We start from the raw sequence: 109748 nt of genomic DNA on the forward strand, positions 1-109748 counted from the left end.
CTCGTCGGCGATGCGGAGTTCGACGGTCTCATCGATTGCTGCGACCAGATCCGCGCCAAGGCCGTGCTCGCCGCCTGGGCGTGCGACCAGGGCCTGCCCTTCGTCACCGTCGGCGCCGCGGGCGGCAAGCGCGAGCCGCATCGCGTGGAACTCGGCGACCTCAGCGCGACGACACATGACCCGCTGCTCGCCTCGCTGCGCCAGCGCCTGCGCAAGCACCATGGCGCACCGCGCACGGGCCGGATGGGCGTGGCCTGCGTCTACTCCCGCGAGCCGGTGCACCTGCCGCAGCAGGGTGAGGGGGAGGCCTGCGACGTCGACGGCAGCCTGAACTGCCATGGCTACGGCTCCAGCGTCACAGTCACGGCGACCTTCGGACTGTGCGCTGCAGCCGAACTGCAGCGTCTTCATCTGGCTCGCTGGCGCCGGTCTGACGAGACTGAAAATATTATTGCAGCGCCCACAAAAACCTGCCTATAATGGCAGGCTCTGCTTGACGCGGGATGTTAGCTCAGTCGGTAGAGCAGCGGACTTTTAATCCGTTGGTCGCAGGTTCGAATCCTGCACATCCCACCAGATTTTCTGGCGGTGATTCGAAAGAATCGCGCTACAATCATTGGCTCAGCTAGGCACTGCCGAGTTGAATCAGGGCTCTTAGCTCAGTTGGTAGAGCAGCGGACTCTTAATCCGTTGGTCGAAGGTTCGAATCCTTCAGGGCCCACCAAATTCTCGAATGAAGACAAGGACTTGCCGCGAGGCCAGTCCTTTTTTCATGCCTGCTCGCAGCCCTCAGAGCCCCAGTAGCGCCTTGGCCCTGGCCAGGTGCTCCAGGCGATCGTCCAGCCCGTTGTAGCCGCCGTTGATGCGCTTGGTGACGGCTCGCGCGTCGTCGGCTTCGGCCAGGGGGCCGATGTTGCGGTCCTTCCAGAACCAGCAGGCCACGTCGACGCAGGCAAACGGGTCGGTCGCTACCCGGGTCGGGTCGCTGACGTAATCGATGCCGGTGAACTCGCTGTATTCCCGGTAGTTGTTGCGGCCGGTGAGCTGGATGAGGCCGCGGCCCTTGTAGCGCGGGCCGTCGCCGGGTTCGCTGTTGCCCAGATCCGTGCGGCCGTTGTAGGCACTGCCGTCGGCCAGTTCCTGCGAGTACAGCAGCGAGCCGGATTCATGCGCCAGCTGGGCGATGAAATGGGCGATCTGGCGCGGCGTGTCGATGCCGTAGCGCGTCATGCCCTTCACCAGCGGCTCGTAGTAAAGGTCGATGCGCTTGGGCATGGCCCGCGGCATCACGAGGCCGAGCTTTTCCTTGGTCGGTCCGGGCGGCAGGCCGGCCAGCAGGCGGGCCATCGTGGCGTCGCCGGGCGTCACCAGGCCATCCGATTCCGGCAGGCCCATGGCCTTGGTCTCGAAGTCGCGGATGGCGTCGATGGTGTTGGGGCCGATCTGGCCGTCCACGCCCAGCTGTTTGAGCGCCGCGCCGCTCCAGGCTTCACTATTCAGGTTGAGCAGCACCTGGACGATGCGGACGTCGGCGACGTCGTTGCGGGCAGCGAGCCCGACGCTCTTGGCAATGCACATGGTGATGAATCCTCGGCCGTTGATGCAGAACGCATCAACCTTAGGCGGACAGCCGCGCGCCGCGAATCCCCAATCGGCATGAACCCGGTCGCCTCAGGCCGGCACGGCCAGGGGCTCCCGCGGCAGCCGGTCCCACCAGGGCGTCCCGCCGATTTCCGCGCGCAGATGGCCGATGAAGAGCCGGGCCTTGGTGGCGTGGCTGCGTCCGGGCAGGCGCACGGCGTAGATTGCGGGCATGCCGGGCGACGCGGGTGCCTCGGCTGCCTCCGTGAAGGGGGCGACCAACTCGCCCGAGCGCAGGTAGTCGCACACCACCCAGGTGGCGATGTGCATGACGCCCATGCTGGCCTCGCCGACGCCCTATGTGCAGGCCGGACGCCTACAGCCCTTTGGGCTCGACGGCGAAATCCTGCCCGGCATGCGTGCGCTGGCAGCCCACGGCCACACGGCCGGGCACGCGTTCTACGGCATCGAGAGCCAGGGCGAGCGCCTGGTGCTGATCGGCGACCTGATCCATGTCGCCTCAGTGCAGCTCGCATCGCCCGAGGTCACCATCGCCTTCGACGGCGACGAACCCCAGGCCGCAGCCACGCGAGCGCGTGTGTTTGCCGAGCTGGCCCGGGACGGCAGCCTCGTCGCGGTGACGCACTTCAGTTTTCCCGGCGTAGGCCGGCTGCGCCATGCTGGCAAGGGCTGGCAGTGGCTGCCGCTGGACTACAGCAGCCAGGTGCGCTGAGCCAACCGGCTAGGGCAGGGGTCGGATGCTGCCGCCCAGGCTGCCGGGCGGGTGGTTGTCGGTGAACAGCTGCCAGACCCGCCCGGCCCTGGCCTGTTGCACGAAGGCCTGGCGCAGCCGGCGGCGGTCGGCCTCGATCAAGGTGTGGCGCGACAGGTAGACGCCGCTCTCCGACCAACCCAGCTCCTCCAGCGGCTCGATGCGCACCTGCTTGACGAGGGGCGTCAGGTCGGCGTCTTGGACCAGCGTGCCGATGAGGATGGACGCCGTCATCACCGTGCCCTGGGCCAGGCCCTGGCGCAGCGCGCGGGCAACGCCGGTCGCGTCGGACTCCTCGATCAGGCGCTTCTGCGCACGCAGCACGGTTACCGTGTTGTCGTAGGCCGCCCCGAAGCTGAAGCCGCGCACCACGGCCAGCTTGAAGTCGGGCTGCCCGACCAGGTCTGCCAGCGAGCGCGGTGCCGACCGCTCGCGCACCAGCGTCAACAGGCTGGCGCGCACCTGGATCAGTGGCACGAATTCCCCGTCACGGTCGCGCGCTGGCGAGGCCGAAGCGGGCAGCAGCAGGTCGGCCTGGCCGGACTCGAACATCTTCTGCAGTCGCGCTCGCGGCACGCGCTGCATCTGGAACTCGCAGCCCATCGCCGGCCCCATCTCGCGCAGCAGCGTCGGGTAGATGCCGGCGCTGCGATCACCGTCGAAGCTGACGCTGAGCCCGATGGGCGCCATCGGCACCTCGATGACACGTGAGCAGTCGGCCTCGGCCGCGCTTGCCGCCGCCAGCATGCAGGCGGCCCACCAGCCCGATCGCACCTTTGCGTTCATGCCCCTCGATCCTTGGATTTATGCGGCCCATTGTGCGCGAAGCGCCGCTCCAGACCGTCGAAAAGCAGCTGCACCGCGACGGCCAGCAGCGCCGCCGGCAGCGCACCGGCCAGCATCAGCGTGCTGTCGTTGACGGCCAGCCCGGCCACGATGCGCTCGCCCAGGCCGCCCGCGCCGACGAAGGCCGCGACGGTGGCCGTGCCGACGTTGGTGACGGCCGCCGTCTTCACGCCGGCCATCAGCGTCGGCAGGGCCTGGGGCAGCTCGATGGCGCGCAGCGTCTGCCCGCGCGTGAGCCCGAGGGCCAGCGCCGCCTGGGTCTGGCCGGCCGGCACGGCCAGCAGCCCAGCATGCGTGTTGCGCACGATGGGCAGCAACGCGTAGACGAACAGCGCCAGCAGCGCCGGCAGGAAGCCGATGCGGCCGACCAGCGCGATCAGGAAGGCCAGCAGCGCCAGCGAGGGCAGCGTCTGCAGCAGACCGGCCACGACCATGACCGGCGTGGCCAGCCGCGACAGGCGGTGGGCCGCGATGCCCAGCGGCACGGCCACGGCCACGGCCAGCGCCAACGAGGCCAGCACCAGGGCCAGGTGCTGGGCCAGCAGTGTCATCAGGTCGGGGGCCAGCAACCGGGCCAGCAGACCCTGGCGGGCGGAGCCAGCCGCATCGGCCTGCAGGAAGCCGCGTGCCACGGCGGCGAACGGCCGCCCGTCCAGCTCGGCGGCTGCGTTCAGGCGAATCATCTCGGCCTCGGTCAGTCGCCCGGCCAGGCTCTGCAGCGGCCGCTCATCCACGGCCGCGCGCATCAGCAGCACCGCGTCGTAGCGCGGAAAGAAGCCGCGGTCGTCGCGCAGCACGCGCACCGGTTGACGGGCCAGCTGGGCATCGGTGGTGTAGACGTCGATCAGGTCCACCTGGCCGGCGGCGAGCGCCGCGTAGGCCAGGCCATGGTCCAGCCCGGCGCCGGGCGAGAGCTTGAGGCCGTAGGCGCGCTGCAGGGCCGGCCAGCCGTCGGCGCGGGCCAGGAACTCGTGCGACAGGCCGGGCTTCAACGCCGGCGCCTTGCTGGCCAGCTCCGAGATCGTCGCGATGCCCAGCCGGGCCGCATCGGCCTCGCGCAGCGCCAGCGCATAGCTATTGTTGAAGCCCAGCGGCACGGCGGCCTTCAGCCCCAGTGGCTGCAGCCAGGCGTTGATCTGGGCCAGCGGCGCCTGCACGTCGGCGGGCGACTCGCGCTTGAGCAGCTCCCGCACGATGGTGCCGGTGTACTCGGGGTAGATGTCGATCTGCCCCTGCTGCAGCGCCGCCGCCAGGATGGCTGTGTTGCCCAGGCCCTGGCGGTGCTCGGCGGCCGTGCCCTGGGACACCAGCGTCTGCGTGATGATCTCGCCCAGCAGATAGCTCTCGGTGAAGCGCTTGGAGCCCACCTGCAGCGCGGGGCCGGCCTGGCTGGCGGTGGCGAAGGCTGCGGCCAGCAGCAGCCACAGGCTTCTGGCGAGTCGGCGTGTCGTCATGCGGGCATGGTGCCTCATCACCCGCGCGCCGCTGTCTGGCTTGGCAACAATTCTTTGCGCGCTTGCGCCAATCTGTCGTCTCCTGGAAAGCGCGCTGGTTGATCGCCTCGCGGGGCTCGAGAGTGGCCTCCGAGGAGACCACCCTGATGAATGATCGCAATCTGGTGCGCGGCCTGTTCCTGGCCGTGCTGGCCCTGGGCTTCGGCCTGGGCGCGCTGCGCTACCCCATCGGCACGTTCGCGCACGCCGGGCCGGGCCTGTTCCCGCTGCTGGTGAGTTCGCTGCTGCTGGTGGTGGCGCTGGTGACCCTGGTGCGCTCGCGCTTCGTGCCGCGCGTGCCGCTGGACTTCGGGCTGAGGAACATCGGTCTGCTGTTGCTGGCGCTGTGCGGCTTCGCGCTGGTCAGCCAGCACCTCAAGATGCTGGCGGGCATCGCCTTCATGGTGGTGGTGGCGTCGTTCGCGGCATCGTCCTTCTCGTGGCGCCGCAACCTAAAGATCGCCGCCGGGCTGATCGCCGTCGCCTTCGGCTTCCAGAAGTTCCTGGGCCTGAACCTGCCGCTGTTCTGAGGAGGCCGCCATGGACATGCTGCACAACCTGGCCTTCGGTTTCGAGCACGCGCTGACGCTCCAGAACCTGATGTTCTGTGCCATCGGTTGCATCGTCGGCACGCTGGTGGGCCTGCTGCCCGGCCTCGGGCCGCTGGCCACCATCAGCATGCTGCTGCCGCTGACCTATTCCATCCCGACCGGCGGCGCGCTGATCATGCTGGCGGGCATCTACTACGGCGCGCAGTACGGCGACAGCGTCAGCGCCATCACGATGAAGATCCCGCACGCCAGCTCCATCGTGGCCTGCATCGACGGCTACCAGATGACGCTCAAGGGCAAGACGGGCCTGGCGCTGTTCACGGCCGGCATCTCCAGCTTCATCGGCGGCACGGTTGCCATCTTCGTGCTGGCGGGACTGGCGCCCAGCCTGGGCGAGGTGTCGCTGATGTTCGGGCCCGCCGACTACTGTTCGCTGATGCTGCTGGGCTTCTTCTGTGTGAGCTTCGTGACGACGGGCAGCCTGCTCAACGGCCTGGCCATGTGCCTGGTGGGCGTGCTGCTGGGCCAGATCGGCACCGACGTGAACAGCGGCATGGAGCGCTACACCTTCAACATGCCCTTCCTGGCCGACGGCGTGGGCCTCGTGAGCGTGGCGCTGGGCTGCTTCGGCATCGCCGAGATCACCAAGAACCTGGACGCCCGCGAGGAGCGCACGCCATTCAGCGGCACCATCCACCTGATGCCCACCTGGGCCGAGTTCAAGCGCATCATCCCCAGCGCCCTGCGCGGCAGCGCCGTCGGCTCCTTCCTCGGCATCCTGCCCGGTGGCGGTCCCGTCATCGCGCAGTTCGCCGCCTATGCGCTGGACAAGAAGGTCAGCAAGCACCGCGATGAGATCGGCAGCGGCGCCATCGAGGGCGTGGCGGGCCAGGCCGCGGCCGACGAGGCGGCGGCGCGCACCAGCTTCATCCCGCTGATGAGCATCGGCATCCCCGAGAACCCGGTCATGGCGCTGATGATGGCCGCCTTCATCATCAAGGGCATCCAGCCCGGCCCCAACATGATCTCGCAACACGGCGACCTGTTCTGGGGGCTGGTGGCGAGCATGTGGGTGGGCAACGTCTTCCTCGTCGTGCTGAACGTGCCGCTGGTGCGCTACTGGCTGTCGGTGTTCAAGATCCCCTACAACGTGCTGTTCCCGGCCATCCTGTTCTTCTGCTGCATCGGCACCTTCAGCGTCAACAACAACCTCGAAGACATCTACACCACGGCCGCCTTCGGCCTGCTCGGCTATGTCTTCATGCGGTTGGACCTGGACGCCGCGCCGCTGATGCTGGGCTTCATTCTCGGGCCGATGCTGGAGGAGTATTTCCGCCGCGCCATGCTGCTGAGCCGCGGAAGCTTCATGACCTTCGTGACCCGGCCCATCAGCGGCACGCTGCTGGGCATCATCGTGCTGTTCATGCTGTGGCAGCTGATGGTCTTTGTGCGCGCTCGTCGCCGCGCGCCTGCGCTCGCCGCTGCCTAGTCCAGCGCGCGCAGGCGCTGGGCCAGCGCGTCGATCTCCGGCGCCACGCGGGCGGCGCGTGTGTCGGCCAGGTGGGCTTTCAGTACGCGCCTGAGCGTCTCGGGCTGCGGCGTCAGCGGGCCGGCGAAGCGCACATGCTCGTCGTCGGCGATGAGCAGCGTCGGGAAGGTCTCGATGTCCAGATCACCGACGAGCTCGGCCTGGTCCTCGATGTCGATCCAGCGCACGTGCAGGCCGGCCTGCGGCAGCTCGGCGCAGGCGACTTCGAAGACTTGCTGGTAGGACTCGCAGGTGCGGCACCAGGCGGCGCAGAGGCAGGCGACGTGGACGGTCATGGGCCGGCATGGTGCCACGGCCCGGCCATGAGCCGAGGTGGCGGGGAAATGCGGCGCAGTTGGCGGCTTCGGCCGAGCGGCGCGTCGGCAAGATGCCGGCGTGGTTTCCAGCATCAGCAACAACGCCCTGCTCAGCTATCTGTCGTCCCAAAGCCAGGACGGCACGGCGACGGCTGCCCAGGTGACGACGGCCAAGGCAGGCACGGTCACGGTCTCCAAGGCCGCGCTGGAGCGCGCGGCCGGCACGGCCAAGTCCGCTTCGGCGGCCCGCGATCTGGAGGCCGGCCAGAAGGCGCTGGCGACCGAGCTGCGCGCCGCGATGACCAAGGCGGCCGTCAAGCTGACCGGTGCCGTCGAGTTCGCCGTGAAGAGCGATGGCAGCGTCGAGACCAAGGGCTCGGATGCCGACAAGGCGGCGGTCAAGGCCTTCCTGGCCGCCGATACCCGCCAGCCCAGCTTTGCCAGCCGCATCGCCGGCCAGGCCCGCGACGCGTTGAAGCTCTCTAGCACCATCCAGCAGAGCGCTGCCATCTCGCAGGCCGCCAAGCTTGCCAAGAGCGCGGGCGGCGTGATGTCGCTCTACAACTCGCTGATGCAGCACACGGGCACGACGAGCGTCGTGTTCTCGGTGTCGGCAGCGGGCAGCTCGCTGACCTACCCGGGCTCGCTGAGCACCAACGCCTAGTAGCCGGCCGCGCGCGCCGCCAGCGTCCCCAGCTCGCCGTACAGCGGCAGCACGTTGGCGCCGGCCACCGGATGCACGCGGTTGGACAGCAACACGAAGAAGCTGCGGCTGGCCGGGTCCAGCCAGAAGGCGCAGCCGGTGAAGCCGGTGTGGCCGAAGCTCGTGGCCGGGTAGAGGCTGCCGCGCGGGCGGGCGTAGGGCGAGGCGATGTCCCAACCCATGCCGCGCAGCTCGGTGATGCCGGCCGGAGATTGGGGTGTGGTCAGCAGGGCGACGCTCTGCGCCGACAGCAGCCGCGAGCCGTCCTCCGCCATGCCGCCGGCCAGCAGCATGCGGGCGAAGCGGGCCAGGTCGGCTGTCGTCGTGAACAGGCCTGCGTGGCAGGCCACCCCTCCCATCTTGCGGGCCGTGGGGTCGTGCACCTCGCCGCGCAGCACCACGCCGTCGGGCAGGCGTTCGGTGGGTGCGATGCGCGTGGCGGCCATGCGCCGCAGCGGCAGGTAGCCGCTGTCGCGCATGCCCAGCGGCCGGAACAGGGACTCGTCGGCAAAGCGCTCCAGCGGCACGCCGGCCCGACTTTCGACGATGCGGCCGAGCAGGATGAAGTTGACGTCGGAGTAGCGGAACCCCGTGCCCGGCGGCGCTGTCAGCGGCAGGCCGCAGGCGATTCGTTCGGCCTCCGCCACGCCGGCCCAGTCGCCGGCGCCGTTGCCGGGCAGGCTGGCGGGCAGGCCCGAGCTGTGGGTGAGCAGCTGGCGCAGCGTGATGCCGGCCTTGTCTTCGCCGCCGCAGCCGGGCAGGTAGCGCTGCAGCGGCGCCTCCAGGTCCAGCAGGCCGCGCTCGCGCAGCAACTGCACCAGCGTCGCGGTGACGACGGGCTTGGTCAGCGAGGCGGCGTCGAAGACGGTGGCCTCGTCCAGCGGCTCAAGCTCGGGCTCGACGGCGCGCTGGCCGTAGGCGCGGTGGTGGCTGCCGTGGCCCATGCGCTCCATCCACAGCGCCGCGCCCGGCAGCTGGCGCTGGGCGACGAAGCGCTCGATGGCGGCATCAGCCTGGGCCAGCGGCTCGGGCTGCAGTGCTGGGTGGTGGGCGCAGCCGGCCAGCAGGGCGGTGGCGAGCAGGCTGCAGCGCAGCAGGGCCTTCATGGTCAGCTCGGCTCGACGACGCGCCAGTTCGTGCGGCGGATGCGACGCGGGCGGGTCTCGCGGTCGCGCTCGAAGAAACGCAGCGTCACCTCGTTCGCGCTGAGCTCGACGAGGCCGAAGTTCTCGATGTCATGGCCGTAGACCACGGCATCGCGCACCGCTGCGCCGGACGCCGTGGCCTCGTGCAGCGGCAGCCCATCGGTCTCGCCGTGGGAGGCGAAGGCGTTGTGGTGGACGTCGCCGCTTAGCATCAGGCAGCGGTGGCGGTCGGCGATGAGGTTCAGGGCTGTCCAGTCGTGCAGGTATTTCTTCCAGCCCGAGCTGGTCGAACCGCTGGCCACGAGGTGGACTGCGCCGGGCGCCGCGGCATCGGCGGTGGCGGCCAGCATGTCGAGCTGGCCCTGGCCGACGATGGCGCGCTTGTCCTGCGGCACTAGCCAGGTCTCGGTGCGGCAGCTGCGGCCGTCGGTCAGGTGCAGCCATACGTCGCCGCCGAGCTGCACGGCCTCGTACAGCGGCCCGTCGTCGCCGGGCGCGGGTGGCTGGGTGTCGTAGAACGAGGCGGGGAAACCGCCCGGCTCGACCAGGGCCTGGCGGAAGGCCTCGAACATCACGCGGCTGCGCGGGATCTTGCCGGCGTGCTCGGGGATGGCCGCGATGGCGGCGCCGGCGGCATCGTTCCACAGGAAGTCATGGTCGTCCCAGACGGCGAACACGCGCCGCCCGCCCTTGGCGGCCATGTGGCGCAGCAGCGCGTCGAACTCCGGCACGGCGAGCTGGGCGCGCCAGCGGGCGTGGCAGTGCTCGCCGAAGGCGGCGTCGTCCATGCGCTGCGCGTGCACGTCGATGTCGAGGTAGATCGAGTCGCCGAGCAGGACGAGGAAGTCGGGGTCCTGGGCCTGGATGCGTTGCCAGACCGGCTGCCGCTCGAAGCGCTGCTCCAGCGCGCATGACGTGAACGCGATCTTCATCCCCTGGCCTCCCGCCTCCGTGGCAAGCGGCAGAGGATATCGGGCTCAGGCCGTGCCGATGATGTGCCTCAACACCCGCTCCTCCAGCGCCGCAAAGCCCGGCGCCGTGCGCGGGCGCGGGCGGGGCAGGGCGACCGTGGCGTCCAGCGCGATGCCGCCGCGGTCGATGAGCAGCACGCGGTCGGCCAGGGCCACGGCCTCGGCGACGTCGTGGGTGACGAGCAGGGCCGTGAAGCGGTGGCGCTGCCAGAGCTGCTCGATGAGGCGGTGCATCTCCATTCGGGTCAGCGCGTCCAGCGCGCCCAGCGGTTCGTCCAGCAGAAGCAGGCGGGGGTTGTGGACCAGGGCGCGGGCCAGGGCCACGCGCTGGCGCTGGCCGCCCGAGAGCGTGGCCGGCCAGTCGCTGCCGCGGCCGGCCAGGCCTACCTGGGCCAGTGCCTCCATCGCGCGCTCGCGGGCATCACGGCCTGCAAGGCCCAGCGCCACGTTGTCGACGACGCGCTTCCACGGCAGCAGCCGTGCGTCCTGGAACATCAGCCGGCGCTCGTGCGGCTCGCCCGCCTCGACGCTGCCGGCCGTGGGCGCGTCCAGCCTGGCGATCAGCCGCAGCAGCGTGCTCTTGCCGCAGCCGCTGCGGCCCACCAGGGCGACGAAATCGCCGGGGGCCACGTGCAGGTCCAGCCCCTGCAGCACATGGCGGGTGCCGAAGGACTTGGCCACGCCGCGCAGCCGCAGCGCCAGGCCCGGCGAGGGCGCGCGGGTGGGCGCGGCCTCGGCCAGGGAGTCGCGCGTCAGCTGCGGGTAGTCGAACTCATTTACCCACATCTCAAGTCCTCTCGGTGGCATAGCCGCGGTGCCAGGGCAGCCAGGCGCGTTCCAGCCCGCGGGCGACCACGTCGGCCAGCTTGCCCAGCACGGCGTAGAGCAGGATGCCGACCAGCACGATGTCGGTCTGCAGGAACTCGCGGGCGTTCATCGTGAGGTAGCCGATGCCGGCCTGGGCCGACAGCGTCTCGGCCACGATGAGCAGCACCCACATCAGCCCGAGCGAGAAGCGCAGGCCCACGAGGATGGACGGCAGCGCGCCGGGCAGGATGACCTGGGTGTACAGCTGCCAACCCGACAGGCCGTAGCTGCGTGCCATCTCGATGAGGTCGCGGTCCACGTTGCGGATGCCGTGGAAGGTGTTCAGGTAGACCGGGAAGAACACGCCCACGGCCACCAGCACCAGCTTGGCCGCCTCGTCGATGCCGAACCACAGGATGACGAGCGGGATCAGCGCCAGCGCCGGGATGTTGCGCAGCATCTGCAGCGTGGTGTCCAGCAGCGCTTCGGCCTGGCGCCAGGTGCCGGTCAGCAGGCCCAGCAGCAGGCCCAGGCCGCCGCCGAGCGCCAGTGCCGAGAAAGCCCGCGCCGCGCTGACTCCGACGTGGTGGGCCAGCTCGCCCGAGCGCAGCAGCTGCCAGAAGGCGGCCCCCACGGCGGCGGGCTCGGGCAGGATGCGCGCCGACAGCACGCCGCTGCGCGAGGCCAGCTCCCAGGCGATGAGAATGGCCGCGGGCAGCAGCCAGGGGATGAGGCGCTGCTTCATGTCAGCTCGCGGCTACCTGTTTCGGAACTATGCCGTGCGCCATCAGCTCGCCTGCCGGCCCGGTGAGGCGCTCGCGCAGCGTCAGCGGCAGCAGCGGGAACACCAGCTCGGCGAAGCGGTGAGCCTCGTCCAGATGCGGGTAGCCGCTGAGGATGAAGTGCTCCAGGCCGAGTGCGGCGTACTCGTTGAGCCGGTCCGCCACCTGCTGCGGGTTGCCCACCAGGGCCGTGCCCGCGCCGCCGCGCACCAGGCCCACGCCGGCCCACAGGTTGGGCGAGATCTCCAGCCCTTCGCGCACATTCGCCTTGTTGAACTTGCCACGGTGCAGCTCGGCCATGCGGCGCTGGCCGACGGAGTCCATGCTCGCGAAGCGGGCCTGCGCGGCGGCCACGGTGGCCTCGTCCAGCTGCGACACCAGCTCGGCCGCGGCGGCCCAGGCGGCGTCCTCGGTCTCGCGCACGATGACGTGCAGGCGGATGCCGTACTGCAGGCGGCGGCCCTGGGCGGCGGCCCGGCCGCGCACGTCGACCACCTTCTTGGCCACCTCGGCAGGCGGCTCTCCCCATGTGAGGTAGGTGTCGGCCTGCTCCGCCGCCAGGTCGTGCGCGGGGCCGGATGAGCCGCCGAAGAACACAGGCGGGTAGGGCGATTGCGTGGGCGGGAACAGCAGCTTGGCGCCCTTCACGCTGAGGTGCTCGCCGTCGAAGTCGAAAGGCCGGCCCTCGTGCGACCGGGCGATGACCTCGCGCCAGATGCGGATGAACTCGGCCGACTGCGCGTAGCGCTCGGCATGGCCGAGGAACTGCCCGTCACCGGCCAGCTCGTGGGCGTCGCCGCCGGTGACGAGGTTAACGAGCAAGCGCCCGCCGGAGAGCCGGTCCAGCGTGGCGGCCATGCGGGCGCTCTGCGTGGGGGCGACGAGCCCGGGGCGCAGCGCGACGAGGAACTTCAGCCGGCGCGTGGCATCGATGAGGCTGGCGGCCACCAGCCAGGAGTCCTCGCAGGACTGGCCGGTGGGGATGAGCACGCCCTCGTAGCCCAGGCTGTCGGCGGCGATGGCGATCTGCTTGAAGTAGGCGTGGTCGGCCACGCGCGAGCCGCGCGAGGTGCCGAGGTGGCGGCTGTCGCCGTGGGTGGGGATGAACCAGAAGATCTTCATGCTTTGACCTGTGCGAGGGCATCTGCGACACGGATGGGGCGGGGAATGAGGGCGAGATCGGCGAAGGCGTCGGCCACCTGCTGCTGTTCGGCCAGCAGCTGGGCGGTGAGCGGGCCGACCGGTGCCGGGCCGCGGCGCTCCACCATGCGCTGAACCACTGGTGCAGGCAGGCCGGCGAACTCGGCATAGCGCTGCACGGCGTCGCGGCGGTCGGCTTGCACGCGGGCGTCGGTGTCGGTGAGGGCCTGGAAGACGGTCCGCACCAGGGCCGGCTGCTGGCTGAGTGCGCGTGAAGCGAGGTAGAAGGTGTTGTTGCTGCTCAGGCCGCGGCTGGTCGCCAGCGCGCGCAGCTCGCCGCTGATCTCGGCGGCGGCGTAGTACGGGTCCCACACGGCCCAGGCGTCGACTGAGCCGCGCTCGAAGGCGGCGCGGGCGTCGGCCGGCGGCAGGTAGACAGGCTGGATGTCGGCCCAGGCCAGGCCCGCCTTCTTGACGGCCTGCACGGTCAGGAAATGAGCGCTGCTGCCCTTCTGCAGGGCAATGCGTTTGCCCTTCAGGTCGGCCAGCGTCTTCAGCGGCGAGGCGGGCTTGACGAGCACGGCCGAGCTGTCGGGCTTGGGCGGCTCAGCGCCGATGTAGACCACGTCCTTGCCGGCGGCCTGGGCGAACACGGGCGGTGCGTCGCCGGTGGCGCCGAGGTCCACGCTGCCCAGCGCGAGCGCTTCCAGCAGCTGCGGGCCGGCGGGGAATTCGGTCCACTGGATGCGGGTGCCGGGCAGGCGCTGTTCCAGCAGGCCATAGCTCTTCAACAAGGCGAGGTTGAGCGAGCCCTTCTGGAAGCCGATGCGCAGCTGTACGGGCGCCTGGGCCTGGGCGTGGCGCCAGGCGGCGGCGGTGACGGCGAGCAGCGCCACGGCGGCGCGGCGGGTCGTGTTCATCGTGCCGCCTCCGCGACGGTGGCGCTGCCCGGCAGGGCGTCGGCCACGCGGATGGGTTTGGGGATCAGGCCCTGCGCGTGGAAGGTGTCGGCGATCTTCTGCTGCTCGGCGGCGATGGCGGCGGTGAGCGGCTTCACGCCGAACTGGTAGCGCGTCAGGCTCTTCTCGACGACCTCGGGCTCCAGGCCCTGCAGCGGTGCGATGACGGCGGCCGCGGCCTTGACATTGGCCTTCAGCGCCGCGGCCTGGGCCTGGCTGTCGTCGAACAGGGCCTGGATGACCTTGGGGCTTTTCTCGGCGTAGCCGCGCTCGGCCAGGTAGTAGGCGTAGTTGTTGACGAGGCCGCGGCCGTCGGCGAGCACCCGGGCGCCGCTCTGCTTCTCCACGGCGGCGAGGAAGGGATCCCAGATCACCCAGGCATCCACCGCACCGCGCTCGAAGGCGGCGCGGGCGTCGGCCGGCGGCAGGTAGACGGGCTGGATGTCGGAGGGCTTCAGGCCCTGCTTCTCCAGCGCTTTGACGAGCAGGTAGTGCACGTTGCTGCCCTTGTTCAGCGCGACCTTCCTGCCCTTCAGGTCGGCGACCGAACGGATGGCCGAGTCCTTGGGCACGACGATGGCTTCGGCCTCGGGCGCGGCAGGGTCGAAGCCGATGTAGACGAACTTCGCGCCGGCGGCCTGCGCAAAGATGGGCGGGGCCTCACCGACGAAGCCCACGTCGACGGCGCCTACGTTCAGGCCTTCGAGCAGTTGCGGGCCGGCGGGGAACTCGACCCATTTGACGGCCACGCCCAGCGGCGCGAGCTTCTTTTCGAGCGAACCGCTGGACTTCTGGAAGGTCAGCAGGCTGGCGGATTTCTGGAAGCCAATGCGGAGCGTGGCCTGCGCGGTGGCGTGGAGGCTGAATGCGGCCAGCAGCAGCGGCGCGGTCCAGCGGAGGAAGGGGCGGAAGTGCATGGTGATGTCCTGTGCAAAAAAGATCCCGGCGCCCGGGGGGCTGTTGATCGGCGCAGGCGCGCCGAGCCGATCAGCGCCCGAGGCGCCGGGATGAAGTCGCCGATCCCGTGCGGGTGGCGAGGAGACAACTGGGGAGAGAGAGGCGCGGGCGCGTCAACAGCTCAGCGCGGGCTCGGGCTGCGGGCGCATTCGTGGCGCGAGTGGGGCCAGCGCGCGGTCCAGCCGCGCGATCAGGTCGGGCTCGGGCACGAAGCCGCCCGCTTCATGACGGCGCAACTGGGCGTCGGTGGCGAACACGCCGTCCAGCACGTAGCGGGCACCCAGGGCCGACAGCACGGGCTTGAGCGCGTAGTCCAGCGCCAGGAAATGCGCCGGGCTGCCACCTGTGGCCAGCGGCAGCACCAGCTTGCCCCGCAGCGCGTCGGGCGGCAGCAGGTCCAGGAAGACCTTCAGCAGCCCGCTGTAGGCGGCCTTGTAGATGGGCGTGCCGATGATGACGAGCTCGGCCTGCTCCACCGCGTGCACGGCGGTGGCGATGGAGGCGTCCTGAACGTCGGCGCTCAGCAGCGCGGCGGCGGGGAGCGTGCGGATCAGGATGTCGTCGTGCCGCGTGCCACGGCCTTCCAGGCGCGTCAGCGCGAACTGCGTGAGCCAGGCGGAGCGGGAGCGTTCGCTGGGGCTGGCGGAGAGGCTGGTTATGTGCATGGCGGCCTGTGTCGTTTCAGGCCGCAACGATAGGGAGAGCGCCTTGCTCGCGGAAGGAAGGAAAGCGGGGATGCTTATGTGGTCAGCGCGAATTGCATGCCAGTTGCCGCTTACTGTTGGAACGCTGGCAGCCCGCACGCGCGTCAGACCGAGGGCCTGGCCGTGCGGGTGAAGTATTCGTCGCGCACCCGTTGTCTGATGGACGTGAGGAGCTCACGGCCGCCGTCAGCCGCCATCGTCGAGGGCCGCAGGTCCACGAACCGGTTGCTGCCGGGCCGGGAGAGCCAAAGGTAGGAAAGCTGAAGCGCAGGGGCTTCGAGCATCCTCAGCTCGAAAGAGGCCTTCGAGCGCGTCGCAGCCTTCTCGGCGAATGCCACCGCGTCCACCACACTGCGCGCAAAGGCGCCGGTGCTGATGTCGCGAAAGAACAGTTGGCCGTTGTCCATGCCCAGCGTGACCAGCGCCACGTGCTGACCTGCGATGACCGGATAGCGCCAGCCGCTCAACCGGGCATCGGTCAGGTGAGCGGTCGCAAGGCGCTTGCTCACGCGCATGGCAAAGGTGGGGATTCCGGGCCCGATACCGGCCCGCGCCGACACCATGGCGCCAAACTTTCCGTGATGCTGGCGGGCCAGGAACGAGGCGGCCGCCAGGTCCTTGCCCTGCGCCGGCGATGGCTGAATTGAGATGTTCATGCACTACTTGGTCAGGTAGCTGTAGTCCCATCTACCATCGCCAAGGTAGCGGTCCTTGAACCGTTCGTAGGGACCCATGAAGTCATCGGGAGAGGCCGAGTCGCGGACGACGATGTCGCTGCTGCCTATGCCGTAGCCGACGATGACATTGAAGTGGCCGTTGGCGTTGGAAGCCAGCCCCTGCCAGGAAATGTGGCAGCACACGGGGCGATCGAGCCGAATCTGGGCGATGACCTCGCTCAATTCGAGCGGCCCTTGCCGGGGAGTGTCCAGGCAGCCGACCCGGTCGAGCGCCGCATCAAGCGCGTAGTCGCGATCGCAGAACGCGGACACGACCCCGCCTGGGCAGCAGTCGGATTGCCCCAGGCACAGCGAGGCGACACGGCAGGGCGTCCATGAGCCTTTGTTCTTGTAGGTGGCGACGCTGGCTGCGACGCTGGCCCAGCACAGATGTTTCGCCCCGGTGTGACTCTGCATCTGCAGCGGCAACACAGTCGCCATCTCTGCCGAACCTCCGAGTGCCGCCGGACCCCATTCCGTGCCGTCGAGCGATTGCAACTCGCCAAAGCACGCTGGGATCTCCAACTGCTCGCTCATGAGCACTTGTCCGGTTGCGATTTGCAGCGCGCGAGACGTTGCTGTTGTGCGATCAGGTCGGCTTCCGCCTTGAGCTGGTTGGCTCTCGCAGCGTCGGTCCCTTCCAACGCCGCAGCCGTGCCGATGGCGCCCGCGGCGCCGGACAACTTGTTGTAGGCCAGCGTCGTGATGCCGCCGGCATCGGTCAACAGCAGTTCAAACCCCTGCTTTCCAAAGAAGGCCGGATAAGGGATGGGCAACTCGTACTCCTCGGCGAGCGGAACCTGCACCAGACCTTCGTAAATCTTGCTGCCATCGCGGGTGACCTTGATGGTGCTGAGGCCGACCTTGTTCATCTTCAAAGCGACGTAGCTTTCCTTGTCACCGTCGGGAGGGCTGGTGAGCTCCAGCTTCTCCGCCGCGCCAACCTGTACCTGCAGCAGGGGAATCCGCGGCTGAATCCTGTCCAGGTATTTCTTGGGGATGGTTGCCGAGGGGTTCAGCGGCGGATTCGTCGTGCCGTCGTAGGTGATGGGGAGCGTGGCAAACGTCAGCGTCAAAGGTTTTGATTTGCCGTATTCCGCGATCGCGTCGCATGCATCCTTGGTGACTGGATCCACGCGATCAGTTGCCAGCGCGCCGCCCAGCGGCAGAGCTGCCACGGCAAGCGAAATTGCCGCCTTGGCGATGGCCTCTCCCTGTCCGGTCGAGGATTGATTGATGCCCTTCAACCGGCCATCGTCGAACCATGTCGCCTTGAAGTCGCTGTCGGAATACCAGCGGCTCAGCTTCTTGATCTTGATCTCCCGCGGCTTGTTGCGGTCGCTGGTATAGGTCGTGCCAACGGTGACGGATTCGACGGACGTCAGCACGGACCGGGCTTCATTGCAGTCCAGAGTTTGGGTCACGTTCACCACCGTGCTGGCCTTCGCCGGGAAATAGCGCAGCGTCAAGTCCGGCGTGCTTGCACAACCGGCAAGCGTGAGCGTCAGGGCGACCCACAAAAACCGGCCTGCTCGTTGCGGCACACCAGTACGCCTCGTCGTTGGCGCCCGGTCCTGGAGAGATGCCGGCTTGTTGGAGCGCAACTGGATTGCCATGTCCTGACCCTCGTCGGTTTGATCATCGAGCCGCTGCAACGGCCGGCCTCTTTGACCGGTGTCACAAAAGCAGGAGCGATGATGCCGTCGAAGCCCTGGAGCGATATCCACTCAATTGATGAGCGCCGCTACTTGGCGTGTGACGGACGCGGGATGGGCTTGCAGCCGCGGTCCCAGAGGCGCTGGAACCTTGGTCCCGCCGACAGGAATCGAACCTGTATCTGCCGCTTAGGAGGCGGCCGTTCTATCCATTGAACTACGGCGAGAGCCTCGGGAGCCTGTGGTGGCCACAGCCCTCGAGCGGCGCGCATTCTCGCATGGGGTTTCTGGCAGCATGGCGCTTCTGCAACCCGGAGGTCGACATGACGCATCACGGAAGCTGCCATTGCGGCCGCATCAGGTTCGAGGTCGAGGGCGAGCCCACATCCGCGCTGGCCTGCAACTGCTCCATCTGCCAGCGCAAGGGCTCGCTGCTGTGGTTCGTGCCGCGTGCTGCGCTCAGGCTGCTGACTCCCGAGGAGAACGCCAGCACCTACACCTTCAACAAGCACGTCATCCGGCACCGCTTCTGCCCAGTCTGCGGCATGCACCCCTATGGCGAAGGCCAGGGGCCGGACGGCTCGGCGATGGCGGCGATCAACCTGCGCTGCCTGGAGGACGTCGATCTGCAGGCCATTCCCGTCACGCAGTTCGACGGGCGCTCGAAATAGGCCGCTCAGGCGGCCTCGAACTGCGCGACCAGATGGGGCTGGCCGGCAACGCTCGTGAGCACGCGGCGGGGCCTGAGCAGGGTGCCGCCACGCGTCGCACGGGCCACGGCCGCATGCACCGCATCCAGCAGCGCCGCGAGGAAGGGGCGTTCGCCGTGGCAGCGCGAGCGGGCGATGACGAGTGCGAGGTCGATGCTGCGTGCGCTGCCGGCCTCCGCCGGGGCCACTTCCAGTCTGGCGTTGACGACCAGGGTGGACGGGGTGCGCAGCGCGACGTCGAGATCGGCATCGATGAACAGCCCGTCGGCCACGGGTAGCGGCGGCAGGCTGGGCGTGGAGTGCGTGTTGTGCAGCATGGCCGGCATCCTCCCGGAAGTCTGTGACAGCCGTTGTCGGGCGCGTCGCGACGTGCTTGTAGGACGTCGCCTGCCCGATCACCGGTCCGGGCGAAGAAGTCGTCGTGGCGCAGCTTGTCGCCTAGGGCATCCAGCCCGGCGGCGCGGCGGCGCGGCGGACGGCGGCTCATGTCCGCCGGTCCCGCTTCACGCCGTCAGTTCCACTTCCACTGCCAGATCAGGTCGAGCGCGTTGTCGTCGCCGCCCTGGGCGCGCAGCGTGAAGCGCTGGGCGATGCGGTAGATGAGCTGCCAGCTGCCCGTCGTCGCGTTCAGGCTGCGCTCGTAGCCCACGTACCAGCGCCGCGAGAGCTGCTTGCCCAGGCGCACGATGGTGGCGCGGGTGTCGTCGTCGCTCTGCGCCAGGGAGAGCTCGTCCAGCCCCAGGTTGCGCAGCACCTTGCCCGTCGGGCCTTCGCCTTCGCCGCTCAGCAGCGCGAGTGCGGCGCGCTGCAGCAGGGCGGTGTCGGTGCGGCCCAGGCCGTCGGGGCCGCGGCCCAGCAGCAGCCAGGCGAGCTTGTCGGTGTCGGCCATCTCGGGCTCGGCGTACAGGTTCACGCGCGGCGCTAGCGCCGTGCCGCCCACGCGCACGCCGACGCGCACGTCCAGGTTGGGCCGCACGGCCAGCAAGTCCAGCGTGGGGTTGTCGTAGGCGCCGGTGAAGCCGATGTCGCCGCGCTCGATGTCCAGCTTCTGGCCATAGGCGGCGTACTGGCCGCCACCGGCGGTGAGCTTGCCGGTGACGCGCAGCGGGCCGTTGTTCTGAGCGACCTGCAACTGGCCGCGCAGCGTCGTCGCGAGGCCGCGGCCGCGCACCTTGAAGTCGCGGCCGAAGTCCACCGCGAGGTTGACGGTGCTGTTGCGCGCGGCCTTCGGTGCCGGTGGCGCGGTGGGTGCGGCATCGCGCGTGCCGCGCAGCACGGTCACGTCGTCGGCCAGGGCCGGCGCGTCGCTGCGGGTGAAGTCGAACAGGCCCTCGTCGGCGCTGAGCTTGCCGTCGAGCTTGAGGCCCTTGGCATCGAGGTCCAGCGTGGCCGTGCCGCTGGCGACGAGCCGGCGGTCCACGCGCGACAGCACGCGCAGCTTGTCGGCCGTGATCTCGATGTGCGCGCTGGGCTGGGCGCCGAGCTCGGCCCGGCCGCTGGCGCGCAGCCAGCCGTCGCCGCCGCGGGCCTCCAGGCGCGACAGCTCGGCGTGCTGTCCTTTCAGGTCCAGCGTGAAGCGGCCCCCGGTCACGTCCACGCCGTAGAGCAGGTGACGCAGGGCCAGGTCCTCGCCCTCGGCGCGGCCGGTCAGGTCGGGGCCCCCCAGCCGGCCGCTCAACTGCACGGTGGCGGCCGCGCGGCCACCCAGGCGCCAGCCGGCCGGCACCCAACTGCCCCAGGTGCCCAGGTGGGCCACGTTGGCTTGCAGCACGCCCTCCACCGGTGTCTGCGCATCGGGCCACAGCCGGGCCGGGCGCAACGTCAGCGCGCCGCCCAGGCTGCCCAGCTCGGCGCCGGCCACGCCTTGCGCGAAGCGCCACACGCCGTCATTCACGTTCAGCGCCAGGCGCAGGTCGGTCAGGCCCAGCGCGCGCTGGCCGAATTCGTCGGTGACCTTCAGGTCGCCGCTCTGGCGTTCGATCAGCAGCTCGGCGGTGAGCTTGTCGTTGAGCAGCAGCGAGGCATGGCCCGTCACGCGCAGGTCGCCGCCCCAGCCGAAGTCGGGCTGCCAGCGCGCCAGCAACGGCGCGGCCGCGAGGTCTTCCAGCTGCAGGTCGGCCCGCAGTTCGGGGCGCTCGCCGCCATCCCAGCTCAGGCGCTGCCAGCGCACGAAGGCGCCGCCCACCTCGGCGCGGCCGGGCTCGGCGCTCAGCAGCGGGCCGCGGCTGTCCCAGCGCAGGGCGATGTCGCTGGCGGCCAGCAGCGGCGGCGTGTTGGGCCGCAGCGGGCCGATGGCGATGCGGGTGACGCGGCCGGCCCAGGCCTGGCCGTCCCAGCGGCCGCGGGCCTGGAGCTGGGCGTCGAGCGTCAGGTCTTGCGACTCGCGCGGGATCTTGCCGCTGAGCTGGGCCTTGGCCTCGTGGGCGCTGCGCCGGCCCTGCAGCTCGACCTTGGCGCTGGCGAGCTGGACCAGCGGGTCGCGCAGCTGAGTGATGTCGAGATTCAGCGCGATGGGGCCGTCGCCGTCCGCGCCGGGCAGGGGTAGGTCCCAGCGCCCCTTGACCTGGGCGATGGTGGTGCCCATGGCCTTGGCCTGCGCGAGCGCCAGGCGGCCGCTGCCGCCAAGCTGCCAGCCCTTGGCACCGCGCACCAGCTGATAGCTGCCCTCGCCCTCGCCCTGGCCGGCGATGGGGCCTTGGTCGAACAGCGCCAGCAGCGGGTTGAGCTCGGCCAGCGCGGTTGCCCTGACCGTGGCCGTGCCCTCGACGCTGCCGGAGCGCGCCTGGCCGCCGGTCTGCACGCGGTTGTTGCCCAGGCGGCCGTCGATGTCGAAGGCCGCGGCGTCGTTCGCGCGCTCGCGCTGCAGCTTGATGCGGCCTTCCAGCGGCAGGCCGGCGGCCTGACTCGGCAGCAGGCGCACGTAGGCGTTGCCGCTGAGCGTGGCAAGGGACTTGCCGCGCAGGTCCAGGTCGGCCTCGGCGCTGAGCCGTGTCGGGCCGGGCAGGCGGGCCCAGGCCGAGCCCGGCGCGCCGCGCCACAGCAGGTGGGGGTCAAACTGGCGCAACTGGGCCTTCAGGCGGGCGGCGCCGGTGGTGTCGACGTGGCCGCTGGCCTGCAGCGTGGCGTCGCCGCTGGCGAGCTGGGCCTCGGCGATCTGCCAAGCCGTGCCTTCGCCCTGCAGCTGGGCCTTGACGCGCAGCGGGCGCTTGTCGATCGTGCCGGCGAGATCCAGCCCGGCGCTGAGCGGGCCGGTCTTGCTGCCGGCGAGGGTGAGCGGGCCGTCCAGGCGGGCCGGGGTGGCGCGCGCGTCCAGCACCTCGGGGCGCAGCCCCTGGACGCGGGCGTCGAGCTGCCAGCGGCCGTCGGCCTCGCGCTGACCCTTGCCTTGCACGCGACCACCCCCGGGCAGCTCGGCGTCGAGGGCCGCCAGTCGCAAGCTGGTGGGCTGGTCGGGGCGGCCGGCCAGCGCGAGCACCAGGCGGGTGACGGGCAGGGCGCCCTGGTCCCAGCGGCCGGCGGCGGTGTTATGCAGGTCGGCCTGCAGCGTGGCCTCGGCGTCGCGGGCCGGGGCCAGGACCCGGGCGCTGCCGCTGAGCGCGGTGCGGGGCAGGCCGGGCATCAAGGCGGCGAGGTCGAGCTTTTCGGCGGCCAACTGCAGCGCATTGACGGGCCAGGCGGCGAAGGGCTGGATCTCGGCGTCGGCCTTCAGCGTCTGGTGGGCAGCTTCCAGCTCGGCCCTGGCCTTGAGCCTGGCCAGCGAGCCTGTGACGGCGGCGATGGCCGTCCACGGCAGGTCGGTGGCTTCGGTTTGCTGCACCGTCAGCGTGGCGTCGGTTTGCAGCGGTGCGGCGGTGGCGACGCGGGCCTTGCCGGCCAGCGTCAGGTGTTGCCAGCGTGCCGCCTTCAGCTCGATGCGGTGGGTACCGCGGCGCGGCAGGTCGAGCTGGGCGTCCAGGCCCAGCAGCGGGGCCTGCTCGGGCGACCAGCTCAGCTTGCCGACGCGCAGGCTGTGGATCTGCACGCCCAGCGGCAGCGAGAGGTCGGGCGGTGGCGTGAGGGGCTGGTCGCTGGCCAGGCTGCGGACGGCGATCTCCTGCACGACAAGTTCATCGGCCAGCAGCAGGCCGCTGCTGGCCGTCAGGCCCAGGCCCTTCCAGCGCAGCCCGCGCAGCTCGGCCGAGCCGCCGGTCCAGCTGATGACGAGGCGGCGCGCGCGGAACTCGCCCATCAGCGAGCCCTCGGGCGCCTCGATCTGCACGCCGGGCAGGTGGGCCATCAGCCAGGCGCCGCCGGCGGGGCGGTTCAGCAGCCAGGCGACGAAGGCCACGGTCAGAACGACCAGCAGGGCCAGCGCGATCAGCGTGGCACGCAGGATGCGCAGGGAGCGCTTCAAAGCGTGATGCCCACGCTGAAGTGCAGCCGCCATTTGCCGGTTTCCTGCGCACGGGCCAGGTCCACGCGCAGCGGGCCTACGGGGCTGCGCCAGCGCACGCCGGCACCGACGCCGACGACGGGCCGGTAGTCGGTCCAGCGCGACGCGGCGTTACCGGCGTCCACGAACAGGGCGCCCCACAGGCTGGGCATGCTCATCGTGAAGGGCCGGGCGATCTCCAGGCTGCCGGTGGCCAGCACGCGGCCGCCCACGGTCAGGCCGTTGCGCTCCACGCCGAGGCTGCGGTAGGCATAGCCGCGCACGGACTCGTCGCCGCCGGCGAGGAAGAGCAGCTTCTCGGGCACGCCGACGCGGTCATGTGCGACGACCTGGGCCAGCTCGGCGCGGGCCGACGTGTACCAGCCATCGAGAGGCTTGTAGACGCCGAGCTTGAGCTGCACGCGGCCGAAGGCGCCGCTGTCGTCCGTGCCGCCGCCCTTGGCGTAGCCAAGGCCGACGAGGGCCAGGGCCTGGTGGCCGTCGGTGGGCAGCAGGGAGCTGTCCAGCCGGCGGCGTATCCACTGCTGGTTGATGGACACGGCGAGGTTGGTGTTGATCTCGCTGCCGGCGGTCTCGCGGGCACGCAGCAGCTCGACGTAGCTGAGCCGCTCGTCGCGCGTGGATTCGTAGAGCCGGCCCAGGCGCAGGCCGAGGTTGGTGGCGATGGTGTCGCCCGAGCGGTCCTGCTCGAACTGCAGCGAGGCGAGGTTGCGGCGCAGGTCGGGCTGGGGGTGGGAACTCAGCTCCAGCTCGGCGCTGCGCAGGTCGCGGCTGAGCTGCAGCTTGCTGCGCGCACGCACCGGCAGGTCGAAGGGGCGGCGGTGCAGGTGCTCGACGCTGACGCTCTGGCCGGTGTTGCTGTGATAGCCGACGGCGACGGTGGCCTGCTGCAGCGCCGATTCCGTGACGCTGACCTGCACGGGCGTGGTGCCGTCGGCGTCCGGCGTTTCGGCCAGCAGCTGCACGCGCACGGCGTCGAAGAGCTGGGTCTTGGCCAGGCGCTCCTGGAACTCGGCGAGCTTCTGCTCGGTGTAGCCGTCGCCGGGCTTGAAGCCCGTCAGGCGCTCGATGGCCTCGCGGTCCTGGCGCTTGAGCCCTTCGATGCGCAGCGCGCCGAGCCGGGCGCGGTTGCCGCTGGCCAGCACGAGGTGCAGTTCGGCGGTCTGGGCATCGGGGTCGACGCGGGCGGCCGTCTCGCCCCAGCGCGCCAGCGGGAAACCGCCGGTGCGCGCGCGGAGCAGCAGCTCGCTCTTGCCGGCCGCCCAGGCGGCCTGGGTGTAGGCGGCGCCGGGCTTGAGCGGCCAGGTGCCGCGCAGGGACTCGCGCAGGGCCTTGGCATCGTCTTCGGCCAGGCCTTCGGTGAACTCGATGTCGAGCCGGCCGACCCGCGTGAGCGGACCGGGCGTGACGGTCAGGCGCAGCCGGGTCTCGTCCGCGGGGTCGCGGTCCACGTCGGCCTTGGCGCTGAAATAGCCCTCGGTCTCCAGCAGGGCCTCGGCCTGTGCGGGCGCGGCGGCCGCGAGGCGAGCCAGCTCGACGCGGCTCAGCGCAGCCTCGCTGGCGCGGTAGCGGGCGAGGTCGAGGTTGTCCTGCAGCAGCGTGCGCAGGGCGCCGTCATCGACGCGGATGTCCAGGCTGTAGACGGCCGGCGCGTCGGCCGGGATGCCGGGAGCGGGTTCGGGCTTCGGTGCCGGGGCTTTCGTCGCGCAGCCGGCCATCAGCACTGCGACAAGCAGTGCGAGGAGACGCGTCATTTGCTCAGCAGCCGCATCGCGCCTTCGAGGCCGGAGAGGGTCAGCGGGAACATGCGCTGCTGCATCAGCTGCTGGATCAGCGCGATGCTCTGCCGGTACTGCCAGACGCCTTGCGGCTCGGGGTTGATCCACGCGTACTTGGGGAAGGCGTGGGTGAGGCGCTGCAGCCATTCGGCGCCGGCCTCGTCGTTGTTGTACTCGACGCTGCCGCCGACCTGCAGGATCTCGTAGGGGCTCATGGTGGCGTCGCCGACGAAGATGAGCTTGTAGTCGCGGTTGTACTTGCGGATCAGGTCGAAGGTGTTGAGCTTCTCGGCGAAGCGGCGCCGGTTGTTCTTCCAGACGAAGTCGTAGACGCAGTTGTGGAAGTAATAGAACTCCAGGTGCTTGAACTCGGTCTTGGCGGCACTGAAGAGTTCCTCCACGCGGTGCACGTGCTCGTCCATGGTGCCGCCCACGTCCATCAGCAGCAGCACCTTGACCTTGTTGTGGCGCTCGGGCTGCATGCGGATGTCCAGCATGCCGGCATTGGCGGCGGTGCCGTGGATGGTGCCGTCCAGGTCCAGCTCCAGCTCCGAGCCCTCGCGGGCGAAGCGGCGCAGGCGGCGCAGCGCGACCTTGATGTTGCGCGTGCCCAGCTCCAGCGTGTCGTCGTAGTCGCGGTAGGCGCGCTGCTCCCAGACCTTGACGGCGCTCTTGTTGCCGCCCTTGCCACCGATGCGCACACCTTGCGGGTTGTAGCCACTGTTGCCGAAGGGGCTCGTGCCGCCGGTGCCTATCCAGCGGTTGCCGCCTTCGTGGCGCTCCTTCTGCTCCTCGAAACGCTTCTTCAGCGTCTCCATCAGCTCGTCCCAGCCCATCTTCTCGATGGCGGCCTTCTGCTCGGGCGTGAGCTCCAGCTCCAGCTGCTTGCGCAGCCACTCCAGCGGCACCTCGGCCGTGAAGTCGGTCAGCATCTCCACGCCCTTGAAGTAGGCGGCGAAGGCACGGTCGAACTTGTCGAACTGGGTTTCGTCCTTGACGAGGCTGGTGCGGGCCAGGTGGTAGAAGTCGTCGATGCTGGCGACTCCGCCGTTGTCGGGGCCGCCGATGACGCCGGCCTGCAGGGCTTCCAGCAGCGTCAGGTACTCGGGCACCGTCACCTTGAGCTTGGCGGCGCGCAGCGTGTAGAAGAACTGGATGAGCATGAAGCGGGGCGAGATCGGGTTTGCAGCCGATTATGCAGAGCCGACCCCGCCTCGCAGTGCTACAGCTTGTCCACCATGACGGGCTTGCCCGTGAGGTAGCCCTGGATCAGCCGGAAGCCCATGTCGCGGCAGATCTGGGCCTCGGCCTCCAGCTCCACCCCTTCGGCCAGGGGCACCGAGCCCAGCTCCAGCACCATGCGGACGAGGTCGCGCACCATGCGCTGCTTGCGCTCGCTGGCCTGGTGCAGGTTGCGCACGATGCCCATGTCGAACTTGACGAAGTGCGCTGGCACTTCGGCCAGCTCGTTCAGCCGCGCCTGGCCGGCGCCGAAGTCGTCGTAGGCGAACTTCACGCCGATGCTGCCCAGGCGCGCGGCCAGCTCGCGCATGCGCTCCACCTCGACCACCGCGCTCTCGTGCACCTCCACCACCAGGTGCGGGCGCCCGGGCAGGGCCAGCAGCCCGTGCAGGGACTGGAAGAACTCCTCGGTGAAGGTCTCGGTCGGGTGGGTGTTGACGAACACGCCCACGCCCTGCGCCTTGGGCGCCAGCGCCGCCACGCCGTGGGCGCGGAAGGCCGCGCTCAGCTCGGCCTCACGCCGCAGCGAGGCGGCCATGCTGAACAGGTGCATGGGCGAGCCGGGCAGGTCCGGGTGGGTGGAACGCCCCAGCAGCTCGTAGGCGAGCAGCTTGCCCGTGTGCGCGTCGACGATGGGCTGTGCCGCTGCGCTCAGGCCGCGTCCGGCCAGGAACTCCAGGAACTGCACCTCGTGGCGGACGAAGTTCTGGCTGAGCTGATGGGTGTCCGACACCATCTTCGTGCGGTCCTGGATGGGCTCCGCCAGGGTGGGGAGATCCTCCGAGGTGTCGCGTGTCAGGCGGAACTCGGCGTGGCAGAAATGGATGATGTCGTTCGGTGCCAGCGGCCGCGCCGCGGTCAGGCGCTCGCGATTGACGAAGGTGCCGTTGGTGCTGCCCAGGTCAACCAGCAGCAGGCCGCCGGCGTCGTCCGGCTGCAGCTCGGCATGCCGCCGGGACAGGCCGGCGCCCTCGATGGTCAGGTCATTGCCCGTGTCGCGGCCCACGCTGAACGGCAGCCGGTCGATGCGGCGCGTGACGCGCGAACCGTCGGCGACGATGCTTTCCAGGAACCAAGGCGTACTGCCCATGCCAGCCCTCCGGGCCCCTTGCCGCGGACTTGCGGCGTCACGCGCGTGCGTGCGTGTGTCGGGCCGAGCACATTCTGAAACACATCGCCGGGACTGACCAATCGGCCCTTCCCCCGGGTCAGGGGCCTCGCGGCACGCGCGCCGCGTGGAAATTCCGGGCCGGGCGCCGGGCCGCCTATCGGCAGGGCTCGACGCGGAACTCGACGCGACGGTCCAGCGCGTCCACTGCGTTGTCGCTGCCGCTGCCCACGAGGTTCTCGCGCCAGCCCATGCCGTTGGGCTTGGTGCGCTGGGCCAGGACCGGGGCCTCGGCCGTCAGGCGCTGCTGCATGAAGGTGGCGCGCTGCAGCGAGAGTGCGTCGTTGGTCTGCTCCGAGCCGGTGTGGCTGGTGTGGCCCACGATGACCATGCAGACCCGGGCGCCCGCGCCCTCCTTGGCGATCTGCCTCAGCCACATCGGGTAGGGGCCGCTGACCTTGGGGTCGGACCAGAACTCCGTGCTGCCGGGGTTGAAGAGGAATTTCACGTCCAGCTTGTTGGAGCGCAGCCCGTAGGCCACGATCTGGCCGAACGCGCCCTCAGCTTCGGCCATGCGGCCGAGCCGCACGTAGTTGAGGTAGATGCCGTTGAGCGTGCGCAGCTGCTCGCCGCCGGTCTGGCCGCGGGCCTCCTGGTACTTGGCCAGGGATTCCGGGTAGCGCTCGGCGTTGTAGAGGGTGCCGGCCTCGTGGATGACGCTGGCCACCGCGACGCGCTCCATGTAGACGGCGTTGGCCGCGTTGCCCGGCGCCGTCAGCGCCGTGCCGATGTAGCCGTCGACCACACGGTCCTTCACCAGCACCGGGCTGTCCTGGTAGATGGCCAGCGGCGTGTGGTTGAGGCCGTCGTCGCGGGCCAGCGCAGCGGCCTGCGCCACCACCTGGCCGGTCTTGATCTCCACCAGCGCCAGGTTGATCTGCAGGGACTTCTTGCCGGGCACGCCCAGGATGCGGGTCAGCGTGCCGGTCAGCAGGTACTGGACCCTGGACAGGTTCTCCGTCTTGAAAGGAAGCAGATCGAAGCTGCCCTCCTTGCGCGCAGCCAGGCGCTCGCCGATGCGGCGCTCCAGCAACTGGGTGGTCTGGGTTTGCTGGCCGCTGGTCGCGTCGATCATGGGGTCGACCACGACGCTCTTCTTGGCGATCTTGGACTCCACCAAGGACAGGAAGGCGGGCAGCTTCTGCGTCTGGTTCACTAGGCCGTCGGTGGCCACGACGATGGCCTCGCTGAACGACAGCTCGTTGGTCGAGACGGTCGGCTGTTTCGGCGCCGTCTCCAGGCAGCCGGCCAGCAGCACCAGGCAGCCCAGCACGGTGGCACGCCCAAGGCTCACTGAAAAACCGATGCGATTCGTGAGGCTGGCGCTACTCATCGGCATTCCTTCTTCAGGTAGGCGGTCTCACTCGCGGTCAGCGGTTCCAGTGAGGCTTTTTGCAGAATATCACTGCACCTTGCGCCTTTCGTGGCAGCGGGTGCCGGGGCAGGTGCGATGGGTCGTGGCTTGGGGGCTGCCGGTGCCTCGACCGCTGGAGCCAGCGCGGATGCGGGAGGCGTCGGGACAGCCGAAGCCGCGAGCGCCGGGGGGGCTGCCGAAGCCGCTGGGGTGCTGGAGGCCGCCGCCGCCGGGAGCGGCGCTGGGGAAGCGGACGCCGCCGGCGGCAACTCGGAAGGCGCCGGCGCGGAGAACAGGCGGTAGCCGCCCCAGCCTGCCGCGGCCAACCCCGCCATGCCTGCCAGGCTCAGGACGAGGGCGCGGCGCGGCCTGGGCGCCGGCGCGGCCATGAGGCCCGGCGCAGCCGGGCGAGGCGGGGGCGGGGCGGGCTGCACCGGGGCCGCCACTGCCGGCGACGGCACGGGCGTCGGCGAGGCAGCCCGAGGTGCCGGCTCCCGTGGCGTGGGCACGGTGCTGGCCGGCGCCACCTGGGTCGGGTCGAAGTCCGGCAGCAACACCGTCTCGTCGCCCGTGGGAACGCCCAGCGCCCTCAGCTCGTTCAGCTCCAGGGCCTGCGTGTCGTCGGCGGTAAGCAGGGCCCGGAACTCGGCGATGGACTGCGGGCGGTCCTTGGGATGGATGGCCAGCGCGCGGTCGACGGCGGCGAGGAAGGCGTTGCCGCAGCGACCGGCTGCCACCGTGGCCAGCGGTTGCAGCTGGTCGTTGAGCAGCCGCTCCACCGAGGCCACCGTGCGGCGGCCGCTGATGGCCGCGTAGAGCACGCTGGCCAGCGCGAAGATGTCGGTCCAGGGGCCTTGCGTCACGCCGGGCATGTCGCCGTACTGCTCGATGGGCGCGAAGCCCGGCTTGAGCATGGCGGTCAGGGCGTGCGTGAGATCGCCGATGACGCGGCGCGCGGCGCCGAAGTCCAGCAGCAGCGGCCCGTGGTCGGTGAGCAGGATGTTGTCCGGCGCGATGTCGCGGTGATAGCAGTGCTCGTTGTGCAGCACCTCCAGCGCGTCCAGCAGCGGCATCAGCCAGGCGCGCACCTCGGTCTCGGTGGGCACTCGCCCCAGCTGGGCGAGCGAGGCCTTCAGCGTGGGGCCCTGGTAGTAGGGCATGGCCATGTAGGCCGTGCCGTTCTGCTCCCAGAACTGGTGGACCTTGAGCAGCGAAGGATGGTCGAAGCGGGCCAGCAGCTTGGCCTCGTTGACGAAGCTCCTCAGCCCGATCTGGAAGGTCTCCTCATGCACCGGCGACTTGACCAGCACCGTCAGCGACTGGCCGGCGCGTGCGGCCATGGACGAGGGCAGGTATTCCTTGATGGCGACCTGCCGCTCCAGCACCACGTCGGTGGCGAGATAGACGATGCCGAAGCCGCCTTCGCCGAGAACGCGGTCGATGCGGTAGTCGTGGATGCGCGTGCCGGGCGGGATGGTGTGGCCCGGCGTCAGCGGCGTCGGCAGGGCGACGGTGGGCCCGGCCTGGTCTTCTGGCGCGCGACGTCCGGACGGATCGGCAGCCGCGTCGCTCATTGCAGCGCCCGACCGGACGCAAGCGCCTCATGCAGGCTTGGGCACACCGGCACCGCCACCTTGAGTGTGACGGTGTGCAGCGTGTAGAAAAATTGAATCAGCATGGGGCAGGGGCTGGTCCGAAAAGCCAGCGGGCAGGGCCTGCTGATTATGCAGAGCCCGCCCGCCGTGGCTCTCGGCGGAGCCCCTCCCCGCGTGATCCGCGCTTTGGCAGCGCCGAGATCCCCGCATTCAGTTCAGGGCGGCACAGACGTCGGTGGAGTTGCCCTGGATGGACAGCTGGCTGCCGACGCCAATCGCATCCACCTGCAGGCTCAGGTTCCCCGAGTTCAGGATGGTGCGCGGACCCGCGGGCATGTCGGTGGGGAACCAAATCAGGAGCGAATGGCCGCGAATGACGTACTTGGTCGAGCCGTCAATGTTGTTGATCTGGATGAGTTCGCTGCTGCCGTTGCTTTGCGTGCTCAGGGACTTGCCGGTCTGCAGATTGGTCAGGCGAAAGGCCGCACCCGTGCCGGCGATCAGCATGCGCGTGTAGCCGTTGCGGTTTCTTACGTTGCGGACATCGGCCTTGCCGTTCCAGAGCTCAAGCCGCAAATCGAAGTTGGCGCAGGCGACACCGACCGGAAAGTCCTGGAAGACGTCGGGCGTGCCGCTGGGATCGTTGGGATTGGCAAAGGCCGAGCCGGCAGCCAGCGCGAGGCCTGCGAGCAAGGAGCAGTGGAGCGAGCGCAGGGCGCCGCGAGTGGAACGAGTGGGCAGGCATGACATGGTTGATCTCCTGTGCAGTGGGTGGGCGGCTTCAGTGGCGAAGGTCGTCTGGATGCCGCGACTTGACTGTGTATCTGGTGCGGACTGCTTGTCCTTAACGCGCCTGAAGAAGGGCTGAAACGTTCTGAAGGCAGTCCGGTTCTGCTTTGCGTGAAGGAGCGGCGGCGCAGGCTGCGTGCGGCGATTTCGCCCTGGCTGAGGTTGGCGACCGAGGCCGTCGGGTCGATGAACTGCTGGGCCTGGACGACGCCGGCCGAGCGCTTTCAGAAGGCTTCAGGCCGGCTTCAGCAGTTTTCAGGACGGCCGGCCTGCGCGGCACCGAAAGTGGCTGGCATGCGCCCCACCCAACACCTATGCTGCGCCGTCGCCAAGCCCGTGGCGGCCGGCCCGAGGAGGACTGCATGACCCTTGCCCTGGCTCAGCCCCAAGTCGTGGCCTCGCCGCCGTGGGGCGGCGGCATCCGGCGGTGGCAGGCCTTGCTGCTGGCGTTCTGCCTGTGTTGCGCAGGGCTGCGCCTGTGGGCCTACGCCTACATCGAGCGCAGCATCGTGCCGGAAGCGGCGGGTGGGCTGGGCGCCAAGTTCAAGGGCCCCAGCCAGGGACTGAACTGGATGTTCACCGTGGCCAGCGTGCAACCCGACTCCGACTTGGCGCGCCAGGGCGTGAAGCCGGGGGACAGGATTTCCTACGACATCCCGGGCGATCGCTGGCGAGCCCTCGGCATCGGCGAGCCCATCGCCATCACCGTGGAGTCCGACGACGGCCGGTTGCGCCCGCTGACGGTGCTCACGGCGCCCAATCCGGCGCGGGTGACGCCGCTGGCCATCACCGCCCAGGTCGGCGACTGGGTGGACAGTTGCTTCGCCCTGCTCGTGGCAACCGTGCTCGCGTGGCGCCGTGCCGACAGCCCGCCGATCCGGGCGCTGAGCTTTGCCCTGGCGCTCTACAGCACGGCGAGCCTGGCCGTGGGCTTGCCCGGCGGGCAGTTGCAGTCCGTGCTCCGGCTGGCGAGCACCAGCGTGCTGTCCTACCTCGTCACGACCGGCTATCTCTATTTCGCGCTGACCTTCTCGGGTGGCCCTGGCCTGCTGCGGCGGCCCTTGCAGCGACGCGCACTGGTGGCGCTGGTGGTGATCGGCCTGTTCTTTCCCATGCTGGAGGCGGCGCATCTGCTGCGCTGGGTGCCGGTGGACGCGATCTACAAGAAGGAGATCGAGACCGTCAGCCACCAGGCCGCCAACGTCCTCACCGTGCTCGCCGTGATCTTCCTGTGGCTCGGCTGGCGGCGCACGACCGGCATGGCCCGACAGCGCGCCGGCTGGCTCGCGCTCTGCATCGGGCTGCTGCTGCTGAGCCAGGTGATCTTCTTCATCGTCGGGTCGCTGCCGGGCCGCACGCTGGAGCGTGAGTTCTTCGTCCAGGCCGTCAATGTGGCCCTGGACATTGCCGCCATGACGGGCCTGGCCTACGCCGTGCTGCGCTACCGCGTTTTCGGGTTCGGCTTCGCCATCAACCGTGCCCTGGTCTGGGGCTTGGTGCTGGCGGTGCTGCTGCTGGGCGTGGCCCTGTTGCACCGCCTGGGCGCGCACCTGCCCGTGATGGCCGACCCGCGCGTCGCGGCGGGCGTGACCGTGCCGCTGGCGCTGTTGTTCTCGGGCGCCGTGCCCCGCTTGCGTGGGGTTGCCGACGGCGTGGTCCAGCGGCTGTTCTACCGCGGCTGGCTGGCCAAGGAGGAAGCGCTCTGGGCGGCCGCCACGGCCGCTGTGGGCGTGCAGGGGCAGCAGGCCTTGATGAGCCACTACCTGCGGGCCATCGGCCGGTTTGCCGGCGGGGCGCAGGCGTCGGTCTACCAAGTCCGGCCGGAGGGCGCCACGCAGGTCTGCGCGCGCCTGGCCTCGACGGCGGCCGATGCGCCCGAGCCCCTGACGCTGAGCCGCGCCGACCTGCGCGCCATCCAGGCCCACCGGCTGCCCGCCGCGCTGGCTGCGCGTGCCGGGGCCGACGCGCTGGTCGTGCCGATCCTGCATCGCGACGAGCTGAACGGCTTCCTGCTGCTGCACACCCGGCCCGACGCCGCGCCCTACCGGCCCGACGAGGCGCGCGCGTTCGCCAAGGCTGTGGACCTGATGCAGGAAGACCTGCAGGCCGACGCCGCGCGCACGCAGGCGCAGTTGCTGGAGCAGAAGCTCGCGGCCGAGGCACAGGCCCGAGAGGCGGCGCAGTCGGCCAACGCGGCCAAGAGCGCCTTCCTGGCCACCGTCAGCCACGAAATCCGCACGCCGATGAACGGCGTCATCGGCATGAGCGGCCTGCTGCTGGGCTCACAGCTGACCGAGGACCAGCGCGACCACGCGCAGACCATCCGCGAGTCGGCCGAGGCGCTGCTGGCCATCATCAACGACGTGCTGGACTTCTCCAAGATCGAGGCCGGCCGGCTGGAGCTGGAGCACCAGCCCTTCGAGCTGCGCGAGTGCGTGCGCCTCGCACTGGACCTGGTGGGCGTGCGCGCCGCGCACAAGGGCCTGCAGCTGAGCTGCCACTTCGACGCCGATGTGCCGGCGGCCGTGATGGGCGACGCGGCCCACCTGCGCCAAATCCAGCTGAACCTGCTCAGCAACGCCGTCAAGTTCACCGAGCGCGGCGAGGTGGCACTGAAGGTGACCCGGCCCGCCGAGGGGCGGCTGGCCTTCGAGGTGAGCGACACCGGCATCGGCCTGACCGAGGAGGGCAAGGCGCGCCTGTTCCAGCGCTTCAGCCAGGCGGACAGCAGCATTGCCAGCCGTTACGGCGGCACCGGCCTGGGCCTGGCCATCAGCCGGCAGCTGGCCGAGCTGATGGGTGGCCGCATGGGCGTGGAGAGCGCCGGGCCGGGGCAGGGCAGCCGCTTCCATTTCGAGATCGACGCGCCGGCCGTGTCGCTGGACCTGCTGCCCCAGCGCGCACCGTCGACCGCGGCCGAGCTGGACCCGCAGATGGCCGCCCGCCACCCGCTGCGCATCCTGCTGGCCGAGGACAACGGCGTGAACCAGAAGCTGGCGCTGCGCCTGCTGGAGCAGATGGGCTACCGGGCCGACCTGGCCAGCAATGGCCGCGAGGCGGTGGACAGCGTGGCGCGCCAGGTTTACGACCTCGTGCTGATGGACGTGCGCATGCCCGACGTGGACGGCCTCGAAGCCACGCGCCAGATCGTCGCCCGCTGGCCGGCCGATCGGCGCCCGCGCATCGTCGCGATGACGGCCAACGCGCTGCACGGCGACCGCCCGCAATGCCTGGCCGCCGGGATGGACGAGCATTTGGCCAAGCCGCTGCGCGTGGACGCGCTGGTGCAGGTGCTGGCCACGACCGCGGCCAGGACGGAGGCCTGAGCATGCGCCTGCCCCGCATCGACGCCTTCGTCTTCGAAGCCCTGCAGGCCAATTCGGGGGCCGACTTCGCGTGCCAGCTGGTGGACGCCTTTGCCGAGGAGGCTCCGGGCCTGCTGGCCGGGTTGCGCCGCGCCGCTGCCGCGGCTGACGCGGAGGCCTTCGAGACGGCGGCCCACACGTTGAAGAGCAACGGCACCGCCTTTGGCGCGACGCGGCTGGCCGAGATGGCGCGGCGCGTCGAGTGGCAGGGGGTGGCGACGGCTGGTACCGAGGTCGATGCACTGGCCGCCGAACTGGATGCCACCTTGACGGCCCTGCGTGCCCTGGCGCGGCAATGAGTGCCGCGCCGACCGCCCTGGTCTTTGGCGCCATCGAGCTGCGGCTGGCTGAGCGCCTGCTGCTGGTGGACGGCCAGCCTGTCGGCCTGGGCAGCCGCGGATTCGACTTGCTGAAGGCGCTGGTGGCCAAGCGGGACCGCGTCGTCGGCAAGGACGAGCTGCTGGACGAGGTCTGGCCCGGCCTCGTGGTGGAGGAGAACAACCTGCAGGTGCAGATCTCGGGCCTGCGCCGCGTGCTGGGCGCGCGGGCCATCGCGACGGTGGCGGGGATCGGCTACCGCTTCACGCTGACGCCGGGGAGCGCGCAGAGCCCGGCCGCGGTGCCGACGACCGCGGCCGGTCCGGCGCTGCCGGTTGCGCGCGTGCTGGTGGCCGACGACAACAAGGTCAACCGCCTGCTGCTGTGCCGCTCGCTGGAGCTGATGGGCCACAGCGTCAGCAGCGCCGAGAACGGCCGCCAGGCGCTGGCGCTGCTGCAGAGCCAGCCCTTCGAGCTGCTGCTGCTGGATCTCGCCATGCCGGAGCTGGACGGTTTCGGCGTGCTGCAGGCGCGCGCGGCCGATGCGGCGCTGCGCGAGGTGGCGGTCATCGTGACCAGCGCGCTGGGCGGCGTGGCGCCGGTGGCGCGCTGCATCGAGCTGGGCGCCGACGACTTCCTGCACAAGCCGGTGGACCCCTGGCTGCTGAAGGCGCGCGTGGAGTCCAGCCTTGCGCGCAAGCAGCAGCGCGACCAGCAGGCCCGGGTCCTGCGCCGGCTGATGCCCGGCGGCCCGGCCCGGGCCAGCCGCCTGGCCGAAGCCTGCGTGCTGGTGGTGGGCCTGGACGCTGCGGGCCTGCTGGCCCAGGCGCCGGCGCAGACGCTGGAATTGCTGGACAGCTGGAGCACGCTGATGCTGGACGCCGTGGCCGGGCGCGGCGGCGAGGTGGCGCAGTTCCGCGGCGACGGCCTGACGGCCTTGTTCGACGAGCCGCAGGGGGCGGTGGCGGCGGCGCAGGACATGGCCGAGCTGACGGCCAGCTTCAACGACGAGCGCCGGGCCGCCGGCGAGGCCGCGGTGGCCATCGGTGTAGGCATCGCGCGCGGAGAGGTGGTGGTGGCGACCGTCACCACCGCCCAGCGGTCGGCCTATGCCTGCCTGGGCGCTCCGGTCCAGCGCGCCGAACAGCTGGCCGCGGCCTGTCTGCGGGACGGCCGGCAGATGCTGACGGATTGATGCCTAGCCAGCGTAGCGCTCCAGCCAGGCAAAAAACTCGCCGTACCAGAGCCGGCTGTTGCGCGGCTTCAGCACCCAGTGGTTCTCGTCGGGGAACCACACCAGGCGCGACGGCACGCCGAGGGACTTCAGCGTGTTGTAGTAGGCCAGGCCCTGGGCGTCGGGCACGCGGTAGTCCAGCTGGCCGTGGATGACGAGGGTGGGCGTCTTGAAATGCTTCGCAAAGGCGTGCGGGCTCTGCGCCGCGACGCGGGCCGGGTCTTCCCAGTAGGCCGCGCCCAGCTCCTTGCGGTGCCAGCTGTAGGCGTCGTCGGCGTACATGGCCTGCCAGTCGTAGCAGCCGGCGTGGCAGACATAGGCCTGGTAGCGGCCCGGTGCCACATGGCCGTTCATCCACGCCACCATGTAGCCGCCGTAGCTGCCGCCGGTGGCGACGATGCGCTTCTTGTCCACCCAGCGCTTTTTCAGCAGCCAGTCGGTGCCGGCCTCCACGTCCTGCAGCTCGTACTCGCCCCAGCGGCCGGTGATGCTGTCCAGGAACTCGTGGCCGAAGCTGGAGGAGCCGTGGTAGTTCACGCAGGCCACCACATAGCCTTGCGCGGCGAAGGCCTGGTGGTTCCAGCGCCAGTGCCAGCTGTCGCCGAAGGCGGTGTGCGGGCCGCCGTGGATGACGTGCATGACCGGCCATTTCTTCTTAGCGTCGAAGCCGGGCGGGTAGACCAGCCACATCTGCAAGTCGTCGCCGCGGGCGCCGGTGATCGTCACTTCCTCGTGGCAACCGAAGGCGTGGGCGGCGAGGCGCGCGTCGTTGAGCGACTCCATGCGGCGCAGGCCGTCCTCGCCCAGCACGGACAGCCGCGGCGGGAACTGCACGCTGTCGTGGTTGATGACGACGCCGTCGGCGGCACAAGCAAAGCTGCCGACGTGGCCACCCTCGAAGATGGGTTCGGCCAGGCGCTCGCCCAGCGCGAACTGCCACAGATGCCGGCGGCCGCGTTCCTCGGCGGCGAACAGCACGCTCTGGTCGTCGGCGGCCCAGCGCAACGGTGCACTGACCTCGTGGTCCCAGTCCTCGCTGAAGACGGCCCAGTGGCCCTGCTGGTCCAGCACGGCAAGCCGGTTGGGCTGGTTGTGGCCCAGGGCCTGGTGGCTGGCCTGGAAGGCGAGGTGGGCGCCGCCATGGCTGTAGCGCGGTGCGGCGAAGTCCCAGTCGCCGTCCTGCAGCAGCGTCCGCACGTGGCGCGTCTTCACGTCGATCTCGGCCAGCGCGAAGCGCGCGTCCAGCTTCTTCTCGGCGCCGGGGTCGAAGGCGAAGGCGATGCGGCGGCCATCGGGCGAGATGTCGAAGCAGTTCGCGTCGGGCTCGGCGCGGCTGAGCTCCCAGGCCGTGTCTTCGAAGAGGTCGCGGGCCTTGCCGGTGGCGACGTTCATCACGTGCAGATGCGGCACGCGGCCCATCGGGATGTGGTGGTCCCAGAAGCGGTAGAGCGCCTCGTCGGTGACGTAGGCGCTCTCCTTGCGCGACTTGAAGTCGTGCAGCGCCTGGCTCTGGGCAGCGGTCTTGCGGTCGGGCCAGACCCAGGCGACGAAGGCGATGTGCCGGCCATCGGGGAACCATTTGAACGACTCCACGCCCGTGGGCACCTGGCCCACGCGCCGCGCCTCGCCGCCGTCGGGCGGGATGACGTAGAGCTGGGTCTCATCGTCGCGCTGGCCCGCCTGCTCGCGCTTGGCCGTGAAGGCGATCAGGTCGCCGCGCGGGCTCCATTGCGGGTGGCCGTCCTTCTCGCCGGCCTCGGTCAGGCGGCGCGGCTCGCCGCCCAGCATGGAGAACAGCCACAGGCTGCTCTGCGCCTTGTTCTCCTCCATCGAGTGGCGGGTGACGCCGGCCACGGCCTGGGCGCCATCGGGGCTGGCGCTGGGTTCGCCGATGCGATCCAGGGCCCAGAGTGCATCAACGTCGAAGGCCCTGGTTTTTTGATTCATGTTCTCGGTCGTGTCAGTTGCCAGTTGAGATGGGCCTTGACCTCGGGCCATTCGCCCGCGGTCAGGCTGTACATGACGGTGTCGCGCACCGTGCCGTCGCGGCGCAGCGTATGGTGGCGGATCACGCCGTCGCGCTTGGCGCCCAGGCGCTCGATGGCGCGCTGGGAGGCGTGGTTGAAGTTGTCGGTGCGCCAGCCGACGAGCCGGGCGCCCAGCGTCTCGAAGGCGTGCGTGAGCAGCAGCAGCTTGGCCGTCGTGTTGACGGCGCTGCGCTGCACGCGCCGGGCATACCAGGTCCAGCCGATCTCGACGCGCTCGATGGCGGGCACGATGTCGTGATAGCTCGTCGAGCCCAGCACCTCGCCCGTCGCGGCATCCAGCACGGCGAAGGGCAGGCGGTGGCCGGCGGCCTGGCCCGCCAGCGCGGTTGCGACGTAGGCGGCGGCCTCGCCGGGCGCCGGCACGCTGGTGAAGCGCAGGTTCCACAGCTCACCGTCAGCGGCCGCGGCCTCCAGGCCGGGCGCGTGGTCCAGCGTCAGCGGCACGAGGCGGATGGGGCCGGCGGCCAGGGCGGCAGGCAGAACGGGCCTCACGGCTTGTCCTGCAGCATCAGCTTGCGCGCGACGAAGCGCCCCGCGCCGCAGCCGCCGACGATGAGCACGAGGCCGATCAGCTGCTGGGCGTTCCAGTCGGTGCTGGCGATGAAGTCGATGCCGAACTGCCGGCCCAGCCACCAGCCGGCCAGAGCACCGCCGACGAAGCCGACGGCATCCGCCAGCCCTTCGCGCATCGCGCGGTCGAAGTCCTGGGCCATCAGCGGTTGTTCCGCTGCATGAAGACGAGCTTCTCGAACAGGGTCAGGTCCTGTTCGTTCTTCAACAGCGCGCCCACCAGCGGCGGGATGCTGACCTTCTCGTCCTTGGCCTGCAGCGCGTCCACCGGCACGTCCTCGGCCAGCAGCAGCTTGAGCCAGTCGATCAGCTCCGAGGTGCTGGGCTTCTTCTTCAGGCCTGGCAGGTTGCGCACGTCGTAGAAGTTCTTCAGCGCCGCGGCCAGCAAGTCTTTCTTCAGCGTCGGGAAGTGCACGTCGACGATCTTCTGCATCGTCTCGGCGTCGGGGAACTTGATGTAGTGGAAGAAGCAGCGGCGCAGGAAGGCGTCCGGCAGCTCCTTCTCGTTGTTGGAGGTGATGAACACCAGCGGCCGGTGCCTGGCCTTCACGAGCTGGCGCGTCTCGTAGACGTAGAACTCCATGCGGTCGATCTCGCGCAGCAGGTCGTTCGGGAACTCGATGTCGGCCTTGTCGATCTCGTCGATGAGCAGCACCACCGGCTGGTCAGCCTCGAAGGCCTGCCACAGCACGCCCTTGACGATGTAGTTCTCGATGTTGCGGACACGGTCGCTGCCTTCGATGCCGGCGAGTTGGCTGTCGCGCAGCCGGCTGACGGCGTCGTACTCGTACAGGCCCTGCTGGGCCTTGGTCGTGCTCTTGATGTGCCATTGCAGCAGCGGCATGCCGAGGGCGGACGCCACCTCCTCGGCCAGCATGGTCTTGCCGGTGCCGGGCTCGCCCTTGATGAGCAGCGGCCTCTGCAGCGTGGCCGCCGCATTGACGGCGAGCATCAGGTCGGCGGTGGCGACGTATTGGTCGGAACCTTGGAATTTCATGGGGAAAACCGGGACAAAACCCGGGCTGGAAGGGGGCCGGACCAGTATAGGAGGCCTCCTATAATCGCCGCCGCTCAAGAACCCGAACCCTCACGAGACATGAAAAAACTGCTGCAGATCTCGCTTGCCCTGGCCACCGTCTTCGGCGCAGCCGTCGTCCAGGCCCAGGACGTGAAGGCGGGTGAGAAGAAGATCGCCATGTGCATCGGCTGCCACGGCATCGTCGGCTATCAGGCCAGCTTCCCCGAGATCCACAAGGTCCCGATGATCGCGGGCCAGAACGCGAAGTACATCGTCAGCGCCCTGCAGGCCTATGCCAAGGGCGACCGCAAGCACCCGACGATGCGCGGCATTGCCGGCTCGCTCAGCGAGCAGGACATGAACGACGTGGCCGCCTTTTATGAGCAGCAGGCCAAGCTGCCCGGGGTGGCCGAGAGCATTCCGGCGGCGCCGGCCAACGTGGCCGAACTGCTGACCAAGGGCGCCTGCGTGTCCTGCCATGGCGCCAACCTCAGCAAGCCCATCGACCCGAGCTATCCCAAGCTGGCCGGCCAGCATGCCGACTACCTGACGGTGGCGTTGAAGTCGTACAAGACCGAGAAGAACAACAACGTCGGCCGCAGCAACGGCGTCATGGCTGGCCAGGTCAAGCAGTTCAGCAACGCCGAGCTGAAGGCCATCGCGGCCTACATCGGCTCGCTGCCGACCGAGCTGGCCACCGTGCCCCAGGGCAAGTTCCGCTGAGCCCCGCCTCCTGATGTGAAGCCGCCCGCAGGGCGGCTTTTCTTTTTTGCTCAAGGCCGGCCGGGCGTGCATTGCTGCACGTCTCGCTGGACGCCCCCCCGGTGATACTTGGACGGCGGTGCGGCGCCATGCTCAAAAAGATACCAGTCTCTGAAGTGACGATCGGGATGTACCTCCAGTCGTTGGAGGGGTCCTGGCTTTCGCATCCCTTCTGGAAAACCAAGTTCGTGCTGGCCGACACGGCCGACCTCGCCGCGCTGAAACGCAGTGGCGTGTCGGCGGTCTGGATCGACGTAAGCAAGGGTTGCGATGTTGCGGTGCCCGGCCCGGCGCCGGCCGAGTCGCCCAGGGTCGAAGTCGTGTCAGCGCCGGCCCCGGCGGCACCTGGCCCTGCGCAAGCCTCGCGCGAACCCGGCGCCCGTTTCGAGGACGAGGTGGGGCGCGCGGCCGAGGTATTGCACCGCTCCAAGCAGGCCGTCACGGCACTGTTCAACGAGGCGCGGCTGGGCAAGGCCATCGACTCCGAGGTCTGCCTGCCCATCGTCGGCGAGATCGCCTCGTCGCTTGCGCGCAACCCTTCGGCCTTCGTGAGCCTGGCCCGGCTCAAGACCAAGGACGACTACACCTACATGCACTCCGTCGCCGTCTGCGGCCTGATGGTGGCGCTGGCGCGCCACATGGGTCTGCCCGACGAGCAGGCCCGCGAGGCCGGGCTGGCGGGGCTGCTGCACGACGTCGGCAAGATGCTGATGCCGCTGGAGGTGCTGAACAAGCCCGGCTCCCTGACCGACGCCGAGTTCGCCGTGATGCGCGGCCACCCCGAGCGGGGCTGGGAACTGCTGAAGGACGGCGTCAAGGTGCCCGCGACGGCGCTGGACGTCTGCCTGCACCACCACGAGAAAATCGACGGCACAGGCTACCCGCACAAGCTCGCCGGCGACCAGATCAGCCTGATGGCGCGCATGGGCGCCGTCTGCGACGTCTACGACGCGATCACGTCCACGCGCCCCTACAAGGCCGCCTGGGACCCGGCGGGCTCGCTGCAGCGCATGTCGCAGTGGAAGGGACAGTTCGATCCCATCATCTTCCAGGCTTTCGTCAAGAGCGTGGGCATCTACCCGGTGGGTACGCTGGTGCGGCTGCAGTCGGGGCGCTTGGCCGTCGTCGTCGACCAGAACCCGGCATCCCTGGTCTCGCCGCGCATCAGGGTCTTCTTCTCGACCAAGTCCGGCATGCCCATTCCGGTGCAGCTCGTCGACCTGGCCGCGCCGGGCAGCACCGACCGCATCGTCGGCCGCGAGCCGCCCGAGAACTGGAACTTCGGCCACCTCGAAGATCTCTGGAATCCCGGCTCGGGGCGCTGACGAAGGGGCATTGCGGCCCCTCCTAAACTGCGCGCCATGCAGTTGGGAGAACAGCGATGAAGCGATGGATTGGCGTGGCCTTGTTGGCATGGGCCTGCGGAGCCGCGGCCCAGACCCTGCGCTGGGCCAGCCAGGGCGACCCGCAGACCATGGACCCGGATTCCCAGAACGAGAGCCTGACCAACATGGTCAACGGCCAGATCTACGAGCGGCTGACCAACCGCGACGCCCGATTGGCCCTGGTGCCGGGCCTGGCCGCCTCCTGGGCCCAGACCGGGCCGCTGAGCTGGCGCTTCAAGCTGCGCCCCGGTGTCAGGTTCCACGACGGCACGCCGCTGACGGCGGATGACGTCGTCTTCTCGGTGCAGCGCGCCAAGGAGCCGACCTCGCAGATCGCCGTCTGGGCCAACGCCGTGGGCACGCCGAAGAAGATCGATGACCTCACCGTCGACTTCCAGCTCGCCACCTTCAACCCGATCTTCCTGCAGCACATCGACCAGCTCTGGATCATGAGCCGCAAGTGGTGCGAGGCACACAAGGTCACCCGGCCGCTGGACTTCAAGAACAAGGAAGAGAGCTTCACGGCGCTGAACGCCAACGGCACCGGCCCCTTCATGCTGGCCAGCCGCCAGCCGGGCATCAAGACCGTCCTCAAGCGCAACCCGAACTGGTGGAACAAGGCGGAGGGCAATCTGCAGGAGGTGGTCTACACGCCCATCGCCACCGACGCCACGCGCCTGGCCGCCCTCGTCTCGGGCGAGATCGACTTCGTGCTGGACCCCGCGCCGCGCGACGTCGCCCGCCTGCGCAACACGGCCGGCGTCAAGGTCATCGAGGGGCCGGAGAACCGCCTCGTCTTCATTGGCATGGACCAGTCGCGCGACAAGCTGCTCTACGGCAGCGTGCCGGGCGACAGGAACCCTTTCAAGGACGTGCGCGTGCGCCGCGCGCTCTACCAGGCCATCGACATCGAAGCCATCCGCAGCAAGCTGATGAGCGGGCTGTCCGTGCCCACGGGCGCACTGACGCCCTCCGCCAACGCCTCCTTCGACGACCTGGCGCTGCAGACCCGCCTGCCGCACGACCTGGCCGCGGCACGCAGGCTGATGCAGGAGGCCGGCTTCGCCGATGGCTTCGAGGTCACGCTGGACTGCCCCAACAACCGCTACATCAACGACGAGGAGATCTGCACGGCGCTGGCCTCCATGTGGGCGCAGTTGAAGGTCAGGGTCAAGGTCAACGCCATGCCGCGGGTGCTGTACTTCCCCAAGCTGGAGAAGTACGACACCAGCCTTTACCTGTACGGCTGGGGCGGCTCGGTCACCGATGCCGAGAGCATCCTGACGCCGCTGTACCGCACGCGCGGCGACAAGGGCGTGGGCAACTACAACTTCGGCGGCTTCCGCAACGACCGTGCAGACGCGCTGGCCGCGCAGTCCAGCGTCGAGCCCGATGCGAAGAAGCGCGAGCAGCTCATCCGCGGCGCGCTGGCCGAGTTGCGCGAGCAGGTCAACGTCATCCCGCTGCATCGCCAGGTCGTACCCTGGGGGGCGCGTGCCAACGTCGCGGCGGTGCATCGCCCGGACAACTGGCTGGAACTCGCCTGGGTGACGATCAGCCGCTGAACTTGGCCCGCCCCTACCGGCTGCGCCGGCCCCACACGGGGCGCTCCGCGCGGCCCGGCAAAGCCGGTTCCGCGGGAGCCGCTCGGTAAAGCCCTAAGTTCGCCCAGTTTTCCGGCGAACGCGAACTTGTGCTCTGGGCAAACTCGTCGAGCCTAGATCCACGCCCGCGCCATGCTGTACCGCCTCGCTGCTTTTGCCCTTGTCCTGCTGCTCGCGTCCTGCGGAGGCGGGGGGGGCGGTGGTTCGGACTCGTCCACGCCCGCCACCCCGCCCACGCTGCGCGGCGTGGCCGCCACCGGCGCGCCCCTCGTCAATGCCACCGTCAGCGTCGTGGACGGCCAGGGCAAGTCCGTCGGCACGGCCACCACGCATGCCGCCGACGGCAGCTACAGCCTGACGCTGAACACCACCAGCCCCGCCGCGCCCCTCTTCATCCAGGCGCGCGGCATGGACGCCGCCGGCACGATGCAGGTGCTGCACTCGGCCGTGCCCGCCATCGGCGCCGCCATGGTCGGCCACGTCACGCCGCTGACCAATGCCGTCGTGGCCCTGGCGCTGGGCACGGAGCCCGCGCCCGTCTTCGCGGCCGCGGCCACCAGCGGTAGCCAGCTCACGCAGATGGCCACGGCCGCGCCGGCGGCCGCCACCTTTCTCAAGACCCTGGTCAAGACCCAGATCAGCGACCTGAAGATCACCGACGCCACGGCCTTCGATCCGCTGGCCGACTCGACCTTCGCCGCCAACAAGGGCGCCCATGACCTGCTCATCGAGAGCGTGCGAGTGGATCTGGCCCGCTCCCGGCTCAACGTGCCGGTGCTGCAGATCGGCAACAAGTTCCTCGCCGCGCCCACGGCCGAGGTCGTCGTCGAGCTGCCGACGGCGCAGACCGAGTTGCTGAAGGCCAGCGGCACGCCCGCCAACGCCATCACGTCTACGCTGAAGGCCTCCACCAGCGCGACGACGCTGCTGGGTACCTTGGCCGGCCTGGACGACCTTGGCGCCGCGCTCAACCAGCTCATCGCCCAGGGGCGCGACGTCAGCACCATCCTGACCCACTCCCTCGTCAGCGGCTACGACAAGCACAACGGCCGCGGCAAGGCCGACCTCGCCGCCATCCTGTCCACCTACACGACGGGCAACCGCCAGTTCGGCCGCTTCCAGCTGCTGGGCTGCGCCGACGACGCGCCGGCCGCCGGCAACTGCGCCAAGGTGCTGGTGGGCGCCGTCATCAGCGACTCGACCGGCACCGTCGTGGACCTCTTCAGCGATGCCGTCAGCTACAACAAGGCTGCCACGACGACCAACAAGTGGAACCTCGTCGGCAACGGCAAGAAGCTGGCCGTCGCCGTGCACCCGCTGGGCTTCCTGGCGCTGAACGCCGACGCCACGGCCAGCACCGCCGTGTCGCCCAACCCCGGCATCGGTCTGCAGGTGGAGATCCAGGCGCAGACGCCCGACCCCATCCCGGTCAACCCGCCGGTGCAGCTAATCAGCTCGGCCACCGTGCAGCTGCCCGGCGGCTTCAGCATCCCGTTCGGCTACTGCAACCGTCCGAACTTGTGCGTGTCCTCGACGCCGGGGGCCACCAACCTGATCCCCACCGGCGGCGTCGGCGACCTCGCCATCCAGCGTGCGGCCGTGGGCTGGATCGGCAGCGTGGACAGCGTGCGCGGCGCCAAGTACATCGCCAGCTACACCATCTCCGGCGTCGCCGAGACGCGCAACGCCTGGCTGCGTGCCGACGTCCTCGGCGATCCGGCCGCGGCCCGCTTCCCCGCCCTGGACGGCGTGGCGGCCGCCAGCCCGCTGTTTGCGGCCAACCTGCAGAGCGGCACGCTGAGCATCAACTGGGCCACCTGGGCCGCGGCCAACCCCGACCTGCGCCTCATCGAGATCAAGCGCGTCTTCACGCCCACAGCCGGCGGCTCGCCCACGGTGGTGGACACGGCGGCCCCCCTGCCGCCCAGGACCGCCGCCACGCTGAGCACGGCCTACACGCCGGCCGGCGCCGTCACGTCGGAGCTGTGGCTGCAGGCCATGGATTCCCAGGGCCGGCGCTTGCACACGCGCTACACCGCCAGGCCCTGAGTTCGTTGCCGCGCGTCACGGCGGCGCGGGCGGCTCGCGCTCCAGGCCGTCGCCGGTGTAGCGGTTGCCGGGGTTCCACAGCATCCAGCCATGGGTGCCCGCCGCGTCGGCGGCCTCGATCTGGCGCCGTATCTCGTGCTCGCCGAAGGCCCGCCGGTCGAAGGCGTAGTCGCGGAAGGCCTGCAGCCAGGGGCGGAACCGCGACCCCGGCAGCCCGGTGCGCTCGATGGCGCGCTGCAGGCTGTGCTGGACGATGTCGTAGGGCTCCGCCACCGGGTCCCGGTGGCCGGGAATGCCGAAGCTGAAACCCGAGGGGTAGAGCATGGGGGACAGGTAGTCGACGCGGGCAGCCACGGCCTCCAGCTGCTGGCCGATGTGCGTGTCGCCGCTGTTCCAGGCCACGTAGCCGAAGATGTCGGCGGCGATGAAGACGTTGTGGCGGGCCAGGCGCTCGCGGGCGGCGTCGAGAAACCCGGTGATCGCGGCGACGCGGCCCGCCTCGGTGTCGGGTTCGGCAAACGTCAGCCCGGTGGCGTCGGGAAAGCGCAGGTAGTCGAACTGGATCTCGTCGAAGCCGAGCCGCGCGGCCTCCTCGGCCAGCGCGAGGTTGCGTTCCCAGGCCTCGCGCCGGAAAGGATCGATCCAGGCCAGCCCTTCGCGGTCCCGCCAGACCTGGCCGCGGGCGTCGTGCACCGCCCAGGCCGGGTGGGCCATCGCGTAGGGCTCGTCCTTGAACGCGACGATGCGCGCGATAAGGTAGAGCCCGCGCCCGCGCAGGTCCTGCAGCAGGGCCGGCATGTCGCGCACGGTGACCAGGGGCTGCGGCAGGCCGGCAGCGGCCACGGCCGCACTGGCGTAGGGCACCAGGCCGCGGTCGCCCTTCACGTCGATGACCAGCGCGTTCAGTTCCGTCTGGCGGATCAGCGTCAGCGCTTCGCCGCGCAGCAGCGGGCTGCCGATGCCGTAGGCGGACAGGTACAGCGCCTTGGGCCGCACGGGCCGCAGCGCCACCGCCAGCGGTACGGCCGGCGCGACCTCGCCGCGATGCCTGGCATAGCCGGCCGCGCGCACCGTGACCGTCAGCGGCTCGCCCGTGGCGTCCAGCTCGAAGCGGCCCTGGCCATCGCTGCGCCCCATCTGCCCGCCGGCGACGATGAAGGCCTGGGGAACGGGCCGGCCCGTTTCGGCGTCGCGCACGATGCCGGTCACGGCGCCCGCCTGCGCCTTGCTGGCCAGCAGCGTGCAGGCCAGCAAGGCGCCCGCCAACCCGGCGCGCGGCCTCACACCTTGCGCGGGCGCACCCGCGCGCCGTCCGTCACCGCTGCCGCCGGGTAGAGGATGACGGCCGTGCCGGCGGCGGGGCGCCCCCGCACCCAGGCGTGCGTGCTGCTGCGCGCGGCCACGTCCACGGGCTGCAGCCGCGCGCGTTCGCCGTCCAGCACGAACACCGCCATGCCGGGCGCGTCGCTGCGGGGGAAGACGGCCGCCAGCGGCACCTGCAACGCGCGCGGCTCGGACAGCGCGACGACGCGTACGCCCACGCGATAGGCGTCGCCCAGCTGGCGCCACTGCTCGGCAGGACTCGTCAGGTCGATCAGCACCCGCACGCGCTGCTCCTCCACGCCCAGCGCCGACACCTTGGTGAAGGCACCCGGCTCGACCAGCCGCACCCGGCCGAGTAGCTCGCCGGGGCCGCCCCAGCGCTCGATGTGCGCGGCCTGCCCGGGCTTGAGCTTCACGGCTTCGGTCGTCAGATAGTCGGCGACGATCTCCATGCGCGCGGTGTCGCCAAGCTCCAGCAACGGCGCGCCCAGCGGCACGCTGGTTTCGCTGGCCTGCACCACCCGCAGCACGCGGCCGCCCACCGGCGCGCGCAGCAGGAATGCAGGGCTGCCGCCGCGCTGCGCAACGCCCAGGGCGGCACGCGCCTGTTCGACCTCGTGGCTGGCGACATGCTGTTCGGCCGAGGCGGCCTCGTGATCCTTCTGCGCCGCCAGCAGCGCCAGGCGGTCGGCCTCCAGCTTGGTGGGCGCGACGAAACCCTGCCGCGCCAGTTCCTCGCTGCGCCGGGCCTCGTTGCGCGCCTGCAGCACGGCCACCTTGGCGCCTTCAACGCGGGCGGCCGCGCGCTCCATGCCGGCCTGCGCCGCCTCCACCCGCGCGCGCAGCTCGCGCAGGCTGCGTTCGTCCAGCAGCGGCGACAGCGACGGCGTCAGCGTGGCAACGAGCTCACCCGCCGCCACCGTGTCGCCCTCGCGCAGCGCGATGCGGTCCAGCCGCCCGGCCAGCGGCGCCGACACGACGTAGCGGTCCCGCAGGCGGGTGCGCGCGTCCTCGTCCACGGTTGCCTCGAAGGGGCCTTCCTTGACCGGCGCCGTCTCCACCTCCAGCGGGCGCGGCGCGAACGCCCAGGCGATGGCCAGCAGGGCGGCGACGGTGACGCCGGCGAGGGCCAGCTGGGTCGAGGTTTTCATCTTTACTCCCTGGTCTTCAGCACGGCCACCATGTCGAGCCGGTCGATGCGGCGGCGCACGACGGCGCCGCTGGCGATGCCGGCCGCCACCACGCACAACGCGGCCCAGGCATAGGTGCGCGCGCGGATGACGACCGGAAAAAAGAACTGGTCCGACTTCAGCAGCTCCGAGATGGCATGGATCAGCGCCCAGCCCAGCACCATGCCCAGCGGCAGCGCGATGGCGATGGTGATGGCCATCTCGCCCAGCAGCATGGCCGACACCTCCGCGCGCGTGAAGCCCAGCACCCGCAGGCTGGCCAGCTCCCAACCGCGCTCGGCCAGCACGATGCGGGCATTGTTGTAGACCACGCCCACCGCGATGACGCTGGCGAACACCGTCAGGATGGTGCTCATGATGCGCACGTTGCGCGCGCTGATCTCCTGCATGTTGCGCACCATCGTGGCCTTGCTGAAGGCGCCGGCCACGCGCGGCAGCCGCTGCGTGGCAGCCAGCACCTCGGCCTCGCGGCCGCGCTCGACGGCCAGCACGTGGCCGCCGCCGAGGTCGCCGTCGCCCAGGATCTGGTTCAGCGCGTTGCGGTCGATGTAGGCGTTCAGGCCCATCATGTCGCGCACCGTGCCGCCGACCTGCAGCTCGACGCGGCGCGGCTCGCCCTCCAGCACCTCGATCCAGACGCGGTCGCCCGGCTTGACCTGAAGCTTGGCGGCCAGCCGGTCGGTCAGCAGCAGGCCGCGGCCTTCGAGCGGGATCTGGCGGTTGTCCACGTCGATGATCCGGTACAGCTCGGGCCGCGGCGCGAAGCCCCGCACCAGCACCCGCTCGTGCCTGTGCCCGAAGCTCATCGCCACGGGCACGAAGCGCGTCGTCTCCACGCCGGTGACCCCGGGCAGCCGAGCCAGCGCCAGGCGCGCGCTGGAGGCATCGCCGGGCTCGGCCGTCCACACCGTCATGTCGCCGCGCAGCGAAAGCGTGAACTGCGTGTCGATGATGGCCTCCATCGCATCGCGGAAATAATTGCCGAGGATGGTGATGGCCACGGCCGCGGCAACGCCGCCAATGGCCAGCGCTGCACGCAGCGGCCGGCGCTCCATGTTGCGCACGGTCATGCGCAGCGCCGGGCCCATGGCCTGCATGCCCAGGCGTTCGAGCAGGGTGCGCCGGTAGCGGCCGGGTGCGGGCGGGCGCATGGCCTCGGCGGGCGCCAGGCGCACCGTGGCGAGGATGGCGCTCAGCGTGCCGAGCACCGCAGTGCCCACGGTGATGGCGGCGCTGATGAGCACCAGCGGCGCGGCGAGCCGGTGCTCGAAGCGCGGGAAGTGGAAGAACTCGGCGTACAGGCGCGTCAAGGCGCCGCCCAGCCAGTCGCCCAGCGCCAGCCCCAGCAGCAGGCCGGCCGCCACGATGGCCAGCACCAGCTTGAGGTAGTGGGCGGCGATGCTCGCGTTCGGGTAGCCCAGCGCCTTCAACGCGGCGATCTGCTCGCGCTGCGTGCCGACGAGGCGCGTCACGACGACGTTGAGCAGGAAGGCCGCCACGCCAAGGAAGATTGCCGGCAGCACCGTGCCCAGCACGCGCTGCTCCTTGATCTCGTTGTCCAGCATCTGGTGTGACACCTGGTCCTCGCGGCCATGCACGTCGCGTCCGCCGTAGCGGGCCAGCTGGCGCGCCAGGCCCGCCATGGTGTCGTCCGCCGACGCACCGGGCGCGAGCTTCACGGCCACGCGGTTGAAGGCGCCCTGCATGTCGTAGGCGGCGGCCAACGCGTCGCGGTCCAGCCAGAACACGCCGAAGCCGCGCAGGTCGGGCATGCCCCAGAGGCCGGCAAAGATGTACTCGGGCGACAGCGCCGTGCCGACGATGCGCAGCCGGCGCTGCTTGCCGTTGACCAGGGCGTCCACCACGTCGCCCGGCCGCAGGCCGCGGGCCTGCGCGAAGCCCTCGTTGACCAGCGCCGGCAGCGACCCGTCCGTGCCGGCGTCGCCGAGCGCGTCCAGGCGCAGCCCGGCGCTGACGCTGACGAGGTTCATGCGCGGCGGCTGCCGGCGGTCCAGGCCGATGAGCTGCCCGATGATGGGGTCCGCCAGGCCGGGAATGGAGACGCGCACGGCGGCTTCCACGGTGGTCTGCACGTCGGCCACGCCGGGCACCTCGCGCAGGGCCGCCTCCAGGGCACGGGGCGCGCGCTTCACGCCGGCGAAGAGATCGGCGAAGCGGCCCTCGGCGTAGAAGCGGTCGCGCGCCAGCGCCAGCGAGTCCACCGCCGACAGGCTGGTCACGAAGCCGGCGATGCCGCTGGCCACGACGAGGGCGATGGTCAGCGCCTGGCTCCACATCTGGCGCAGGTCGCGCAGCAGCTTGCGGTCCAGTGCGCGCATCACCAGCTCAGCTCGGAGGGCGAGAGCCGCCGCGCGTTCGTCTCGATGCGCTGGATGCGGCCGTCGCCCAGGTAGATGACGCGGTCGGCCATGGCCGCGATGGCGGCGTTGTGCGTGATGACGATGGCCGTCGTGCCGATCTCGCGGTTGACGCGCGCAATCACCTCCAGCACCAGCTTGCCGGTCTGGTAGTCCAGCGCGCCGGTCGGCTCGTCGCACAGCAGCACCTCGGGGCGCTTGACGATGGCGCGCGCGATGGCGACGCGCTGCTGCTCGCCGCCCGACAGTTGCGACGGGAAGTGGTGCGCCCGCGGGGCCAGGCCGACAAGAGCGACCGCTTCGTCGGCCGGCATGGGGTCGCGGGCGATGTCGGTGACGAGGGCGACGTTCTCCCGCACCGTGAGGCTGGGGATGAGGTTGTAGAACTGGAAGACGAAGCCGACATGCTCCCGGCGGTAGGCGGTCAGCACGGCCTCGCTGGCGCCGTTCAGCGCCTGGCCGGCAAAGCTGATCTCGCCGGCGGTCGGCGTGTCCAGGCCGCCCAGGATGTTTAGCAGCGTCGACTTGCCGCTGCCGGAGGCTCCCAGCAGCACGATGAACTCGCCCCGCTGCACGTCGAGATCGACTTCCCGCAAGGCCTGCACCTCGACCTCGCCGGTGCGATAGGTCTTGCTCAGGCCCCGGGCCTGGAACAAGGGCGGGGCGGCGGGCTCAGCCGCCATGGGCGTCCCAGCCGGCCGCCTGGGGCGGCTTGCCTGTCTTGCGGACGGGGATGTCGAGGGGACGATGCATGGCTTCGCCATGTTGCTCGGTCGCGCGGCCAGCTGTCTTGCGCTGGGTCAAGTCACGCCGGTCCGGATGCATCTTGAGGTCCGTCACCGTGTCGGCGCCGCCGCTGCGGCCGTACTGGCGGAGGCTGTGAGATTCGAACTCACGGGCCGTTTGACCGGCCGACGGTTTTCAAGACCGTTGGGTTAAACCGCTCCCCCAAGCCTCCGTGGGACGCGCATTCTACGAGCCCGGGCGCTGCGCCTGCTCGCAGCCCACCTGGATGATCTCGCGCCGCGTGCCGTCCACGCGTGCCGCGGTCAGCCGGCCGCCCCAGATGCAGCCGGTGTCCAGGCCGAGCAGGCGAGGGCGGTCCAGCAGGCCCAGCGTCGACCAGTGGCCGAATGCGATGGACGTGTCCTCGGTCTGCCGGCCCGGCACGTCGAACCAGGGCATGAAGCCTTGCGGCGCGGCGCCGGCGCCGTCCTTGGTCTGGAAGTCCATGTCGCCGTCAGCGCTGCAGAAGCGCAGCCGGGTGAGGGCGTTGACGGTGAAGCGCAGCCGCGAGGCGCCGGTGAGGGCAGGGTCCCAGCGGGCCGGCTCGTTGCCGTACATGGCGCGCAGGAAGTCGGGCAGGTCGGGGCCGCGCAGCACGGCCTCGACCTCGGCCGCCACGGCCAGCGTGTCGTCACGGCTCCACTGCGGCGCCACGCCGGCGTGCACCATCAGCCAACCGGCCTCGAAGACGGCCATGCGCTGCTGGCGCAGCCAGTCGGTCAACGCGTCGCGGTCGGGGGCGGCGAGGATGTCGTCCAGCGTGTCGCCGCGGTGCGGGCGGCGCACGCCGTGGGCGGCGGCCAGCAGGTGCAGGTCGTGGTTGCCGAGCAGGCAGGTGGCCGCGCTGCCGAGCCGGATGAGCTTGCGCAGCGTGGCCAGCGACTGCGGCCCGCGGTTGACGAGGTCGCCGAGCAGCCAGAGCCGGTCGCGCGACGGGGAGAAATCGAGGCGTTGCAGCAGCCGCTCCAGCGCGTCGCAGCAGCCCTGGACGTCGCCGATCAGGTAATTCATGTCGTGATTGTCCCGGCCCCCGAGCGAGGGATCGCACGGTGGGTTTGGTCATGGCCTTCTGATAGTCTCCCGGGCTTCGTTTTTAACCGCGCGCCGCCTCGGGTTTTCCCTTGATCTGGCGCCTTCGATGGACACCGCTCTCGTTCTCTTCCTGATCGTTCTCAACGGACTTTTCGCAATGTCGGAGATGGCGCTGACCGCCAGCCGCAAGGCGAGACTGCAGGTGATGGTGGAAAGCGGCGAGGGTGGGGCGCAGGCCGCGATGGACCTGCACGACAACCCCACCAAGTTCCTGTCGACGGTGCAGATCGGCATCACGGGCATCGGGGTGCTGAACGGCATCGTCGGCGATGCGGCCTTCTCCGGCCCGCTGTCGGTCTGGCTGAGCCAGACCTTCGGCCTGCACCCGCACGCGACCGAGATCGCCGCGACGGCCCTGGTGGTCGTCATCATCACGTTGCTGACCATCGTCTTCGGCGAACTGGTGCCCAAGCGCGTCGGCCAGATCTACCCCGAGACCGTGGCGCGCCTCGTCGCGCCGACGATGAACTTCATCTCCATCGCCGCTCGGCCGCTGGTGCGTTTGCTGAGCGTGACGACCGAGGCGACGCTGGGGTTGCTAGGCCTGCGCAACAAGGGCCAGCGCGGCGTGACGGAAGAGGAGATCGCCGCCAGCCTGGAGGAAGGCCTGGACGCCGGGGTCATCGAGGAGCACGAGCACCAGATGGTGCGCAACGTGTTCCGCCTGGACGAGCGCCAGATCGGCTCGATGATGATCCCGCGCGCCGAGATCGCCTGGCTGGACGTGGACGCGACGCCGGCCGAGGTGCTGGCCGTGCTGCGCGAGCATGGCTTCAGCCGCTACCCGGTCTGTCGAGGCGGGCTCAACGAGGTGCTGGGCGTGGCCAACGCGCCGGCGCTGCTGGCCGGCATGCTGGAGGGCCAGGCGCTGGACCTGACGGCGGGCCTGGAGCCGCCGCTGTTCGTGCCCGAGACGCTGTCGGGCATGGAGTTGCTGGAACATTTCCGCGTGTCGGACGCGCCGCTGGTCTTCGTCGTCGATGAGTACGGCGAGGTGCAGGGCGTGATTGCCGTGCGCGACGTGCTGGAAGCCATCGCCGGGGAGTTCAATGCCCCGAGCGACGGCGACGCCTGGGCGGTGCAGCGCGAGGACGGGAGCTGGCTGATCGACGGCCTGATCCCCGTGCCCGAGCTGAAGGACCGCCTGGAGTTGAAGGAACTGCCCGAAGAGGACCGTGGGCGCTACAACACCCTGGCCGGCATGATCATGCTGCTGCTGGGGCGCTTGCCGCGCACGACCGATGTCGTGGAGTGGGACGCGTGGAGATTCGAGGTCGTGGACCTCGATGGCAAGCGTGTGGACAAAGTGCTGGTCAGTCGCCTGGCCGAACCTGGAGAGAAAGAATCATGAGCAACCCCCCGATGTACGGCGAACTGCTGCCGCTGGACCGCGAAGTCCACAAGAACCTGAAGCTGGACACCGACCAGGCCGTTGTCAGCCGCGTGGCCGACCAGAACTCGGTCTTCCTGGCCGCGGTCGAGTTCGGCGACGCCTGCAAGGAGTACCCCATCGTCTTCGTGCGCGCCGGCAATGCCGGCCCGGACAGCAAGCCCGCCGTGGCGCCGCTGGCCGTGCTGGGCCTGCGTTCGGGCTCGAACCTCTTCGTCGAGGGCGACAAGTGGACGGGCAGCTACGTGCCCGCCTATGTGCGCCGCTACCCCTTCGTGATGGCTCGCCTGGACGAGAGCTCCAGCAACATGGCCGTTTGCTACGACACCAAGTGGCCGGCCTTCAACGAGACCACCGGCGAGGCCCTGTTCAAGGACGGCCAGCCCACTGAGTTCCTGCTGAACGCCAAGGCCTTCCTCGAAAACTTCGAGCAGGAGGCCGAGCGCACCCGCCTGATCTGCAACCTGCTCGTCGAGATGGAGCTGCTGCAGGACATGCGCTTCGAGGCGACGCTGCCCAACGGCGAGAAGTTCGACGTCGAAGGCTTCCTGGCCCTGGACGAGAAGAAGTACGCCGAGCTGCCCGACGCCAAGGTGTTGGAGCTGCATCGCAACGGCCTGATTGCGCTGATCGAGATGCACCGCCTGTCGCTGACCAACATGAACCGCCTGGTGGGCAAGTACGCGGCCTGAGCCGTCCTCACCTGCGCATGAGGCCACGCATTGCGTGGCCTTTTTCTTGCTCCGTCGCCTACCGCATCATCGACCTATGCCCGCCCCAGGAGAGTTCCATGCAAGCACCGACTGACGACGACCGCCGCGACGATTTCGACCATGGCCTGGCGCGCCGCCGCGAGGTGCTGGGCGACGTCTGGGTGCGCCGCGCGACGCTGGATGCGACCGCCTTCAACGCCGATTTCCAGGACCTCATTACCCGCTACGCCTGGGATGCCGTCTGGACCCGTCCCGGCCTGCCCACCGAGACGCGCCGCCTGCTCGTGCTCGCCTTCACGATGGCCCTGGGCCGCTGGGAGGAGTTCGAGCTGCACTGCCGCGCGACGCTGGCGGCCGGCGTCGCGCCCGAAACCGTGCGCGAGGTTCTGATGCAGGGTGGCATCTATGCCGGCGTGCCGGCGGCCAACACGGCCTTCAAGCGCACGGCTGCCCTGCTGGCCGAACTGGGCATCAAGCCCGAGCCGGCGCCGCTGTTGAAGTCGGTGCGCGAGCGCCGCCACACCACGTTCAGCCAGCCGCAGCTGTCCGTCGTCCTGCAGGGCGACGGCGACAAGGTCCCGGTGCTGCTGGCCCATCCCCTGGGCCTGAGCGAAGCCATCTGGCAGGGCCTTGCCAGCCGCCTCGCCGCTCGCGGCCACCCGACGCTGCGCTACGACCTGCGCGGCCACGGACGCTCGCCCCGGCCCGGCGGCGACTGGGGCCTGGCCGAACTGGGCGAGGATGCCGCCCGGCTCGTCAACGAATGGGGGCGCGGCCCCGTCGTCATGCTCGGGCTGTCGCTCGGCGGCCTGGTGGCCCAACAGCTGGCGGCGACGCGGCCCGCGCTGCTGCGCGGCCTGGTGCTGGCGCATTGCGATGCCCACTACCCCGAGGCGGCGCGCGCTGCCTTCGACGCCCGCATCGAGGCGGTGCGCAGCCAGGGCATGGCGGCGGTCTCGGAAGCCGCGCTGGCGCGCTACCTGAACCCGGCGCTGCGCGAGGCCAGCCCCGAGGTGGAGGCCCTGCTGCGGCACATCCTGCTGGCCCAGGACCCGGCAGCCTATGCCCAGGCCTGCGCCGCCGTGCGCGACGCCGACCTGCGTGGCGCCCTGGCCGGCTGGGCGGGCCCCACCCTCGTCATCGGCGGTGCACTGGATGGCGGCGTGCCGCCCGACCGCCTCGCCGCGCTGGCAGCCTCCATCCCCCAGGCCCGGCTTTGCATGCTGGACCAGGCCTCGCATCTGGGCCCTGTGGAGCAACCCACCACGTTCGAGGCCGCCGTTGTCGCCTTTTTGGGTGACGTGCAAACCCACGTCTGACTTGAAATTAGATGTATCGGTCTGTGAGCGGCGCTGAAATGGGTCGTTTCACTCCCTAGACTCCGCCCCTCGGCGCGTTGGGCGCCAAGGATGCTGTCAATGATCCCAAGCTTCTTCGAAGAAAGCCGCCGCACACCGCTCAACCCCCATGGCGGCCCGCCGCTGGAGTTGGACAGCGATTTCGGCTCGCTGGACGGCGATGCCTACGACCTGGTCGAGCGTCGCTACGGGGATCGTGGCCTGGCCGTCGCCAAGGAGCGCTACAGCAGCCGCAACGAGGCCGGCGACATCGTCTGCACGGCCCGCAACGGCGAGCAGATCGTCGGCACGCTGTCGGTGCGCTTTGATGGCAAGGGCGGCCTGCATGCCGATCAGCTGTTCGAGGCCGAACTGGCCGAATGGCGGGCCGCAGGCGTCAAGCTCTGCGAATTCGGCAGCCTGGCCGTCGACCGGCATTCCCACAATGCCAAGCGCGTGCTGGCGCAGATCTTCCACCTCGGCTACCTGCACGCCCACCGCAAGGCCCGCTGCGAGCGCCTCATCATCGAGGTCAACCCGCGCCATGTCGCCTTCTATCGCCGCTATCTGGGCCTGCTGCCCTTCACGACGGCTCGCCACAATCCGCGCGTGAACGCGCCTGCCGTGCTGATGAGCATCGATTTCGCGACGGTGCGCGAGCAGATCGCGCTGTGGGGCGGGCGCCCGGAGGTACTGACCCAGGCGCGCTGCCTCTACCCCTTGGCGTGGGACGAGGCCACCGAGGCCGCCATGCTGGCCAAGCTGCCCTGAGCGGACGTCCGCGCCCGCTTCAGAGCGCCATCGTCAGCAGCATCACCAGCGCCGCCACGCCCATCACGGCGGTGGCGAGCCAGCCCAGGATCTCCATCCGCCTGGGCACGACGAACCTGCCCATCAGCGCCCGTGAGCGTCCGATGACGAGCATGAGGGCCATGATGGGCACGGCGATCACGCCGTTGATGACGGCGCTCCACACCAGCGCCGACATCGCGTCCACCTGGAGCAGGCTGAGGCCGGTGCCCAGCAGCGTCGCGGCGAGGATGATGGCGTAAAAGCCGCGCGCGTCCTGGAAGCGCCTGGACAGGCCGGCGCGCCAGCCGAAGATCTCGCTGACTGCATAGGCAGCCGAGCCTGCCAGCACCGGGATGGCCAGCAGCCCCGTGCCGATGATGCCCAGACTGAAGACGGCGAAGGCGAAGTCGCCCGCGATAGGCTGCAGTGCCGCGGCGGCGTCAGCGGACGATTTCACATCGGCCTGCCCCTGCAGGTTGAGTGCCACGGCCGTCGACAACATGATGCACAGCGCGATGCCGTTGGAGAACAGCATGCCGACGAAGGTGTCCTGGCGGATGTATCTCAGATGCGCCTTCATGCGGCTGGGGCGGTGGCGCTGCTGATCGACCGCGGGCCGGCATTTCTGGTCTTCGACTTCCTGGGTGGCCTGCCAGAAGAAGAGATAGGGCGAGATGGTCGTGCCCAGCAGGGCCACGACCATGGCCGCGTAGTCCCTGGCCGAGCCACCGCCCAGATGGCGCCATGGCGCCGCGGCCTCCGACAGTGCCCGCGTCCAGGGCACCTGGATGACCAGCACCACGGCGACGTAGGAGAACAGCACCAGGGTCAGGTATTTGAGGATGCGCACGGTGCGCTCGTAGGAGACATAGACCTGGGCCGCGGCAGACAGTCCGCCGAAGGCGACGACATAGACCCACTGCGGGCCGTGAACGAGAAGCCGGGTGGCCTCGGCCATGGCGGACACGTCGGCAGCGATGTTGATCGTGTTGGCAACCACCAGCAGCAGCACGACCGCAGCCGCAAGCCAGCGCGGACAGACTCGCGCGATATTGGCCGCCAGCCCCTGGCCGGTGATGTAGCCGATGCGGGCAGACACCATCTGCACCGCGATCATCAGCGGCGTGGTCAGCAGCAGCGCCCAGATCAGCCCGAAGCGGAACTGGGCGCCGGCCTGGCTGTAGGTGGCGATGCCGCTGGGGTCGTCATCCGCCGCACCGGTGATGAGCCCGGGCCCCAGGCGCTTCAGCACGTTGCCGTCGTCCTCCGCAGGAGGCCTAGACGAGGGCTTGCGCCCTGGTTTCGAGGCTGGTCTGGCGGACTTCGTCATGAAGCCGCAGTCTTGCAGAAAGCAGCCTCGCGCCTCGACAATTTGATAGGAGCTACGTTCTAGCTACAGAAAAAGCCAGTTGACCTTTCGATCAACTGGCTTTTGAGAGTGGTGCCGGCAAGAGGAGTCGAACCCCCGACCTTCGCATTACGAATGCGCTGCTCTACCAACTGAGCTATGCCGGCTGATGCGCTGCCGGGCAGCGCGTCAAGCCCGCCATTATAGCGACTATTTTCGAGGTTCGTCGCGGTGGTACGCCGTGATGCGTTCGACCTCGTTCTTGGAGCCCAGGGCAACGGCCACGCGCTCGTGCAGTTTGGTGGGCTGCAGGTTCATGATGCGCTCGGCGCCGTTGGTGGCTGCGCCACCGGCCTGTTCGACGATGAAGGCCATGGGGTTGGCCTCGTACATCAGCCGCAGCTTGCCAGGCTTGTCGGGCTCGCGCTGGTCCCACGGGTAGATGAAGACGCCGCCGCGCGTGAGGATGCGGTGCACGTCGGCCACCATGCTGGCCACCCAGCGCATGTTGAAGTCCTTGGCGCGCGGGCCGGTGGAGCCGGCCAGGCATTCGTCGATGTAGCGGCGCATCGGCGGCGCCCAGTGGCGCATGTTGGACATGTTGATCGCGAATTCCTTGGTGTCCTCGGGAATGCGCACCTGGTCCTGCGTCAACACCCACGAACCCGTCTCGCGGTCCAGCGTGAAGACGGCCACGCCGTCGCCCACCGTCAGCACCAGCATGCTCTGCGGGCCGTAGACGCAGTAGCCGGCCGCAGCCTGCTGCTTGCCGGGCTGCAGGAAGTCGTCCTCGCTGACGCCGCGCGAGTGGCCCACCTTGCGCAGCACGCTGAAGATGGTGCCGATGGAGACGTTGACGTCGATGTTGCTGGAGCCGTCCAGCGGATCGAACAGCAGCAGGTATTCGCCCTGAGGGTAGCGGTTGGGCACGACGTAGATGCCGTCCATCTCCTCGCTGGCCATGGCGGCGAGGTGGCCGCCCCATTCGTTGGCTTCGATCAGCACTTCGTTGGCGATGATGTCGAGCTTCTTCTGCACCTCGCCCTGCACGTTCTCACTGCCGGCGGTGCCGAGCACGTCACCCAGGGCGCCCTTGTTGACGGCGATGGCGATGCGCTTGCAGGCGCGTGCGACCACCTCGATCAGCAGGCGTAACTCCTGCGGGATGTGGCCGTGCTCGCGCTGCTGCTCGACGAGGTATTGGGTCAGGCTGGTCTGGCGGGACATCACTCAGCCTCCCGACGCCAGGGCGCGCTCGACGATCTCGCGCACGTCGCTGGAGAGGTCGGGCTTGGCCGCCACGCGCGCCACGGCCTCGCGGGCCGCCGTGCGGTAGGGCTCGGCGAGGACGGCCCAGCGGTCCATCGCGCGGGCGATGCGACTGGCGAGCTGTGGGTTGATGGCGTCGATGGCCAGCACCTGCTCGGCCCAGAACACATAGCCCGCCGCGTCGGCGCGGTGGAAGGCGGCCGGGTTGAACATGCACAGCGAGGCCAGCACGCTGCGGGCCCGGTTGGGGTTCTTCAGGCTGAAGTCCGGGTGCTTGAGCAGGGACTTGGCGCGCGTGAACACGCGGCCGTCGGTCTCGGGCGCACGAGCCTGCAGGGCGAACCACTTGTCCACGACGAGGGCATCGTCCTTGAACAGCGCGTGGAAGCGTTCCAGCGCCGGCACGGCGAGCTCGGCGTTCGCGTTGACGAGCGCGGCCAGGGCGCCCAGGCGCTCCGTCATGTTGGACGCGTCCTTGAAACGCTGGTAGGCCTTGCCCGGCCACACGGTGTCGCCGGTCGTCTGCGCGTCCAGCACGAGCATGGACAGCGCCAGATTGGCCAGGGCCCGCTTGCCCGATGAGACCGGATCGGGCGTGTAGCCGCCCTGGATCTGGTGAGCCTCGAAGGCGGCGGCCCAGTCGCTGCGCAGCGCGCTGGCGAGCTGGGCCTGGGCGGTCATGACGGCGGCGTGGATGGCCTGCGGGTCCACCACGTCGAGCTGCTCGGCGATGTAGCTCTCGCCCGGCAGCGTCAGCGCCAGCTCCTTGAAGGCGGGGTCCAGCTCGGGGTGGTTGAGCACGCCGCGCATCGCTTCGATGAAGGCGGGGCTCAGCACCAGTGGCTGGCCGGCGCGCAGCGCCGACAGGATGCGGTTCAGCGCCAGGCGCTGGCCGGCTTCCCAGCGGTTGAAAGGGTCGCTGTCGTGGCGCATCAGCACGAGCAGGCCGGCGTCGGACAGGCCGTCGTCCAGCACGACGGGCGCCGAGAAGCCGCGCAGCAGCGAGGGCACGGGTTCGCTGTCAATGTTCTCGAAGACGAAGGTCTGCTCGGCCTGGTCCAGCACCAGCACCTGCTCGGTGTCGCTGGCAGCGTTCAGCGGCAGGGCTGCGCCGTGGCGGTCCAGCAGGCCCATCACGATGGGGATGACCTGGGGCTGCTTGTCGCTCTGGCCGGGCGTGGCGGGCGTGTGCTGGGTGAAGCGCAGCGTGAAGGTGCGGGAGGCGGCGTCATGCTCGCCGCGGGCGGTCACGCGCGGCGTGCCGGCTTGCGAGTACCAGCGCTTGAAGGCGTCCAGGCGCGTCGTCAGCTGCGAGCCGGGGTTGGCGTCGGCGATGGCCTGCGCGAAGTCGTCGCAGGTCACGGCCTGGCCGTCGTGGCGATCGAAGTAGAGCTTCATGCCCGCCTCGAAGCCCTGGCGGCCGACCAGGGTCTGGTACATGCGGACGACTTCCGAACCCTTCTCGTAGACGGTGGCGGTGTAGAAATTGTTGATCTCGCTGTAGCTGTCCGGGCGCACCGGGTGGGCCATGGCGCCGCTGTCCTCGGGGAACTGCATGGCGCGCAGCTGGCGCACGTCCTGGATGCGGCAGACGGCGCGTGCCGACGGCGTGCCGGCCATGTCCATCGAGAACTCCTGGTCGCGGAAGACGGTCAGGCCCTCCTTCAGCGACAGCTGGAACCAGTCGCGGCAGGTCACGCGGTTGCCGGTCCAGTTGTGGAAGTACTCGTGGGCGACGATGGACTCGATGCGGTTGAAGTCGGCGTCGGTCGCGGTGGCGGGCGAGGCCAGCAGGGCGCTGGTGTTGAAGATGTTCAGGCCCTTGTTCTCCATCGCGCCCATGTTGAAGTCGGACACGCCGACCACCATGAAGCGCTCCAGGTCCAGCGGCAGGCCGAAGCGGGCCTCGTCCCAGACGATGGAGGCGATCAGCGAGTTCATCGCATGCTCGGTCTTCTCGAGGTCGCCACGGCGGACATAGACCTGCAGCAGGTGGTCCTTGCCGGCGCGGGTGCGCACGCGCTGCTCGCGCGCGACCAGGTCACCGGCCACGACGGCGAACAGGTAGCTGGGCTTGGGGAAGGGATCGCTCCAGACAGCGAAGTGGCGACCGTTCTCAAGCAGGCCGCTGTCGGTCAGGTTGCCATTGGCCAGCAGGATGGGGAAGCGGGCCTTGTCGGCGCGCAGCGTGACCGTGTAGACGGCCATCACGTCCGGGCGGTCCAGGAAGTAGGTGATGCGGCGGAAGCCTTCGGCCTCGCACTGCGTGAAGAAGCTGCCGCCTGAGGTGTAGAGGCCGGAGAGGGCCGTGTTTTTCTCGGGGCAGCAGGTGTTGCGGATCTCCAGCGCGAAGTCGGCATCCGGCGCGCCTTCGATGATCAGCTCGTGCCCTTCCTGGCGGAAGGAGACGCTGGCGCCGTCGATCAGCACGCGCAGCAGGTTCAGTTCCTCGCCGTGCAGGCGCAGCGGGCCGTGGGGGACGGCGCGGTTGCGCTCGATCTGCATCCTGCTGGTGACCAGGGTCTTGGCGGGGTCAAGGTCGAACGTCAGGTCGACCTTGCGGATCCAAAACGCCGGCTGCTGGTAGTCCAGGCGTTGGATCAGGGTGGCGGTGCCTTCACGCATGAGGGGCTTCCTTGGGGTGAGGAAAAAGCAGGGCCGCCGCGGCGGCAGGAAAGAGAAGAGGCCGTGCTGGCGGCCCCCGGGGGGCGTCAGACGCCTTGCTTGAGGGACTCGGTGATGAACGGGTCGAGGTCGCCGTCCAGCACCTTCTGCGTCGCCGAGGTCTCGTAGTTGGTGCGCAGGTCCTTGATGCGGCTCTGGTCCAGCACGTAGGAGCGGATCTGGTGACCCCAGCCGACGTCGGTCTTGGTGTCTTCCAGCTTCTGCTGTTCTTCCATGCGCTTCTTCATCTCATGGTCGTAAAGCCGCGAGCGCAGCCGGCGCCAGGCGACGTCGCGGTTGCTGTGCTGGCTACGGCCGTCCTGGCATTGCACGACGATGCCGGTCGGGATGTGCGTCAGGCGCACGGCCGAATCGGTCTTGTTGATGTGCTGGCCGCCGGCACCCGAGGCGCGGAAGGTGTCGGTGCGCACATCGGCCGGGTTGATGTCGATCTCGATCGAGTCATCCACCTCGGGGTAGACGAACAGCGACGCAAACGACGTGTGGCGGCCGCCGGAGGAGTCGAAGGGCGACTTGCGCACCAGGCGGTGCACGCCTGTCTCGGTGCGCAGCAGGCCGAAGGCGTACTCGCCCTCCACCTTGATCGTCGCGCTCTTGATGCCGGCCACGTCGCCGGGCGTCTCGTCTTCCAGCGTGGCCTTGAAGCCCTTGCGCTCGCAGTACTTCAGGTACTGGCGCAGCAGCATGCCGGCCCAGTCGCAGGCCTCGGTGCCGCCGGCGCCGGCCTGGATGTCGATGAAGCAGTTGCTCGGGTCGGCCGGGTTGTTGAACATGCGGCGGAACTCGAGTTCCTCGACCTTGGCCTGCAGCGTGGCCGCGTCGGCCTCGATGGCCAGCATGCCGGCCTCGTCGCCTTCCTCCTTGCTCATCTCGAAGAGCTCGGCGTTGTCCGCCAGCGAGGTCGTCAGATGCGTGATCGTCTCGACCACGACTTCCAGCGTGCGCTTTTCCTTGCCTAGTTCCTGGGCCCGCTTGGGGTCGTTCCAGACGTTGGGGTTCTCCAGCGACGCGTTGACTTCGTTCAGGCGCAGGGCTTTGCGATCGAAGTCAAAGATACCCCCTTAGCGCGTCGGTGCGCGCTGCGAGGTCGGCGAGGCTGTTGCCGATTTGGTTGATGTGTTCGATGTCCATGTCAGGGCACGTCTTGTTCTGGCAAAACGCGGATTTTCTCATGGGAGAGAATGGCCGCCATGACAGCCCCGGCACCGCTGGACTACTGGCGCCGCAGCCGCCGCCTCACGGCCTGGCTGCTGCTGGCCTGGGCGTTCGTGGCCTTCGCGCCGGTGTACTTCGCGCGTGAACTCAGCGTCGAGGTGTTCGGCTGGCCGCTGGGCTTCTGGCTGGCGTCCCAGGGAGCGCTGCTCGGCTTCTGCGCCATCGTCATCGTCTACGCAGCGCGCATGAGCCGGCTGGAAAAGGACATGGGCGCGGAGCCTTGAGCCGCCGGGGCCGGTGCCCCGCCACCACCGCGGTCGTGGGCTTGTGGCTGCCCGGCACGCATGCTAGAACTTCAGGCAGGCGCATTGCTCGGAGTCGATGTGATGAACAAGCCGGTCCTGCAGTCGATAGCACTTGCCTCGTTGGCCGCTGGCTCGCTGAGCAGCGCCCGGGCGGCCCCCATCAGCCCCAGCTTCGCCTGCGCCGATGGCGCGGACGCGACGGCCGGCGGCACGGTCAGCTGGCCATCCGGCAGCGCCGTCGGGCCCACGCTGACCTTTGACTTCTACGACAACAGCGTCAGCCCCGACATCACCTCCAAGCTCGACTGCAGCGGCGGCGTGTTCTCAGAGACCGTGGTCGGGCGCAAATCCGGCGAGGGCCAGAAAGACTTCCTCAAGGTCACCCTCAAGGAAGTTCTCGTCGCGGGCTATGCACCGGCCAGCGACAGCCACATCAAGCTCGGTGTCACCCAGGTGCTCGGTGCTCTGCTCAACGGCGTGCAGACCTACGACACCTATTGGGACATCACCGGCGACTACCTGCTCAGCAATTTCGATGGTGGATCTTCGCAGCTGACCAACTTCCTGGGCATCAAGCTGCAGACCACGCACAAGTTCGGTGGCCTGTCTTCGCTGAAGTACGACTACACCTCGCGTGTCCTCGAGTTCTCGGCCGAACTGCCTCAGAGCGACGGCGTGCTCAGCCTGGTGGACAGCCCGCGCACGCTGCCCGAGCCCGCCTCGCTGGCGCTGCTGGGCACCGGCCTGCTCGGGGCAGCCGCCGCGCGCCGTCGGCGCCGTGGCTGGTAGGTCGCGGCGGCGCGCGTGGCTGCCACGATCTACGACCAGGTCCGCTATCCGGGCAAGTTCTATCCGCAGTCGTCCGCCAACCGGCTGGCGACGCTAGGGAGGCTGTGCGGCCTGCCGACGCCGCTGCCCGCCGGCTGCCGGCTGCTCGAACTGGGCTGCGGCGACGGCGGCAACCTGATTCCGCAGGCGGTGGCCTTCCCGGGCGCGCAGTTCTTCGGCGTCGATCTCGCGGCTTCGGCGGTGGCCGAGGGCCGCCAGACGATCGCTGCGCTGGGGCTGACGAATGTCGCGCTGCACGTCGGCGACATCGGCGGCTTCGACCCCGGCCCCGAGCCCTTCGACTTCATCGTGGCCCACGGCGTGCTGTCGTGGGTGCCCGACGACGTGCGCCAGGCGCTCCTGGCGCTGTGCGGGCGCTGCCTGGCGCCGCATGGCGTGGCCTATCTGAGCTACAGCGCGCTGCCAGGCGGTTATCTGCGCAACGTGCCGCGCGATCTGATGCGCTTTCGCACCCGCGCCATCACCGACCCGCAACAGCGCACGCGTGCGGCGCGCGAGGCGGTGGACTTCATGCGCGCCGCCGTGCCCGGCCAGGCCTTCACGCAGGAGCTGCTGGACCGCGAGATGGCTGGCTTCGACGGCAAGGACTATTTCCTGCTGCACGACCTGCTCGCGGACGACAACGAGCCGCTGTACTTCCTGGACCTGATCGACGCCGCGGCCGGCTGCGGCCTGCAGTTCCTGGCCGAGGCGGAGTTCGGCGCGATGTCGACGGCGGCCTATCCGCCGGCGGTGAAGCGTCAGCTGGATGCCTTGCCCCGGCTGGAGCGCGAGCAGTACATCGATTTCGTGCAGCTGCGGCGCTTCCGCCAGACCCTGCTGTGTCGCCAGGGGCCAGCCGTCGATCTGGTGGTGACGCCGCAGCGCTTGGCCGGGCTGCAGCTCTCGACGCGGGCACGGCGCGTGAGCGCCGCAGCCGATGTCCGCGCGGCGGGGCCCATGGAGTTCCGTCACCCCTACCAGGGCAGCTTCCGCGCCGACGAGCCGGCGGCCAAAGCACTGATGTGCGCGCTGGCCGATGGCGATCTGCGCGGCATGGACTTCGCCATGCTGGCGGCCTCGGTCGAAGGCCTGCTGCAATTGTCAGCGCCCGACCCCGGGCTGCCTCAAGCCGTGGTCTCGGCCCTGCTGTCGCTGCATGCGCGCGACCTCGTCGAGATTCATGCCGCGCGCTGGGATTTCTGCCCAGGCGTCGGCAGCCATCCGCGCGCCAGCCGTCATGTGCGCAGGCTGGCCGAGCGCGGCGCGCCGGTCGTCACCGCCGCTCACGGCACCTTCCTGTTGCCCACGCCGCTGCTGCGCCGCCTGGTGCCGCTGCTGGACGGCACGCGTGATCAGGGCGAACTGCTGGAGGCGCTGGTGGCCGCGACGCCACCGGCCGAGCGTGAGGGTCTGGACGCTGCCGCTCTGGGCCGGCGCCTGCAGATGCTGGCCGACAACGCGCTGCTGGTGGGCTGAGGGCCCGGGGCGGGTTAGCGCAGGAAGTCTTCCAAGGCCCGCGCCAGCGCCTCGGGCTGGTCGTGGTGCAGCATGTGGCCGGCGTCCTGCAGGACGGTCTGGCGCAGGTCAGGCACCAGGGCCAGCCGGGCCTCGAAATCGGCACGCGGGTAGCGTGTGCCCCAGAAGCGCGTCAGCTGGTCGTCGCTGCCCTCCACCCACAGCACCGGCGCTGCGATGCGCTGCCAGCAGGCCAGCACTTCGGCCTTGCGGTAGAGCATCGGGTTGGCGAGCTTGTGGGCCGGGTCCGCATTCAGCTGGAAGCCCTCGGGGGTCTCGCGCGACCAATGACCGGCCAGCCAGGCCGCCTTGTCCCCGGCCAGGCGCGGGTTGTTCTTCATCAGCCGTTCGGCCACGTCGGCCAGCGTCGCGTAGGGCCGCAGCGAGGGCGGGTCCTTCAGCTCATCCAGCCATTTGGCCAGGCGTTCGGGCGCCGCCGCGGGAGAAACGTCGGGCATGCCGAAGCCTTCGAGATTGACGAGGCGGCGGATGCGCTGCGGGCGGACGCCGGCGTAGCTCATCGCGACATTGCCGCCCATGCTGTGGCCGGCCAAGTCCACGGGCGCGCCGGGGCTGACGGCATCCAGCAATGCGTCGAGGTCGCCGAGGTAGTCGGGGAACCAGTAGCAGTCGGTGCCCGTCGTGGCGCTAAGGCCGAAGCCGCGCCAGTCCAGCGTAACGATCTCGCGATCGTCCCGCAGCGCGTCGACGACGAACTGGAAGGACGCGCCGACGTCCATCCAGCCGTGCACCATGACCAGCGGCGGGCGGCCAGGCAAGGGTTGACCCCAGCGCAGCACGTGGTGGCGCAGGCCGCGCAGGGTCAAGAACTCGCTGCGGTGAGCGCGGCGTGGGGTGTAGACATCGGGCATATCCGCACTTTAGGACACGGCAGTCCGCTGACAATGCGGCCACCATGCCTGAACCCCGCCACGACATCCGCCCTGCCGAGCCGCGCGACCTGCCTGCCATCGTCCAGCTGATCGGCGAGCTCGCCGAGTTCGAGCACCTGACCCATCTGCTCGAAGTGACGCCGGCCAAGCTCGAACCCCACCTCTTCGGCGACGAGCCGGTGGCGGAGTGCATGGTGGGCGAGGTTCGTGGCGAGGTCGTCGCCTTCGCCCTTTACTACACCAACTTCTCGACCTTCCTGGCCAAGCCCGGCCTCTACCTGGAAGACCTCTACGTGCGCCCGGCCCATCGCCGCAGCGGCCTGGGCAAGGCCATGCTGATCCAGCTCGCCCAGCTCGCCTGCGAGCGCGGCTACGGCCGCTTCGACTGGACCGTGCTGGACTGGAACGAGGATGCCATCCGCTTCTACCAGAAGCTGGGCGCCGAGGTCATGCCGGACTGGCGCATCTGCCGCCTCACCGGCGAGGCGCTGGCGCGCTACGCCGACGGCGACCGCCCCAGCATGTGGTCGCCCTCGGCCTGGCTGGGGCTGTAGCCGGCGCTCCCCGGGCAATCCATGAGGCCGGCGGTGGCGCCGCTGGCTAGCATTCGCCCCCTTGTCCCAACCGGGGGTGGCCCATGGTGGAAGACCGCTACGAGCAGCTGCACGCCGCTTTCCGCTGGCAGGTGCCGTCGGACTTCAACATCGCCGAGGCCTGCTGCGGCCGCTGGGCGCGGGACACACCCAACGCCACGGCCATCTTTTTCGACAGCGAAAGCGGCTGCCGCGCCCATTACAGCTACGGTCAGCTGCAGCGCGCCGCCAACCGGCTGTCCAACGCGCTGCTGAACCAAGGCGTGCGCCGCGGCCATCGCGTGGCCATCGTGCTGCCGCAGCGCTTCGAGACGGCCGTGGCCCACATCGCCATCCAGCAGATCGGCGCAGTGGCCATGCCGCTGTCCATGTTGTTCGGCGCCGAGGCGCTGGAATACCGGCTGCAGGACAGCGGTGCCGTGCTGGCCATCGCGGCCTGCGAGGCACTGCCGGCGCTGCGCGAGGTGAGGGCGCGCTGCCCGGCGCTGCGCCGCCTCGTCGTTGTCGGCGAATGCCCGGTCGATTGCGACGAACTGCCGTGGATGGAGGCCATGCAGGCCGAGGAAGCCCGCTTCAAGCCCGTGACGACCCAGGCCGACGACCCGGCCATCCTGATCTACACCAGCGGCACCACCGGCAACCCCAAGGGCGCGCTGATCCCGCAGCGGGCGCTGATCGGCAACCTGACCGGCTTCGTCGCCAGCCAGAACTGGTTCGGCTTCGACCCCTTCGACGCCAGCCAGCCCAGCGACGCCGTGTTCTGGAGCCCCGCCGACTGGGCCTGGACCGGCGGGCTGATGGACGCGCTGCTGCCCACGCTCTACTTCGGCCGGCCGATCGTGGCCTACCAGGGACGCTTCTCGGCCGCCAAGGCCTTCGAGCTGATGGCGGCCTACGGCGTCACGCACAGCTTCCTGTTCCCGACGGCGCTCAAGGCCATGATGAAGGCCGAGCCACGCCCCAAGCGCCACGGCCTGAAGCTGCGGGCGCTGATGAGCGCCGGCGAGGCGGTGGGTGACGCCGTGTTCGCCTGGTGCCGCGACGCACTGGGCGTGCCCGTCAACGAGATGTTCGGCCAGACCGAGATGAACTACGTCGTCGGCAACTGCCAGGCCCTGTGGCCGGCCAAGCCGGGCAGCATGGGTCGGGCCTACCCGGGCCACCGCGTGGCCGTCATCGACGACGAGGGCCGCGAGTGCGCGCCTGGCGAGACCGGCGAGGTGGCCGTCAACGCGCGCGACCGCCATGGCATGCCCGACCCGGTCTTCTTCCTCGGCTACTGGAACAACGAGGCCGCGACGAAGGCCAAGTTCACGGGCGACTGGTGCCGCACCGGCGACCTGGCCCGCAGCGACCGCGACGGCACGCTCTGGTACGAGGGCCGGGCCGACGACGTCTTCAAGTCCGCCGGCTACCGCATCGGGCCCGGCGAGATCGAGAACTGCCTGCTCAAGCATCCGGCCGTGGCCAATGCCGCCGTCGTGCCCAAGCCCGATGCCGAGCGCGGTGCGCTGGTCAAGGCCTATGTCGTGCTGGCCGAGGGCCACGCCGGCGACGCGGCGCTGGTGGAGGCGCTGCAGGCGCATGTGAAGGCCCGCCTGGCGCCCTACGAGTACCCCAAGGAGATCGAGTTCATCGACGCCCTGCCGATGACGACGACCGGCAAGGTGCAGCGCCGCGTGCTGAGGCTGCGCGAGCAGGAGCGTGCGGCAGCGGCGGCCTAGCCGGGCGAGGCGGTGGCCGTGGTGGCGCTGTCGCAGAGCCGCTTCATCCACCTCTTCATCGGCGGCACGGGCTGCCCGTTCCGGGCCTGTCTGCTGTGGCTGCGCATCAACCTGGCCATCGATGCGGCCGCAGGCGCTGGCGGCCGGGCGTTGAGCCTCACTTGCACTTGTAGGGCTTGCCCACCATGTTGATCGCCCGCGGGGCCACGTTCTCGTTGAAGCGGTCCGTGTCGGCGATGCGCGAGCGCAGCACCTCCATGCAGGTGTCGCCCCGGCGCAGCAGCACGCGGTGGTCGCTGGTGCGCTCGGCCACCCACTCGCCCGTGGCGCCGGCGGCATCGGCGATGCGGTCTTCCAGCGTGGGCCGGCGCGTGTTGCTGCGCTCGTCGCCGAGGGCCGGGTTGCGCGCGGCGGCGGTTGAGGCGGCGTAGCCGGGTGGCAGTGTCAGGCGCAGCGTGGTGCGCGGCGGCTCGGCGGGCAGGGCTTCCGCTGGCGGTGCGCCGGGCATTGCCGGCGCGGCGGGCGCCGGCGCCGCCTCGGCCGTGAAGGCCGGTGGCGCGATGACGGGGGGCGCGGGCGTGCGCGGCGACGGCCGGCGCACCTCAGGCGGTGGCGGTTCCACGCGCCTGGGCAGCACGATGCGCACGGTCGTCACGCGCCGCTCGCCCGGGCCGCCCAGGCCCGCGGGTCGGTGCAGCCACAGCGCCGCCATCAGCGCCAAGTGCAGCCCGAGGACGAGGCCGCGTGCAGCCCAGCGGTGGTCCATGCCGGACTAGAACTTCACGCTGAGCTTGCTGCCCGCCGGCGGCAGCAGGCGGGCCGTGTCGGGCCAGTTCTCCTGGCCGTTGAGCAGCGTGCAGGGGCGGCCCTTGTCGCCCTTGCCGGCGTCGGGGTCGCGTTCCCCAGAGGCCTGCGGCAGCGGCAGGCCCAGTAGTTGCCCGTTCTCCCGCCACTCCAGCTCCCAGGTGGGCGTGGCGCTGCAGATGCGCACGGCTTCGATGCGCGGGAACAGCCAGCGCAGATACCAGGGCAGCAGCTCCTCGCGCAGCGTGCGGGCCACGCGCATGACCTGGCGCACCTTGGCCAGCGTGAGCTGCTCCGGCGGCACGGTCAGCTCGATGCTGCCGCGCACGGCCATCCGGCCCTTGCCGGCGTTGGTGGCGAGGTCGGCCGTCCTGGCTTCGGCCTCGGGCAGCACGGGCAGGTCGAAGCGGCCATCGGCGTCGATCTTGAGGGGGTAGTCTGCGTCATCGCTGCGCACGGCCATGCGGATGTCGGTCAGCGGGATCTTGGTCTTCTCGGCGTCGACCTTGAAGTCCATGCGAAACAGGCCCTCGCCATGCTTGCCCAGCTTGGCCAGCAGGCTGTTGATCTGGCCGTAGGGCAGCACGCTGCCGTCGCGCTTGAGTTCGGTCTTGACCGTGGGCAGCACTTCGGTCTGGGCATGGGCGGCCGCGGTGGCGGCCAGCAGGCAGGCGAGCAGGATTCGCATGGAGGTCAGGGCAGGTCGTCGGAGGGTTCGGGGCCGGGTTCCCAGGCGAGCAGGTCGCCGGGCTGGCATTGCAGGGCCTCGCAGATGCGCGAGAGGGTGTCGAAGCGCACGCCGCGCACCTTGCCGCTCTTGAGCAGCGACAGATTGGCCTCGGTGATGCCCACGCGCTCGGCCAGCTCGCGCGAGCGCATCTTGCGGCGCGCAAGCATGACGTCCAGGGTCACGATGATGGGCATCAGATGAACTCTGCGTTCTCGTCGGCGACGCGAGCGGCTTCGTGGAGGACTTGCGCCAGCGCCAGCAGCAGCAGCCCGAACAGCAGGGCGAGGTAGTGATCGGACGACAGGCCGACCCACAGCTGGCGCTCACCCTTGGGGTTGCCCCAGGTCAGCGCGAGGATGGCCAGCGTGTGCCCCAGCGGCTGGGCCACCGACAGCGCGCACAGCCCCAGGCCCAGGTGCCGCAGATGCTGGGCCGGGCGGGTCGCCAGCAGCTCGCCCTGGGCGAAGCAGCCGAACAGCGACCACATCTGCCACAGCGCGAACAGGCTCACCGACGTCGGCAGCATGGACGCCGCCAGCCCCCACAGCCGCGAGCCCAGGTCGAGTTGCAGCTTGCTCAGGTTCCAGGTGCGGGCCGCCACCTCGGTCACCCAGTCCGGCTGGGCCCAGAAGATGAAGGGCAGGGTGCCGATGACCACCAGCCCGAACAGGCAGAGCAGCCGCACGATCCAGGCCAGGCGGCGAATGCGGCGCAGGCCGTCGGCGGAGAATGAGTCGGGCATGTCGGCCTTCGCAAAACAGGAAAAACTTACTGTAAAACAATAATTGCTTGCTGTTCGATGGCAATATGACCCGTCCCCGAGAATGAAGGGATGAGCAAGAAGAGCAGCCATGTCAGCGAGACCCCCGCTACCCAGGCCCTGAAGCGTGCCGGCATCGCCTTCACCGAGCATGTCTACGACTATGTGGAGCACGGCGGCACGGCCGAGTCGTCCAGGCAGCTGGGGGTGGACGAGCATGCCGTCGTCAAGACGCTGGTGATGCAGGACGAGCGCGCCGAGCCGCTGATCGTGCTGATGCACGGCGATTGCAGCGTCAGCCTCAAGGAGCTGGCGCGCCAGATCCCGTGCAAGAAGGTCGAGCCCTGCAAGCCCGAAGTGGCCCAGCGCCACAGCGGCTACCAGGTGGGCGGCACCTCGCCCTTCGGCGTGCGCAAGGCCATGCCGGTGTTCGTCGAGTCCAGCATCCTGGCGCTGGAGAAGATCTGCATCAACGGCGGCCGGCGCGGCTATCTCGTCGGCATCGAGCCCCGGGTGTTGACCGAGCTGCTGGGCGCCCGCTCCGTGCAGTGCGCCAACGCCGGCTGAAGCCATGGCCCGGGATCGTGCGGCCATTGCGGCGTTCAACAACGCGGTATGGTGCGACGCCGTGTGCCGCGCCTACGGCGGCACGACGTCGTTCGACACGGGGCTGTGGTGCCACGCCGACCCGAGCCCACCCTATTTCCCCGGCGCGGTGACGCTGGCCGCCGACCTGGATGAAGGCCGGTTGATGCACGCCCTGCAGGGGCGGCCCGAGGTCATCGGCGTCAAGGACAGCTTCTGCCGGCTGGACCTGCGCGAGCACGGCTTCTCGAAGCTCTTCGAGGCTCGCTGGCTGTGGCGCGAGCCGCGCGTTGTGCAACCTCGTCAGGCCCATTTGCGCTGGGCCGTCGTCGACACGCCGGCCCTTCTCGAACAATGGGCTGCAGCCTGGTGGCCCGAGCCGGGGGCGTTGCCGGCGGGGCCCGCCGTATTCGGTACGGCGCTGCTGGCTGAACCGGCGGTGCAGCTGCTGGCCGGCTTCGGCGGTGATCGGCTGGTGGCCGGCTGCGCCGTCACCTGCAGCGACGGCGTGGCAGGTTTGAGCTGCAGCTTCTTCCCGGCGGGCGAGGCCGGGCGCCTGCGCGGCGAGATGCTGGCCATCGTGCAAGCGCAGCATGCCGGCAAGGCGCTGGTGAGCTACGACCAGGGTGCGAACCTGGAGGCGCTGTTGGGCGAGGGCTTCGAAGGCGTCGGGCCGCTGCAGGTCTGGCTGGGCCGGCCGCCGGCCTGAGCGGCCGGGTTCTTCCCAGGTGGGCCCGGACGCCGGGCCAGGCCGGTGCGGCCCGACAATCGCGTCATGGACTCCCTCACTTCCCTGCTGGCCGCCGTCGCCGGCTACCTGATCGGTTCGCTTTCCTTCGCCGTCATCGTCAGCCGCGCCATGGGCCTGTCGGACCCGCGGTCCTACGGCTCGGGCAACCCCGGCGCGACCAACGTGCTGCGCTCGGGCAACAAGGCCGCGGCCATCCTGACGCTGGTGTTCGACGCCCTCAAGGGCTATCTGCCCGTGCTGGCCGTCTTCATCTGGGGCCCGCGTCTCGGCCTCGGTGAAGGCACGGCGGCGCTGGTGGGCCTGGGCGCCTTCCTGGGCCACCTGTGGCCCGTGTTCTTCCGCTTCCAGGGCGGCAAGGGCGTGGCCACGGCCGCGGGCGTTATCTTCGGCCTCAACCCGCTGCTAGGGGTTGCGACGCTGGCGACCTGGGCCATCATTGCCTGGTTCAGCCGCTACTCGTCCCTGGCCGCCATCGTGTCCGCCGCGTTCGCGCCGATGTATCAGTTGCTCATCTGGGAAGCCGGGCCGACCGCGCTGTGCCTGATCATCATGGGCCTGCTGCTGGTGTGGCGCCACCAGGCCAACATCAAGAAGCTGCTGGCCGGTACCGAGAGCAGGCTGGGCCAGAAGGCCGCGGGTGCCACGCCGCCGGCGGGCGCCAGCAAGAAGCATCCGCACGGCACCGGCCCGAGGCCGGCCGGGCATTCGCATCACCATCCCACACGAAAGAAGTGACCCCATGAGCAACAACATCGACCGCTTCGACGTCGGTCCCCGCATGTCCGAGATGGCCGTGCATAACGGCGTGGCCTACCTGGCCGGCCAGGTGCCCGAGGACACCACGGCCGACATCACCGGCCAGACGGCCCAGGTGCTGGCCGCCATCGACAAGCTGCTGGCCCGCGCCGGCACCGACAAGAGCCGCATCCTGCGCGCCGAGATCTTCCTGGCCGACCGCGCCGACTTCGCCGGCATGAACACCGCCTGGGAGGCCTGGGTGTCCGCCGGCCACACGCCGCCGCGCGCCACCGTCATCGCCGGCCTGGCACGGCCGGAGTGGAAGGTCGAGATCCTCGTCACGGCCGCCGTCTAAGGGCGTTCTGCCGGCGCCTGCGCGCGCCGGCGCCAGAACTCCACGTCGATGAGCTGCTCCGCGCCGGTGCGCGCGTTGACCAGCCAGAACTGACGTCCATCGGCGCTGATGCGCGCCACCTCGCCCTCGTGCCGCCCCGCGCTGACGCGCCGGCCGAGCGCATTGGCCGGGAAGCCCGGTTCGCGGGCCAGCGCCAGCAGCGGCGTCACCGCCCTGGTGTCGCCCGCCAGCCGCAACCGCTGCACTAGTGGCGCCAGCAGCGGGCTGGCCGCATCGGCCGGCGACACGAACAACACCAGCTTGGCCTGCGCCCGGCTCAGCGCGACGTTGAGCAGGCGCTGCGCTGCCTCGCCGTGCAGGAAGGGCTGGGCGCCGTCGGCCGGGTCGAACAGCACCACCGGCGCCTCGCTGCCCTGGGCGCGGTGCACCGTGCTGACGCGCAGCGATTCCGGCAGCCCCCGGGCGCGCAGGCGCTGGCGGATCAGCGCGCGTTGGGCGCGGAAGGGCGTCAGCACGACGAAGTCCTCGGGCCGCCAGTCGCCGCTGGCCAGCGCCTGTTCCAGCAGCCCGGCAATCGCCTCGGCCGACTCGCGCCGTACCGGCCCGCGCTCGGCGGCCACCCAGCCGCCGTCGGTCTTCAGCCGGTGCACATGCACGTGCACCTCGGCGGCGATGTCACCGAGCGGTCGCTGCCGCGCGGCCTGCCAGTCGGGCGAGGCCATCGCGTCGGCCGCCACGCGCAGCGCACCGGCGTAGAACAGCTCGCTGACCAGCTCGCCGATGGGCGGCGCCATGCGCGACTGTTCGTCCAGCAGTGCCACCGCGGGTCCGCCGCGCGGCATCTCGGCAAACGCCGAACGTCCCAGCCAGCGGCGGGCGAGACGGTCGTCGCTGCGCAGCACCGGCGAGAGCTGCTGCGGGTCGCCCGCAAACAGCCGTGCCCGGCCCAGCGACATCAGCGCGAGGGCGTGGGCGAGGCTGACCTGGCTGGCCTCGTCGAACACCAGCAGGTCGAAGGGCGGTTCGCCGGCGGGGCTCAATTCGCGCAGGGCTTTGAGCGTGAAGGCGGCGCGCGTCGTCGTCATGCCGGCCAGGCGGCAGCGCTGCAGCACCTTCAGCGACGCGGCGCGCAGCTCGTCGCGCAGCGCGGCCACGCGGTCCGCCCAGGCCTTGAGCGCCAGCGCGTCGCGGGCCGAGGGGCGGGCCGCCTCGGCGCGGGCCAGGCGGGCAATGAGCTCGCGGTCCTGCGTGGGCAGCAGGTGCTCGCGGCCCGCGTAGGCCGCGGCGTCGAAGCGCGTGCCCAGGCGCTGCACCGTCGCGCGCAGAGCCTCGCGCCGGCCCTTGAGCAAGGCCTTGTCGACGGCGAGCAGGGCCTGGTCCACCGCCTGGTTGGTGGTGGACAGCAGCAGCACGCGGGCGTGGGGGTGGCGGTCCAGGTATTCGGCCAGCAGCACGCCCAGCGTCGTCGTCTTGCCGGTGCCCGGCGGCCCCCACAGGAAGCTGCTGCTGTGGCCCACCAGCGCGAGTGCTGCGCGCTGGGCCGGGCGCAGCCAGCGGAAGGGCTCGCCCGTCAACGCGGCGGCGCCGGGCAGCGGCTGCGGGCGCGACAGGTCGGGCAGGCAGGCCAGGGCCCGCTCGGCCCAGGGCGTGTCCCACCATGCATCGGCCACGGCGTTCAGGAAGCGGGTGGGGTAGAGGCGAATCAGGTTTCCGGCCGGCGGCGGCGGGCTGCTGGCGTTCTGCAGCAGCAACTGGTCGTCCTCGGCCAGCACGGCCAGCACGCCGGCACCACCCTTGGCCGGCGCGCCCCACCAGGCGCTGGCGCCGTCCAGGCTGTCGTCCAGCAGCGCCTGGGCCGAAGCCGCGCCGGGCCGCTGGCCTTCGGCAAACACATAGCCGGGCTCCAGCGTGACGCGCCACAGCGCGCCGTCACGCTCGGCGTGCAGCACCTTGAAGTCGTAGTACTCGGGCGTGGCCGACAGCTCGGCGTTCAGGGCCGCTCGGAGGTCGGCGAGGCTCATGTCTCAGGCAGGGGCGGGGCGGGAAGGGCGCGACTGTAAAGGCCCCGGCCAAGACGCCTGAGCTTGACCTCGGACAAGTCCTGCCTGGCACCGGCCCGTTAGCCTGCCCGTCCCCCCACTGCCCGAGACCCCTGCATGTCCATCGAGTTGTTCCGCCAGGGCCGGCATGTCTGCGCGATGTTTTCCCGCCTCGGCGACGAGGGCGGCGACGCCGTGCAGTCCAACCAGTTCCTGCTCGTTAACGGCGACACCGGCGCCATCCTCGACCCCGGCGGCAACATCGCCTACAACGAGCTCTACCTCGGCATGTCGCGCTTCTTCCCGCCGCACAAGCTGGCCGCCGTGCTGGCCTCGCATGCCGACCCGGACATCATTGCCTCGCTGGACCGCTGGATGACGGCCACCGAGGCACCGGTCTACATCTCACGGCTATGGGAGCGCTTCGCGCCGCATTTCTGCAAGCCGGGCAAGACGGTGGGCCGCGTCGTCGGCCTGCCGGATGCCGGCGAGCGCCTGCGCCTGGGCACCGGCGCGGACCGCTTCGAGCTCTGGGCGCTGCCGGCCCACTTCCTGCACGCCGAGGGCAATTTCCAGTTCTATGACCCGGTCAGCCGCATCCTGTTCTCGGGCGACCTGGGCGCTTCGCTGGGCACCAGCCTGAACCCCGAGAAGCCGGTCAGCTCGCTGGCGGCCCACATCCCGCGCATGGAGGGCTTCCACCGTCGCTACATGGTCAGCAACAAGGTGCTGCGCCTGTGGGCCGCCATGGTGCGCCCGCTGGACATCCAGATGATCGCGCCCCAGCATGGCGCGCCCATGGTGGGCGCGGCGGTGGGCGAGTTCATCGATTGGGTCGAGCAACTGGAGTGCGGCGTGGACCTGTTCGGATCGGCGAACTACCGCGTGCCGGGCTGAGCCTGTTCCCGGGCCTGTAGCCAGGCCTGGGTCTGGGCGCCTCCTTATGGCGCCGCTGCGCGATGCGGGCGCGCGGGCGTGCGATTGTGGTGGGGGCGACGGCGTCGCTTGCCCTTCAGGGCTTGGCTTCGACGAGCAGCGTGGGCGTGATCGCCAGGGACAGCATCTCCATGTCCGCCGGGTTGTTGCTGCCCTTTTCGATCCGGGCCTGGACGCCGTTGCGCGTGATCAGCCGCGGCTTTAAGGCGACGGTCAGCGGGCTGCCCTTGCTGACCTCGGCCTGCAGCTCAATCCTGTCGTCGCCCAGGTCGCGGGCCACGATGGCGATGGCCAGGCTCTCCGGGGTGGGCGTGTCTGGCGTGCCGTTGAACATGACGGTCGCACGCTCACCGGCGCGCACGCGCACCGTGGGCTGGCTGGAGAGGGTCTTTTGGTCCTTGTCGGTGCCGGTGCGGTAGCTGATGTTCATCTTGAGCTCCAGCTGCGGCGCATTCGCGGGCGGGGCCTCGCTCTGTGCGGCGTAGGCGAGGCCGGCGACGGTGAGAAGCGCCGAGCCCAGGGCCAGGGCGCCGAGGCGAGACAAGGGGCGGGTTCGATTCAGCATGGCAATCCTTTCAACGAGCGGATGGGTGGTGCCCCAGCGGCTGGCCAGTGGCGCGCCGAAGTGCTGGAGGTCGTGTGCGGCGAGCAGGGCGCGGGTGTATTCGACCCGCGCGCCGGGGTGGGCGGCCAGCACGGCGGCGTCGCAGGCGAGTTCCTGGTCGGCCCGCAGGCGACGCGCGGCCCACCACGCTAGCGGGTTCCACCAGTGCAGCGCGGCCAGGGCGCAGGCGAGCAGGTTCCAGGCGTTGTCGAGCCGGTCGCGGTGCACCTGCTCGTGTGCCAGGATGAGCGTGCGCTGGGCGGGCGGGAAGCGTTGCTCGAAGTCCGCCGGCAGGGCGACGCGCGGCCGCAGCAGGCCCACGAGGGCGGGGCTGCTGCCTGCGGGCAGCAGCCCGCCGAGCCGGGCGAGACGCCACTGCTCGCTGGACTGACGCAGCGCCACCCCCGCCGCGCCGGCCAGCCACAGCACCAGCCAGACCGGCGCGGTGCCTGACGGCGGGGCGGACAAGGCGGCCGCAGCCGTTGCGGTGCGTGCGGGTGTCGCCAGCATGAGATGCAGCGGCTCGGCGGCCGGGCGGGGCAGGGCCGGCGTCAGCAGCAGGGCGGGTACCAGCAGCCACGCGGCGTACAGCGCACCGGCACCGGCGCGCTTGAACAGCGGGCGCAGCGCTGCCACCAGCAAAACGGCCAGGCTGAAAAGCGCGGCCTGCCGCAGCAGGGCGCCGAGCAGCGCCTCAGTCATGCCCCTGCTCCTTCAGCAGCGCCTTCAGCGCCGCGATGTCGTCGGCACCCAGCTTGCGCTCCGACGCGAACTGCGCCACCAGCGGGGCCAGACGCCCGCCGAAGAGGCGGTCGATGAGGGAGAGACCTGTGTCGGCCACCCAGGCGTCTTCGGGCACGGCCGGGGCGTAGAGGAAGCGCCGGCCGTCGCGCTCGGCCGTCACGGCGCCTTTCTTCAGCAGGCGGTTCAGCAGTGTCTTCACGGTGGCGAGCTGCCAGCCCTGCTGCGGGCCGAGGGCGGCAGCGATCTCGTCGGCGGCCTGTGGCGCGCGCTGCCAGAGCAGGCGCATGACCCGGGCCTCGGCGTCGCTGATGGGGGTGGGGGCCTTGCGCATGGATTACGTTTGTAAACGATGGCGAATGATTACGCCTGTAAACGAACTCGTCAAGCCCTTTGTCACGGCGTCGCCACGCCGTCGGCGTAGGCTGGCGGCTGATGCCGCCGTCGCGGCCAGGAGCCTGAGAGTGAGCCCCATCGATGACGAACTGGTGAAGCGCATTCACCGCGATCTGCAGGACGATCTCGACGAGGAGCTGGAGCTCGAACTGGAGGACCGCAACTACGGCGAGGTGCCGGGCGATGCGGGCGAGGGGCTGGAGCGCAGGCGCTATTTCCGCGAGCTGTTCCGGCTGCAGTGCGAGCTCGTCAAGCTGCAGGACTGGGTGCATCACACGGGCCACAAGGTCGTCATCCTGTTCGAGGGCCGCGACGCGGCCGGCAAGGGCGGCGTCATCAAGCGCATCACGCAGCGACTGAACCCGCGCGTGTGCCGCGTGGCCGCGCTGCCGGCGCCCAACGACCGCGAGCGCACGCAGTGGTATTTCCAGCGCTACGTGTCGCATCTGCCGGCGGCCGGCGAGATCGTGCTGTTCGACCGCAGCTGGTACAACCGCGCCGGCGTCGAGCGCGTGATGGGCTTCTGCACTGACGAGCAGTACGAGGAGTTCTTCCGCTCCGCGCCGGAGTTCGAGCGCATGCTGCAGCGCTCGGGCATCCAGCTCATCAAGTACTGGTTCTCCATCAGCGACGACGAGCAGCGCGTGCGCTTCCTGGGTCGCATCCACGACCCGCTGAAGCAGTGGAAGCTGAGCCCCATGGATCTGGAATCGCGCCGCCGCTGGGAGGAGTACACCAAGGCCAAGGAGGTGATGCTGGAGCGCACCCACATCCCCGAGTCGCCGTGGTGGGTGGTGCCGGCCGACGACAAGAAGCGCGCGCGGCTGAACTGCATCCACCATCTGCTGAGCCAGATGCCTTACCAGGAGGTGGTGCATGCCGACATCGAGCTGCCGGCGCGCGAGCGGCGCGAGGACTACATCCGCCACCCGGTGCCGGGCGACATCATCGTGCCCGAGGTCTATTGAGCCAGGGCTAGCATCCAGGCGTGCTGCCCCGCTCGCTGCTCGCCGTCGTCGCCTTGACCGCCCTGGTTTCCTGGGCCTGGCGCAGCCATGTCGCCGCGGATGACGGCCGGACGCTGAGGCAGCTGGCCCGGCCCGGCGACATCCGCATGCTGTCGTCCGAGACCTGCCCCTGGTGCCTGGCCGCGCGGCGCTGGATGACGCAGGAGGGCATTCCGTTCCAGGAATGCTTCGTCGAGCGCGACGCCGCCTGCCTGACCGACTACCAGGCCCTGGGAGCGGCCGGCACGCCGACGCTGGTGGTGCGCGGCCGGCGCATCGTCGGCTTCGACCGCGCAGGCATCGCCGATGCGCTGGCGGTCAGCCCGCCGGCCGGTCGTTGAAGAGCTCTTCGCACTCGGCCTGCAACATCCTGGCGAGGTCCGGCCCGGCCTGGGCCGGCGCTGCGGCGGGTGCAGGGGCGGCAGCGGCAGCGCCACCGGCCAGCCCTGGGTAGAGGGCCTGGAAGAAGCAGGCCATCACATGGCCTACGCCGCGCTCCGTCACCTCGCGCAGGTCGCCCTGCAGATACTGGCCGAACGACGCCACGTGGCTGACGATCTCGAAGGACGGGAAGTACAGCACCCCGTCGTCGGCCGCCGCCAGCTCGCCGCAGGCCGAGCGCAGCGTGGACTTGGAGTAGCTCGACGCCAGCAGCACATGCTCGCCCGAGTAGGTGGCCACCAGCGGCACGGGCGAGACCGTGAAGATGAAGCGCACGCCCGGATTCACGCGGCGTACCAGGGCGACGAGGCGCTGCAGGTCGGCCAGCACCTCGGCGTGGGTCAGGTTGCGGAAGGCGTGCAGCGCGGCGTCGTACTGCCCCCGGGCGGTGCCGGGGCAGACCGGGTAGGTGTGGCCGCGCCCGGCGTGGTACCAGGTCTCGGTCAGGCCCAGCGTGAAGACGAAGACGTCGCAGCTCTCGAACATCAGCCGCACGCGGCCGAGGTGGTAGGCGCGGTCGGCGCGGGCATGGGCGAGGTTGTCGAATCCGCCCTTCACGGCGTTGGGGCGCAGCAGGTCGTAGACGCGGCCGTCGTCCTCGGCGTAGTCGTCAATCTGAGGCCGCACGTCCAGGGCCTGCTCGGCCAGCTCCAGCGCCTGGCGCGGGCTGTAGAGGTTGCCGAAGCGGGCGGAGAAGGTCTGGTAGTCGCTGCCGTCGCGGCCGGCGGCCTGCTCCAGCGGGTGGGGCTGCTCCACCAGCATGGGCTGCATGCCGCGCAGCCGCATGTGCCGGGCGATGTGCTGGGCGAAGCAGCTGCCCGCGGTGGCCACGCGCGCGTCGGGCGTGAGCTGGAACTTCGGCCGGCCGATCAGGTCCAGGTCGCGCCAGGCGGTCTCGCTGACGGCACGCTTCCAGAACGCGCGGTCGGGTTGTTGCTGGTAGGGATGCATGGTCTTGCCTCAGGCCAGGTCGCGCAACTGCTGCAGCACCAGCGCGCCGTAGGCTTCGTTGCCATGGGTACAGCCCAGCGTCAGCGTGTCCAGCAGGGCGCCCTTCGCGTCCAGGCTGGCCGGCGGCGGCCCCAGGCATTCGATGCGCAGCGGCGCCAGCTGGCGGCGCAGCAGCTCGACGTAGAGACCGTAGTACTTGAGCCGGATGCTCAGCGGCATCAGGCCGTGGCGGGCGATCAGGTCGCCGAAGACTTCGGGCGTGTCGCGCATGCGCGCCTCGTTGGCCTGCGGCGGCGGCGGGGCCACATGCACGATGCGCAGTTCGGGGTGGCGCACGCGCAGCAGCGTCAGCTGGGCCAGGGTCTGCTGCAGGGCGCCGAGCAGTTGGGCCTCGACGAAGCCGACCGACACCGGCTGGTGGCCGGGCAGCAGTGCCGCTTCGCTGGTGGCGGGCCAGACGAAGTCGAAGGGCGCGGCCGGGTTCAGCAGCGACAGCACCGAATGCTCGTTGCCGCCGAGGAAGGACAGCAGCAGGGCGCCCGGGTCGACGGCGTTGACGATCTCCAGCAGGGCCGGGCTCGCCGCCACGGTGGGGCGGCCGTCCACCGCCTGGATGACGGCGCGGCAGTCGACCTGGGGCGGGATCAGGTGGGCGCGCAGCTCGACGCCGTTGCCCAGCACCCCCACCGGCTGGAAGCCCGGTTGCCCGGCCCGGGTGGCCCAGGACTCGTGGGAGACGCCCGCATCGGGCGCCAGGGCACGCAGCACGCTGATCGCGTGGCTCATGCCCAGGATGTCCATCTTCATCGCAGCTGCTCCGCCCATGCCAGGATTCTCCCCGGGCCGGGGCACCGGAGCCGCCCGAACTGCCGCCCTGCAGCAGGGCAATTCGCCGCTTTCTGCGGCGCGTGATGACAAGGCCGAGCCGAGTCGGCAACGCTGCTCAGCAGCGCTGGCGACTCGGCTCGGTGCGGAAAGAAAAAGGCGTCACGTGCATGGTCGGATGACGCCTGGTTCAGATGCGCTTGGTCGAGGTCTTGGCGGCGGCCAGGGTCTGGCGGGCCAGCGTGGCTTCGCTGTAGCCGACGACGACGACACGGGGAAGCTGGGCCACTTCACGCTGGGCGTAGCCGGTCACGACGACGCGCGGCAGCTGGGCAACCTCGCGGGTGGCCTTGCCGGTGACGACAACGCGCTCCAGCTTGACGGTGGGCTGAGGCGCGGCCTGGGCGGCGACGGCAGAGAAGGCCAGGACGGCGGCGGTGAAGACGGTTTGCAGGCTCATGATGGACTCCGTTTGGCTGGGTCTCGAACTGCGTGATTGCTTGTTCGATGGACTCAGTTTCGGCAACGGAGGCGCGCGCTTCCAGACCCCTGCGATCAAGCGCGGGCCGCGCTGGATGAACTGCAAAAGCGCTGGATGAGCTGCGGCGATGTACCGCAGCGCCTGGACCTCAGTCCAGCTGCAATCCCAGCCTGGCCAGGTCGCCGCGCCCCTGGCGCACCAGGATGGGCTCATCGCCCTGGCTGAGGTCCAGCACCGTGGTCGGCTGAGCCGGGCAGGCGCCGGCATCCAGCACGAAGGCGAGTTGGCGGTCGAGGCGCGCGCAGACGTCGGCGGCGTCGTTCATGGGCTCGGTCTCGCCGGGCGGGATCAGCGTGGTGGACAGCAGCGGCTCGCCGAACAGGGCTAGCAGCTCCTGGATGACCTTGTTCTCGGGCACGCGCAGCCCGATGGTGCGCCGGCTCGGGTGGGAGAGCCGCCGCGGCACCTCCTTGGTGGCCGGCAGGATGAAGGTGTAGGCGCCCGGCGTGGCGAGCTTGAGCAGCCGGTACTGGCGGTTGTCCACCATCGCGTAGGTGGCCAGCTCCGACAGGTCGCGGCACAGCAGCGTCAGGTGGTGCTTGTCGTCCACGCCGCGCACGCGGCGCAGCGCCTCGGCCGCGGCCTTGTCGTTGAGGTGGCAGACGAAGGCGTAGCTGGAGTCGGTGGGCACGGCGCCGATGCCACCGGCCTGCAGCATCTGGGCGCACTGGCGCAGGAAGCGCGGCTGCGGGTTGTCGGGGTGGACTTCGAAGAGCTGGGCCATGGTTGCAAGCGTATACCGGTTGCCGGGGAAAGGCGCCCCCGCCGAGGCCGCTCAGTGGATGCGTTCGGCCAGCTCGGCCCACACGGGCGTCAGCCGCGCGGCCAGCGGCGGCAGGGCGCCGAGGTTGATGCGGCTTTCCTCGGGCGAGTGGAAGTCGGAGCCGCGTGAGGCGAGCAGACCGAACTCGAGCGCCGTGTCGGCGTACTTCACGAACTCGTCCGGCGTGTGGCTGCCGGTCACCACCTCGATGCCGCGGCCGCCATGGCCGACGAACTCGGTGATGAGGGCGTATTCCTCGATCGCCGTGAAGTCGTAGCGGCCCGGGTGGGCGACGACGGCGATGCCGCCGGCGCGGGTGATCCAGCCCACGGCGTCCTTCAGCGCCGCCCAGCGGTGCGGCACGAAGCCGGGCTTGCCCTCGGTCAGAAAGCGGCGGAAGACCTCGGGCACGTCGCTGCAGAAGCCGCCGTCGACGAGGAAGCGCGCGAAGTGGGTGCGCGAGATCAGGTCCGGGTTGCCGACGTATCTCAGCGCGCCCTCGAAGGCGCCGGGGATGCCCGCCGCGGCAAGGCTGGCCGCCATATCGCGGGCGCGCGACTCGCGGCCGCCGCGCGTGGCGCGCAGGCCCTCGGCCAGTTCAGTCGCCCGGTGGTCGAAGCCCAGGCCGACGATGTGGACGACGCGGCCGGCGAAGGTCACCGAGATCTCGGTGCCGGTCAGGTAGGGCAGGCCGAGGGCCCGGGCGGCGTCGATGGCGCGCTGCTGGCCGCCGATCTCGTCATGGTCGGTCAGCGACCAGAGTTGCACCCCGGCGGCCTTGGCGCGTTCGGCCAGGGCCTCGGGCGTCAGGGTGCCGTCCGACACGACGGAATGGCAGTGCAGGTCGGCGTTCAGGGTGGAGTCGAGTTTCACCCCTCGATTGTGTCAGCCGCGCAAACGCCTAGAGCCGGAAGGCATTCACCGTCTCGTCCATGCCCTCGGCCTGCGAGCGCAGGCTGTCCGCGGCCGCGGCGGCTTCCTCGACGAGGGCGGCATTCTGCTGCGTCATCGCGTCGATGGCCCGCACGGCCTCGCCTACCTCGGTGGTCTGCTGGGCCTCGGCGCGCGTCTGCTCGGCCATCGAGTGGATCAGCGCGCTCATGTCCTGCACCTTGCCGAGAATGGCTTCGACGGAGTTGCCGGCCTCGGCCGCCTGCGCCGTGCCGGCCTCCACGCGCTCCACGGACTGGGCGATCAGCGACTTGATCTCGCGCGCCGCAGTGGCGCTGCGTTGGGCCAGGGCACGCACCTCGCTGGCGACGACCGCGAAGCCGCGGCCGGCGTCACCGGCACGGGCGGCCTCGACGGCTGCGTTCAGCGCCAGGATGTTGGTCTGGAAGGCGATGCCGTCGATGAGCCCGGTGATGTCGCCGATGCGCCGGCTGGCCTCCTCGATGCCCTTCATCGTGCCCACCACCTCGCTGACGACCTGCCCGCCGCGGGCCGCGACGTCGGCCGCCGAGCGGGCCAGGCCCTCGGCGTCCTGCGCCGAGGCGCTGCTGTGCTGCACGGCTGCGGTGAGGGCCTGCACGTTGGCGGCGGTCTGCTGCAGCCTTGCCGCGGCCTGCTCGGTGCGGTCGGCGAGGTCCTGGTTGCCGGCGGCGATCTCCTGCACCGCGTGGCGGATGCCGCCGGCGTCGCCGTGGATGCGCTCGACGAGGCCGCGCAGGCGCTGCTGCATGTGTTCGAGGGCGCCCAGCACGCGGCCCAGCTCGTCGCGCCGGCCCTGGGGCACGGCCTGGCTCAGGTCGCCCGCGGCGATGCGTTCGGTCACCTCCACCATCTGGCCGACCGGGATCAGCAGCTGGCGGATGGAGCGCACCATGAGGAAGATCATCAGCGCCAGCACCGCCGGCAGCAGGGCCATGACGAGGTTGCGGCGCAGTCTGGCGGCGTCGGCGCGCTCGGCCAGGCCGGCGTCCAGCGCCTCCATGACCTGCTGGCTCAGCCGTGCCTGCAGCGCGCCGGCTTCGGCCAGGCGGGTGGCGAGCTGTTCCAGCGGGAAGTTCACGTCCTTGGCGGCCGCGGCAAGCGTTTCGTCGACCTGCAGCCGCTGCGCCCGCGCCGACTCGGCCAGCGGCTTCAGGCGCTCGTTGAGGGCGCCGTCGCCGGCCTGCAGCGCGAGCTGCAGATGGGTCTGCATCTGCGTGCCGTGCTCGCGGTAGCGGGTGTGGGCGGCAGAGATGCTGGCGAGGTCGTCCACTGCGGCGGCGCGGGCCAGGGCGGCGAGCTCGGACAGGGCGTCCTGCACCCGGGGCGCGGCCTGCAGGCCGGCAATGATGGCGAAGTAGGACGAGGCCTCGGGGTCCAGCAGCAGGCCGGCGCCGGCGTTGAGTTCCGCGATGCCGTCGAAGGCCGCGTCGGCCAGGCGCGCCTGGGCGGCCAGCAGCCTGGGGGCGTCCAGCGGCCCCTCGGCCAGCGCCTTGGCGAGTTCGGCGTGCTGGGCGCGCAGCTGGGCGACGCGTTCGCGCTGCTGCGCGGTGAGGCGGGCGTCGAGGCCGTCGTCGGCGAGGCTCTGCTCCAGTGCCTGTAGCGCCTGGCCGGCCTTATCGGCGGCGGCCATGGCCTGAGGCTTGGCCTCGGGCTTGGTGCTCAGCGCCTCGGCGCCGAGGCCGCGCTGGTCCTGCAGTGCGGCCAGGGCGGCCTGCCAGGCGCGGTTGGCGGGCAGGGCATGATGTTCGGCGGCAACGATGCTCAGTTGATCGGCGTAATGGTTCAGCAGCATGCCGCTGGGCAGCAGGCCGAGCAGCAGGGACAGCATGGCGACGAGGGCGAGCCGCGTGCGCAGGCTCCAGTGTTCAGAGAATTTCAGCAGGCTCATGGGAGACGACGGGGGGGAGGCGATGCGTGGCGTGCTGGCGCCGGTCGATGAAGAAGCGGCTGCCGCCGGCGCGGCCCTTGGCGACGCGCTTGGGCTCGGCCAGGGCCGCGGCGAGGGCGCGGGCGCTCTCGAAGCTGCCGGCCTGGTGCAGCAGGGCGCCGCAGGAGATGGTGGGCAGCGGGTGAAAACTGGGCTGGTTCTGGCGGTTCAGCGTCACGTAGCCGCCGGCGGCCAGGTGCTCGGAGGAGAAGAAGCTGCGCACTCCGGCATCGAAGGCCCTGCAGACGCGGTCCAGCCGCTGCTCCCAGTCGGCGCTGCGCAGCACCATGACGAAGTCGTCGCCGCCGATGTGGCCGACGAAGTCGATCTGCGGGTCCGCGGCCTGGGTCAGCACCCGGGCGGCGAGGCGGATGATGTCGTCGCCGACGCGGTAGCCGTAGACGTCGTTGAAGGGCTTGAAGTGGTCGATGTCCCAGACCGCGGCCAGGAAGGCTTCGCCGCCTTCGATGAGGCGGTCGAGGTGGTTGTCGATGGGCACGTTGCCGGGCAAGAGTGTGAGCGGGTTGGCGTAGCGGGCGGCGTGCACCTGCAGGTCGGACACGGCCTTGAGCAGGTCTGAGCTGCGGCCCGAGCCGAAGTAGGCGCCGTCGCGGGTGACGATGAAGCCGTCCATCAGCAGGCGCTCGTCGAGGTTGGCCACCGCATCGCTCATCGCGCGCAGCGGTGTCGACACGTCGAACACCAGCGGGCTCGCGTCCATCAGCTCCACGCAGCTGCGCTTGGCGAAGATGTCCATGAAGTAGCGCTCGGTGCTGCGCTTGAGCACGTGCAGCGAGCGCAGCACGCCGATGGGGCGCTGCTGCTCGTCGAGCACGGGCACGGCCAGCAGCTGGTCGTCGCGGCGGAAGAGCTCGACGATTTCGCGGCAGGGGGCCGTCGGCGTCGTCGTCTGCGCGCGGCGCGCGAGCTGGGCGGCCGTCGTGATGGCGCCTTGTTCCAGCGGCAGCGCGAGGTCGTTCTGCAGCAGCCGCGGCTGGGCGGCGGCAGCCAGGCGGCCGCTCCACTGCGCGCCGAGCTGGGCGCGTGGCGTCGCGCTCGGGCGTGCGAACAGATAGCCCTGGCAGATGGTGATGCCCAGGCGGCGCAGCACCTCCAGATCGGGCTCCTGCTCCAGTCCCTCGGCCACCACCTCGCCGCCGCTAGTGGCGGCCATCTCGACGATGGAGCGCACGAACTGCTGCTTGAGCGGCTCCTGGGCGATGCCGTCGATGAAATGGCGGTCGATCTTGACGAAGTCGGGCCGCATCTCGATCCAGCGGCGCAGCGAGGCGAAGCCTTCGCCGAGGTCGTCCAGCGCGATGCGAAAGCCGTGGGCGCGCAGCGCCGCCAGCGTGTCGTCGAGCTGGGCCAGGTCCTCGATGGGGCGGGTCTCGGTCAGCTCGACGACGATGCGCGAAGTGGGCAGGCCCAGCTCGCGCAGCTCGGTGGCCAGCGCGCCGACGCGTTCGCGGGCGGCCAGCAGCGTGTCGGCCGTCACGTTCAGGAAGAGCTGGCCGGGCAGGCCCAGGGCCTTGAAGCGCTCGGTGGCGCGGCGCACGATGAGCTGCTCCAGCTCGATGAGACGGCCGCAGCGCGCCGCCGTCTCGAACAGCACCAGCGGCGAATGCAGCGGCCCGTCGGCTGGCGCCCGCGTCAAGGCCTCGAAGGCGAAGATCTCGGCGCGGTCGATGGCGACCAGGGGCTGGAAATGGATGTCAAAGTTGCGCTGGGCGATCAGGCGATCCAGCGCTGTGGCAAGGGGGTCGGGCGCGGGGTCGCGCATGGGCAGGGCTCCGGCGGGTGAATGCCCGCGAGATATCCGCAAGCACACCCGGAGCGCATTCTTGAAACCATTTGTGACGCTCAGGTGACCGCTTAGCTGTGCCGGGGGCCGCCGTGAGAACGTTCACATCTGCACTGCCTCGACGATGTACTGCACGCGCGGCTGGCCCTGCCACTCGTCCAGGCTGAGGCGGTAGGCCAGCGTGGCGCGCTCGGGCAGCATGTCGACGTGGTTGAACCAGATCGCGTCGATGAGTCGGCCGGCCTGGCGTAGGCGCAGCTTCAGATGCTTCTCGCCGACCAGGCGCTGCGAGACCAGCTCGAAGCGGTCGCAGAACACCGGCGGCTCGAAGCCCTGGCCCCAGACCTGGGTGTCCAGCAGCCGCGCCGTCTCGGCGTTGGCGGCCTCGGGCGGCAGGGCACCGTCGTGGCGCAGCGTGCGGGTCAGGTCCTGCTCGTCCAGCCATTCCTCGGCCACGCGGGCCAGGGCCAGCGCGAAGCGGTTCACGTCGCCGATCTCGCCGCTGGCCAGCGTTGCGCCGGCTGCCATCGCATGGCCGCCGAACTTGGCCAGCAGCTCGGGCTCGCGCTTGGCGACGAGGTCCAGCGCGTCGCGCAGGTGAAAGCCCGGGATGGAACGGCCCGAACCCTTCAGCTGGCCGTCGGCGCCGCGCGCGAACACGAAGGTGGGGCGGTGCACGCGGTCCTTGATGCGCGAGGCGACGATGCCGACGACGCCTTCGTGGAAGTCGGCGTCGAACAGTGCCACGGCGGGAGGCAGGGCGCCTTCGAGCGCTTCGACCAGGCTGTCCAGCCGCGCCTCGGCCATCTCGCGCATGCCGCTCTCGATTTCGCGGCGCTCGCGGTTGATCGCGTCGAGCTGGGTGGCCAGGGCCAGGGCGCGTTCGGGGTCGTTGGTGGTCAGCGTCTCGATGCCCAGCGTCATGTCGGCCAGCCGGCCGGCGGCGTTGATGCGCGGCCCGAGCGCAAAGCCGAGGTCGAAGCCCTGGGCCTTGCTCGCGTCGCGCTTGGCGGCCGAGAACAGCGCCATGACGCCCGGCTGCGCGCGGCCGGCGCGCATGCGCTTCAGGCCTTGCGCGACGAGGCGGCGGTTGTTGGCGTCGAGCTTGACGACGTCGGCCACGGTGCCCAGGGCCACGAGGTCGAGCAAGCCGTCCAGGCGCGGCACGTCCGTGAACGCTCCGCGCGCGCGGAGCTCGGCGCGTAGGCCCATCAGCACATAGAAGGCCACGCCCACGCCCGCCAGCGCCTTGCTCGCGAACGTGCAGCCGGGCTGGTTGGGGTTGACGATCGCGTCGGCCTCGGGGACGACGACGGCCCCGTCCACGACGGCGGGCAGGTGGTGGTCGGTGACCAGCACCTTCAGCCCCCCGGCTTTCGCATGAGCGACGCCGGCCAGACTGGCGATGCCGTTGTCTACCGTCACGAGCAGGGCGGGCTGCTGCTCCAGCGCCAGGTCGACGATGGTGGGCGTGAGGCCGTAGCCGTGCACGGCGCGGTCGGGCACGACGTAGCCGAGCTGCCCGGGCTGGGCGCCCAGCAGGCGCAGGCCGCGCAGCATGACTGCGCAGGCGGTGGCGCCGTCGCAGTCGTAGTCGGCCACGATGACGAGGCGTTCGCCCTGCTGGATGGCATCGGCCAGCAGCCGCGCGGCTTCGGGCAGGCCCTTGAGATCGGTGGGCGGGAGCAGCTGGGCCAGGCTTTCGTCCAGCTCGGCGGCCTCGCGCACGCCGCGGGCGGCGAGCAGGCGGGCCAGCAGCGGCGCGACGCCGGCCTGCTCCAGCGCCCAGGCGGTGCGCGGCGGTACATCGCGTTCGACGAGCTTCACAGCGCCTCCATCACGGCCGCCACGTCGGGCGCCCGCCAGCGGCGCTTCAGTCGGTCGACCAGCGACAGCGGTTGCGCGGTGAAGCGCCGAGCGAAGCGCTCGCCGCAGAGGGTCAGGCTGGTCAGCTCGTTCGCCAGCGGGCCGGCGTCCAGGCGCTGCCAGGCCTCGGCCCAGGCGGCGAGGTCGCCGTTCAGCAGCGGCTCGGTCAGGCGGGCGTCGACCGTCACGTCGGCCGCATGGCCGCTGCTGCGGCCGATGTCGCCGATCCAGACCGAGTTGATGGCATGTTCGCCACGCGCCTCGCGGTCCTGGTTCAGCGCATGGCCGTGCAGCAGCATCTGGGCCTCGTTCTGCCAGCGGCGCAGCACGCGGCTCTCGGGCAGCCAGGGCTCGATGGAGCGGCCGGCGGCGCGCTCAATGCTGGCGGCGCTCAGGCCGTCCAGTGCCGTTGGATGGCCGATGGCCCAGCGCGTCGCGTCGAGCAGCCGCCACTGCCAGCCCTCGGCCGCGGGCCAGAGCTCGTGCAGCAGGGCGGCGAAGCGGGCGGCGTCGGACTCCGACAGGCGCAGGGCCGCGGGCGGCAGCACGTCGACGCCGTCCGTGCCGACGGCCAGATGGACAGGGCTCATCAGCGCCCAGGCCAGTTCGGGGCCGGCCTGCACGGCCCAGGCGGCGGCGCTGGGCCCGGCCTGCCGGTGCAGCGCGGCCAGGGCGAGGTGGTGGGGCGGCTGGGGCGAGAACTCGTCGCCGCCCCAGGTCTCGGCGGGGCTGAGCCGGGCCAGCAGGGCGGCCAGGTTCGGCAGCTGCAGGGCGCCGAAGGCATGCCGGGCGGCCTCGTCCAGCGCGCTGGCATGGGGAATCATCAGGTGCATGGCGGGGGATTATCCAAAGGCGAAGGCTGGGCCGGCTTGCCCATACGCTTGTCACAAAGCGTTCATACACTTTTCACCATGACCGCCCCGACTCCGCTGAAGCTGCTCAACCGCGAACAGGCCATCCTCGAATTCAACCGCCGCGTGCTGGCCCAGGCGCAGCGGGAGGACGTGCCGCTGCTGGAGCGGCTGCGCTATGTCTGCATCGTGTCGAGCAACCTCGACGAGTTCTTCGAGGTGCGTTTCGCGGACATGCTGGACGCCGTGCGCGACCCGCTCAGCGCCGTGACTGGCCAGGACGTCGACCGCGTCGGCCGTGCGGCGCACACGCTGATCGACGAGCAGTACCTGATCTTCAACGAGCAGCTGATGCCGCTGCTGCAGCAGCAGCGCATCGTCGTCCTCAACCATGCCGACCGCGACGAACCGCAGCGGCGCTGGGTGCAGAAATTCTTCGAGCGCGAGGTCAAGCCGCTGCTCGTGCCGGTGGGGCTGGACCCGGCCCACCCCTTCCCGCAGGTGGCCAACAAGTCGCTGCACTTCATCGCGCGGCTGTCGGGCAAGGATGCCTTCGGCCGCGACAACCGCATCGCCATCGTCAAGGTGCCGCGCGTGCTGCCGCGCGTCATCAAGCTGCCGGCCACGCTCAGCGACGGCCGCCAGGCCTATGTGCTGCTGACCAGCGTCATCCGCGCCCACCTGGAAGAGCTCTTCCCGGGGCGCAAGGTCGAGGCCTTCTCGCAGTTCCGCGTCACGCGCGACTCCGATCTCGAAGTGGATGAAGAGGAGATCGCCAACCTGCGCCATGCACTGCGCTCGGGCCTGACGACGCGCCACTTCGGCCGCGCCGTGCGGCTGGAGGTGGTCAACAGCTGCCCGGCCGAGCTGTCGGAGTTCCTGCTGGAGCAGTTCGGCCTGCCCAACGCGGCCCTCTACCGCGTCAACGGGCCGGTCAACCTGGTGCGCCTGAACGAGCTGATCGACCAGACCGACGCGCCGGGCCTGCGCTTCAAGCCTTTCGAGCCGGCCTGGCCCACGGGCCGACTGCCGCGCCACAAGTCCATCTTCGAGAAGCTGAAGAAGAGCGACGTGCTGTTGCACCACCCCTTCGAGAGCTTCGAGCCCGTCGTGCAGATGCTGCGCGAGGCGGTGGTCGATCCCGACGTGCTGGCCATCAAGCAGACCATCTACCGCACCGGCGCCAAGTCGGAGCTGATGGACCTGCTCATCGAGGCGGCGCGGCGCGGCAAGGAGGTGATGGCGGTCGTGGAGCTGAAGGCACGCTTCGACGAGGAGGCCAACATCAACTGGGCCGAGCGGCTGGAGGCGGTGGGGGCGCAGGTGGTGTACGGCATCGTCGGCTACAAGACCCACGCCAAGCTGCTGATGATCACGCGGCGCGAGAGCGGCAAGCTGCGCCGCTATGCCCACATCTCCACCGGCAACTACAACCCCAAGACGGCCCGGCTCTATACCGACCTGGGCCTGCTGACGGCCGATGCCGACCTGACGGCCGACGCCGACTCGGTGTTCCGCCAGCTCGCGTCGCTGGGCAAGTTCAAGGCGCCGCGGCGCATGCTGCTGGCGCCGTTCAACATGCACGGGCGCATGCTGGAGCTGCTGGCCCAGGTGGAGCAGGCGGCGTTGGCCGGCTACAAGACGGCGCGCGTAGTCGTGAAGATCAACGCCCTGACCGACGCCGAGCTCATCCACGGCCTGCTGCGCACGGCCCGGGCCGGCGCCAAGGTCGACCTCATCGTGCGCGGCGCCTGCATGTTGCCGCCGGGCCTGCCGGGCGTCAGCGACAACATCGTCGTGCGCTCGGTGGTGGGGCGCTTCCTGGAGCACACGCGGGTGCTGTACTTCCGCTGGGGCGAGGGCGAGGACGAAACGGCGCTCTACCTGTCCAGCGCCGACTGGATGAGCCGCAACATGTTCCGCCGCATCGAGGTGGCCTGGCCGGTGCTGGACGCGCGCCTGCGCCAGCGCGTCATCGACGAGGCCCTGCAGCCCTATCTGCATGACACCATGGATGCTTGGCAGCTGGGCCCCGACGGGCGCTCGGTGCGCGTCAGCGACAGCGGCATCAGCGCCCAGCAGGCGCTGATGCGCCGCTACAGCGAGGGGGAGTGAGGCGAGCGATGGACCTGATCCTGTGGCGCCATGCCGAAGCCGAGGTCATCGCCCCGGGCCAGGACGATCTGCAGCGTGCGCTGACGCCCAAGGGCGAGCGCCAGGCGCGGCGTATGGCGGCGTGGCTGAACCATCGCCTGGCGGCCTCGACACGCGTGCTCGTCAGCCCGGCGCTGCGCTGCCGCCAGACGGTCGAGGCCCTGGGGCGCGAGTCGCGCATCGTCGCCTCGCTGGCGCCTGACGCGCCGATCGCGGCGCTGATCGAAGCGGCGCGCTGGCCCAGGTCGAGCGAGCCAGTGCTGATCTGCGGCCATCAACCGACGCTGGGCCGGCTGACGGCGCAGCTGCTGGCCGGCGTGGAACAGGACTGGGCCGTCAAGAAGGGCGCCGTCTGGTGGCTGCGCTGGCGCCAGCGCGACGGCGAGCCGGAGGTGACGCTGCATGCGGTGCAGGGGCCCGACGCGCTCTGAGCCCGGCCGTCAAAGGTGGCGGGTCTCTGGCGGCGTGTGCCACCAATTGTTGTGCAGGCCGTCGTAGTACTGCACCGGCGCGCCCACCAGCTCCGCGGGGCTGACGTCGTCCAGGCAGTTCAGCTTGACCGACACGAAGGCGCCGCCTGCTTCCTCGATGTAGCCGTGGCCATACGAGCGCACGCCGCAGGTCTTGCAGAAGAGGTGGTGGACGCTGCCGGAGCCGAACTGGTAGTCGCTCTGCGCGGCCTCGGCGGTGAGCAGCCGGAACGCATCGGGCTTGACGGAGGCGCTCCAGTTGCGCGTCTTGAAGCAGATGGAACAGTTGCAGCGGCCGGTGCCGGCGGCCAGGTCGAGGTCGACCTCGAAACGCACGGCCTTGCAATGGCAGCTGCCGGTGTAGGTCTTGAGCATGGCGGTCTCGCGTGGAGTGGAGGACGGACCATCCTCGCGAGCCACGCTGTCAACGCCTGACAGCAGAGGGGGCTGTTGCCGGCCGTTACGCCACCGTCAGTTCGATGGCGCCGCTGCGCCCCCAGGCCTCGGCCTCCTCCTTCAGCAGGAAGCGGGTGCGGGCGTGGCTGGTGCCCCAGCCCTTGGGGCAGCGCAGCGTCAGCTGCCTGCCATCGCGCTCCAGCTTCGGCGCGCCCGCCGGCAGCGTGCGCGCATGGCACAGGATGACGGCCAGGCGCAGCGCGATCACTTGCTCCAGCAGGCTGCCGTCGGCCAGCTGGGCCTCCATCTTGCGCAGGCCGCCACGCTGGCCCAGCGCGAGCGCGGCAATGCGCTGCAGCTGGTTGGTCGAGAAGCCGGCCGCATCGACATGGGCGATGACGTAGGCACTGTGGCGGTGGTGGTCGTGGTGGGACACCAGCATGCCGATCTCGTGCAGGGCCGCGGCCCAGCCCAGCTCGCGCAGCAGCTCGGGAGCGGGCCTCGCGTTGAGCTGGCGGTAGAGCTTCTCGGCCTGGCCGGCCACGCGGTCGGCCTGGGGCTTGTCCACGCCGAAGCGGGTCTGCAGCTCGACAACCGAGGCGCCGCGCGGGTCGCGCGCACCGCTGGGCTGCAGGCGCTCGGCCAGGTCGAAGATGACGCCCTGGCGCAGCGCGCCCTTGGTGGGCAGCAGCTCCTCGATACCGAACTGCGTCAGCAGCGTGTAGAGGATGCACAGGCCGCCGGCGACGACGGGGCGGCGGTCGTCCTTCAACCCGGGCAGCTGCAGCTTGTCCTGCGCGCCGGCGGCCAGGCAGCGCTCGATGCACCAGCGCAGCGCGGCCGGCGTGACGCGGCCGTCCGTCTGCCCCGAGGCGGCGAGGATCTGCGATACCGCACCCACCGTGCCCGAGGAGCCCAGGGCCTCCTGCCAGAGCTCGGGGCGGAAAAGAGTCAGCGCCTCCTCCAGCTCGGCGCCGGCGGCCACCTGGGCGGCGCGGAAGGCCTCGGCGCTGTAGACGCCATCGGCGAAGAAGCGCAGCGACAGGCCCACGCTGCCGACGCCGAAGGACTCGGCCAGCAGCGGCTTGCGGCCGCTGCCCAGGATCATCTCGGTGGAGCGGCCGCCGATGTCGATGACCAGGCGCGGCTTGGCCGACGGCTGCAGCCGGGCGACGCCGGCAAAGATCAGGCGTGCTTCCTCGCGGCCCGCGATGACCTCGATGGGGTGGCCCAGCACGGCCTCGGCGCGGGCCAGGAAGGCGTTGCGGTTGCGCGCCTCGCGCAGCGTCTGCGTGGCGACGGCGCGGATGCGCTGCGGCGCGATGCCGACGAGCTGTTCACCGAAACTCTTCAGGCAGGCCAGGCCGCGCTGCATGGCCGCCTCGGTAAGCATCCCGTTGGCGTCCAGCCCGGCGCCCAGGCGCACGCTCTCCTTGATGTAGCTGACGCGCTGGTAGCGCTCGCCGGAGAGGCGGGCGAGCTCCAGGCGGAAGCTGTTGGAGCCGATGTCGATGGAGGCCCAGATCTGGCCGGCGGTATCAGGGCGCGTCGTCATGGGGCGGAATTGTCGGGGCAAAATTTGACGCCCCTTCGTAACCGCCCCATCCGGGAGCCCCATGTCGAAAGACGAGACCGGCCGCCCTGCGCCGCCCAGCGACCCCGGTCGTAGCAGCTTCGCGGCCGCCGTGCTGCCGGTGACGGCCCACACCATCACCACCGACGCGGCGGGCCTGGACGCCGGCGTGGTGGGCATTGCCGTGGGCGACCTGCAGATGCCGGCCTACCGCGCCGCGCCGGCGGGCGGCGCGAACCTGCCTGTCATCCTCGTGGCCAGCGAGATCTTCGGCGTGCATGCGCACATTGCCGATGTCTGCCGGCGCTTCGCCAGGCTGGGCTATCTGGCCATCGCGCCCGAGCTGTTCGTGCGGCATGGCGACGCGGGCAGCTACACCGACATCCCGAGGCTGATCGGCGAGGTCGTCGGCAAGGCGGCCGACGCCCAGGTCAATGCCGACCTCGACGCCGCCGTCGCCTGGGCCGCGGCCCATGGCGGCGACACCGGCCGGCTCGGCATCACCGGCTTCTGCTGGGGCGGCCGCACGGCCTGGTCCTATGCCACCCACCAGCCCGCGCTGAAGGCGGCCGTCGCCTGGTACGGCCCGGTGGCGCGCAGCTACCACGCCGGCGACGACAGCATCACCGAGCGCGCAGCCGGGCTCAAGGCACCGGTGCTGGGCCTGTATGGCGCGGCGGATGGCGGCATCCCGGTCGAGACACTGGCCGCGCTCGAAGCCGCGCTGAAGGCCACCGGCAACACCCGCTGCGAGATCGTCGTCTACCCCGACACGCCGCATGCCTTTTTCGCCGACTACCGCCCCAGCTACCGCCCGGCGGCGGCCGACGACGGCTGGGCGCGCTGCCTGGCCTGGCTGCGCAAAAACGGCGTGGCTTGACAGCTCTGCTACGCTGGCTGCAGTCGGGCCGCAGCTGCGGCCCGTTGCTTTGCATGATCCCATGACCCTTCTCTACATCGTGCTCGCCACCTTCGCGGGCGGCCTGCTGTCGGTGCTGGTCGCCGCGAGCCTGACGGTGGGCGTGCTGACCCGCCTCGTCAAGAGCCTCGTCAGCCTGTCGGCCGGCATCCTGCTGGGCACCTCGCTGCTGAACGTGCTGCCCGAAGCCTTCGAGAGCCGCACGGCCGAGCCGCAGACGCTTTTTGCCGTGCTGCTGGCCGGCCTGCTGTTCTTCTGGCTGCTGGAAAAGGTGGAGCTTTACCGCCACACGCACCACCACGAGGACGACGGCCACCACCACCACCACCACTTCGACGCCGAGCAGGCCGGGCGCGGCGGGCTGACGGTGCTGGTGGGCGACAGCATCCACAACTTCTGCGACGGCGCCATCATCGCGGCCGCCTTCCTGGCCGACACGCGGCTCGGGTTCGCCACGGCGCTGGCCATCGTGGCCCACGAGATCCCGCAGGAGGTGGGCGACTACATCGTGCTGCTCAACGCCGGGTTGAGCCGCGCCAAGGCGCTGCTGTTCAACGCCATCTCGGGCATGGCCTCCGTCGTGGGCGGCGTGCTGGGCTATTTCCTGATCGGCAGCTTTGAAGGCGTGCTGCCCTGGCTGCTGGTGCTGGCCTCCAGCAGCTTCATCTACATCTCGGTGGCCGACCTGCTGCCCCAGCTGCAGCAGCGCCTGGCCTGGCGCGACACCCTGGCCCAGGTCGCCTGGCTGGCCGTGGGCCTGGGCGTGGCCTTCGCGGTGTCGCAACTGCTGCATGGCACTCATTGACGCGGGGCTGCGCGGCGCGCTGATCGCGCTGCTGGCCCTCGTCATCGCCGCGCTGCGGCCGCACTGGCGCCACGCCCGGCATGCCGACCTGGTGCGCACGGGCATCGCGCTGGCGGCCTCCCTCATCGTGCAGACGCTGTCGGCCTCGCCCTGGGTGGAGCACCAGCTGCGCTGCCAGCCGCAGGCGCCGGGCATCGGTATCTCGCTGGGCTCGGCCGTGCTGTTCTGGCTGTTCGCGCGCGCCGTCTTCGAGGACGGTTTCCGGCTGCGCGCCTGGCACGGCGGGCTGTGGGCGGCCGTTGCGCTGTTCGGCGCCCTGGTCTGCCAGTGGCACGCCTGGTGGCCGGGCTGGGCGCTGATGCGTGCCATCCCCGTCGTCTTCGCGCTGCTGGGCCTGGCCGCCGTCGTCGGGCCCTGGCGGGTGGACCTCATCGAGCCGCGGCGCCGGCTGCGCGGCGTCGTCGTGGGCGGCGGCGCGGCCTATGCCCTCGTCATGGTGGGCCTGCGCATCCGCTCCGCGGACGGCAGTCTCAGCGACGGCGCGGCCCTGGGCGATGTGGCCATGCTGCTGACGCTGACCGCCGTTGTCGCCGGCCGGCTGCTGGCGCCGCGCGCGCAGGGCTTGTGGGGCGAGGCCGCCGCGCCCGTGCCGCCGCCCGCTCCGGCCGAAGACCCGCAGGACCAGGTCGTCGCCGTCGCGCTTGCGAAGCTGATGGGCGAGGGCAGGGGGTATGCGCAGGAAGGCCTGAGCCTTGCCGGCCTGGCCAGTCAGCTCGCCGCGCCCGAGTACCGGCTGCGCCGCGTCATCAACCGGGGCCTGGGCCACCGCAACTTCAACGCCTACGTGAACGGCCTGCGCCTGGCCGAAGCCAAGCGTCGCCTCGCCGACCCGGCGGAGCGCGGCCTGCCGGTGCTGAGCATCGCGCTGGACGTGGGCTTTGGCTCCATCGGCCCCTTCAACCGCGCCTTCAAGGCCGACACCGGCGTCACGCCCACCGAATTCCGCCAGCGGAAATCGCTGGCCGATTCGTAGAAAGACGGGCCGAAACCTGCAAAACCGAGGTTTCGGCCAGACGTGGCGGGCTCGACGGCCGAGCCTGCGGACTTCTCAACCCCGAGGAGTCTTCGATGTTTTTGCTGAGAACCCTGCTTGCCGGCCTGGCCCTGTGCGGTGCCGCCCGGGCTGCCACCGTCGGCACGCTGACCCTGCCTGACGATGACGGGGGCGGCGCGGTCACGCTGTTCTATCCCACCGCCACGGCCGGGCGCCCCGAGACGCGCGGCGACCTGGCGCTGATGTTGGCGCCAGACGCGCCGCCCGTGCCGGGCAACGGCCGCCTCGTCGCCATCTCCCACGGCTCGGGCGGCGGGCCCTGGGTGCACACCGCGCTGGCGCAGGCGCTGGTGGAGGCCGGCTTCGTCGTTGCGCTGCCGCTGCACCGCGGCGACAACTGGAGCGACCCCGGCCACCCCGGCCCCGAGAGCTGGCAGCTGAGGCCCTCCGAGATCAGCCACGCCATCGACCGCGTGGCGGCCGACCCGCGATTCGCGAACCTGGAGCTGGACCGCGTGGGCGGTTTCGGCATGTCGGCCGGCGGGCACACCATGCTCACGCTGGCCGGCGGCGCCTGGTCACCGGAGCGCTTTCGCGCGCACTGCGACCAGCACCTGGCCGAGGACTTCAACGCCTGCGTGGGCCTGGCGACCGGCCTGACCGGAGGCTGGCTGGACGGCCCCAGGCTCTGGCTGGCCCGGCGCGTGCTGAGCTGGAAGTTCGGCGGCGACGCCGCGCCGCGCACCCACCACGACCCGCGCCTGGCCGCCATCGTCGCTGCCGTGCCCGCGGCGGCCGACTTCGACGTCGCCACGCTCGCCCGGCCGCGCGTGCCGCTGGCGCTTATCACGGCCGACGGCGACCGCTGGCTGTCGCCGCGCTTGCACAGCGACCCCGTTCTGGCCGCCTGTGCGGGCTGCGAGCGGATCGCCGAGCTGCATGGCGCCGGCCATGGTGCGCTGCTGGCCCCGCCGCCGCCCGCCGAGCGCCTGGGCGGCCTGGAATGCAGCCTGCTGTGCGACCCACCTGGCTTCGACCGCCCCGCCGCGACGGCGCAGTGGGTGGGGGCCACGGTGGATTTCTTCCGCCGCCACCTGCTGGCGACGCAGTGAGCTCTACTTGACGATGAGGACTGGCAGCTCGGTGTGGGTCAGCACCTTCTGCGTTTCGCTGCCCAGCAGCAGCGCAGCGACGCCGCGGCGACCGTGCGAGGCCATGACGATGAGATCGACTCCCTCGGTCTTGGCGTGGTCGATGATGGCTTCCCAGGCGTGCAGGGCCTCGACGGTGTGGCCCTTGCACGCCAGGCCCTGCGCGGCGGCCGTGGCGGTGACGGTCTCGACGCGCTGGGTGGCGACGCGCTGCTGCGCATCGATGAACTCCTGCGGCGGGACGGGCTGGATCTCGGAGACCGCGCTGTACGGGAAGGGTTCCATGACGCTGAGCGTCAGCAACTGCGCGCCATGTACCTTGGCGAGCTGAATGGCGGTGTTGACCGCGTTGGCGGTGATGTCGGAGCCGTCCGTCGGGACGAGGATGCGCTTGAACATTCGGTCCTCCAGTCGTTGCTGAGGACTGCAGTGTGGCCCATCAGGGCCTGGCGCGTTTGTCGGAGATCAAGCCGTTGCTCATCCCTTGGCGACGGGCCGGTCGGGGCTCGACGACCATTCGCTCCAGGAGCCCGGGTAGAGCAGGCCGTCGCCCCATCCCGCGTGGGCCATGGCCAGCAGGTTGTGACAGGCCGTGACGCCGGAGCCGCATTGGTGGACGACGGCGTCAGCCTGGTGCGGCGCCAGCAAGGCCTGGAACTCGGCGCGCAGCTGGACGGCGGGCTTGAAGCGGCCGTCGGCGCCGAGGTTGTCCTTGAAGAAGCGGTTGCTGGCGCCGGGGATGTGGCCGGCGGCCTTGTCCAGCGGCTCGACCTCGCCGCGGAAGCGCTCGGCGGCGCGGGCGTCGATGAGGCGGACGTTGCCGAGCTTCTTCAGCAGCTCAGCAGCGTCGACCTGACCGACGAGGGGGGCGCCGGGCTGCCAGTCGGTCGGCGTCGCCACGGCGGGCTCGGTCGTCGTGTCGCCGTCCCAGGCGCCGTCCAGCACGGCAACCTCGGCGTGGCCCAGCCAGCGCAGCATCCACCACAGGCGGGCGGCATAGGGGCCGCCCTGGCGGTCGTAGGCGACGACCTGGCGGCCGGCGGCCAGGCCCAGCCGGCACATCAGCGCGGCGAAGGCGTCGCGCCCGGGCAGCGGGTGGCGGCCGCGGAAGGCGCCATCGGGGCCGGTCTTGTCGCCGCAGAGGTCGCGGTCCAGATGCAGGTAGAACGCGCCGGGGATGTGGCCGGCGGCGTAGGCGCGCTCGCCGGCGTCGGTATCGGCGAGGTCGAAGCTGCACTCGATGACAAGCGGGTCGCCGAGGGCGCGCAGTTCGGTGGGGGAGATCAGCGTCGTGTAGGTCACGGTCAGGACTCGTTGGGGTTGAACTGGCTGTCCTTGGCCGGCGGAGCGACCTTGGCGCGCAGCAGCGTGGCGGCGATGCCCGCGCCGATGATCAGCAGCATGCCGATGGCGGCATGCCAGGTCAGCGCGTCCTTGAACAGCAGCATGCCGTAGATGAAGGAGAACACGATGCCGAGGTACTGCAGGCAGGCATTCACCAGCGGCCGGCCGATGGAGTAGGCCCGTGTCAGGCAGACCTGGGCGGTGGTGGCCAGCACGCCGACGGCCAGCAGCAGGGCGGCACCCCGCAGCGTGTGGCTCTGCAGGCCGCCCTGGGTGACGGCCGTGATGACGGCGCCGGCCACGCAGCCGCCGAGCGAGAAGTAGAAGACGACGCGCAGTTCGGGCTCGCCGGCCCGGCCCAGGGCCGAGACCTGCAGATAGGCCATGGCGGCGATCATGCCGGACAGCAGGCCGGCCAGGCCGTACCAGAGCTGCTGCTGGTCCAGCGTGGGGCGCAGGATGAGGGCGACGCCCACGAAGCCGAGCAGCACGGAGGCCATCAGCCGCCAGTCCAGGCGCTGGGCGCCCATCAGCACGGCGCCGCCCAGCAGGAAAAGGGCCATCCACACCGAGGACATGTAATTCAGCGTCATGGCCGTGGCCAACGGCAGCTTGCCGATGGCGTAGAACCACAGGCACAGCGAGGTCACGCCGGAGATGCTGCGCCACAGGTGCATGCCGGGCAGCCGCGTCTTGAGGCTGATGCCGTGGCGGTGCGACAGCAGCGCCATCATCACGGAGCCGACGATGCCCCGGTACATGACGATCTCGCTGGCCGCGTAGAACTCACTGGCCAGCTTGACGCAGACACCCATGGTGGCGAACAGCAGCGTCGCCGCCACCATGAGCAGGGGCGCCGGCATCAGACGCTATCGACCCTGTCCATGGCCATCTGCTGCCTGAACCACTCGTGGAAGTGCTGCATGCCGTCTTCCATCGGGCTCTGGTAGGGGCCAACCTCGTTGTCGCCGCGATCGAACAGGGCCTTGCGGCCGGCGTCCATGCGCTCGCCGATCTCGTCATCCTCGACGCAGGTCTCCATGTAGGCGGCCTGGTGGGCTTCGACGAAGTCGCGCTCGAAGGCGACGATTTCCTCGGGGTAGTAGAACTCGACGAGGTTCAGCGTCTTCTGCGGGCCCTGGGGATGCAGGGTCGAGACGACCAGCACGTGCGGATACCACTCGACCATGATGTGCGGGTAGTAGGTCAGCCAGATGGCGCCGGCCTCCGGCGGGCGGCCCTCGCGGTACTTCAGCAACTGGTCGTGCCAGCGCTGGTAGACCGGCGAGCCCGGGCGCTCCAGCGCGTTCTGCACGCCCACGGTCTGCACCGAGTGGTGCTTGCCGAACTCCCAGGCCAGGTCATCGCAGGTGACGAAGCCGCTCAAGCCGGGGTGGAAGGGGCCGACGTGGTAGTCCTCCAGATAGACCTCGATGAAGGTCTTCCAGTTGTAGTTGCACTCGTGCGCCTGGACCTTGTCGAGCACGAAACCGGAGAAGTCCAGCTGGGCACGCGGGCCGAGGTTGGCCAGTTCGGCGGCGACGTCATGGCCGTTGTCCTCGAACAGCAGGCCGTTCCATTCCTGCAGCTTGTAGCGGTTGAGGTTCAGGCAGGGGTCTTGGTCGAAATGCGGGGCGCCGATCAGCTCGCCCTGATGGGAGTAGGTCCAGCGGTGCAGCGGGCAGACGATGTTGGACTTCGTGTTGCCGCGTCCGCGCAGCATGACCGCCTGGCGGTGGCGGCAGACGTTGGAGATCAGCTCGATCCCCTGCGCCGACCTCACTAGTGCCCGCCCTTCGCCCTCTTGAGGCAGGGCATAGTGGTCCCCGATTTCAGGGACGGCCAGTGCATGGCCGACATAGCGGGGCCCTCGCTGAAAGATGCTGGCCTGTTCGCGCTGGAACAGTTCGGTATCGAAGTAGGCGCTCACCGGGAGCTGGGTCTGGCTGCGTTTCAGCGCCGAGACGGGGAGGCTCAGGTCGGACATGATCCAGGCGGGTCTTTCAGGCGAAGTAGGGGTGCTGCGTCCCTCCGGCGCATCTCGGGGGTGCCGAGTCGGCCAGGTTGCTAGGTGTGGAAAGGAGCCCGCGGCTGCGCGCGGGCGCGCTCGGGCGAGAGGTGCGGGATTCTACGCATGCCTGTGTCGCGCTGCCGACGGTAACCGTTGTCACGTCCGGTATGGGTTAACCCGCTGACTACAATTGCCGTTTCGCGTTTTGAAATGACAAAGACCTCCGCCCGCCCCAAGTCCACCGCTCCCGACGGTACGGAACTCAGCTACGAGCAGGCGCTCGACGAGCTGGAGCGCCTGGTGGCGGCCATGGAGGGGCAGCAGCTGCCGCTGGACCAGCTCCTGCACAGCTACAAGCGCGGTGCCGAACTGCTCGCCCTGTGCCGTGGCCGGCTGCAGGCGGTGGAACAGCAGGTCAAGCTGCTGGACGGCGCCGAACTGAAGGCCTGGGAGGGCCCGGAATCTTGAATGCACAAGACTTTGAGCGCTGGACGCAGGCGTCCCTGACTGCCTTCGAGGCGGCGCTGGACGACTTGGTACCGGCGGGCGCCCCGGCCGGTCTCGGCGAGGCGATGCGCTATGCCGTGCTGGGCGGCGGCAAGCGGCTGCGTCCGCTGCTGGTACTGGCGAGCTGCGCCGCCGTGGGCGGCGACAGCTTCGCGGCCATGCGTGCGGCTTGCGCGGTCGAGCTCATCCACGCCTATTCGCTGGTGCACGACGACATGCCCTGCATGGACGACGACGTGATGCGCCGCGGCAAGCCGACGACGCATGTTGCCTTCGGCGAGGCCCAGGCCATGCTGGCCGGCGACGCGATGCAGGCGCTGGCCTTCGAGGTGCTGACGCCGGACGCGGGGATTGCCCCTGCACTGCAGGCGCGGTTGTGCTCGCTGCTGGCCCGCTCGGCCGGCCACGACGGCATGGCTGGCGGCCAGGCCATCGACCTGGCCAGCATCGGCAAGCAACTGGACGAGTGCACGCTGCGCGACATGCACCGCCGCAAGACCGGCGTGCTGTTGCAGGCCAGCGTCATGATGGGCGCAGCCTGCGGGCCGGCCACCGCGCAGGCCACGAAGTCGCTGTCCGACTACGGTGCCGCACTGGGTCTGGCCTTCCAGGTCGTCGACGACATCCTCGACGTGACGCAGGCGTCGGAGGTGCTGGGCAAGACGGCCGGCAAGGACCAGGACGCCAACAAGCCGACCTATGTCAGCGTGCTCGGCCTGGAAGCCGCGCGGGCGCTGGCCCAGCAGCTGCGCGCCGAGGCCAAGGCGGCCCTGGCGGCCAGTGGTCTGGCGGATGTCAGCCACCTCAGCCTGCTGGCCGATTCTGTGGTCGAACGGGACAACTAGAAGGGCATGGCCATGGACTACACGCTGCTGAACGGCATCGACAGCCCCGCAGACCTGCGCCGCCTGCCGCGCACGGAGCTGCGCAAGCTGGCTGACGAACTGCGCGCCTATGTGCTGGACAGCGTCTCCAAGACCGGCGGCCACCTCGGTTCCAACCTCGGCACGGTCGAGCTGACCGTGGCGCTGCACTACGTCTTCAACACGCCGGAGGACCGGCTGGTGTGGGACGTGGGCCACCAGACCTACCCGCACAAGGTGCTGACCGGCCGGCGCGACCGCATGGGCAGCCTGCGCCAGCTCGGCGGCATCAGCGGCTTCCCGCGCCGCGGCGAGAGCGAGTACGACACCTTCGGCACCGGCCATTCGTCCACCAGCATCTCCGCCGCCCACGGCATGGCCATGGCCGCCAAGCTCAAGGGCGAGAGCCGCAAAGCCGTGGCCATCATCGGCGACGGCTCGATGACGGCCGGCATGGCCTTCGAGGCGCTGAACAACGCCGGCGTGGCCCACGGCGGCGTGCTGGGCGACGTGCTCGTCATCCTGAACGACAACGACATGTCCATCAGCCCGCCGGTCGGCGCGCTGAACAAATACCTCGCCCGGCTGATGAGCGGCAGCTTCTACGCCGCCGCGCGTGAGAGCGCCAAGAACGTGCTGAAGAACACGCCGCTGTACGAGTTCGCGCGCAAGTTCGAGGAGCACACCAAGGGCATGGTCGTGCCGGGCACCATCTTCGAGGAGTTCGGCTTCAACTACGTCGGCCCCATCGACGGCCACGACCTCGATGCGCTCGTGCCGACGCTGGAGAACCTGCGCGACAAGAAGGGGCCGCAGTTCCTTCACATCGTCACCAAGAAGGGTGCCGGCTACAAGCTGGCCGAGGCCGACCCGGTCAAGTACCACGCCGCCTCGGGCAAGTTCGACCCGGCCGTCGGCTTCGTCAAGCCCGCCACGCCGCCCAAGCTGACCTTCACGCAGGTGTTCGGCGACTGGCTGTGCGACATGGCCGAGGCCGATCCGCGCCTGGTGGGCATCACGCCGGCCATGCGCGAGGGCTCGGGCATGGTCGAGTTCCACAAGCGCTTCCCGCAGCGCTACCACGACGTGGGCATCGCCGAGCAGCATTCGGTCACCTTCGCCGCCGGCCTGGCCTGCGAAGGCATCAAGCCCGTCGTCGCGATCTACTCGACCTTCCTGCAGCGCGCCTACGACCAGATGGTCCATGACGTGGCCATCCAGAACCTGCCCGTGCTGTTCGCGCTGGACCGCGCCGGCCTCGTCGGCGCCGACGGCGCCACGCATGCCGGCAACTACGACATCGCCTACACCCGCTGCATTCCCAACATGGCCGTGCTGACGCCGGCCGATGAGGACGAGTGCCGCCAGGCGCTCTACACCGGCTTCATGCACGACGGCCCGGTGACCGTGCGCTATCCGCGTGGCGCTGGCGTCGGCGTGGTGCCGGTCAAGCAGATGACGGCCCAGGCCTGGGGCAAGGGCGAAGTTCGCCGAAAGGGTCAGCGCATCGCCGTGCTGGCCTTCGGCACGCTGCTCTACCCGGCGCTGGAAGCGGCCGAGCGGCTGGACGCGACGGTCGCCAACATGCGTTTCGTGAAGCCGCTGGACGCCGAGCTGGTGGCCGAGCTGGCGCGCACGCATGACGCCCTCGTCACCGTCGAGGACGGTTGCATCATGGGCGGTGCCGGCAGCGCCGTCGCCGAAGCGTTGAGCGCCGCCGGCATCACCATCCCCGTGCTGCAACTGGGCTTGCCCGACGAGTTCGTCGAGCACGGCGACCCGGCCAAGCTGATGAGCCTGTGCGGCCTGGACGCCGCCGGCATCGAGGCCAGCATCGTCAAGCGCTTCGGGGCGAAGCCGACGGTGGTGCGCGCCGCAGTGCGCTGAGCAGGCTGGCCACCAGCGGCTGCGCTGGCCGGTGCAGCGGAATCAGCGCACTGACGCGGTAGGGAATCGACACCGCCAGCGGTCGCGCGACCAGGCCTTCGCTGGCGCAGGCCGCCGCGGTCAACGGGTTGACGATGGCCAGGCCCAGCCCGGCGCGGACCAGCTCGCAGATGGCCACGGCGCTGTGGGTCTGCACGCGCAGACGGCGGGTGATGCCGGCTGCAGCGAAGCGGGCGTCGATCTCGTCGCGGTAGGGGTCGTCGGCCGCGAGGCTGACGAAGTCCCGGCCCTCAAAATCCTTCAGCGCCAGCCGTTCGAGTGACGCCAGCGCGTGGCCGGCCGGCAGCACGGCCACCTCGTCCGCCTCCAGCACCGGCTCCACGCGCACGCCGGGCAGCGGCGTGGCCTGCTCGGCCAGGCCCAGGTCGAAGCGCTGCTCGCTCATCCACGCGTCCAGCAGCGGGGGCTCGGCCGGCGTGATGTCGATGCGGGCGCCGGGGTGCTCGCCCAGCAGCGTGGCGAGCGCGCCAGGCAGCAGCGCGTGGCTCAGGGCCGGCAGGCTGAGCACGGTCAGCTCCGCGCCTTCGTCGCGCCCGAGCGCCTCGGCACGCTCGATGACGCGGGCCAGCCCCTGGAAGCTGCGTTCCACCTCGTCGAACAGCGCCCGCGCCCTGGCCGTGGCCTTGAGCCGGCCGCGCTCGCGTTCGAAGAGGACATAGCCCAGCAACCGCTCAAGCCTTGCCAAGTCGCGGGAGAGCGTGGGCTGCGAGGTGTGCAGCAGCGCGGCGGCGCCGGTGACGCTGCCTGCTGTCATGACGGCGCGGAAGACCTCGATGTGGCGATGTTGGATATCCATATCAGGATTGAATTGTCTCAGTACAAATTGCAATTTGATTGAATGGATGGCCAGGCGCATGCTGTGCGCCATGAACAAGCCCCTGCCCATTGCCTTCACCCCCGCCCGACTGCAGGCCCTCGCCGCCGAGCACGGCACGCCGCTGTGGGTGTACGACGCCGCCACCATCCGCGAGCGCGCAGGCTCGCTCAAGCGCTTCGACGTCGTGCGCTTTGCGCAAAAAGCCTGTTCCAACATCCACGTCCTGCGCGTGCTGCGCGCCGAAGGCGTCAAGGTCGACTCGGTCTCGCGTGGCGAGATCCTGCGGGCGCTCGCGGCGGGCTACGAAGCGGGCGGCGACGACATCGTCTTCACCGCCGACCTGCTGGACCATGCCACGCTGGCCACCGTCGTCGAGCACCGCATCCCGGTGAACGCCGGCTCCATCGACATGCTGGACCAGCTCGGCGCCGCGTCGCCCGGTCACGCTGTCTGGCTGCGCATCAATCCCGGCTTCGGCCATGGCCACAGCCACAAGACGAACACGGGCGGCGAGCACAGCAAGCATGGCATCTGGCATGCCGACCTCGGCGCTGCGCTGTCTGCCATCCGCCGCCACGGCCTGAAGCTGGTGGGCCTGCACATGCACATCGGCTCGGGCGTGGACTATGGTCACCTGGCCCAGGTCGGCCAGGCCATGGTGGGCCTGGTGCGCGAGACCGTCGCGGCGGGGCATGACCTGCACGCGATCTCCGCGGGTGGCGGCCTTTCGATTCCCTACCGGGAGGGCGATGCCCGCATCGACGTGGACCACTATTTCGGCCTGTGGGACACCGCGCGCCGTGACGCCGAGGCGCTGGTCGGCCATGCACTCAAGCTGGAGTTGGAGCCGGGTCGCTACCTGGTTGCCGAGAGCGCCGTGCTGCTGGCCGAGGTGCGCGCGGTCAAGAACGCCGGTGCCAACCGTTTCGTGCTCGTGGACGCCGGCTTCAACGAGCTGATGCGGCCGGCCATGTACGGTGCATTCCATGCCATGAGCCTGATCGGCGTCGGCGTCGGCGTCGGCGGTCAGACCCGGCCCACTGTCGTGGCCGGCCCGCTGTGCGAGTCGGGCGACGTGTTCACGCAGGGCCCGGGCGGCGAGGTGCTGACCCGCGAGCTGCCGCCCGCCAAGGTGGGCGACCTGCTTGTCATCCATGACGCCGGCGCCTACGGCGCGTCCATGTCCAGCAACTACAACAGCCGGCCGCTGGCGGCCGAGGTGCTGGTGGACGGCGACAGGGCGCGCCTCATCCGCCGCCGCCAGACCGTCGAGGAATTGTTGGCGCTGGAGAACTGACGCACTGCGGTCAGTCCTGAGGTCGGTCGATCATTTTCCGGGGATCATCCGGGGATGAAACTCGTCCCGATCCAACAGGTTGGCGCCCACATCAAGGCCGGGACGGCCCTGCCCTTCGGGGTGCGCGATGCCGAGGGGAAGCTGCTGCTGGCCAAGGGGCAGATGGTGCCCAGCGAGCAGATGCGGGAGGCCTTGCTGAACCGTGGCGTCTTCGTCGACGTCGATGAATTGCGCGATGCCTCGGCGCGGGGCGGCGATGGCGGCGCCGGGGGGGAGGACTTCTTCGCCCGCTGGGAAGCGCTGCAGACGCGGCTTTCGGTGTTGCTGCGCTCGCCACAGGAAACGCTCTTCCTGCCGCGCGTCAAGGAATGCGCCGCGCAGCTGATCGGCTGGGCCGAGCGCTTCACGGACCAGATCCTCTTCGTCATCATCCAGCACGACCACAACCGCCACGAGGTCTACGGCCTGGCTCACCTGCTGCACACGGCCGCGGTCTGCGCGCTGCTGTCGCGCCGCCTGGGCTGGGCGCCCGAGCGCCAGAAGAGCCTCGTCGGCGCCGCGCTGACGATGAACCTTTCCATCATCGATCTGCAGGGCCGCCTGGCCTCGCGTGGCGGCAAGTTGCTGCCGCCCCAGCGGGCTGCCATCGACCGCCACCCGGACGAGGCGGTGGCCTGGCTGCGCAACGCGGGGCTGGGCGATGCCGAATGGCTGGCCGCCGTGGCCGAGCATCATGAGCAGCCCGGCGGCGGCGGCTACCCGCAAGGCCTGCCCGAGCCCTGTGAGGCGGCGCTGCTGCTGCGGCTGGTCGACGTCTTCCTCGCCAAACTGGCCAGCCGCGGTGGGGGGCGGGCCGCGCTGTCGGCGCCGCAGGCCGCCAAGGCGCTCTATACCGGCAGCAACGGCCACCCTCTGGCGGCGCTGCTCGTGAAGGAGTTCGGCCTCTACCCGCCGGGCACGTTGGTCAAGCTGGCCAGCGGCGAGGTGGCGGTGGCCGTGCGCCGCGGCGCGTCGGGCAGCACGCCCATCGTCAGCGCCGTCATGAACCGACACGGGGATGCCCTAGGCTCTCCCGTCCGGCGCGACACGGCGGTGGCCGAGCACGCCATCGCCGGGGTGGTGCCCGCCCAGGTGCTGCGCGTGAAGCTCAGCCCGCATCAGCTCTACGACCGTCGCTACGAGGCTTGAGTCTGCCTATTGGGCGATAGGTTGGCTCAATAGTGCTGATTTGATTAATGTTTTCAACCGAAAACACTTGTTCGATATAGTTCTGCATATCCCATCAACCAGCCCCCCACGGAGCTTTCGAATGTCCCTGATCAACACCCAAGTCCAGCCCTTCAAGACCGAGGCCTTCCACAACGGCAAGTTCGTCACCGTCACCGAGGAGTCCCTGAAGGGCAAGTGGTCCGTGCTGATCTTCATGCCGGCCGCCTTCACCTTCAACTGCCCGACCGAAGTCGAAGACGCGGCCGACAACTACGCCGAGTTCCAGAAGCTGGGCACCGAGGTCTACATCGTCACTACCGACACCCACTTCTCGCACAAGGTGTGGCACGAGACCTCGCCGGCCGTCGGCAAGGCCAAGTTCCCGCTGGTCGGCGACCCGACCCACACGCTGACCAACGCCTTCGGCGTGCACATCCCCGAAGAGGGCCTGGCACTGCGCGGCACCTTCGTCATCAACCCCGAAGGCGTCATCAAGACGGCCGAAGTGCACTCCAACGAGATTGCCCGCGACGTCAAGGAAACCCTGCGCAAGCTGAAGGCTGCCCAGTACACGGCCAAGAATCCTGGCCAAGTCTGCCCGGCCAAGTGGAACGAAGGCGCCGCGACGATCGCGCCGTCGCTGGATCTGGTCGGCAAGATCTAAATGCCGTTGGCAAGGAGCCCGGGAGGGCTCCTTCCCTGCACAGAGCTGCCCAGGCTCTGCTGAAAGAGCCTCCGCCGTGGGGACTCTTTCAGCAGTGGCCCGCCCCGCCACGCCCCGCTGAAAGGAAATCACCATGTTGGACGCCGCACTGAAGACCCAGCTCCAGGGCTACCTGGACCACGTCAAGCTCCCCTTCGAAATCGTCGCCTCGCTCGACAACTCCGCCTCGAGTGACGAGATGCGCGAGCTGCTCGAAGAGATCGCCGGCATGAACGACAAGATCTCGTTCCGCGCCGACGGCGTCGACACCCGCACCCCGTCCTTCCTGCTGCGCCGCACCGGCACCGAGCAGTCGCTGCGCTTCGCGGCCATTCCGCTGGGCCATGAGTTCACGTCACTGGTGCTGGCCCTGCTGTGGACAGGCGGCCACCCGCCCAAGGTCGAACAGGCCCAGATCGACGCGGTGAAGGCCCTGGACCTGGATCTCGACTTCGAGATCTACATGAGCCTGACCTGCCACAACTGCCCCGACGTCGTGCAGGCCCTGTCGCTGATGGCAATAGTCAACCCGCGCATCCGCACCACCGTCATCGACGGCGGCCTGTTCCAGTCGGAAGTCGAGGCGCGCGAGATCATGGCCGTGCCGGCCGTGTGGCTGAACGGCCAGCCCTTCGCCTCGGGCCGCATGTCGCTGGAGGAGATCGTCGCCAAGCTCGACACCGGCTCGGCAGCGCGCGACGCGAAGAAGCTCGACGCCGAGGCACCCTACGACATGCTCATCATCGGCGGCGGCCCCGCCGGCGCGGCAGCAGCCGTCTACGCGGCCCGCAAGGGCATCCGCACCGGCGTGGC

Annotated in this window: 104 protein-coding genes and 5 tRNA genes (2 of these 109 cut by a window edge); 44 read left to right on the forward strand and 65 right to left on the reverse strand. The window is 70.2% G+C overall.

Features of this window, described 5'->3' with window-relative positions:
* The 3 genes from AC07VX_RS24215 to AC07VX_RS24225 all read left to right on the forward strand — a co-directional run.
* Positions 1 to 480, forward strand: the 3' portion of a protein-coding gene (locus AC07VX_RS24215; RefSeq protein ID WP_493166744.1) for a tRNA threonylcarbamoyladenosine dehydratase. The gene continues 345 nt to the left of window position 1, outside the view; only the last 480 of its 825 coding nucleotides appear in the window; the start codon falls outside the window, past its left edge; the stop codon is at positions 478 to 480.
* A 20-nt stretch (positions 481 to 500) separates the two neighbouring features.
* Positions 501 to 576 (forward strand) — tRNA-Lys (locus tag AC07VX_RS24220).
* Positions 577 to 648: 72 nt separating this feature from the next.
* A tRNA-Lys gene (locus tag AC07VX_RS24225) sits at positions 649 to 724 on the forward strand.
* Between the two features lie 65 nt (positions 725 to 789).
* Here AC07VX_RS24225 and AC07VX_RS24230 read toward each other — a convergent pair.
* Together AC07VX_RS24230 and AC07VX_RS24235 are read right to left on the reverse strand one after the other, a co-directional pair.
* On the reverse strand, positions 790 to 1578 hold the full coding sequence (locus AC07VX_RS24230; RefSeq protein WP_493166745.1) for a glycoside hydrolase family 19 protein: 789 nt from the start codon (positions 1576 to 1578) through the stop codon (positions 790 to 792).
* 93 nt (positions 1579 to 1671) lie between these two features.
* Positions 1672 to 1911: a hypothetical protein gene (locus AC07VX_RS24235; RefSeq protein ID WP_493166746.1), complete on the reverse strand. Its 240-nt coding sequence runs from the start codon at positions 1909 to 1911 to the stop codon at positions 1672 to 1674.
* Here AC07VX_RS24235 and AC07VX_RS24240 point away from each other — a divergent pair.
* Entirely contained in the window at positions 1910 to 2314 is a 405-nt protein-coding gene (locus tag AC07VX_RS24240; RefSeq protein ID WP_493166747.1) for an MBL fold metallo-hydrolase, read from the forward strand. The genes AC07VX_RS24235 and AC07VX_RS24240 overlap by 2 nt on opposite strands.
* A gap of 9 nt (positions 2315 to 2323) precedes the next feature.
* Here the strand turns inward: AC07VX_RS24240 and AC07VX_RS24245 are convergent, their stop codons facing one another.
* Positions 2324 to 3139 carry a substrate-binding periplasmic protein gene (locus tag AC07VX_RS24245; RefSeq protein ID WP_493166748.1) on the reverse strand — a complete coding sequence of 272 codons (816 nt, stop codon included), beginning with the start codon at positions 3137 to 3139 and terminating at the stop codon, positions 2324 to 2326.
* A complete protein-coding gene (locus tag AC07VX_RS24250) occupies positions 3136 to 4653 on the reverse strand; it encodes a glycine betaine ABC transporter substrate-binding protein (RefSeq protein WP_493166749.1) in 1518 nt (505 codons plus the stop codon). Before AC07VX_RS24250 ends, AC07VX_RS24245 begins: the two co-directional genes overlap by 4 nt.
* Positions 4654 to 4799: 146 nt before the next feature.
* On the opposite strand from AC07VX_RS24250, the gene AC07VX_RS24255 reads away from it, so the two are divergent.
* Together AC07VX_RS24255 and AC07VX_RS24260 are read left to right on the forward strand one after the other, a co-directional pair.
* On the forward strand, positions 4800 to 5222 hold the full coding sequence (locus tag AC07VX_RS24255; protein ID WP_493166750.1) for a tripartite tricarboxylate transporter TctB family protein: 423 nt from the start codon (positions 4800 to 4802) through the stop codon (positions 5220 to 5222).
* A gap of 10 nt (positions 5223 to 5232) precedes the next feature.
* Positions 5233 to 6732, forward strand: coding sequence for a tripartite tricarboxylate transporter permease (locus AC07VX_RS24260; protein WP_493166751.1), 1500 nt, complete (start codon positions 5233 to 5235; stop codon positions 6730 to 6732).
* Here the strand turns inward: AC07VX_RS24260 and AC07VX_RS24265 are convergent.
* Positions 6729 to 7067, reverse strand: a complete 339-nt coding sequence (locus tag AC07VX_RS24265; RefSeq protein ID WP_493166752.1) for a thioredoxin family protein — start codon at positions 7065 to 7067, stop codon at positions 6729 to 6731. The two genes, AC07VX_RS24260 and AC07VX_RS24265, sit on opposite strands and share 4 nt — an antisense overlap.
* A gap of 100 nt (positions 7068 to 7167) precedes the next feature.
* Here AC07VX_RS24265 and AC07VX_RS24270 point away from each other — a divergent pair, with 100 nt between their 5' ends.
* The gene (locus AC07VX_RS24270) at positions 7168 to 7752 is read left to right on the forward strand and encodes a hypothetical protein (protein WP_493166753.1); all 585 of its coding nucleotides are present in this window, start codon (positions 7168 to 7170) and stop codon (positions 7750 to 7752) included.
* Here AC07VX_RS24270 and AC07VX_RS24275 read toward each other — a convergent pair.
* The 12 genes from AC07VX_RS24275 to AC07VX_RS24330 all read right to left on the reverse strand — a co-directional run bounded on the left by AC07VX_RS24275 (position 7749) and on the right by AC07VX_RS24330 (position 17854).
* Positions 7749 to 8897 carry a serine hydrolase domain-containing protein gene (locus AC07VX_RS24275; RefSeq protein WP_493166754.1) on the reverse strand — a complete coding sequence of 383 codons (1149 nt, stop codon included), beginning with the start codon at positions 8895 to 8897 and terminating at the stop codon, positions 7749 to 7751. The genes AC07VX_RS24270 and AC07VX_RS24275 overlap by 4 nt on opposite strands.
* 2 nt (positions 8898 to 8899) lie before the next feature.
* Positions 8900 to 9868 (reverse strand): alkaline phosphatase D family protein, encoded by a 969-nt coding sequence (locus AC07VX_RS24280; RefSeq protein WP_493166755.1) that lies wholly within the window; start codon positions 9866 to 9868, stop codon positions 8900 to 8902.
* Between the two features lie 45 nt (positions 9869 to 9913).
* Positions 9914 to 10693, reverse strand: coding sequence for an ATP-binding cassette domain-containing protein (locus tag AC07VX_RS24285; RefSeq protein WP_493166756.1), 780 nt, complete (start codon positions 10691 to 10693; stop codon positions 9914 to 9916).
* Between the two features lies 1 nt (position 10694).
* Entirely contained in the window at positions 10695 to 11459 is a 765-nt protein-coding gene (gene ssuC / locus AC07VX_RS24290) for an aliphatic sulfonate ABC transporter permease SsuC (RefSeq protein ID WP_493166757.1), read from the reverse strand.
* A 1-nt stretch (position 11460) separates the two neighbouring features.
* Positions 11461 to 12618: an FMNH2-dependent alkanesulfonate monooxygenase gene (ssuD, locus tag AC07VX_RS24295; protein WP_493166758.1), complete on the reverse strand. Its 1158-nt coding sequence runs from the start codon at positions 12616 to 12618 to the stop codon at positions 11461 to 11463.
* Complete coding sequence (locus AC07VX_RS24300; protein ID WP_493166759.1) at positions 12615 to 13556, reverse strand: aliphatic sulfonate ABC transporter substrate-binding protein; 942 nt, start codon at positions 13554 to 13556, stop codon at positions 12615 to 12617. The genes ssuD and AC07VX_RS24300 overlap by 4 nt, the downstream gene beginning before the upstream one ends.
* Positions 13553 to 14512, reverse strand: a complete 960-nt coding sequence (locus AC07VX_RS24305; protein WP_493166760.1) for a sulfonate ABC transporter substrate-binding protein — start codon at positions 14510 to 14512, stop codon at positions 13553 to 13555. The genes AC07VX_RS24300 and AC07VX_RS24305 overlap by 4 nt, the downstream gene beginning before the upstream one ends.
* 153 nt (positions 14513 to 14665) lie before the next feature.
* Positions 14666 to 15217: an NADPH-dependent FMN reductase gene (gene ssuE, locus AC07VX_RS24310; RefSeq protein WP_493166761.1), complete on the reverse strand. Its 552-nt coding sequence runs from the start codon at positions 15215 to 15217 to the stop codon at positions 14666 to 14668.
* A gap of 143 nt (positions 15218 to 15360) precedes the next feature.
* Entirely contained in the window at positions 15361 to 15912 is a 552-nt protein-coding gene (locus AC07VX_RS24315; protein ID WP_493166762.1) for a hypothetical protein, read from the reverse strand.
* A 3-nt stretch (positions 15913 to 15915) separates the two neighbouring features.
* Positions 15916 to 16509, reverse strand: a complete 594-nt coding sequence (locus AC07VX_RS24320) for a papain-like cysteine protease family protein (RefSeq protein ID WP_493166763.1) — start codon at positions 16507 to 16509, stop codon at positions 15916 to 15918.
* Complete coding sequence (locus tag AC07VX_RS24325) at positions 16506 to 17627, reverse strand: hypothetical protein (protein ID WP_493166764.1); 1122 nt, start codon at positions 17625 to 17627, stop codon at positions 16506 to 16508. The genes AC07VX_RS24320 and AC07VX_RS24325 overlap by 4 nt, the downstream gene beginning before the upstream one ends.
* Before the next feature lie 152 nt (positions 17628 to 17779).
* A tRNA-Arg gene (locus AC07VX_RS24330) sits at positions 17780 to 17854 on the reverse strand.
* A 96-nt stretch (positions 17855 to 17950) separates the two neighbouring features.
* On the opposite strand from AC07VX_RS24330, the gene AC07VX_RS24335 reads away from it, so the two are divergent.
* A complete protein-coding gene (locus AC07VX_RS24335) occupies positions 17951 to 18298 on the forward strand; it encodes a GFA family protein (protein ID WP_493166765.1) in 348 nt (115 codons plus the stop codon).
* Between the two features lie 5 nt (positions 18299 to 18303).
* On the opposite strand, the gene AC07VX_RS24340 is transcribed toward AC07VX_RS24335, so the two are convergent.
* From AC07VX_RS24340 to AC07VX_RS24375, 8 genes are all read right to left on the reverse strand, one after another.
* Positions 18304 to 18654: a hypothetical protein gene (locus AC07VX_RS24340; RefSeq protein WP_493166766.1), complete on the reverse strand. Its 351-nt coding sequence runs from the start codon at positions 18652 to 18654 to the stop codon at positions 18304 to 18306.
* Between the two features lie 194 nt (positions 18655 to 18848).
* Positions 18849 to 22730, reverse strand: a complete 3882-nt coding sequence (locus AC07VX_RS24345) for a translocation/assembly module TamB domain-containing protein (protein WP_493166767.1) — start codon at positions 22728 to 22730, stop codon at positions 18849 to 18851.
* On the reverse strand, positions 22727 to 24523 hold the full coding sequence (locus AC07VX_RS24350; protein WP_493166768.1) for an autotransporter assembly complex protein TamA: 1797 nt from the start codon (positions 24521 to 24523) through the stop codon (positions 22727 to 22729). The genes AC07VX_RS24345 and AC07VX_RS24350 overlap by 4 nt, the downstream gene beginning before the upstream one ends.
* The gene (locus AC07VX_RS24355; RefSeq protein WP_493166769.1) at positions 24520 to 25710 is read right to left on the reverse strand and encodes a vWA domain-containing protein; all 1191 of its coding nucleotides are present in this window, start codon (positions 25708 to 25710) and stop codon (positions 24520 to 24522) included. Before AC07VX_RS24355 ends, AC07VX_RS24350 begins: the two co-directional genes overlap by 4 nt.
* Before the next feature lie 59 nt (positions 25711 to 25769).
* The gene (locus AC07VX_RS24360) at positions 25770 to 26879 is read right to left on the reverse strand and encodes an EAL domain-containing protein (protein WP_493166770.1); all 1110 of its coding nucleotides are present in this window, start codon (positions 26877 to 26879) and stop codon (positions 25770 to 25772) included.
* Positions 26880 to 27054: 175 nt separating this feature from the next.
* Positions 27055 to 28290 (reverse strand): OmpA family protein, encoded by a 1236-nt coding sequence (locus AC07VX_RS24365; protein ID WP_493166771.1) that lies wholly within the window; start codon positions 28288 to 28290, stop codon positions 27055 to 27057.
* On the reverse strand, positions 28287 to 29885 hold the full coding sequence (locus tag AC07VX_RS24370; protein WP_493166772.1) for a serine/threonine protein kinase: 1599 nt from the start codon (positions 29883 to 29885) through the stop codon (positions 28287 to 28289). The genes AC07VX_RS24365 and AC07VX_RS24370 overlap by 4 nt, the downstream gene beginning before the upstream one ends.
* A 231-nt stretch (positions 29886 to 30116) precedes the next feature.
* Positions 30117 to 30656 (reverse strand): hypothetical protein, encoded by a 540-nt coding sequence (locus AC07VX_RS24375; RefSeq protein WP_493166773.1) that lies wholly within the window; start codon positions 30654 to 30656, stop codon positions 30117 to 30119.
* 401 nt (positions 30657 to 31057) lie between these two features.
* Here AC07VX_RS24375 and AC07VX_RS24380 point away from each other — a divergent pair, with 401 nt between their 5' ends.
* From AC07VX_RS24380 to AC07VX_RS24390, 3 genes are read left to right on the forward strand one after another with little or no spacing between them, the layout of a single operon-like run.
* The gene (locus AC07VX_RS24380; RefSeq protein ID WP_493166774.1) at positions 31058 to 34021 is read left to right on the forward strand and encodes an ATP-binding protein; all 2964 of its coding nucleotides are present in this window, start codon (positions 31058 to 31060) and stop codon (positions 34019 to 34021) included.
* A 2-nt stretch (positions 34022 to 34023) separates the two neighbouring features.
* On the forward strand, positions 34024 to 34359 hold the full coding sequence (locus AC07VX_RS24385; RefSeq protein WP_493166775.1) for an Hpt domain-containing protein: 336 nt from the start codon (positions 34024 to 34026) through the stop codon (positions 34357 to 34359).
* Entirely contained in the window at positions 34356 to 35573 is a 1218-nt protein-coding gene (locus AC07VX_RS24390) for a response regulator (RefSeq protein ID WP_493166776.1), read from the forward strand. Before AC07VX_RS24385 ends, AC07VX_RS24390 begins: the two co-directional genes overlap by 4 nt.
* A 3-nt stretch (positions 35574 to 35576) precedes the next feature.
* On the opposite strand, the gene AC07VX_RS24395 is transcribed toward AC07VX_RS24390, so the two are convergent.
* Genes AC07VX_RS24395 through AC07VX_RS24410 form a run of 4 tightly spaced genes read right to left on the reverse strand, consistent with a single transcriptional unit; the run spans position 35577 to position 39227 of the window.
* A complete protein-coding gene (locus AC07VX_RS24395) occupies positions 35577 to 37559 on the reverse strand; it encodes a S9 family peptidase (protein WP_493166777.1) in 1983 nt (660 codons plus the stop codon).
* Positions 37556 to 38152 (reverse strand): GNAT family N-acetyltransferase, encoded by a 597-nt coding sequence (locus AC07VX_RS24400; protein ID WP_493166778.1) that lies wholly within the window; start codon positions 38150 to 38152, stop codon positions 37556 to 37558. Before AC07VX_RS24400 ends, AC07VX_RS24395 begins: the two co-directional genes overlap by 4 nt.
* Entirely contained in the window at positions 38149 to 38373 is a 225-nt protein-coding gene (locus tag AC07VX_RS24405) for a hypothetical protein (RefSeq protein ID WP_493166779.1), read from the reverse strand. Before AC07VX_RS24405 ends, AC07VX_RS24400 begins: the two co-directional genes overlap by 4 nt.
* Positions 38373 to 39227, reverse strand: coding sequence for an AAA family ATPase (locus tag AC07VX_RS24410; protein ID WP_493166780.1), 855 nt, complete (start codon positions 39225 to 39227; stop codon positions 38373 to 38375). Before AC07VX_RS24410 ends, AC07VX_RS24405 begins: the two co-directional genes overlap by 1 nt.
* 99 nt (positions 39228 to 39326) lie before the next feature.
* Here AC07VX_RS24410 and AC07VX_RS24415 point away from each other — a divergent pair, with 99 nt between their 5' ends.
* From AC07VX_RS24415 to AC07VX_RS24430, 4 genes are all read left to right on the forward strand, one after another.
* Positions 39327 to 39971 carry a c-type cytochrome gene (locus AC07VX_RS24415; protein ID WP_493166781.1) on the forward strand — a complete coding sequence of 215 codons (645 nt, stop codon included), beginning with the start codon at positions 39327 to 39329 and terminating at the stop codon, positions 39969 to 39971.
* Between the two features lie 128 nt (positions 39972 to 40099).
* Positions 40100 to 41335 (forward strand): cyclic di-GMP phosphodiesterase, encoded by a 1236-nt coding sequence (locus AC07VX_RS24420; protein ID WP_493166782.1) that lies wholly within the window; start codon positions 40100 to 40102, stop codon positions 41333 to 41335.
* 56 nt (positions 41336 to 41391) lie between these two features.
* Positions 41392 to 42960, forward strand: a complete 1569-nt coding sequence (locus AC07VX_RS24425; RefSeq protein ID WP_493166783.1) for an ABC transporter substrate-binding protein — start codon at positions 41392 to 41394, stop codon at positions 42958 to 42960.
* Positions 42961 to 43131: 171 nt separating this feature from the next.
* Positions 43132 to 45048 carry a hypothetical protein gene (locus AC07VX_RS24430; RefSeq protein WP_493166784.1) on the forward strand — a complete coding sequence of 639 codons (1917 nt, stop codon included), beginning with the start codon at positions 43132 to 43134 and terminating at the stop codon, positions 45046 to 45048.
* 15 nt (positions 45049 to 45063) lie between these two features.
* Here the strand turns inward: AC07VX_RS24430 and AC07VX_RS24435 are convergent, their stop codons facing one another.
* The 7 genes from AC07VX_RS24435 to AC07VX_RS24465 all read right to left on the reverse strand — a co-directional run bounded on the left by AC07VX_RS24435 (position 45064) and on the right by AC07VX_RS24465 (position 51736).
* On the reverse strand, positions 45064 to 46332 hold the full coding sequence (locus tag AC07VX_RS24435; protein ID WP_493166785.1) for a putative glycoside hydrolase: 1269 nt from the start codon (positions 46330 to 46332) through the stop codon (positions 45064 to 45066).
* Positions 46329 to 47522, reverse strand: coding sequence for an efflux RND transporter periplasmic adaptor subunit (locus AC07VX_RS24440; protein WP_493166786.1), 1194 nt, complete (start codon positions 47520 to 47522; stop codon positions 46329 to 46331). Before AC07VX_RS24440 ends, AC07VX_RS24435 begins: the two co-directional genes overlap by 4 nt.
* 2 nt (positions 47523 to 47524) lie before the next feature.
* Complete coding sequence (locus AC07VX_RS24445; RefSeq protein ID WP_493166787.1) at positions 47525 to 49900, reverse strand: ABC transporter permease; 2376 nt, start codon at positions 49898 to 49900, stop codon at positions 47525 to 47527.
* Positions 49900 to 50622, reverse strand: coding sequence for an ABC transporter ATP-binding protein (locus AC07VX_RS24450; RefSeq protein ID WP_493166788.1), 723 nt, complete (start codon positions 50620 to 50622; stop codon positions 49900 to 49902). Before AC07VX_RS24450 ends, AC07VX_RS24445 begins: the two co-directional genes overlap by 1 nt.
* The gene (locus AC07VX_RS24455; RefSeq protein ID WP_493166789.1) at positions 50612 to 50779 is read right to left on the reverse strand and encodes a hypothetical protein; all 168 of its coding nucleotides are present in this window, start codon (positions 50777 to 50779) and stop codon (positions 50612 to 50614) included. Before AC07VX_RS24455 ends, AC07VX_RS24450 begins: the two co-directional genes overlap by 11 nt.
* Positions 50780 to 50807: 28 nt before the next feature.
* Positions 50808 to 50897: transfer RNA gene (locus AC07VX_RS24460), tRNA-Ser, on the reverse strand.
* Positions 50898 to 50911: 14 nt separating this feature from the next.
* A complete protein-coding gene (locus tag AC07VX_RS24465) occupies positions 50912 to 51736 on the reverse strand; it encodes a symmetrical bis(5'-nucleosyl)-tetraphosphatase (RefSeq protein WP_493166790.1) in 825 nt (274 codons plus the stop codon).
* A 127-nt stretch (positions 51737 to 51863) separates the two neighbouring features.
* Here AC07VX_RS24465 and AC07VX_RS24470 point away from each other — a divergent pair, with 127 nt between their 5' ends.
* From AC07VX_RS24470 to AC07VX_RS24485, 4 genes are all read left to right on the forward strand, one after another.
* Positions 51864 to 53168 carry a hemolysin family protein gene (locus AC07VX_RS24470; protein WP_493166791.1) on the forward strand — a complete coding sequence of 435 codons (1305 nt, stop codon included), beginning with the start codon at positions 51864 to 51866 and terminating at the stop codon, positions 53166 to 53168.
* Entirely contained in the window at positions 53165 to 53899 is a 735-nt protein-coding gene (locus AC07VX_RS24475) for a SapC family protein (RefSeq protein ID WP_493166792.1), read from the forward strand. The genes AC07VX_RS24470 and AC07VX_RS24475 overlap by 4 nt, the downstream gene beginning before the upstream one ends.
* Positions 53900 to 53997: 98 nt before the next feature.
* Positions 53998 to 55239, forward strand: a complete 1242-nt coding sequence (gene pcaCD, locus AC07VX_RS24480; protein WP_493166793.1) for a bifunctional 4-carboxymuconolactone decarboxylase/3-oxoadipate enol-lactonase PcaCD — start codon at positions 53998 to 54000, stop codon at positions 55237 to 55239.
* Between the two features lie 99 nt (positions 55240 to 55338).
* Positions 55339 to 56028: an N-acyl amino acid synthase FeeM domain-containing protein gene (locus AC07VX_RS24485; RefSeq protein ID WP_493166794.1), complete on the forward strand. Its 690-nt coding sequence runs from the start codon at positions 55339 to 55341 to the stop codon at positions 56026 to 56028.
* Positions 56029 to 56047: 19 nt separating this feature from the next.
* Here the strand turns inward: AC07VX_RS24485 and AC07VX_RS24490 are convergent, their stop codons facing one another.
* From AC07VX_RS24490 to prfB, 5 genes are all read right to left on the reverse strand, one after another.
* A complete protein-coding gene (locus AC07VX_RS24490; RefSeq protein WP_493166795.1) occupies positions 56048 to 57301 on the reverse strand; it encodes an NRAMP family divalent metal transporter in 1254 nt (417 codons plus the stop codon).
* A 187-nt stretch (positions 57302 to 57488) separates the two neighbouring features.
* A tRNA-Thr gene (locus AC07VX_RS24495) sits at positions 57489 to 57564 on the reverse strand.
* A gap of 43 nt (positions 57565 to 57607) precedes the next feature.
* The gene (locus AC07VX_RS24500; RefSeq protein ID WP_493166796.1) at positions 57608 to 58624 is read right to left on the reverse strand and encodes a class 1 fructose-bisphosphatase; all 1017 of its coding nucleotides are present in this window, start codon (positions 58622 to 58624) and stop codon (positions 57608 to 57610) included.
* Between the two features lie 3 nt (positions 58625 to 58627).
* A complete protein-coding gene (gene pepN, locus AC07VX_RS24505) occupies positions 58628 to 61291 on the reverse strand; it encodes an aminopeptidase N (RefSeq protein WP_493166797.1) in 2664 nt (887 codons plus the stop codon).
* Positions 61292 to 61377: 86 nt separating this feature from the next.
* Positions 61378 to 62482 (reverse strand): peptide chain release factor 2 gene (gene prfB, locus AC07VX_RS24510; RefSeq protein ID WP_493166798.1). Its coding sequence is split into 2 segments (ribosomal slippage): positions 61378 to 62400 and positions 62402 to 62482, totalling 1104 coding nucleotides; the frame shifts between segments, so codons are not numbered across the junction.
* A gap of 59 nt (positions 62483 to 62541) precedes the next feature.
* Here prfB and AC07VX_RS24515 point away from each other — a divergent pair.
* The 3 genes from AC07VX_RS24515 to AC07VX_RS24525 all read left to right on the forward strand — a co-directional run bounded on the left by AC07VX_RS24515 (position 62542) and on the right by AC07VX_RS24525 (position 65118).
* Complete coding sequence (locus tag AC07VX_RS24515; protein ID WP_493166799.1) at positions 62542 to 62790, forward strand: DUF4212 domain-containing protein; 249 nt, start codon at positions 62542 to 62544, stop codon at positions 62788 to 62790.
* Positions 62791 to 62892: 102 nt separating this feature from the next.
* Positions 62893 to 63600, forward strand: coding sequence for a PEP-CTERM sorting domain-containing protein (locus AC07VX_RS24520; RefSeq protein WP_493166800.1), 708 nt, complete (start codon positions 62893 to 62895; stop codon positions 63598 to 63600).
* A 15-nt stretch (positions 63601 to 63615) separates the two neighbouring features.
* Positions 63616 to 65118: a methyltransferase regulatory domain-containing protein gene (locus AC07VX_RS24525; RefSeq protein ID WP_493166801.1), complete on the forward strand. Its 1503-nt coding sequence runs from the start codon at positions 63616 to 63618 to the stop codon at positions 65116 to 65118.
* A gap of 14 nt (positions 65119 to 65132) precedes the next feature.
* Here the strand turns inward: AC07VX_RS24525 and AC07VX_RS24530 are convergent, their stop codons facing one another.
* The gene (locus AC07VX_RS24530; RefSeq protein ID WP_493166802.1) at positions 65133 to 66029 is read right to left on the reverse strand and encodes an alpha/beta fold hydrolase; all 897 of its coding nucleotides are present in this window, start codon (positions 66027 to 66029) and stop codon (positions 65133 to 65135) included.
* Between the two features lie 44 nt (positions 66030 to 66073).
* Between AC07VX_RS24530 and AC07VX_RS24535 the strand changes: the two genes are divergently transcribed.
* Both AC07VX_RS24535 and AC07VX_RS24540 read left to right on the forward strand, forming a co-directional pair.
* Positions 66074 to 66604 carry a GNAT family N-acetyltransferase gene (locus tag AC07VX_RS24535; RefSeq protein ID WP_493166803.1) on the forward strand — a complete coding sequence of 177 codons (531 nt, stop codon included), beginning with the start codon at positions 66074 to 66076 and terminating at the stop codon, positions 66602 to 66604.
* A gap of 83 nt (positions 66605 to 66687) precedes the next feature.
* The gene (locus tag AC07VX_RS24540; protein WP_493166804.1) at positions 66688 to 68367 is read left to right on the forward strand and encodes an acetate--CoA ligase; all 1680 of its coding nucleotides are present in this window, start codon (positions 66688 to 66690) and stop codon (positions 68365 to 68367) included.
* Positions 68368 to 68524: 157 nt separating this feature from the next.
* Here AC07VX_RS24540 and AC07VX_RS24545 read toward each other — a convergent pair whose 3' ends face one another.
* The 4 genes from AC07VX_RS24545 to AC07VX_RS24560 are packed head-to-tail and all read right to left on the reverse strand — an operon-like array spanning position 68525 to position 70643.
* Positions 68525 to 69133 carry a hypothetical protein gene (locus tag AC07VX_RS24545; protein ID WP_493166805.1) on the reverse strand — a complete coding sequence of 203 codons (609 nt, stop codon included), beginning with the start codon at positions 69131 to 69133 and terminating at the stop codon, positions 68525 to 68527.
* A 6-nt stretch (positions 69134 to 69139) separates the two neighbouring features.
* Positions 69140 to 69859 carry a hypothetical protein gene (locus tag AC07VX_RS24550; RefSeq protein ID WP_493166806.1) on the reverse strand — a complete coding sequence of 240 codons (720 nt, stop codon included), beginning with the start codon at positions 69857 to 69859 and terminating at the stop codon, positions 69140 to 69142.
* A gap of 5 nt (positions 69860 to 69864) precedes the next feature.
* A complete protein-coding gene (locus tag AC07VX_RS24555) occupies positions 69865 to 70095 on the reverse strand; it encodes a helix-turn-helix domain-containing protein (protein WP_493166807.1) in 231 nt (76 codons plus the stop codon).
* Complete coding sequence (locus tag AC07VX_RS24560; RefSeq protein WP_493166808.1) at positions 70095 to 70643, reverse strand: DUF2975 domain-containing protein; 549 nt, start codon at positions 70641 to 70643, stop codon at positions 70095 to 70097. The genes AC07VX_RS24555 and AC07VX_RS24560 overlap by 1 nt, the downstream gene beginning before the upstream one ends.
* A 90-nt stretch (positions 70644 to 70733) precedes the next feature.
* Here AC07VX_RS24560 and AC07VX_RS24565 point away from each other — a divergent pair, with 90 nt between their 5' ends.
* From AC07VX_RS24565 to AC07VX_RS24580, 4 genes are all read left to right on the forward strand, one after another.
* A complete protein-coding gene (locus AC07VX_RS24565; protein WP_493166809.1) occupies positions 70734 to 71228 on the forward strand; it encodes an aminoacyl-tRNA deacylase in 495 nt (164 codons plus the stop codon).
* A gap of 4 nt (positions 71229 to 71232) precedes the next feature.
* A complete protein-coding gene (locus AC07VX_RS24570) occupies positions 71233 to 71955 on the forward strand; it encodes a hypothetical protein (protein ID WP_493166810.1) in 723 nt (240 codons plus the stop codon).
* A gap of 66 nt (positions 71956 to 72021) precedes the next feature.
* Positions 72022 to 72732 (forward strand): glycerol-3-phosphate 1-O-acyltransferase PlsY, encoded by a 711-nt coding sequence (plsY, locus tag AC07VX_RS24575; RefSeq protein WP_493166811.1) that lies wholly within the window; start codon positions 72022 to 72024, stop codon positions 72730 to 72732.
* 4 nt (positions 72733 to 72736) lie between these two features.
* Positions 72737 to 73090 (forward strand): RidA family protein, encoded by a 354-nt coding sequence (locus tag AC07VX_RS24580; protein ID WP_493166812.1) that lies wholly within the window; start codon positions 72737 to 72739, stop codon positions 73088 to 73090.
* Here AC07VX_RS24580 and AC07VX_RS24585 read toward each other — a convergent pair.
* Positions 73087 to 75111, reverse strand: coding sequence for a DEAD/DEAH box helicase (locus AC07VX_RS24585; protein ID WP_493166813.1), 2025 nt, complete (start codon positions 75109 to 75111; stop codon positions 73087 to 73089). The two genes, AC07VX_RS24580 and AC07VX_RS24585, sit on opposite strands and share 4 nt — an antisense overlap.
* A 135-nt stretch (positions 75112 to 75246) precedes the next feature.
* Here AC07VX_RS24585 and AC07VX_RS24590 point away from each other — a divergent pair, with 135 nt between their 5' ends.
* Positions 75247 to 76026 (forward strand): oxygen-binding di-iron domain-containing protein, encoded by a 780-nt coding sequence (locus AC07VX_RS24590; protein WP_493166814.1) that lies wholly within the window; start codon positions 75247 to 75249, stop codon positions 76024 to 76026.
* Positions 76027 to 76141: 115 nt separating this feature from the next.
* Here the strand turns inward: AC07VX_RS24590 and AC07VX_RS24595 are convergent, their stop codons facing one another.
* Both AC07VX_RS24595 and AC07VX_RS24600 read right to left on the reverse strand, forming a co-directional pair.
* A complete protein-coding gene (locus AC07VX_RS24595; protein ID WP_493166815.1) occupies positions 76142 to 77371 on the reverse strand; it encodes a M56 family metallopeptidase in 1230 nt (409 codons plus the stop codon).
* Positions 77364 to 77744 carry a BlaI/MecI/CopY family transcriptional regulator gene (locus AC07VX_RS24600; RefSeq protein WP_493166816.1) on the reverse strand — a complete coding sequence of 127 codons (381 nt, stop codon included), beginning with the start codon at positions 77742 to 77744 and terminating at the stop codon, positions 77364 to 77366. Before AC07VX_RS24600 ends, AC07VX_RS24595 begins: the two co-directional genes overlap by 8 nt.
* A gap of 130 nt (positions 77745 to 77874) precedes the next feature.
* Here AC07VX_RS24600 and ppk2 point away from each other — a divergent pair, with 130 nt between their 5' ends.
* Positions 77875 to 78774 carry a polyphosphate kinase 2 gene (gene ppk2 / locus AC07VX_RS24605; RefSeq protein WP_493166817.1) on the forward strand — a complete coding sequence of 300 codons (900 nt, stop codon included), beginning with the start codon at positions 77875 to 77877 and terminating at the stop codon, positions 78772 to 78774.
* 20 nt (positions 78775 to 78794) lie between these two features.
* Complete coding sequence (locus AC07VX_RS24610; protein ID WP_493166818.1) at positions 78795 to 79154, forward strand: glutaredoxin family protein; 360 nt, start codon at positions 78795 to 78797, stop codon at positions 79152 to 79154.
* Here the strand turns inward: AC07VX_RS24610 and AC07VX_RS24615 are convergent.
* From AC07VX_RS24615 to AC07VX_RS24655, 9 genes are all read right to left on the reverse strand, one after another.
* Positions 79132 to 80205 carry a GSCFA domain-containing protein gene (locus AC07VX_RS24615; RefSeq protein ID WP_493166819.1) on the reverse strand — a complete coding sequence of 358 codons (1074 nt, stop codon included), beginning with the start codon at positions 80203 to 80205 and terminating at the stop codon, positions 79132 to 79134. The two genes, AC07VX_RS24610 and AC07VX_RS24615, sit on opposite strands and share 23 nt — an antisense overlap.
* Positions 80206 to 80214: 9 nt before the next feature.
* A complete protein-coding gene (locus AC07VX_RS24620; protein ID WP_493166820.1) occupies positions 80215 to 81012 on the reverse strand; it encodes a hypothetical protein in 798 nt (265 codons plus the stop codon).
* A 208-nt stretch (positions 81013 to 81220) separates the two neighbouring features.
* The gene (locus tag AC07VX_RS24625) at positions 81221 to 81490 is read right to left on the reverse strand and encodes a hypothetical protein (protein WP_493166821.1); all 270 of its coding nucleotides are present in this window, start codon (positions 81488 to 81490) and stop codon (positions 81221 to 81223) included.
* Positions 81491 to 81659: 169 nt separating this feature from the next.
* The gene (locus tag AC07VX_RS24630) at positions 81660 to 82295 is read right to left on the reverse strand and encodes an L-threonylcarbamoyladenylate synthase (protein ID WP_493166822.1); all 636 of its coding nucleotides are present in this window, start codon (positions 82293 to 82295) and stop codon (positions 81660 to 81662) included.
* Positions 82296 to 82346: 51 nt separating this feature from the next.
* Positions 82347 to 83207: a 3',5'-nucleoside bisphosphate phosphatase gene (locus tag AC07VX_RS24635; protein WP_493166823.1), complete on the reverse strand. Its 861-nt coding sequence runs from the start codon at positions 83205 to 83207 to the stop codon at positions 82347 to 82349.
* A 28-nt stretch (positions 83208 to 83235) separates the two neighbouring features.
* A complete protein-coding gene (locus AC07VX_RS24640) occupies positions 83236 to 85155 on the reverse strand; it encodes a methyl-accepting chemotaxis protein (RefSeq protein WP_493166824.1) in 1920 nt (639 codons plus the stop codon).
* Complete coding sequence (locus AC07VX_RS24645; protein ID WP_493166825.1) at positions 85133 to 86977, reverse strand: bifunctional diguanylate cyclase/phosphodiesterase; 1845 nt, start codon at positions 86975 to 86977, stop codon at positions 85133 to 85135. The genes AC07VX_RS24640 and AC07VX_RS24645 overlap by 23 nt, the downstream gene beginning before the upstream one ends.
* A gap of 123 nt (positions 86978 to 87100) precedes the next feature.
* A complete protein-coding gene (gene recJ / locus AC07VX_RS24650) occupies positions 87101 to 88825 on the reverse strand; it encodes a single-stranded-DNA-specific exonuclease RecJ (protein WP_493166826.1) in 1725 nt (574 codons plus the stop codon).
* The gene (locus AC07VX_RS24655; RefSeq protein WP_493166827.1) at positions 88822 to 89697 is read right to left on the reverse strand and encodes a hypothetical protein; all 876 of its coding nucleotides are present in this window, start codon (positions 89695 to 89697) and stop codon (positions 88822 to 88824) included. The genes recJ and AC07VX_RS24655 overlap by 4 nt, the downstream gene beginning before the upstream one ends.
* Positions 89698 to 89775: 78 nt before the next feature.
* Between AC07VX_RS24655 and ppk1 the strand changes: the two genes are divergently transcribed.
* Positions 89776 to 91830 (forward strand): polyphosphate kinase 1, encoded by a 2055-nt coding sequence (gene ppk1, locus AC07VX_RS24660; protein ID WP_493166828.1) that lies wholly within the window; start codon positions 89776 to 89778, stop codon positions 91828 to 91830.
* 8 nt (positions 91831 to 91838) lie between these two features.
* On the forward strand, positions 91839 to 92300 hold the full coding sequence (locus tag AC07VX_RS24665) for a SixA phosphatase family protein (protein ID WP_493166829.1): 462 nt from the start codon (positions 91839 to 91841) through the stop codon (positions 92298 to 92300).
* Positions 92301 to 92309: 9 nt separating this feature from the next.
* Here the strand turns inward: AC07VX_RS24665 and AC07VX_RS24670 are convergent, their stop codons facing one another.
* Both AC07VX_RS24670 and AC07VX_RS24675 read right to left on the reverse strand, forming a co-directional pair.
* Positions 92310 to 92714, reverse strand: a complete 405-nt coding sequence (locus AC07VX_RS24670) for a GFA family protein (RefSeq protein WP_493166830.1) — start codon at positions 92712 to 92714, stop codon at positions 92310 to 92312.
* Between the two features lie 85 nt (positions 92715 to 92799).
* Positions 92800 to 94290, reverse strand: a complete 1491-nt coding sequence (locus tag AC07VX_RS24675; RefSeq protein WP_493166831.1) for a Ppx/GppA phosphatase family protein — start codon at positions 94288 to 94290, stop codon at positions 92800 to 92802.
* Positions 94291 to 94351: 61 nt separating this feature from the next.
* Between AC07VX_RS24675 and AC07VX_RS24680 the strand changes: the two genes are divergently transcribed.
* The 4 genes from AC07VX_RS24680 to AC07VX_RS24695 all read left to right on the forward strand — a co-directional run bounded on the left by AC07VX_RS24680 (position 94352) and on the right by AC07VX_RS24695 (position 98198).
* Positions 94352 to 95188 (forward strand): dienelactone hydrolase family protein, encoded by an 837-nt coding sequence (locus tag AC07VX_RS24680; protein ID WP_493166832.1) that lies wholly within the window; start codon positions 94352 to 94354, stop codon positions 95186 to 95188.
* Positions 95189 to 95249: 61 nt separating this feature from the next.
* Positions 95250 to 96032, forward strand: a complete 783-nt coding sequence (locus AC07VX_RS24685) for a ZIP family metal transporter (protein WP_493166833.1) — start codon at positions 95250 to 95252, stop codon at positions 96030 to 96032.
* On the forward strand, positions 96019 to 97065 hold the full coding sequence (locus tag AC07VX_RS24690; RefSeq protein ID WP_493166834.1) for an AraC family transcriptional regulator: 1047 nt from the start codon (positions 96019 to 96021) through the stop codon (positions 97063 to 97065). Before AC07VX_RS24685 ends, AC07VX_RS24690 begins: the two co-directional genes overlap by 14 nt.
* A 95-nt stretch (positions 97066 to 97160) precedes the next feature.
* Positions 97161 to 98198: an alpha/beta hydrolase family protein gene (locus tag AC07VX_RS24695; RefSeq protein WP_493166835.1), complete on the forward strand. Its 1038-nt coding sequence runs from the start codon at positions 97161 to 97163 to the stop codon at positions 98196 to 98198.
* Between the two features lie 3 nt (positions 98199 to 98201).
* Here the strand turns inward: AC07VX_RS24695 and AC07VX_RS24700 are convergent, their stop codons facing one another.
* The 4 genes from AC07VX_RS24700 to AC07VX_RS24715 form a co-directional block, all read right to left on the reverse strand.
* On the reverse strand, positions 98202 to 98636 hold the full coding sequence (locus AC07VX_RS24700; protein ID WP_493166836.1) for a universal stress protein: 435 nt from the start codon (positions 98634 to 98636) through the stop codon (positions 98202 to 98204).
* Between the two features lie 78 nt (positions 98637 to 98714).
* A complete protein-coding gene (locus AC07VX_RS24705) occupies positions 98715 to 99539 on the reverse strand; it encodes a sulfurtransferase (RefSeq protein WP_493166837.1) in 825 nt (274 codons plus the stop codon).
* A gap of 2 nt (positions 99540 to 99541) precedes the next feature.
* Positions 99542 to 100444, reverse strand: a complete 903-nt coding sequence (locus AC07VX_RS24710; RefSeq protein WP_493166838.1) for a DMT family transporter — start codon at positions 100442 to 100444, stop codon at positions 99542 to 99544.
* Positions 100444 to 101568, reverse strand: coding sequence for an aromatic ring-hydroxylating oxygenase subunit alpha (locus tag AC07VX_RS24715; protein ID WP_493166839.1), 1125 nt, complete (start codon positions 101566 to 101568; stop codon positions 100444 to 100446). Before AC07VX_RS24715 ends, AC07VX_RS24710 begins: the two co-directional genes overlap by 1 nt.
* Positions 101569 to 101802: 234 nt before the next feature.
* On the opposite strand from AC07VX_RS24715, the gene xseB reads away from it, so the two are divergent.
* Genes xseB through dxs form a run of 3 tightly spaced genes read left to right on the forward strand, consistent with a single transcriptional unit; the run spans position 101803 to position 104849 of the window.
* On the forward strand, positions 101803 to 102060 hold the full coding sequence (gene xseB / locus AC07VX_RS24720; RefSeq protein WP_493166840.1) for an exodeoxyribonuclease VII small subunit: 258 nt from the start codon (positions 101803 to 101805) through the stop codon (positions 102058 to 102060).
* Positions 102057 to 102944 (forward strand): polyprenyl synthetase family protein, encoded by an 888-nt coding sequence (locus AC07VX_RS24725; RefSeq protein WP_493166841.1) that lies wholly within the window; start codon positions 102057 to 102059, stop codon positions 102942 to 102944. The genes xseB and AC07VX_RS24725 overlap by 4 nt, the downstream gene beginning before the upstream one ends.
* A 6-nt stretch (positions 102945 to 102950) precedes the next feature.
* The gene (gene dxs / locus AC07VX_RS24730; protein WP_493166842.1) at positions 102951 to 104849 is read left to right on the forward strand and encodes a 1-deoxy-D-xylulose-5-phosphate synthase; all 1899 of its coding nucleotides are present in this window, start codon (positions 102951 to 102953) and stop codon (positions 104847 to 104849) included.
* On the opposite strand, the gene AC07VX_RS24735 is transcribed toward dxs, so the two are convergent.
* A complete protein-coding gene (locus AC07VX_RS24735; protein ID WP_493166843.1) occupies positions 104800 to 105705 on the reverse strand; it encodes a LysR family transcriptional regulator in 906 nt (301 codons plus the stop codon). The two genes, dxs and AC07VX_RS24735, sit on opposite strands and share 50 nt — an antisense overlap.
* A gap of 70 nt (positions 105706 to 105775) precedes the next feature.
* On the opposite strand from AC07VX_RS24735, the gene lysA reads away from it, so the two are divergent.
* The 4 genes from lysA to ahpF form a co-directional block, all read left to right on the forward strand.
* Positions 105776 to 107023, forward strand: coding sequence for a diaminopimelate decarboxylase (gene lysA, locus AC07VX_RS24740; RefSeq protein WP_493166844.1), 1248 nt, complete (start codon positions 105776 to 105778; stop codon positions 107021 to 107023).
* Between the two features lie 54 nt (positions 107024 to 107077).
* On the forward strand, positions 107078 to 108211 hold the full coding sequence (locus AC07VX_RS24745) for an HD-GYP domain-containing protein (protein WP_493166845.1): 1134 nt from the start codon (positions 107078 to 107080) through the stop codon (positions 108209 to 108211).
* 121 nt (positions 108212 to 108332) lie between these two features.
* Positions 108333 to 108896, forward strand: a complete 564-nt coding sequence (gene ahpC, locus AC07VX_RS24750; protein WP_310262200.1) for an alkyl hydroperoxide reductase subunit C — start codon at positions 108333 to 108335, stop codon at positions 108894 to 108896.
* A gap of 133 nt (positions 108897 to 109029) precedes the next feature.
* Positions 109030 to 109748 carry the 5' end (the start) of an alkyl hydroperoxide reductase subunit F gene (gene ahpF, locus AC07VX_RS24755; protein WP_493166846.1) on the forward strand. Its footprint extends 835 nt past the window's final position, so 719 of the gene's 1554 nt are visible here — the first part of the coding sequence; its start codon is at positions 109030 to 109032; the stop codon falls past the right edge of the window.

It is taken from the genome of Roseateles sp. GW821-FHT03B02 (assembly GCF_059421025.1).

Bases quoted from the DNA above. Each gene is read 5' to 3' on its own strand.
- AC07VX_RS24230 (WP_493166745.1), bottom strand. From the start codon at position 1,578: ATGTGCATTGCCAAGAGCGTCGGGCTCGCTGCCCGCAACGACGTCGCC.
- AC07VX_RS24240 (WP_493166747.1), top strand. From the start codon at position 1,910: ATGACGCCCATGCTGGCCTCGCCGACGCCCTATGTGCAGGCCGGACGC.
- AC07VX_RS24235 (WP_493166746.1), bottom strand. From the start codon at position 1,911: ATGCACATCGCCACCTGGGTGGTGTGCGACTACCTGCGCTCGGGCGAG.
- AC07VX_RS24245 (WP_493166748.1), bottom strand. From the start codon at position 3,139: ATGAACGCAAAGGTGCGATCGGGCTGGTGGGCCGCCTGCATGCTGGCG.
- AC07VX_RS24250 (WP_493166749.1), bottom strand. From the start codon at position 4,653: ATGACGACACGCCGACTCGCCAGAAGCCTGTGGCTGCTGCTGGCCGCA.
- AC07VX_RS24255 (WP_493166750.1), top strand. From the start codon at position 4,800: ATGAATGATCGCAATCTGGTGCGCGGCCTGTTCCTGGCCGTGCTGGCC.
- AC07VX_RS24260 (WP_493166751.1), top strand. From the start codon at position 5,233: ATGGACATGCTGCACAACCTGGCCTTCGGTTTCGAGCACGCGCTGACG.
- AC07VX_RS24265 (WP_493166752.1), bottom strand. From the start codon at position 7,067: ATGACCGTCCACGTCGCCTGCCTCTGCGCCGCCTGGTGCCGCACCTGC.
- AC07VX_RS24275 (WP_493166754.1), bottom strand. From the start codon at position 8,897: ATGAAGGCCCTGCTGCGCTGCAGCCTGCTCGCCACCGCCCTGCTGGCC.
- AC07VX_RS24280 (WP_493166755.1), bottom strand. From the start codon at position 9,868: ATGAAGATCGCGTTCACGTCATGCGCGCTGGAGCAGCGCTTCGAGCGG.
- AC07VX_RS24285 (WP_493166756.1), bottom strand. From the start codon at position 10,693: ATGTGGGTAAATGAGTTCGACTACCCGCAGCTGACGCGCGACTCCCTG.
- ssuC (WP_493166757.1), bottom strand. From the start codon at position 11,459: ATGAAGCAGCGCCTCATCCCCTGGCTGCTGCCCGCGGCCATTCTCATC.
- ssuD (WP_493166758.1), bottom strand. From the start codon at position 12,618: ATGAAGATCTTCTGGTTCATCCCCACCCACGGCGACAGCCGCCACCTC.
- AC07VX_RS24300 (WP_493166759.1), bottom strand. From the start codon at position 13,556: ATGAACACGACCCGCCGCGCCGCCGTGGCGCTGCTCGCCGTCACCGCC.
- AC07VX_RS24305 (WP_493166760.1), bottom strand. From the start codon at position 14,512: ATGCACTTCCGCCCCTTCCTCCGCTGGACCGCGCCGCTGCTGCTGGCC.
- ssuE (WP_493166761.1), bottom strand. From the start codon at position 15,217: ATGCACATAACCAGCCTCTCCGCCAGCCCCAGCGAACGCTCCCGCTCC.
- AC07VX_RS24315 (WP_493166762.1), bottom strand. From the start codon at position 15,912: ATGAACATCTCAATTCAGCCATCGCCGGCGCAGGGCAAGGACCTGGCG.
- AC07VX_RS24320 (WP_493166763.1), bottom strand. From the start codon at position 16,509: ATGAGCGAGCAGTTGGAGATCCCAGCGTGCTTTGGCGAGTTGCAATCG.
- AC07VX_RS24335 (WP_493166765.1), top strand. From the start codon at position 17,951: ATGACGCATCACGGAAGCTGCCATTGCGGCCGCATCAGGTTCGAGGTC.
- AC07VX_RS24340 (WP_493166766.1), bottom strand. From the start codon at position 18,654: ATGCTGCACAACACGCACTCCACGCCCAGCCTGCCGCCGCTACCCGTG.
- AC07VX_RS24350 (WP_493166768.1), bottom strand. From the start codon at position 24,523: ATGACGCGTCTCCTCGCACTGCTTGTCGCAGTGCTGATGGCCGGCTGC.
- AC07VX_RS24355 (WP_493166769.1), bottom strand. From the start codon at position 25,710: ATGCTCATCCAGTTCTTCTACACGCTGCGCGCCGCCAAGCTCAAGGTG.
- AC07VX_RS24360 (WP_493166770.1), bottom strand. From the start codon at position 26,879: ATGGGCAGTACGCCTTGGTTCCTGGAAAGCATCGTCGCCGACGGTTCG.
- AC07VX_RS24365 (WP_493166771.1), bottom strand. From the start codon at position 28,290: ATGAGTAGCGCCAGCCTCACGAATCGCATCGGTTTTTCAGTGAGCCTT.
- AC07VX_RS24370 (WP_493166772.1), bottom strand. From the start codon at position 29,885: ATGAGCGACGCGGCTGCCGATCCGTCCGGACGTCGCGCGCCAGAAGAC.
- AC07VX_RS24375 (WP_493166773.1), bottom strand. From the start codon at position 30,656: ATGTCATGCCTGCCCACTCGTTCCACTCGCGGCGCCCTGCGCTCGCTC.
- AC07VX_RS24380 (WP_493166774.1), top strand. From the start codon at position 31,058: ATGACCCTTGCCCTGGCTCAGCCCCAAGTCGTGGCCTCGCCGCCGTGG.
- AC07VX_RS24385 (WP_493166775.1), top strand. From the start codon at position 34,024: ATGCGCCTGCCCCGCATCGACGCCTTCGTCTTCGAAGCCCTGCAGGCC.
- AC07VX_RS24390 (WP_493166776.1), top strand. From the start codon at position 34,356: ATGAGTGCCGCGCCGACCGCCCTGGTCTTTGGCGCCATCGAGCTGCGG.
- AC07VX_RS24395 (WP_493166777.1), bottom strand. From the start codon at position 37,559: ATGAATCAAAAAACCAGGGCCTTCGACGTTGATGCACTCTGGGCCCTG.
- AC07VX_RS24405 (WP_493166779.1), bottom strand. From the start codon at position 38,373: ATGGCCCAGGACTTCGACCGCGCGATGCGCGAAGGGCTGGCGGATGCC.
- AC07VX_RS24410 (WP_493166780.1), bottom strand. From the start codon at position 39,227: ATGAAATTCCAAGGTTCCGACCAATACGTCGCCACCGCCGACCTGATG.
- AC07VX_RS24415 (WP_493166781.1), top strand. From the start codon at position 39,327: ATGAAAAAACTGCTGCAGATCTCGCTTGCCCTGGCCACCGTCTTCGGC.
- AC07VX_RS24420 (WP_493166782.1), top strand. From the start codon at position 40,100: ATGCTCAAAAAGATACCAGTCTCTGAAGTGACGATCGGGATGTACCTC.
- AC07VX_RS24425 (WP_493166783.1), top strand. From the start codon at position 41,392: ATGAAGCGATGGATTGGCGTGGCCTTGTTGGCATGGGCCTGCGGAGCC.
- AC07VX_RS24430 (WP_493166784.1), top strand. From the start codon at position 43,132: ATGCTGTACCGCCTCGCTGCTTTTGCCCTTGTCCTGCTGCTCGCGTCC.
- AC07VX_RS24440 (WP_493166786.1), bottom strand. From the start codon at position 47,522: ATGAAAACCTCGACCCAGCTGGCCCTCGCCGGCGTCACCGTCGCCGCC.
- AC07VX_RS24445 (WP_493166787.1), bottom strand. From the start codon at position 49,900: ATGCGCGCACTGGACCGCAAGCTGCTGCGCGACCTGCGCCAGATGTGG.
- AC07VX_RS24450 (WP_493166788.1), bottom strand. From the start codon at position 50,622: ATGGCGGCTGAGCCCGCCGCCCCGCCCTTGTTCCAGGCCCGGGGCCTG.
- AC07VX_RS24465 (WP_493166790.1), bottom strand. From the start codon at position 51,736: ATGAATTACCTGATCGGCGACGTCCAGGGCTGCTGCGACGCGCTGGAG.
- AC07VX_RS24470 (WP_493166791.1), top strand. From the start codon at position 51,864: ATGGACACCGCTCTCGTTCTCTTCCTGATCGTTCTCAACGGACTTTTC.
- AC07VX_RS24475 (WP_493166792.1), top strand. From the start codon at position 53,165: ATGAGCAACCCCCCGATGTACGGCGAACTGCTGCCGCTGGACCGCGAA.
- pcaCD (WP_493166793.1), top strand. From the start codon at position 53,998: ATGCAAGCACCGACTGACGACGACCGCCGCGACGATTTCGACCATGGC.
- AC07VX_RS24485 (WP_493166794.1), top strand. From the start codon at position 55,339: ATGATCCCAAGCTTCTTCGAAGAAAGCCGCCGCACACCGCTCAACCCC.
- AC07VX_RS24500 (WP_493166796.1), bottom strand. From the start codon at position 58,624: ATGTCCCGCCAGACCAGCCTGACCCAATACCTCGTCGAGCAGCAGCGC.
- pepN (WP_493166797.1), bottom strand. From the start codon at position 61,291: ATGCGTGAAGGCACCGCCACCCTGATCCAACGCCTGGACTACCAGCAG.
- AC07VX_RS24515 (WP_493166799.1), top strand. From the start codon at position 62,542: ATGACAGCCCCGGCACCGCTGGACTACTGGCGCCGCAGCCGCCGCCTC.
- AC07VX_RS24520 (WP_493166800.1), top strand. From the start codon at position 62,893: ATGAACAAGCCGGTCCTGCAGTCGATAGCACTTGCCTCGTTGGCCGCT.
- AC07VX_RS24530 (WP_493166802.1), bottom strand. From the start codon at position 66,029: ATGCCCGATGTCTACACCCCACGCCGCGCTCACCGCAGCGAGTTCTTG.
- AC07VX_RS24535 (WP_493166803.1), top strand. From the start codon at position 66,074: ATGCCTGAACCCCGCCACGACATCCGCCCTGCCGAGCCGCGCGACCTG.
- AC07VX_RS24540 (WP_493166804.1), top strand. From the start codon at position 66,688: ATGGTGGAAGACCGCTACGAGCAGCTGCACGCCGCTTTCCGCTGGCAG.
- AC07VX_RS24545 (WP_493166805.1), bottom strand. From the start codon at position 69,133: ATGGACCACCGCTGGGCTGCACGCGGCCTCGTCCTCGGGCTGCACTTG.
- AC07VX_RS24550 (WP_493166806.1), bottom strand. From the start codon at position 69,859: ATGCGAATCCTGCTCGCCTGCCTGCTGGCCGCCACCGCGGCCGCCCAT.
- AC07VX_RS24555 (WP_493166807.1), bottom strand. From the start codon at position 70,095: ATGCCCATCATCGTGACCCTGGACGTCATGCTTGCGCGCCGCAAGATG.
- AC07VX_RS24560 (WP_493166808.1), bottom strand. From the start codon at position 70,643: ATGCCCGACTCATTCTCCGCCGACGGCCTGCGCCGCATTCGCCGCCTG.
- AC07VX_RS24565 (WP_493166809.1), top strand. From the start codon at position 70,734: ATGAGCAAGAAGAGCAGCCATGTCAGCGAGACCCCCGCTACCCAGGCC.
- AC07VX_RS24570 (WP_493166810.1), top strand. From the start codon at position 71,233: ATGGCCCGGGATCGTGCGGCCATTGCGGCGTTCAACAACGCGGTATGG.
- plsY (WP_493166811.1), top strand. From the start codon at position 72,022: ATGGACTCCCTCACTTCCCTGCTGGCCGCCGTCGCCGGCTACCTGATC.
- AC07VX_RS24580 (WP_493166812.1), top strand. From the start codon at position 72,737: ATGAGCAACAACATCGACCGCTTCGACGTCGGTCCCCGCATGTCCGAG.
- AC07VX_RS24585 (WP_493166813.1), bottom strand. From the start codon at position 75,111: ATGAGCCTCGCCGACCTCCGAGCGGCCCTGAACGCCGAGCTGTCGGCC.
- AC07VX_RS24590 (WP_493166814.1), top strand. From the start codon at position 75,247: ATGTCCATCGAGTTGTTCCGCCAGGGCCGGCATGTCTGCGCGATGTTT.
- AC07VX_RS24595 (WP_493166815.1), bottom strand. From the start codon at position 77,371: ATGACTGAGGCGCTGCTCGGCGCCCTGCTGCGGCAGGCCGCGCTTTTC.
- AC07VX_RS24600 (WP_493166816.1), bottom strand. From the start codon at position 77,744: ATGCGCAAGGCCCCCACCCCCATCAGCGACGCCGAGGCCCGGGTCATG.
- AC07VX_RS24615 (WP_493166819.1), bottom strand. From the start codon at position 80,205: ATGCATCCCTACCAGCAACAACCCGACCGCGCGTTCTGGAAGCGTGCC.
- AC07VX_RS24620 (WP_493166820.1), bottom strand. From the start codon at position 81,012: ATGAAGATGGACATCCTGGGCATGAGCCACGCGATCAGCGTGCTGCGT.
- AC07VX_RS24625 (WP_493166821.1), bottom strand. From the start codon at position 81,490: ATGAGCCTGCAAACCGTCTTCACCGCCGCCGTCCTGGCCTTCTCTGCC.
- AC07VX_RS24630 (WP_493166822.1), bottom strand. From the start codon at position 82,295: ATGGCCCAGCTCTTCGAAGTCCACCCCGACAACCCGCAGCCGCGCTTC.
- AC07VX_RS24640 (WP_493166824.1), bottom strand. From the start codon at position 85,155: ATGAGCCTGCTGAAATTCTCTGAACACTGGAGCCTGCGCACGCGGCTC.
- AC07VX_RS24645 (WP_493166825.1), bottom strand. From the start codon at position 86,977: ATGCGCGACCCCGCGCCCGACCCCCTTGCCACAGCGCTGGATCGCCTG.
- AC07VX_RS24655 (WP_493166827.1), bottom strand. From the start codon at position 89,697: ATGCACCTGATGATTCCCCATGCCAGCGCGCTGGACGAGGCCGCCCGG.
- ppk1 (WP_493166828.1), top strand. From the start codon at position 89,776: ATGACCGCCCCGACTCCGCTGAAGCTGCTCAACCGCGAACAGGCCATC.
- AC07VX_RS24665 (WP_493166829.1), top strand. From the start codon at position 91,839: ATGGACCTGATCCTGTGGCGCCATGCCGAAGCCGAGGTCATCGCCCCG.
- AC07VX_RS24670 (WP_493166830.1), bottom strand. From the start codon at position 92,714: ATGCTCAAGACCTACACCGGCAGCTGCCATTGCAAGGCCGTGCGTTTC.
- AC07VX_RS24675 (WP_493166831.1), bottom strand. From the start codon at position 94,290: ATGACGACGCGCCCTGATACCGCCGGCCAGATCTGGGCCTCCATCGAC.
- AC07VX_RS24680 (WP_493166832.1), top strand. From the start codon at position 94,352: ATGTCGAAAGACGAGACCGGCCGCCCTGCGCCGCCCAGCGACCCCGGT.
- AC07VX_RS24685 (WP_493166833.1), top strand. From the start codon at position 95,250: ATGACCCTTCTCTACATCGTGCTCGCCACCTTCGCGGGCGGCCTGCTG.
- AC07VX_RS24690 (WP_493166834.1), top strand. From the start codon at position 96,019: ATGGCACTCATTGACGCGGGGCTGCGCGGCGCGCTGATCGCGCTGCTG.
- AC07VX_RS24695 (WP_493166835.1), top strand. From the start codon at position 97,161: ATGTTTTTGCTGAGAACCCTGCTTGCCGGCCTGGCCCTGTGCGGTGCC.
- AC07VX_RS24700 (WP_493166836.1), bottom strand. From the start codon at position 98,636: ATGTTCAAGCGCATCCTCGTCCCGACGGACGGCTCCGACATCACCGCC.
- AC07VX_RS24710 (WP_493166838.1), bottom strand. From the start codon at position 100,444: ATGCCGGCGCCCCTGCTCATGGTGGCGGCGACGCTGCTGTTCGCCACC.
- AC07VX_RS24715 (WP_493166839.1), bottom strand. From the start codon at position 101,568: ATGTCCGACCTGAGCCTCCCCGTCTCGGCGCTGAAACGCAGCCAGACC.
- xseB (WP_493166840.1), top strand. From the start codon at position 101,803: ATGACAAAGACCTCCGCCCGCCCCAAGTCCACCGCTCCCGACGGTACG.
- dxs (WP_493166842.1), top strand. From the start codon at position 102,951: ATGGCCATGGACTACACGCTGCTGAACGGCATCGACAGCCCCGCAGAC.
- AC07VX_RS24735 (WP_493166843.1), bottom strand. From the start codon at position 105,705: ATGGATATCCAACATCGCCACATCGAGGTCTTCCGCGCCGTCATGACA.
- lysA (WP_493166844.1), top strand. From the start codon at position 105,776: ATGAACAAGCCCCTGCCCATTGCCTTCACCCCCGCCCGACTGCAGGCC.
- AC07VX_RS24745 (WP_493166845.1), top strand. From the start codon at position 107,078: ATGAAACTCGTCCCGATCCAACAGGTTGGCGCCCACATCAAGGCCGGG.
- ahpC (WP_310262200.1), top strand. From the start codon at position 108,333: ATGTCCCTGATCAACACCCAAGTCCAGCCCTTCAAGACCGAGGCCTTC.